This window comes from Streptomyces sp. Rer75 (assembly GCF_013414305.1).
Classification (GTDB): domain Bacteria; phylum Actinomycetota; class Actinomycetes; order Streptomycetales; family Streptomycetaceae; genus Streptomyces; species Streptomyces himastatinicus.
Map to the genome: position 1 here is coordinate 5,629,845 of NZ_CP058693.1, position 113,083 is coordinate 5,742,927.

The window sequence follows — 113,083 nt, forward strand, 5'->3', positions numbered from 1 at the left end:
AGCGGGTTGGTCCAGTGGCCGGGGGTGGTGCCCTGCCAGGTGTGCAGCAGGGTGGGGTCCTGGACGGCGTCCTTCAGGCCGCCGAAGCCGCCGACGGTGTGGAGGCCGATGACGACGATGGGGATCAGCCCGGCGAGGATGACGAAGAACTGGAGCACCTCGCCGTAGATCGCGCCCGCCAGCCCGCCCAGGGTGATGTACGCGAGGACGAAGACCGCGGACAGCACGATGGACAGCCACAGCGGCCAGCCGATCAGCAGCTTGACGATCAGCGCGAGCGCGAAGAGGTTGACGCCCGCGAGCAGCATCTGCGCGACGGCGAAGACGACGCTGTTGAGCAGGTGGGTCTGGTTGTTGAAGCGGCGGCGCAGATATTCGGAGACGCTGTGCACCCGCGTCGAGTAGTAGAACGGCATCATCACGACGCCGAGGAAGACCATCGCGGGGATCGCGCCGAGCCAGTAGAAGTGCACCGCGGCGGCCCCGTACTGGGCGCCGTTGGCCGCGCCGCCGATGATCTCCAGGGCGCCGAGGTTGGCGGATATGAAGGCGAGGCCGGTGATCCAGGCGGGCATGGAGCGCCCGGCGAGGAAGAAGTCGCCGGTGGTGCGGACGGCGCGCTTGGTGTAGAGGCCGATGGCGATGATCGCGCCGAAGTAGACGGCGAGCAGGAACCAGTCGACGGCCCCGAGGCTCAGGGTGCCGGTCATGTCCGCGTCTCCCCTGGCCCAGTCTGCCCGGGACCGGTCTCGCCTGGGTCGGCGGTGAAGCCGATGACGAGGTCGGCGGCCTCGCGGCCGGGGGCGACGCGGCGGGCGTTGGCCTCGTCCGTGGTGAGGACCCAGCGTTCGGCCTCGGCGGGCTCCTTGCCGAACCGCTCATGGCGGTCGATCAGCCGTCGTACCCGCTCCTCGGTGTCCAGCTCGACCCACCAGGTCTCGTCCAGCAGTGCGCGGACCGGGCGCCAGGGCGCGTCGTCCAGCAGCAGGTAGTTGCCCTCGGTGATGACGAGCGGGACGTCCGGGGCGACCGGGATGGAGCCCGCGATGGGCTGCTCCAGTTCGCGTTCGAAGCCCGGCGCGTACACCGGCTCGCCGGGGCGCGGCTCCTTCAGGCGCCGCAGCAGCGCCGTGAAGCCGTACGGGTCGAACGTCTCCGGGGCGCCCTTGCGGCCCAGCAGACCGAGGCGGCGCAGCTCGACGTCGGCGAGGTGGAAGCCGTCCATCGGGACCAGGACCGCGCGGTCGGGGCCGAGCGCGCCGACCAGGTACTCGGCGAGGGTGGTCTTGCCGGCCCCGGGCGGTCCGGCGATTCCGAGCAGCCGGCGGCGGCCGGAGTCGGCCAGGCGCCGGGCGCGGTCGAGGAGTTGCTGGGGAGTCATGGCGGGGCGCTTTCCGTGCTGGGGCGGGTCCGGGCGTCAGGCCGCGGTGGGCGTCAGGCGGCGGTGGGCGTCAGGCGGCGGTGCGGGCGTGTGCGGCCTTGATCTGGTCGGCCATGTACGAGCGGGCGTGGGCGGCGAGGTCCGGGCCGTCGGACCACAGGTTCCGCCAGACGGCGAGGTCGTGGGAGAGGCCGGGGGCGACGACGGCCGACGAGAAGCTCTCGAAGGTGATCGGGCCCTGGTAGCCGATGTCGGCGAGGGCGTGGAAGAAGGCGGGGAAGTCGATGGTGCCGGAGCCGAGGTAGCCGCGGTGGGATTCGCCGATGTGGACGTAGCCGAGGCGGTCGCCGCAGGCGCGGACGGGGCGGGAGAAGTCCTGCTCCTCGATGTTCATGTGGTACGTGTCCAGGTGGACCAGGACGTTGTCGGCACCGATCTCGTCGATCAGGTCCAGGCACTGGCGGGCGGTGTTGACCACGTTGGTCTCGTACCGGTTGACCACCTCCAGGCCGAGCGTCACCCCGAGGCCGTCCGCCTCGGCGGCCAGTCGGCGCAGCGCCTGGACGGCGTGCTCGCGCCCCCGGGCGGTGGCGGGGCGGCCGTACTTGCCGAGGGCGCTGTAGAGCACCCCGCCGAAGCAGTCGCCGCCGAGGTCGTGGGTGATGCGCAGGGCCTGGCGCAGCAGCGCCTCGCCGCGGGCGGCGGTGTCCGGGTCGTCGGAGGAGACGTCGGAGTCGAAGGAGAGGCCGCGGGAGCAGGCGACACGCAGGCCGTGGTCGGCGAGGACCTGACGGGTGTCCTTCACGTCGACCAGCTCCGGGTCGTGGAGGGAGATCTCGACCAGGTCGTATCCGGCCTCGCGGCTGCGGGCCGCGGCGGTCCGGGCGCCCTCGGGCGTCCAGTCGCCGGTCCACACCAGGGCGTGCACTCCGAGGTCGTTCATCGAGGTCCCTCCGCGTCGTTGCGTGCGTGATGCCTGCCTGATGTTACGCATCTTTTGCGTGAGAGCAATACATAAGTGTGCTTGGGTTCGGTCGTAAAGGGCGGTACGGTGTGGGCGGTACCGAACAGAGCGTGAACACGGAGGACAGGGCCCAGTGGCGGAGGCGGTCTCGGCAGGTCAGGCGCATCCGACGGGCCCAGGGGCGGTGCTGGCGCTCATCCGCGGCGGCCGGGCCACCACCCGGGCCCAGCTCATGGCCGCGACCGGACTGTCCCGCTCCACCATGGCCACCCGGCTGGAGGCGCTGGGCGAGGCCGGTTATCTGGAGGTGTCCGGCGCGGCCGACTCCACCGGCGGCCGCCCCGCGGGCTCCTTCCGGCTGCGCCGCGACGCCGGGGTGCTGCTCCTCGCCGACATCGGCGGCAGCCACGTGCACACCGCGCTCGCCGACATGGGCTGCGACGTCCTCGTCTCGCACCGCCGCGACCTCAGCGTGGCCGAGGGCCCGGACGTGGTGCTCGGGCAGGTCGCCGCCGACTTCCGGCGGCTGCTGAAGGACGCGGGCGAACCGGCCGACCGGGTGCGCGGCATCGGCATCGGGGTGCCCGGCCCGGTGGAGGCGGGCACCGGACGCGTCGTCAGCCCGCCCATCATGACCGGCTGGGACGGCTACACCGTGCCGGACTTCTTCCGCGGCGGCTACGACTGCCCGGTCCTCGCCGACAAGGACACCAACCTGATGGCCCTCGGCGAACACCGGGTCAACTGGCCCGACCGCCGCCATCTGCTCTTCGTCAAGGCGGGCACCGGCATCGGCTCCGGCCTCGTCCTCGGCGGCGCGCTCCACCACGGCTCCCAGGGCGCCGCGGGCGACATCGGCCACATCCCCGCCCCCGGCCTCGACGAGACCTCCCCCGACGCCCCCGTCTGCCGCTGCGGCAACTCCGGCTGCCTGGAGGCCCTGGCCGGTGGCTGGGCCCTGGTCCGCGATCTCACCGCCGCCGGGCACGACGTCGCCACCACCGACGACGTCGTGGCCCTCGTCCGCTCCGGCAACGGCGACGCCGTACGGCTGCTGCGGCAGGCGGGCCGCCTGCTCGGCCAGGGCGTCGCCGACGCGGTCAGCCTCCTCAATCCGTCCATCCTGGTCGTCGGCGGCGGGCTCGCCCACGCCCAGGAACACCTGATCGCGGGCATCCGCGAGGTCACCTACCGGCGGTCCCTGCCGCTGGCCACCCGCGACCTGCGCGTCGTCCTGTCCCCGCTGGGCACCCGCGCGGGCGTCACCGGCGCGGCCCACATGGTCGCCGACGCCCTGTTCGACCCGGCGACGGTGGATGCGGCGCTGCGCTGACCTCTTTGGGGCTCGCGCTCACGCCCGCTTGCCGCCGCGCTCACGCCCGCATGCCGCCGTCCACGGGCAGCACCACGCCCGTGACGTACGACGCGCGGTCGCTCAGCAGCCAGGCCGCAGCCTCCGCGCTCTCCTCCGGCTCGGCGGCGCGGCCCAGCGGGGTGCGGGCGTTGAGTTGGTCCACGATCCCCGGGCTGCGCTCCTGCCAGGAGGCGAGCATGGCGGTCATATGGGTCCCGGGGGCGATGGCGTTGACCCGGATGCCCTCCGGGCCGTACGTGACGGCGGCGGATTCGGTCAGGCTGTTGACCGCCCGCTTGGCGGCCCCGTACGCGGGCAGCTCCGGGTTGGCCATGAGGCTGCCCACGCTGCTGTTGTTGACGATCGAGCCGCTGCCCGCCGTCGCGCGGATCGCGGCGATCTCGGCCGCCATGGCCAGCCAGGTGCCCTTGAAGTTGACCGTGACGGCCAGGTCGAAGTCGTCCTCCGGAAGGTCCGCCACGGGGGCCACCGTCTGCACCGCCCCCGCGTTGTTGAAGGCGGCGTTCAGGCGGCCGTGCAGCCGTACCGCCGTGTCGACGGCGCCGCGGACGCTCGCCGGGTCGGCCAGGTCGCACACCACATGGTCGGCGGTGCCGCCCGCCGCCCGGATCTCCTCGGCCACGGCCTTCAGCTCGGATTCGGTGCGTGCGGCCAGGACCACCTTCGCGCCCTCCCGGGCGAAGAGCCGCGCCGCGGCGGCGCCGATGCCGCGTCCGGCGCCGGTGATCAGGGTGACCTTGTCGGTGAGGAGGCCGGTGAGAGGTTTCGTGTCGTTCATGCGGCTCAGCCTGCGGTGCTCCGCGCGCCTCAGCCAGGCATCGTCAGTACCTTGCTGCGCCGGCAACCGCCCCCGCACGCTTGAGGGGTGGACAAGCAAGAGATGGCCGCCGTCGGGCAGCCGCGCGGTGCGGCCGCCCGCCATCCGGACGACCCGGGGATCCGCGCGTTCGTCGCGGAACTGGTGGACGGGAGCGAGGACTTCGCCCGGGTGTGGGCGTCCCACGAGGTGCCGGTCGCGCGCCATCTGCGCAAGGTGATGCGGCACCCCGTGGTCGGTTCGCTCACGCTCCACTGCGACATCCTGATCGTTCCCGACGAGGACCAGCACGTGGTCATCTACACCGCCGACCCCGGTCCGACGGCGACCCGTCGGAGGAGGCGCTGCGGCTGCGGTCGGTCGTGGGGACGCAGCGCATGGACGTCGTGACGTGAGCGAAGCTCAGCGGACGTGAGCCCGGCTCAGTGGGCCTGAGCCCGGTTCAGCGGACGTGAGCCCGGCTCAGCGGGCGGCGGTCCAGGAGTGGGCGACGTCCACGATCACCTTGCCGTCCGTCTGGAAGACCCGGAACGGCAGCCGGGCCCGCACACCGAGGCCGACCTGGGTGTCGCCCTCGAAGCTGGCGCCGTAGCGGGTGTCCCGGAAGGTCTGGTAGCCGGAGACGTTCACGCCCGGCAGCGGCTGCCGGGCCTTGCCCGGGTACGTGCTGTGCCCCGACTCGTAGTCGTAGCTGGGCGCGCCCACCCGGATGTCCAGGATCGCCCCGCCGTTCACGGGGATCGGGTCCCCGGAGCCGTCCTGGTACAGCGCGTCGACGTAGCGCACGTTGAAGCGCACCTGGTCGGCGGCGGTGGCGCCCTTCACGTCGAAGACCATGCGGTCGAAGCACTGGTGCTGACCGGTCCTGATGTTCTCCAGCGGCTTGTAGTTGCCGGAGGGCGCCGTCTTCTCGCCGCTGCCCCAGCCGGTAGCGCACGCCGCGGCCGTGCCCGCACCGGTGGCCTGCGCCGCTTCCGCTGTTCCGGCCGTCACCGCCAGTCCGGCGCCTGCCAGCACGATCGCGGCGAGCGAGGTTCCCCACCGTCGCATGTCTTACCCCCAGTGTCTCGATTGACGGATGATGCATGAGGTTTGACGGGCCGCGGGGTCCGGAGGTTGTCTCCAATCGGAGAATCTGTCGCAAAGGGTACGGTCGGGGCCGCCCCAAGGGGGGTTATCCGCAGCGCCCACCGGCCGGGTGACCGGATGGGCCCGCGCGTCCGGTTCGGACAGGCTCGTCCCCATGCCACTGATGACCGGCAAGACCGCCGCGCTGGCCCTCGCCGTCGCCGCCACCGCCTCCGTCCTGACCACCGTGTCCCCCGCCGAGGCGACCAGCGCACTCAGCTGGGGGGCGTGCGACGGCACCGGCCACGACGCCCGCCAGGAATGCGCCACGCTCGACGTACCCCTGAACTACCGCGACCCGGACGGGAAGCGGATCACGCTCGCCGTCTCCCGCGTCCGCAGCGAGCGGCCGGACGCCCGCCGCGGCACGCTGCTGCTGATCCCCGGCGGCCCCGGGGAGCCCGGCCTGAACAGACCGTCCACCGTCGGCAAACGGCTCCCGCAGTCGGTGCGGGACGCCTACGACCTCGTCAGCTTCGACCCGCGCGGAATGGGTCGCTCCACGTCCGCGAGCTGTGATCTGGCGGCCGGGGACCGGTCGTTGGCCACCACCCGCCCCTGGCCCGCGGCCGACGGAGACATCACGGAGAACGTCACCACCGCCCGGCGCATCGCCGACACCTGCGCCCGCAACGGCGGCGACCTGCTGCCCACCCTCGGCACCGTCAACGAGGCGCGCGACATCGACAGCATCCGCCGGGCGCTCGGCGAGCGGAAACTGTCGGCCTGGGGCAGGTCGTACGGGACGTACGTGGGTTCCGTGTACGCGCAGCTGTATCCGGAGCGCACCGACCGCTGGGTGCTGGACAGCAACGACGACCCGGACCCGACGCAGGTGGAGCGCCGCTGGCTGGCCAACTTCGCGGTCGGCGCCGAGGACACCTTCCCCGCCTTCGCCACGTGGGCCTCCGCCCCCGGCAGCCCCGGCCGCCTCGCCGACACCCCCGCCGGGGTGCGCCGCCGCGTCCTCGACCTGGCCGCCCGGCTGGACGCCGAGCCCCTGCGCTGGGACGGCGCCAACCCGCCCGTGCTGAACGGCAATGTGTTCCGCCAGAGCGTCCTGACCGCCCTGTACTCCCGGGGCCAGTTCGAGGGGCTGGCCCGGCTCGTCAAGGACGCGGAGGACGGCAAGGTGCCCGGCGCGGCGCCGCCGGACCTGCCGCAGGACACCGCGGCCGTGTCCTTCGCGACCCTCTGCAACGACGTGGAGTGGCCGACGTCGATCCCCGGCTACGCCCGTGACGTCGCCGCCAGTCGCGCCTCCCACCCGCTCACCGCGGGGATGCCGGTGAACATCACGCCGTGTTCCTTCTGGCCGTACAAGCCCCAGGACAAGCCGGTCCGCATCACCGACCGGGGCCCGTCCAACGTCCTGCTCGTCCAGGACCGCTACGACGTCGCCACGCCGTACAGCGGGGCGCTCAACTTGCGCCGCGCCTACGGCGACCGGGCGCGGATGGTCACCGTCGACACCACGGGCCACGGCGCGGCCTATGTCCCTGCCCCGTACGGCAGTTCCTGCGCGGACCGCGCGGTGACGGACTACCTGGTGCGCGGCGAACGGCCGGTGCGCGATGTGTCCTGCCCGGCGCCGGAGGAAGCGCCGGAGGCACCGTAACCACTGGAAGTGCCGTGAACAGCCGCGCGGCGGTCCCGGTCGCCATGACCGGGACCGCCGCGCGCGGGCGTACGGGAGCGTACGGGAGCGCTCAGAGGCGCTCGGGCGTCCGGATGCCCAGCAGGGACATCCCCTGCCGCAGCGTGCGGGCGGTCAGGTCGCACAGGAAGAGCCGGTTCTCGACCTGGGTCGGGCCGTCCTCCGCCTTCAGGACCGGGCACTGGTCGTAGAAGGTCGTGAAGTGGGAGGCCAGCTGGTAGAGGTACGCGGCCAGCTTGTGCGGCTCGTACGACGCGGACACCTCGGCCAGCGTCTCCGCGAACTGGTCCACGTGCAGGCCCAGCGCCCGCTCGGCGGGGGCCAGCGGCAGCTCCGGGTGGGGCGCCGGGGACTGCGTCTCGTCGGCGCGGCGCAGGATCGACTGGATGCGGGCGTACGCGTACTGGAGGTAGACGGAGGTGTCGCCGTTGAGCGAGACCATCTGGTCGAGGTCGAACTTGTAGTCGCGGGAGGCGGAGGTGGACAGGTCGGCGTACTTCACCGCGCCGATGCCCACCTGGCCGCCGCGCTCCTGGATCTCCGGCTCCGTGAGGCCGAGCTTCTCGCTCTTCTCCCGGACCACGGCCGCGGCCCGCTCGGTGGCCTCGTCCAGGAGGTCCTCCAGCCGGACCGTCTCGCCCTCACGGGTCTTGAACGGCTTGCCGTCCTTGCCGAGGACCGTGCCGAAGGCGAGCTGGACGGCGTGCACCTTCTCGTTCAGCCAGCCGATCCGGCGGGCGGTCTCGAAGACCATCTTGAAGTGCAGCGACTGCCGGGCGTCCACCACATACAGCAGGGTGTCGGCCTGGAGGTTCTGCACCCGGTCGCGGATCGCGGAGAGGTCGGTGGCCGCGTAGCCGAAGCCGCCGTCGGACTTCTGGACGATCAGCGGCACCGGGTTGCCGTCCGGGCCCTTGACGTCGTCGAAGAAGACGCACAGCGCGCCCTCGGAGCGGACCGCGACGCCGGACTCCTCCAGCAGGCGGCAGGTCTCGGCCAGCATGTCGTTGTAACCGGACTCGCCGACCACGTCGGGGTCATGGATCTCGATGTCGAGCTTGTCGAAGACCGAGTAGAAGTAGATCTTCGACTCGTCCACGAACTTCCGCCACAGGGCGATCGTCGCCTCGTCCCCGGCCTGGAGGTCCACCACCCGCCGCCGGGACCGCTCCTTGAACTCCGCGTCGGAGTCGAAGAGCGCGCGCGCCGCCTTGTAGAGCCGGTTCAGATTGGACATCGCCTCTTCGCCGGAGGAGGCGTCCTTGTGGTCCAGCTCGTGGGGGTGCTCGATCAGGTACTGGATGAGCATGCCGAACTGGGTGCCCCAGTCGCCGATGTGATGGCGCCGGATCACCTTCTCGCCGGTGAACTCCAGGATCTTGACCACCGCGTCGCCGATCACCGCCGAGCGCAGATGGCCGACGTGCATCTCCTTCGCCACGTTCGGCTGGGCGTAGTCGATCACGGTCGTGCCCGCGTCCGCCGCGAACGGGACGCCGAGCCGGTCGTCGGCGGCGCGCGCGGCGAGGGTCGCGGTGATGGCCGAGTCCGCGACGGTGATGTTGAGGAAGCCGGGGCCGGAGACCTCGATGTCGGCGATCACCGAGTCGGGGTCGGCGGAGGACGGGGCGACCGGAAGGCGCTCCACGACCTTGGCCGCCAGCTCGCGCGGATTCCCCTTCAGCTGCTTCGCCAGCGCCAGCATCCCGTTGGCCTGGAAGTCGGCCCTGTCGCTTCGTCGCAGCAGCGGGTCCGCGGAAGCGGCCTCCGGCAGGGCAGCCGTGAGGGCGTTCGCGACGCGCTGGTGGACCGAAGCGGCAAGGGAGGGGACCGAGGCCATGGGTGAGGTGCCGTTCCTATAGAGGGCTGGGTTACCAATCTGGCCACCCCAGTATTTCATGGGCCGTCCAACCCTTTCTCCGGGCTGTGGACGGCTGTGGATAACTCCGGACGTGGATGACGACAACCTGTGGGCAACCCCGGACGCCCCTCCTCCGTCTGGGACAATGGTCGGTGCCATGACCGCAAGGAAGGAAGTGCCGACCGTGGCTCAGAGCACCGAGACCGACTGGGTCTCCCGATTCGCCGACGAGGTCATTGCCGAGGCGGAGCGACGCGCGCCCGGCAAACCGATCGTCTGCGCCTCGGGCCTCAGCCCGTCCGGCCCGATCCACCTCGGCAATCTGCGCGAGGTCATGACGCCACACCTGGTCGCCGACGAGATCCGGCGCCGTGGATACGACTGCGTCCACATCCTGTCCTGGGACGACTACGACCGGTACCGGAAGGTTCCGGCCGGGGTCGACCCGTCCTGGTCCGAGCACATCGGCAAGCCGCTGACCTCCGTCCCGGCCCCGCCCGGATCCTCGTACGCGAACTGGGCCGAGCACTTCAAGGCGCCGATGATCGAGGCGCTGAGTGCGATGGGCATCGAGTTCCACGGCATCAGCCAGACCGAGAAGTACACCTCGGGCGCCTACCGCGAGCAGATCCTGCACGCGATGCACCACCGCGAGCAGATCGACGCCGTCCTCGACCGGTACCGCACGAAGGACAAGCCGGGCGCGAAGGACGCGAAGAAGCAGCAGCAGAAGCAGCAGAAGCCGGTCGACGAGGCCGAGCTGGAGGCCGCCGAGGGCTCGGGCGCGGCCGCCGAGGACGACGGCAGCGCGGGCGGCGCCGGGTACTACCCGTACAAGCCGTACTGCTCGGTCTGCGAGCGCGATCTGACGACCGTGACCTCGTACGACGACAAGACCACCGAGCTGACCTACACCTGCGCCTGCGGCCACGGCGAGACCGTGCTGCTCAGCGAGCACAACCGCGGCAAGCTGGTCTGGAAGGTCGACTGGCCGATGCGCTGGGCGTACGAGGGCGTCGTCTTCGAGCCCTCCGGCGTCGACCACTCCTCGCCCGGCTCCTCGTTCGTGGTCGGCGGGCAGATCGTGCGCGAGGTCTTCGGCGGCGACCAGCCGATCGGCCCGATGTACGCGTTCGTCGGCATCAGCGGCATGGCCAAGATGTCCTCCTCCAAGGGCGGCGTGCCGACCCCGGCCGACGCGCTGGAGATCATGGAGGCGCCGCTGCTGCGCTGGCTGTACGCGCGCCGTCGGCCGAACCAGTCCTTCAAGATCGCCTTCGATCAGGAGATCCAGCGCACCTACGACGAGTGGGACGCCCTGGAGCGCAAGATCAACGACGGTTCGGCGCAGCCCGCGGACGCCGCCGCGTACAGCCGTGCGACCCGCACGGCCGGCGGTGAGCTGCCCCGCACCCCGCGCCCGCTGCCGTACCGGATGCTCGCCTCCGTGGTGGACATCACCACCGGGCACGACGAGCAGACGCTGCGCATCCTCGGCGAGCTGGACCCGGCGAACCCGGTGACGTCCCTGGACGAGACCCGGCCGCGGCTCGACCGGGCCGAGCGCTGGATCACCACCCAGGTCCCGGCCGAGCAGCGCACCCGGGTCCGGGACGAGCCGGACACCGAGCTGCTGGCCTCGCTCGGCGAGACCGAGCGCGAGTCGCTGCGGCTGCTGCTCGACGGGCTGGACGAGCACTGGTCGCTCGACGGGCTGACGACGCTGGTCTACGGCGTGCCGAAGCTCCAGGCGGGGCTGTCGGCGGACGCCAAGCCGACGCCGGAGCTGAAGGTCGCCCAGCGGGCGTTCTTCGCGCTGCTCTACCAGCTGCTGGTCGGGCGGGACACCGGGCCGCGGCTGCCCACCCTGCTGCTCGCGGTGGGGGCGGACCGGGTGCGCAAGCTGCTCGCGGCCTGAGCCGGACGACGGTGACGGCGTGAGCCGGGCGGGCCCGCGGCCCCGCCCGGCTCACGCCGTTCCTCAAGGCCCTGATCCTGCGTTCTACGGGATGTGCTCCGCCTGCATCTCCGTGCGGTAGCGGTCCTTGTAGTCGTTCACATAGCCGGTCAGCTCGTCGTTGCTGAGGTCGGCGACGCCGTACGCCTCCCGCAGCCGCTGCCCGAACTGGTACGCGGAGGGGAAGCGTCCGTTGTCGGCGAGGTACTGGCGGTAGGTCGCGTAGAACACCTCGTCGCGCGGGACGTCGTCCGGCATCGCCGCCGCGGCGGGCGCACCCGGCTGCTCGTGCTCGACGTACGGCTGTTCCTGGCCGCGCTGTTCCTGGCCGCGCTGCTCCGGGACGTACGCGCCCTGGGCGTTCCCCACGCCCTGGCCGCCGAGCTGACGGACCCGGTTGGGGCCGACCGGCACGGTGACCTGCGGCTGCCCGGGCTGCTGGGGCCCACCCGGCTGCTCGGGCTGCACCGGTTGCTGGGGCTGCTCGTGCTGCGTCGGATGGGAAGCGGCGGTGGGGTCGAACGGGACGGCGCCCCGGCCGTCGTGGTCCTGACCTGTCGGCTGCTGGTACACCGGCAGCGGCAGCGAGAGCGGCAGTTCCTGCGGCTGCTGCGGTTGCGGCGGCTGCTGCTGCCCGGGAACGGCGCCGAAGCCGGTGCCGTCGGCCGCCCCGTAGACGCCCGGCTGCCCATGGGCCGCGCCATAGACGCCGGGCTGCCCATGGGCCGCGCCTTGGACGCCCGGCTGCACCCCCGGGTACGCCGTGTCCGGCGTCCGCCCGGCCCCGCCCCCCGCGGTGCCCGACGGCAGCGCGGCGGGGGAGAAGGCGCTCGCCTCCAGCCCGGCCGCCTCGAGCCCCGCCGGGGCGGTGTCCGACAGCGGCACCCCGTAGCGCGCCAGCCGCAGCGGCATCAGCGCCTCCACCGGGGCCTTGCGGCGCCACTGCCGCCCGTAGCGGGCCTGGAGCCGGGTCTGGTAGACCAGCCGGTCCTGCTCCAGCTGGATGACCTCGTCGTAGCTGCGCAGCTCCCACAGCTTCATCCGGCGCCACAGCCGGAAGGTCGGGATCGGCGCCAGCAGCCAGCGGACGATGCGGACCGACTCCATGTGCCGGTCGGCGGTGATGTCGGCGATCCGGCCGATCGCGTGCCGGGCGGCCTCGACGGAGACCACGAAGAGCACCGGGATGACGCCGTGCATGCCGACGCCGATCGGGTCCGGCCAGGCGGCGGCGCCGTTGAAGGCGATGGTCGCCGCGGTGAGCATCCACGCGGTCTGGCGCAGCAGCGGGAAGGGGATGCGGATCCAGGTCAGCAGCAGATCCAGGGCCAGCAGGACGCAGATCCCGGCGTCGATCCCGATGGGGAAGACGTTGGCGAAGGCGCCGAAGCCCTTCTTCTCGGCGAGGTCGCGGACCGCGGAGTAGGACCCCGCGAAGCCGATCGCGGCGATCACCACCGCCCCGGCGACGACCACGCCGATCAGTATTCGATGCGTTCTTGTCAGTTGCATCGCGGCCACCCGCGATCCCTCCCCGTCCTTGGCGATAAGCCTTGGCATGCAGCGCGCCCAGGGTCGCATACACGTCAATCGCCACGGACGGGAAGGGTGCGGCGGAGACGGCTAGGCGCCGCCCTTGGAGCCCTCGGAGCCCTTCGAATCCTTGGACTTGTCGGCGGACTTGGAGCCGCCGGAACTCGGGGAGTCCTGGCCGCCACCAGCGCCGTCGCCGCCCTTCTCGACGGATTCGACGACCTCCTTGGCCGCGGACTTGGCGTCCTCCATCAGCTTGGCGGCGTCCGGCGTCTTCTCGGTCTCGTAGCCCGCGCCGTCGTACTCGATCGTCACTACGACGTTGGCGGTCCGGGCGACGACCGTCTGGTTCCGGAAGTCGTCGCCGTCCCGCTTCTCCTCGGTACGGACGGTGGTCGCCGCGTCACCGATGGCCGCCTGCTCGGTCTTGGGGTTCTTCAGCCCGTCCCCGGAGGATGCCTTGCTCGCCTGCTGGGTGGCGTAGTCCTGGGCGCGCTTGTCGCCCGTGCCGAGCCCCGCGTCGGAGTCGAAGAGCTTCAGGGAGAGGGACAGCGAGCGGTACTTGAAGCCGTCGAGGCCGTTCCACAGGCAGGTGGCGGAGGTGTTGGTGTCGCCGGAGGGAAGGGCCTTGCCCTTCTTGGTCTTCGCCTTGGGCACCAGCTCCTCGATGGTCTTGCCCGACAGGGCCGAGCACACATCGGGGAGCTTGCTGAACTTTGCCGCCGCGACGGACGGCGACGCACTGGGTGAGGAGGGTCTCGACGAACTCTCCGCGTCCTTCTTGTCATCAGATCCGGAGGAGCAGCCGGCGACGAGCATGACCGGCACGGTCGCGCAGGCGAGTATTCGGGCGAGTCGCGGGGCTGAACGGTGCATGGTTCCTTCGCTCAATCTCTGTCGATGGGCGGTGGTACCGCCCGCGTCATTACCGGCACGGTACGCGGCCGATCGCGGGCGGCCCAATCCCCGAGGTCTCCCGCCCTGGGGCGGCCCGGCTCGCTATTCGGTGAGACGCCCGGTCAGCTCCTGGGCCAAGTCTTCGGCGTTCTCCTGGAGTTCTTCGCTTTCGGGAATGTCCGTTTTGTTGGTCGACCACTCGTCGTACTCAATGGTGGCAATCACATTCGAGGACCGGAAAACGACCGTGATGTCGCGGTGGATTCCGGAGTCCTTGGTGATCAGCTGGTCATTGAGGAACGCGTCGTCGGCGAGGTCGTCGAGGCGACGCGGGGCGGTGGCGTCCGGGTTCTCCGGCGTGTCCCCGTCGCTTGCGGTGCCCTCATCGTCGCCCGCGCTCGGGGTGCCCGTGCCGCCGTTCCCGCCGGTGTTGCCCTTCTCACTCCCGGCGCCGCTCTCGCTGCTCTCCGGGCTCGCGCTGCCCTGCCCGCTCGATTCGCTCGGCGCGCTCGACCCGCTTGATCCACTGGCGTCCGAGCCGGGTGACGAGGAGGCGGACGCGTCGTCGCCGCCCGGCTGGTCCTCGTCCTCGTCCTCGCTGGAGGCGCCGGGGGAGGACGAGGGCGGGGCGTCCGGGATGTCCGCGGCGACCGCCTTCTTCTCGTACAGTTCCAGCGCCCGGTCGTCGTCGCTCACGGACGGGTCGTACGAGACGACGCGCTCGAAGTCCAGCGTCAGATAGCGGGTGCCGCTCGGCGTCGCGACCTTCCAGCGGCAGCCGTCGCGCCGGTCTATGTCGTACGTCACGGTCGCCTGGCCGTCGTACGCCTTGTCGTCCGCGGTGCCGCCGGGCAGCAGTCTGCGCAGGGTCTTGGGGCTCACGGCGCCGCACGCCTCGGGGAGGGTGTCGTAGCGGCCCGGCTCGGCCGAGACCGCCGTACCGGAGTCGTCGGAGGAGCTGTCGTCCGCACCCGGCTTCGAGTCGGAGCCGGTGCATCCGCTGAGTCCCGCGGCGGCGAGCACGGCGATGAGCAGGGCGGCGGCCGGGGTGGCGCGCCGTCCACGGGCCGTTCGCTGCGCTGGCTGCACTATCCGTGTCCCTTCGAGCGAAAACTGCTTGCCGCCCGTAGGCGATGGCTGGAGACAATGTGTACCGCACGGGCCGCCGCGTCTGCCGGTCGGCCGTCGTGAATGGGCTATGGGCCCGGTTTTTGCGTTTTCGGTCTTTAGCGGGGGAATGAGTAAAACATGTCGTATGTCGAGGTGCCCGGGGCGAAGGTCCCCATCCGGATGTGGGCGGACCCCGCGACGGTCGAGGGCGGGGCCATGCAGCAGCTGCGGAACGTGGCGACGCTGCCGTGGATCAAGGGCCTGGCCGTGATGCCGGACGTGCACTACGGAAAGGGCGCCACCGTCGGCTCGGTGATCGCGATGCACGGGGCCGTGTGCCCGGCGGCGGTCGGCGTGGACATCGGCTGCGGGATGTCGGCGGTCAAGTCGTCGCTCACCGCGGACGATCTGCCGGGCGATCTGTCGCGGCTGCGGTCCAAGATCGAGCAGGCGATTCCGGTGGGCCGGGGGATGCACGACGACCCGGTCGACCCGGGGCGGCTGCACGGGTTCCGGACCACCGGATGGGACGACTTCTGGGGGCGGTTCGGGGGAGTGGCCGAGGCGGTCAAGTTCCGCCAGGAGCGGGCCGTGAAGCAGATGGGGTCGCTCGGATCGGGCAACCACTTCATCGAGTTGTGTCTCGATGACGAGGGTTCGGTCTGGCTGATGCTGCACTCCGGTTCCCGCAACATCGGCAAGGAGCTGGCCGAGTACCACATCGGCCAGGCCCGCGGACTGCCGCACAACCAGGATCTGATCGACCGCGATCTGGCCGTCTTCATCGCGGACACCCCGCAGATGGCCGCCTACCGGCACGATCTGTTCTGGGCGCAGGAGTACGCCAAGTACAACCGCGCGATCATGATGTCGCTCTTCCAGGACGTCGTGCGCAAGGAGTTCGCGAAGGCCCGGCCGGTCTTCGAGCCGGTCATCTCCTGCCACCACAACTACGTGGCCGAGGAGCGGTACGAGGGCATGGACCTGCTGGTGACCCGGAAGGGCGCCATCCGTGCGGGCCGCGGCGACTACGGGATCATCCCCGGCTCGATGGGCACCGGTTCGTACATCGTCCGGGGCCTGGGGAACGAGGCGTCCTTCAACTCGGCCTCGCACGGCGCCGGCCGCAAGATGAGCCGGAACCAGGCGAAGAAGCGTTTCTCGACGCAGGACCTGGAGGAGCAGACGCGGGGCGTGGAGTGCCGTAAGGACTCCGGCGTCGTGGACGAGATCCCGGGGGCCTACAAGCCCATCGAGAAGGTCATCGACCAGCAGCGGGACCTCGTCGAGGTGGTGGCCCGGCTCAAGCAGGTCGTCTGCGTCAAGGGCTGACGCCCCTCCCGCGCCCCCTGCCGCTCAACGCCCCCGGCCGCTCAGCGCTCGCGGTGGACCTTGTGCTGGGCGGCCTGGGCGCGGGGGCGGACCACCATCAGGTCGATGTTGACGTGGGAGGGCCGGGTGACCGTCCAGGCGACCGTGTCGGCGACGTCGTCGGCGGTCAGCGGCTCGGCCACGCCCTCGTAGACGGCGGCGGCCTGGCCCTCGTCCCCGCGGAACCGGTTCACCGCGAACTCGTCCGTCATGACCATGCCCGGCGCGATCTCGATCACCCGCACCGGCTCGCCGCACAGCTCCAGCCGCAGCGTGCCCGCGATCGCGTGCGCGCCGTGCTTGGCGGCCACGTAACCGCCGCCGCCCTCGTACTGGATGTGGCCCGCCGTGGAGGACAGCACCACGATCGTGCCGTCGCCGGAGGCGACGAGGGCGGGCAGCAGGGCCTGCGTCACCTGGAGCACGCCCATCACGTTGACCTCGTACATCGCACGCCAGTCGGCCGGGTCGGAGGCCGCGACGGTCTCGGCGCCGATGGCCCCGCCCGCGTTGTTGACCAGGACGTCGCAACGGTCGAAGTGATCGGCGAAAGTGGCCACGGCGTCCCGGTCGGTGACGTCCAGGACGTACGGCACGGCCTCGTGCCCCGCCTCCGTCAGCTCCGCGGCCAGCGCCTCGATCCGCTCCTTGCGGCGCGCGGCCAGGACGACGCGAAATCCGGCCGCGGCGAGCCTGCGGGCGGTTGCCGCCCCGATCCCACTGCTGGCACCGGTGATGACTGCGGTACGGGTGGTCATCGACCCTCCTGTGGCGACGTGGCCTGCGTCAGCGCGGTAGGGAAACCGCACCGTGATCCATACGCAGGATATGACCTTCTGATCTGCGGCCGATCGGGGGACTGAAGATCGGAAACCGCTATCCGCTCATGGCCCCGGGGAAGGGTGCACTGCGTCCGGCGCGCCGCCGGTCTCGGACTCTCGCATGCCCCAAGGAGTGAATACAGGTCATGACCCATCAGAACAGAATGCTGTACCGGTCCCGTCAGTCCTTCCGTCGCTGGGGCGTCGCCTCTGCCGGTGCCCTCGCGGCGGCGGCTCTGGTGGCCGGCGCTCCGTCGGTCGCGTGGGCCGCGGGCACCGCGCCGGGCTCGCACTCGACGTCGACCTCCGCATGTCCCCAGGACCAGGAGCGGCACGGCGACCGCAACCATGGGGATGACCACCAGCACGCCAACAACCAGCAGAAGCACGACAACGGCAAGCACAACAACGGACACCACGCGAACGGCCAGCACGACAACGGACACCACGCGAACGGCCAGCACGACAACGGACACCACGCGAACGGCCTGAACGGCAACGCCAAGCACGACAACGGACACCACGCGAACGGCCTGAACGGCAACGCCAAGCACGACAACGGACACCACGCGAACGGCCAGCACGACAACGGACACCATGCGAACGGCCAGCACGACAACGGACACCACGCGAACGGCCTGAACGGCAACGCCAAGCACGACAACGGACACGACGCCAACGGCCTGAACGGCAACGCTAAGCACGACAACGGACACGACGCCAACGGCCTGAACGGCAACGCTAAGCACGACAACGGACACCACGCCAACGGCCAGTCCGGCAACGGCTGGTACGGCAATGGTCAGAACGGCAATGGCCACGCTGCCAATGGCCACGCTGCCAACGGTCAGTCGGGTAACGGCTGGACCGGCAATGGGCAGGCTGCCAACGGCCAAGCCGCGAACGGCCACGCTGCCAACGGTCAGTCGGGCAACGGCTGGTACGGCAACGGCCAGGCCGCCAACGGCCAAGCGGCCAACGGTCATGCCGTCGCCCACGAGGGCCAGATCGCTCGGCCGAACGGTCGGCCGGAGCGGCCGAACCGGCCGAACCGCTGGCAGCGCGAGAACAGCGCCCCGCAGGGCCACGGCTACCAGCAGCGCGGCATGGCCCAGTACGCCGAGCCGGCCCAGGCCGAGGTGGCGCAGCCCGAGGTGGCCCAGCAGTCCGCCGCCGCGATGCCGCAGGACCGTTTCGGCGCCCCGTCCGTCCACGGCGACCACCAGGACGACCACGCCCGCAAGGACGACCACGCCCGCAAGGACGACCACGTCCGCAAGGTCGACCACGTCCGCAAGGTCGACCACGTCCGCAAGGACGACCACGCGGCCAAGGACCCCCACGCCCACCAGAACCACGCCACCGCCACCGCCGCCGCCGCCGCGCAGAGCGGACCGGTGACGCTTCAGCGGGCCGTGGAGATCGCCGAGTGCGAGGTCTCCGGCCAGGCCGTCAGCGCCGAGCTGGTGGACGACTGCCCCGAGGACGACCCCCGTCACGACGACCCCCGTCACGCCGACCCCCGTCACGACGACCACCGCAAGGGCGACCCGCGCAAGGACGGTCACCGCAAGGACCAGCAGCACCGGGACCCGCAGCGCCACGGCGACAAGCAGCGGGGCGACCACAAGCAGCAGGACCCGCACCACAAGCAGCAGGACCACAAGCAGCAGGACCCGCACCACAAGAACGGCGAGAAGCACCAGGTGTGGGCCGTGGACGTCGAGTGCGACCACACCATCACCCGGGTGCTGATCGACCCGGACACCGGCTGCGTCCTCAGCTCAACCCAGGAGCAGGACAACGGCGACCACGCTCACCACGGCCGCCCGCTCACCTTCTAGGCGCGTACATGATGACGGCGACTCCGGCCAGGCAGATCAACGCACCGATGACATCGAAGCGGTCGGGCCGGTAGCCGTCGGCGACCATGCCCCAGGCGAGTGATCCGGCGACGAAGACGCCGCCGTACGCCGCGAGGATGCGGCCGAAGTTCGCGTCCGGCTGGAGCGTGGCCACGAAACCGTAGGCGCCGAGAGCGACGATCCCGGCGCCGATCCAAGCCCATCCCCTGTGCTCGCGCACACCCTGCCAGACCAGCCAGGCGCCTCCGATTTCCAGGAGGGCGGCCAGGACGAACAGGATGACGGAGCGTGCGATGAGCATGGGGGAAGGCTAGAAGGGCACGGGTCAGGGCCAGACCAGGCAGTACGGCTGGTGGCCCGCCTCGTGCAGGCGGTGGCTGAAGTCCTGCCACTCGTGGAGCAGTTGGTAGACCAGGAAGGCATCGCGCGGGCCGCCGCGGTCCGGGACCGTGGACCAGATGAAGGCCGCGGCGCCCACCGCCTCCTCGCCGACGCCGCGCAGCGGGTCGACGGCGGTCATCGGCAGCTTGACGACGGCGTAGTCCGGGTGCAGGACGACGAGTTCGAGCGGGGGCACCTTGTGCAGGGGCACGCCCTCGATGCCCGTGAGGACCATCGCGGCCACCGTCTCCGGCTTGATCTTGGTGAACATGCCGTGGCCCAGCTCGTCGCCGCCGAGCTCCTCGGGGCGCATGGAGATGGGGACCCGGGCGGCGGTGGCCCCGTCGGGCGCGCCGAAGTACTTGTAGGTCACCCCCATGCGGCCCCCGCTCCTGCTTGCCCTGCCCGCGTCTTCTCGCCGATGGCGTCCGGGGCGGGCACGCTCGGGGCCTCGATCGTCAGTCCCTTCACCCAGTTCGCCACCGCGATGCATATCTCCACCCGACCACTCGCAGCCACCGCCGCGCAACCCGATCATTGCGACCTGATCAAACTGATCAATATGACTGAGACCTCCCCCGCGTCGGCGTTGTGAAACTCCCGGCGGCAGGACTCCGTCACCCTCTGACAACATGGCTTGCGTGAGCTATCCGTACGCAGCCCCAGTTTCGCAGACGCTTTTCGATCGCGCGGCCGTCGTGACGCCCGGCGGCGTGAACTCTCCGGTCCGGGCTTTCCGCGCCGTCGGAGGTACGCCCCGCTTTATGGTGTCCGGTGACGGTCCGTACCTCACCGATGCCGACGGACGCGAGTACGTCGACCTCGTGTGTTCGTGGGGACCGATGATCCTCGGCCATTCGCACCCCGAGGTGATCGGGGCCGTGCAGGCCGCCGTCGCCCGTGGTACGTCGTTCGGCACGCCCGGCGAGGGCGAGGTCGAACTCGCCGAGGAGATCGTGGCCCGCGTCGGCCCCGTCGAGCAGGTGCGCCTGGTGTCGTCCGGCACCGAGGCGACGATGTCGGCGATCCGGCTGGCCCGTGGGTTCACCGGCCGCCCCAAGGTGATCAAGTTCGCGGGTTGTTACCACGGCCATGTGGACGCCCTGCTGGCCTCGGCCGGGTCCGGGGTGGCGACCTTCGGGCTGCCGGACACCCCCGGCGTGACGGGCGCGCAGGCGGGGGAGACCGTCGTGCTGCCGTACAACGACCTGGAGGCGGTGCGGGCGGCGTTCGCCGCACACCCGGGCGAGATCGCCTGTGTGATCACCGAGGCCTCGCCGGGCAACATGGGCGTGGTCCCGCCGCTGCCCGGGTTCAACGCGGGCCTGAAGGAGCTGTGCGCCGACAACGGCGCGCTCTTCATCTCCGACGAGGTCATGACCGGCTTCCGGGTCTCCAGGTCCGGCTGGTTCGGGCTCGACGGGGTCGTACCCGATCTGATGACCTTCGGCAAGGTCATGGGCGGCGGCTTCCCGGCTGCGGCCTTCGGCGGCCGCGCCGATGTGATGGCGCAGCTCGCCCCGGCCGGTCCGGTCTACCAGGCGGGCACCCTGTCCGGGAACCCGATCGCGACGGCGGCCGGTGTGGCGCAGCTGCGGCTGCTGGACGACGCGGCGTACGGACGAGTCGACGCGGCCTCCGCTCAGCTGCGGGCGCTGGTGACCGAGGCGCTGGCCAAGGCGGGCGTCGTGCACCGCGTGCAGAACGCGGGCAGCATGTTCACGGTCTTCTTCACCGACGAGGACGTCACGGACTACGCCAAGGCGAAGGCGCAGCAGGCGTTCCGCTTCACCCCCTTCTTCCACTCGATGCTGTCCCAGGGCGTCTATCTGCCGCCGTCGGCCTTCGAGTCGTGGTTCCTCTCGACGGCCCATGACGAGCGGGCGCTGGAGCGGGTGGCGGAGGCTCTGCCGGGGGCGGCGCGGGCCGCCGCCGAGGCGACTGAATGATGGGTGACATGACACAGAGCGAGAACGACATCACCGTCGTCCACGTGATGCGCCACGGCGAGGTGGAGAACCCGGAGGGCGTCCTGTACGGGCGCCTGCCCGGCTACCACCTGTCCGAGCTGGGCCGCCGCATGGCCGACCGGGTCGCCGAGCACCTCGCTGAGCGCGACATCACCCATGTCGTCGCCTCCCCGCTGGAGCGGGCCCAGGAGACGGCCGAGCCGATCGGCAAGGCGCACGGTCTGGACGTGGCCGTCGACGAGCGGCTGATCGAGGCGGCGAACGCCTTCGAGGGGAAGACCTTCGGGGTGGGCGACGGCGCGCTGCGCAGGCCGGCCAACTGGCGTCATCTCACCAACCCCTTCCGCCCTTCCTGGGGCGAGCCGTACATCGACCAGGTGGTGCGGATGATGGGGGCGCTGGGCGCGGCGCGCGACGCCGCCCGCGGGCACGAGGCGGTCTGCGTCAGCCATCAGCTGCCGATCTGGATCGTGCGCAGCTTCGCGGAGCGGCGGCGGCTGTGGCACGACCCGCGCAAGCGGCAGTGCACCCTGGCCAGCCTCACCACCTTCACCTACCGCGGCGACAAGATCGTGTCGATCGGCTACAGCGAACCGGCCCGTGATCTCGTTCCCGCTCATCTCCTCGCGGGTGCCAAGCCGGTGAAGGGGGCCTCAAAGGCGTTCGGCGCATAGCCAGCGCGCTGTAGGCGTCTCATCGCATGGGGTAATCGTTCCCGGGATATTGTGCCGGGACTGTAATTGACCGCGTCCGTTCGGAACCCCGCTATTCGTCTCGCCATCTCAAAGGTCGTCCGTGGCCCGGACAACCAGTACGGCGAGTGCGAATTGAGGACGCTATGCGTGAGGTCAGCCGGAGGGGGATCCTCGGTCTTGGTATGGGGGCGGTCGCGTCACTGACCGCTGTCGGCTGTTCGTCATCGGGGTCGGGTAAGGCGGCGCCGAAGAGGACGGCGCAGGCAAAGCCGATCGGTGACGGTTCAACTTCCCGTGGGGTGAACCGGCCGAAGGATCCCGAGCCGGAGCGTCTTGAGCGGGGGCAGAAGCCGCCGCAGTTCGTGGTCTTCTCCTGGGACGGCGCGGGAGAGGTCGGCAACGGCCTCTTCCCGCGTTTCCGGAAGCTCGCCAAGGATCACGGCGCGACCATGACGTTCTTCCTCTCCGGGCTTTACTGCCTCCCCGAGTCGAAGAAGTCGCTGTACAAGCCGCCGAACAACCCGGTGGGCGCCTCCGACATCGGCTATCTCACAGACGACCACATCAAGGCGACGCTGGAGAACGTGCGTCTGGCCTGGTTGGAGGGCCATGAGATAGGTACCCACTTCAACGGCCACTTCTGCTCCGGCCGCGGCACCGTCGCCAACTGGACGTCCGCCCAGTGGGAGTCGGAGGTCGAGCAGGCCGTGTCGTTCGTGACGCAGTGGCGTACGAACACCGGATTCAAGGATGTCGATCCGCTGCCCTTCGATTACCGCGAGGAACTGATCGGCGGGCGCACTCCCTGTCTGCTCGGGCAGCAGAATCTGCTGCCGACCGCCCGTAAGCTCGGCTGGCGCTATGACGCCAGTTCGCCCGGCGGTCGCCAGGTGTGGCCGTCGAAGAAGATGGGGCTGTGGGACTATCCGCTCCAGCAGATTCCCTTCCCCGGCCATTCCTTCGAGGTGCTCTCGATGGATTACAACGTCTTGGCGAACCAGTCGCAGAATTCCACGAAAGCGCCGCCCGCCAACTACCCGGGTTGGCGCAAGCAGGCCACCGACGCGTACATCGCCGGTTTCCAGCGGGCGTACGAGACCAATCGCGCCCCGTTCTTCATCGGCAACCACTTCGAGCAGTGGAACGGCGGCATCTATATGGACGCCGTCGAGGAAGCGCTGAAGCACATGGCCGACGAGAAGAACAAGGACGTGCGGCTGGTGTCCTTCAAACAGCTCACGGACTGGCTGGACGCGCAGGACCCGGAGGTGCTCGCGGATCTTCAGGGGTTCGGTGTGGGCCAGGCGTGGACCGCCGGCGGCAGCTGACCGTCCCGCTCCGCAGGGGGTCGAGGGGGGTGGCGAAGATCCGCAAATGGGCCATGCGAAACTTTTCACATGAGTGCCTGCCGCGCCCCTCGGCGCCTCGCGACCTGCCGTCGCGCAACCGTGCTGGCCACCGGGGCCGCGGTTGCCGCGCTGTCCCTCTCCGCCTGCGGTAGCGGCGGCACCTCGGGCGGATCCGCCGATACCAAGTTCGTGCAGGGCAAGGGCGGCGTCGACACCGTGCCCAAGGGGGACCGCCAGGACGCTCCCCAGCTGTCCGGCAAGACCCTCGAGGACAAGCCGCTCGACGTGGCCGACTACAAGGGCAAGATCGTCGTCCTGAACGTCTGGGGTTCCTGGTGCGCGCCCTGCCGGGCCGAGGCCCCGAACCTCGCCAAGGTCGCCAAGGACACCAAGGCCAAGGGCGTCCAGTTCATCGGGATCAATACGCGCGACAGCAACCGAGCCCCCGCGCTCAGGTTCGAGAAGGCGTTCAAGGTCGACTACCCGAGCCTGTACGACCCGATCGGCAAGCTGATGCTGCGCTTCCCCAAGGGCAGCCTCAACCCGCAGGCCATCCCGTCGACCATCGTGCTGGACCGGGACGGCAAGATCGCGGCCCGCGCGCTCACTCCGCTCAGCGAGGACAGCGTGCGCAAGATGCTCGACCCGCTCATCGCGGAGAAGTGACCTCTTGTGACTACGCTCGCCGCCACCGGTGCGAATGAGACCGTGCTGACCGGGGCGCTGCTGCTCGCCCTGCCGATCGCCGTCCTCGGCGGACTGGTCTCCTTCTTCTCCCCCTGTGTGCTGCCCCTGGTGCCGGGCTACATGTCGTACGTCACCGGGATCACCGGTACGGATCTGGCGGAGGCCAGACGCGGCCGGATGGTCGCGGGCGCCTCGCTCTTCGTACTCGGCTTCACCGCGGTCTTCGTCTCCGGCGGCGCGCTGTTCGGCCACTTCGGCTGGACGCTCCAGGAGCACAAGGAGACCCTCTCCAAGGTCCTCGGGGCCGTCACGATCGTGATGGGCCTGGCCTTCATGGGGCTGCTGAAGGGCTTCGGACAGCGGGAGTTCCGCTTCCACATCACGCCCACGATGGGGCTGGCGGGGGCGCCGGTGCTGGGCGCCCTGTTCGGCGTCGGTTGGACGCCGTGCCTGGGACCCACCCTCACCGCCGTCCAGGCGCTCGCGTTCAATGAGGGGAGCGCGGGGCGCGGCGCTCTGCTGACCGTCGCGTACTGCGTCGGGCTCGGGCTGCCGTTCGTCGCCGTCGCGGTGGCCTACCGGCGCGCGCTGGGCGCCTTCAGTTGGGTCAAACAGCACTACGTGTGGGTGATGCGGACCGGTGGCGGTCTGCTCATCGCCCTGGGGGTGCTGCTGCTCACGGGTGTCTGGGACGCCATCATGAGCGACACGCAGAGCTGGGCTCAGAGCTTCAACGTTGGGATCTGATCCATGTCCACCACCGATACCGACTCCGCGGCCGAGAAGGCGGCTGGGCAGGCGGCCGCGAAGACGGCCGAGCAGGCGGCCGACAGCGGCGCGGGCGGCGCGGAGGAGCGCGAGCTGGGCGCCGCGGGGTCGCAGCTGTCCACCGCCCCCGCCGAGGAGATCAACGTCCCCTCGCTGGGGCCGCTCGGCTGGGCGCGGTGGTTCTGGCGGCAGCTGACCTCGATGCGGGTCGCGCTGCTGCTGCTCTTCCTGCTCTCCCTGGGCGCGATCCCGGGCTCTCTGGTGCCGCAGACCAGCATCGACGCGCTCAAGGTCCAGGACTTCAAGGACAAGCACCCCACCCTCACCCCGATCTACGAGAAGCTCCAGCTGTTCCACGTCTACAGCTCGGTGTGGTTCTCGGCGATCTACATCCTGCTGTTCATCTCGCTCATCGGCTGCATCGTGCCGCGCACCTGGCAGTTCGTGGGCCAGCTGCGCGGCCGCCCGCCGGCCGCCCCGCGCCGGCTCACCCGGCTTCCCGCCTACACCACCTGGCGCAGCGACGCCGAGCCGGAGAAGGTGCTGGAGGCGGCGCAGCGGATCATGAAGGGGAGGCGCTTCCGCAGCCAGCTCACGGGGAACGCGGTCGCCGCCGAGAAGGGCTACCTGCGCGAGGTCGGCAACCTGCTGTTCCACGCCGCGCTGATCGTGCTGCTGCTCTCCTTCGCCGCGGGCCAGCTGTGGAAGACCGAGGGCAGCAGCCTGATCACCGAGGGCGGCGGCTTCTCCAACAGCCTGACCCAGTACGACGACATCAAGACGGGGCAGCTGTTCCAGAGCGACGACCTGGCGCCCTTCAGCTTCCAGTTGGACCGCTTCCACGCGACCTACGAGCGCAGCGGACCCCAGATGCGCACGCCGCGCACCTTCCGCGCCGACGTCACCTACTGGGACGGGGTGGACGGGGCCGCCCGCAAGACCTCGATCAAGGTCAACAAGCCGCTGGAGATCCAGAATTACAAGGTCTTCCTGCTGAACCACGGCTACTCGCCTGTCGTCACGGTCCGGGACGGCCAGGGCGACGTGGTGCATCAGGGGCCGGTGGTCGGGCTGCCGATCGACGGGGCCAACCTCACCGAGAGCATGGTGATCAAGCTCGGTGACTACCGTGACAAGAACGGCAAGCGGGACCAGGTCGCGTACCAGGGGCAGTTCCTGCCGACCTGGGTGCGCAGCAAGGGCATGTTCTCCCAGTTCCCGGCGCTGGACAATCCGGCGCTGGTGCTGACGGCCTACCACGGCAGCCTCGGCATCGACGGCGGTACCCCGCAGAGCGTGTACCAGCTCGACAAGTCGCGGATGAAGCAGTTCCTGGAGCCCGACGGGAAGACCAAGTTCGCGCGGGCGCTCGCGCCGGGCGACACCATGAAGCTGCCGAACGGTGAGGGAACGCTGACCTTTGACGGCGTCAAGAGCTGGGCCAGCTTCCAGATCTCGCACAAGCCGGGCGACCAGACCGCCCTGCTGGGCGCCGTGGCGGCCCTGGTGGGCCTGGTCGGCTCGCTGTTCATCCAGCGCCGCCGGGTCTGGGTCCGGGCGGTGAAGGGCGACGACGGCGCGACCGTCGTCGAGATGGCCGGGCTCGGCCGCAGCGAATACGCCAAGCTCCCCGAGGAGCTGGCCGAACTGGCCGTCCGGCTACAGACGGACGCGCCTCCCGCGGATCCCGAGAAGCCCGGCGATACCGCAGAGCCTGTAGACCCCGCAGATCCCGCAGAAGGAGCGCGCGCGTGAACCTCGCGGCCGCAGTCAACGAGAATCTCGCTCATTACAGCAATGTGCTGATCTACACGGCGATGGCGGTCTACACCCTCGCCTTCCTCGCCCATATCGCCGAGTGGGTCTTCGGCAGCCGCAGCGCCGTCGGCCGCACCGCCGCCGCGATCACCACCGAGACCGCGGCCTCCGACCGGGCCTCGGTGACGGTGCAGACGGCCGAGAAGGGCGGCGGCACCGCCGTGCTGGAGCGGCCGAAGGTCATCACCCGGTCCGCCCCGGGCAGCCGTGACGTCCCGGACGGGCCGGGCGCCTCGGGCGGCACCGAGCAGGGCGATGTCTACGGCCGGATCGCGGTGGGCCTCACCGTGCTGGCGTTCCTCACTCATGCCGGTGGTGTCCTCACCCGCGCGCTGTCCGTACAGCGCGCGCCCTGGGGCAACATGTACGAGTTCTCCACGACGTTCGGCATGGTCGCGGTCGCCACGTACCTCGTGCTGCTCGCGCTGAAGAAGAACGTGCGCTGGATCGGTCTGCCCCTGGTCACCACGGTCCTCCTCGACCTCGGACTCGCTGTCTCTGTCTTGTACACCGACAGCGACCAATTGGTTCCGGCCCTGCACTCGTACTGGCTGTGGATCCACGTCAGCTGCGCGATCATCTCCGGCGCCTCGCTGTACATGGGGGCCGTCTCCACGCTGCTCTACCTCTTCCGCGACCGCTACGAGGCGCAGCTGGAGAACCCGGAGGGCAAGCAGTACGGCCAGGCCGTCAAGTCCGTGCTGGCGCGGGTGCCGTCGGCGGCGTCGCTGGACAAGTTCGCGTACCGCATCAACGCCACGGTCTTCCCGCTGTGGACCTTCACGATCATCGCGGGCGCGATCTGGGCCGAGGCGGCCTGGGGCCGCTACTGGGGCTGGGACCCCAAGGAGGTCTGGTCGTTCATCACCTGGGTCGCCTACGCCTGCTACCTGCACGCCCGGGCCACCGCGGGCTGGAAGGGCCGCAAGGCCGCGTACCTCGCGCTGATCGCCTTCGCCTGCTACCTGTTCAACTACTACGGCGTCAACATCTTCGTCACCGGCAAGCACTCCTACGCGGGAGTCTGACCCGGAGGCTCAGCCCCCGCCGCCCGCGCCGTCTCAGGACGCCGCGGGCGGCGGCGTGTCGTCCGGGCCCTCGCCCTTGCGGCGCAGCTCCTCCTCCCGGCGGCGCAGATCCGCCTCCCAGTCCTTCAGCAGCTCCTCGTCGCGCCCCCGCGGCAGCTTCTCGTCGCCGTCCTCCGGCCCCTCCGGCCGGTCGCGCCGCTCGCCCAGGGACTTCAGGAACTCCGGGTTGTCGTCCGGGGCGACCCAAGTGCGCCGGGTCTCGGCCGCCGTGGCCCGCTTGCGGCCCACGAGCAGCCAGGAGATGGATCCCACCACCGGGAACAGCAGGACGAGGATCGCCCACAGCGGCTTGGGGATGTAGCGGACGTCCTGCTCTTCGGTGGTGATGCAGTCGATGAACGCGTAGATGCTGAGTGCCAGCGGCACCAGGATCATCAGCACCCGGAGCATGAGGCGATCCCCCTGCGTGTGGTGTTCGGGGCCGGTCGAGCGGGCCCCAGTTACGGGACCAGGGTAGTGCGTACCGGATACTGGGACGCATGGCTTATGACGATCTTCGTTCCTTTCTGCGGGCGCTCGACAGGGAAGGCGACCTCAAGCGCGTCAAGGCCGAAGTCGATCCGTATCTGGAGATCGGCGAGATCGTCGACCGCGTCAACAAGGCGGGCGGTCCCGCGCTGCTCTTCGAGAACGTCAAGGGCGCGGCGATGCCGCTGGCCATGAACGTGTTCGGCACGGACCGCCGGCTCCTCAAGGCCCTGGGCCTGCGCTCGTACGACGACATCAGCGAAAAGATCGGCGGCCTGGTCAAGCCCGAGCTGCCGCAGGGCTTCGTCGGGCTGCGCGAGGCGTTCGGCAAGCTCGGCTCCATGGCGCACGTACCGCCGAAGAAGGTGAAGGAGGCACCCGTCCAGGAGGTGGTGCTGACCGGCGACGACGTCGATCTCGACGCGCTCCCGGCGCTGTTCACCTGGCCCGAGGACGGCGGCTCGTTCTTCAACCTCGGCCTCACCCACACCAAGCACCCGGAGACCGGGGTGCGCAACCTCGGCCTCTACCGCCTCCAGCGCCATGACCGCCGCACCATCGGCATGCACTGGCAGATCCACAAGGACAGCCGCAACCACTACCAAGTCGCGGCCCGGCGCGGGGAGAAGCTGCCGGTCGCGATCGCCTTCGGCGCGCCGCCCGCCGTGACGTACGCGTCGACGGCGCCGCTCCCCGGTGACATCGACGAGTACCTGTTCGCGGGGTTCGTGCAGGGGCGGCGGATCGAGATGGTCGACTGCAAGACGGTGCCGCTCCAGGTCCCGGCCGCCGCCGAGGTCGTCATCGAGGGCTGGCTGGAGCCCGGGGAGATGCTGCCGGAGGGCCCGTTCGGCGACCACACCGGCTTCTACACGCCGCAGGAGCCGTTCCCGGCGCTGACCATCGACTGTGTGACGATGCGGTCCCGCCCGCTGCTCCAGTCGATCGTGGTGGGCCGTCCGCCGACCGAGGACGGGCCGCTGGGGCGGGCCACCGAGCGGTTCTTCCTCCCGCTCCTCAAGATCATCATCCCGGACATCGTGGACTACCACCTCCCCGAGTCGGGCGGTTTCCACAACTGTGCGATCGTCTCGATCGACAAGAAGTACCCCAAGCACGCGCAGAAGGTCATGCACGCCATCTGGGGTGCCCACATGATGTCGCTGACCAAGCTGATCGTCGTGGTCGACGCCGACTGTGACGTCCACGATCTGCACGAGGTGTCCTGGCGCGCTTTGGGGAACACCGACTACGCCCGCGATCTGACCGTGGTCGAGGGTCCCGTCGACCATCTCGACCACGCCTCGTACCAGCAGTTCTGGGGCGGCAAGGCGGGCATCGACGCCACCGCCAAGTGGCCCGAGGAGGGCTACACGCGCGACGGCGGCTGGCCGCACATGGTCGAGTCCGATCCGGAGGTAGCCGATCGGGTGACCCGACGCTGGAAGGAGTACGGGCTGTGAGTTCCGCCGCCGCCGCTGTACCGCAGCCCGGCCGCACCAGGGCCTTTCTGCGCCTGGTCATGATCGAGCACTCCGTCTTCGCGCTGCCCTTCGCGTACATCGCCGCGCTGACCGCGATGCAGCTGTGGGACGAGCACGTCCACTGGATCCGGCTGCTGCTGATCACGGTCGCGATGGTGGGCCTGCGCACCTTCGCGATGGCCGCCAACCGGATCATCGACCGCGAGATCGACGCGCGGAACCCCCGGACCGCCTCCCGGGAGCTGGTCACCGGCGCGGTCTCGGTGCGCACCGCCTGGACCGGGGCGCTGGTCGCGCTCGTCGTCTTCCTGGGCGCCGCCGCGGCGCTCAACCCGCTGTGCCTGGCCCTGGCGCCGGTCGCGATCGTGCCGATGGTGGTCTATCCGTACGGCAAGCGGTTCACCGACTTCCCGCACGCCATCCTGGGCCTCGCCCAGGCCATGGGCCCGGTCGGGGCCTGGATCGGGGTCACCGGGGAGTGGTCGTGGGACGCGGTCATCCTCGGCCTCGCGATCGGCATTTGGATCGGCGGGTTCGACCTGATCTACGCCTGCCAGGACGTGGCCGCAGACCGGGCGCACGGGGTGCGGTCGGTACCGGCGCGCTTCGGCATCGCGGGGGCGCTCCACGGGGCGCGCGCCTGCCATGTGATCACCACGCTGCTGCTGGTCTGGTACGCGCTGGCGACCGGCGCCGGGGTCTTCTTCTGGCTGGGGCTGGTGATCGTGGCGGCGGCGTTCGCGTACGAGCACACCATCGTGCGCCCGGACGATCTCTCCCGCCTGAACCGCGCCTTCTTCACGGTGAACGGCTTCATCGGAATCGCCCTGTTCTGCTGCGCTCTGCTCGACCTGGTGGTGCGGGGCCTCGGCCCGTGAGACCCGCCGGATAGGCTCGGTGTGTGGAGCCGCCGCACGGGCCGAACAGGCCGCACGAAGAAGTGAGCAGACGCCGGCCCTGGGTGGTCGGTGTGTCCGGCGCGTCCGGGACGCCGTACGCCGCCTCGGTGCTGCGCGCGCTGCTGCACGCGGGGGAGGCGGTCGATCTGGTCATCAGCCGCGCCTCGCGGCTGACGCTGCTGGACGAGACGGGGATCGGATTCCGGGACGCGCACTGGCGGGAGGATCTGCGCCGCTGGCTGGCGCGCGGCGCGGACGGTACGCCCGACGCCTTCGACGTGCCCGTGGACTCGGCGGACGTGACCCACTGGGCGGCCGGGGACCTGGCCGCCGGGCCGTCCTCGGGCAGCTACGACGTCAAGGGGATGCTGATCGTCCCCGCGAGCACCGCGTGTGTGGCCGGGGTCGCGCTGGGCCTCTCGAAGGACCTGCTCCAGCGGGCCGCGAGCGTGACGCTCAAGGAGCGGCGCCCGCTCGTGGTGGCGGTGCGGGAGACCCCGCTGAACGGGCAGACCCTGCGGCACCTGGTGACGTTGGACGAGGCGGGCGCCGTGGTGCTGCCCGCCTCGCCGGCGTTCTACGCGGGGGCGACGCACATCCAGGATCTGGTGGACTTCGTCGCGGGGCGGACGCTGGACGCGGTGGGGGTGCCGCACAAGCTGTACCGCCGGTGGGAGGGGGAACTCGGTGGAGACCGGGGACCGGAAACCGGCTAGGGGGTGTCTTGTCGATCAGGCCGGATCAGCGAGCGGCGTCTGGTGCGGTGCATCGCAAGTCGCGCGAGGAGAGCGCAGCGGCGCTGCGTGCGACGAGCGCGGCGCCGCGAGGTGCCGTGCCAGGCGTCGGGAGCCCGGCATGATCGGCAAGACACCCCCCAGGGGATGTCCCGGGCCGGGTGCCAGGCGTCGGGAGCCCAGCATGATCGGCAAGGCGCCCCCTAGCGCGTCCAGCGCTTCCTGGCGCGGGCGGCACGGGCCGCGACGACGGCCGCGCGGCGGGCCGTGCGGGATGCGGGGCGGTCGGGGGTGCGGACCACGGCACGCGAGCGGCCGGCCAGTTCCCGCAGCTCCATCATGCGGGCTTCAAGACCTTCGATCGTGTACACGGTGAGTTCTCATCTCCTGAGGTAACAGGCCGAACGCCTAGATGATTTGCAGGACTTGTGGTCCTGATGCCTTAGATTCTACATGTAATGACGCTCTAACCCTGAATAATGGAAGGCGCACGGCATATGGACGCGGTGGACAGGCAGCTCATCCAGGCCCTGCGGGAGAACGGCAGGGCCTCGTACGCGGAGCTCGGCAGGCTCGTCGGCCTCTCCGGGCCCAGCGTCACGGACCGGATCAACCGCCTGGAGGCGGCCGGGGTGATCACGGGCTATCGCGCGACCGTGGACGCGGCTTCCCTCGGCCTCGGCGTCACCGCCCTCATCGGCCTCCAGCTCTCCGACGCCGCCGACCACGAGGATGTGGCGCAGCGGCTGCGCGACCTCGCCGAGATCGAGGACTGCTGGTTCATCGCGGGCGACGACTCGTACATGCTCAAGGTGCGCGCCTCGAACGTGGACGGCCTGGAGCGCACCGTCCGCAGGCTGTCCGGGACCAAGGGCGTCGCCCGGACGCGTTCCACGATCGTGCTGTCGACCAAGTGGGAGAACCGGGTCGGCGAACTTCCGGAGGACGTCGAGGCGTAGTCTCGGCGGAGGCCGACACCGGCACGACGACGTAGGGCCAGACGCATGGGAGGCGGCCGTCGCATGAGCGCAGCGACACACGATGTGGGTTTCAAGCGGGAGTTGGAGCAGAAGGTACTCGCGGGGGAGCGGCTCACCCGTGAGGACGGCCTCGCCCTGTACGAGTCCGACGACCTGGCCTGGCTGGGCGGGCTCGCCCACGAGGTGCGCACCCGCAAGAACGGCGACGTCGTCCACTTCAACGTCAACCGTCATCTCAACATGACGAACGTGTGCACCGCGTCCTGCGCCTACTGCTCCTTCCAGCGCAAGCCGGGGGAGAAGGACGCGTACACGATGCGCATCGAGGAGGCCGTCCGCCTCGCCAAGGCGATGGAGAACGACAAGCTCACCGAGCTGCACATCGTCAACGGGCTGCACCCCACCCTGCCCTGGCGCTACTACCCGCGGTCGCTGAAGGCGCTCAAGGAGGCGCTGCCCGCCGAGGTGTCGCTGAAGGCGTTCACCGCCACCGAGATCCACCACTTCGAGAAGATCTCCGGGATGTCGGCGTCCGAGATCCTGGACGAGCTGATCGACGCCGGTCTGGAGTCGCTGACCGGCGGCGGCGCGGAGATCTTCGACTGGGAGGTCCGGCAGCACATCGTCGACCACGACACCCACTGGGAGGACTGGTCGCGCATCCACCGGCTGGCGCACGAGAAGGGCCTCAAGACCCCGTGCACCATGCTGTACGGGCACATCGAGGAGCCCCGGCACCGGGTGGATCACGTGCTGCGGCTGCGTGAGCTCCAGGACGAGACCGGCGGTTTCCAGGTCTTCATCCCGCTGCGCTACCAGCACGACTTCGTGGACATGCAGGACGGCAAGATCCGCAACCGGCTTCAGGCGCGCACCTCCATGGCGACCGGTGCGGAGGCGCTGAAGACCTTCGCGGTCTCCCGGCTGCTGTTCGACAACGTCCCGCACGTCAAGGTCTTCTGGGTGATGCACGGGGTGCAGACCGCGCAGCTCGCCCTCAACCACGGCGCGGACGACATGGACGGCTCGGTCGTCGAGTACAAGATCACGCACGACGCGGACAACTACGGCACGCCGAACAAGCTGACCCGCGACGATCTGCTCGACCTGATCCGGGACGCGGGCTTCCGGCCGGTGGAGCGCAACACCCGGTACGAGACCATCCGCGAGTACGAGGGCCCGGACCCGGCCCGGCGCGAGTCGCCGCAGCCGATGCGGGTGTGACCGTCTGAGGGCCGGTCCGGCGGGTACCCGGGGCGCATGAGCTCCGGTACGGCTCCCGAGGACGCCTACACGGCCGAGCCCTTCGTGCCCGGCGGCGCCGGCCTGGACGCGCTCCGGGAGGCGGCCGCCGGATGCCGCGGCTGTCCGCTGCACCGCGAGGCCAGTCAGACCGTGTTCGGCGCGGGCGCCCCGGACGCCCGCGTCGTCCTCGTCGGCGAGCAGCCCGGCGACCAGGAGGACCGGCAGGGCAAGCCGTTCGTCGGGCCCGCGGGCAGGGTGCTGACCCGGGCGCTGGACGAGGCCGGGGTGGACCCGGACGAGACGTACATCACCAACGCCGTCAAGCACTTCAAGTTCACGGTCGTCCCCGAGCGCGGCAAACGGCGCATCCACAAGCCGCCCAGCCTGCGCGAGATGACCGCCTGCCGCCCCTGGCTGGCCGCCGAGGTGCACGTGATCGACCCCGAGGTGATCGTGGCTCTCGGCGCGACCGCCGGAAAGGCGCTGCTGGGGCCGTCGTTCCGGGTGACCAAGCAGCGCGGGATGCTGCTGCCGTGCCCCGCGCTGGACGGCCACGAGGTGCTCGCCACGATCCACCCGTCCGCCGTGCTGCGGACCGACGACCGCGAGGCGGCCTACCGGGGCCTGGTGTCGGACCTGAGGGTCGTGGCGGAGGCCCTGCGCTGAGCCGTACGGGGGCTCGGTATCGTCAGCGGCATGCCGCTGACGTTCGACCTCGACCCCGAGACGACCCCTGAGCTGCTCGACTCGATCCGTACGCTCTGGGCCGACGTCTCGAACGCGGGCGGCGCCGTCGGCTTCGTACCGCCGGTGACCACGGAGGACATACGGCCCGAGCTGATCAAGCACCTCACCGCGATGGCGGAGGGGCGCACCCGGCTGCTCGTCGGCCGGGACGAGACCGGCGCGGCGGCCGCGACCGCCTTCTTCACCCTCAACACCCACCGGCTGATGCGGCACTGGTGCTGGCTCTACAGCGTCATGGTCCACCCCTCCCACCAGGGCAAGGGATACGGCCGCGAACTGATGGCCGCCGTGGAGGACGCCGCCCGCGGGATGGACGGCATCCGGGGGATACGGCTCACCTGCCGGGGCGGCACCGGGGTGGACCAGTTCTACGCGTCGTGCGGCTACAAGGAGGTCGGCCGGGTACCGGGGGCGATCAAGGTCGCGGACGACGACTTCCGCGACGACGTCACCATGTGGCTACCGCTGAATTGATCAGAAACCGGACGTGATTCACTGGGAGGGCAGGAACTTCCAGCAGAAAGAGGACCCCGCCGTGTCACTCAAGTCGAGCGCCACGTTCCGCTACACCGGCATGCGCCTGGGGATCTTCGCCGGTTGCTTTCTGGTCATGTGGGCCCTGGTCTACTTCCGCGTGGTCCCCGCGGGCCTCGGCGCCTCCAACCTGTTCTGGGTCGTGCTGCTCGCGCTGATCGTCTCCGCCCCGCTCAGCTTCGTCCTGCTGCGCAAGCAGCGCGAGGCGATGGCGGTGCAGGTCGCCGAGCGCGTGGACCGGGCCAAGGAACGGCTGGCGGCGAGCCAGAGCCAGGAGGACGCCTCGTCCACCTCCTCCTCGCCCAGCGCGTCCACGCAGGACGGTTCGCGCGTCGGCGCGTAACCCGGTGTAAGGATCCTCACACTCCGCACACTCTTCCAAGCCCTCCGGGCCAGCAGCCGCTGGCCCGGAGGGCGTTGAGCTGTTTCCGGCCACCCCCGGGCACCCCGGACGCTCCGCGACCGGTCCGAAAGGTCAAAGATTTGCTTTGGGTTCCCCAAAGCGGCGGTGTTAATGTACTTGTCATGAAGACAGCAGCCGCGCCCCGTATCGCAGCGAGCGTTCCGCTCGTGGCGCGCCTGCACATCGATCTTTGCCGCTGTCGGTCCGCGGCCTGTCACCGCCGCTGACCCCTTCGTCGTACAGCGGCCGGAGATCCCGTACGGACTCCTGGCTTTTTCTCGCCCTCTTACCTCCCCCGGAGTGTGTCCGTTGTCGTCCCTCCCCGAGACGTCCGGCCGGACGTCGTCCTTCCGCCTGCCCAAGGTGCCGTTCTGGGCGCAGATCCTGCTGGGTCTCGTCCTCGGCGTGGTGCTCGGCTGGGTCGCCCGCAGCGGTGACGTCGGCTGGCTGGTCACCACGCTCGACAAGATCGGCTCGATCTTCGTCCAGTTGCTGAAGCTCGCCGTCGCCCCGCTGGTCTTCTTCGCGATCCTGATATCGATCACGAACCTGCGGAACGTCAGCAACGCGGCCCGGCTGGCCACCCGCACGCTGCTGTGGTTCATGACCACCTCGCTCATCGCGGTCGCCATCGGCCTGGCCATCGGCCTGCTCACCAACCCGGGCGCGGGTACCGGCCTGACCCCGAAGGACGGCGCCAAGCCCGACGAGGCCGGGTCCTGGCTGGACTTCCTCACCGGCATCGTGCCGACGGACGTCATCACGCCGTTCACCCAGCTCAACGTCCTCCAGATCGTCTTCATGGCCGCCGTCGCGGGCGTCGCCGCCCTCCAGCTCGGTGAGAAGGCGCAGCCGATCCTCACCCTGAGCCAGTCGGTGCTGGAGCTGCTCCAGAAGGCCCTGTGGTGGGTCATCCGCCTCGCCCCGCTGGGCAGCCTGGGCCTCATCGGCTCCGCCATCGCCGAGTACGGCTGGAACCTCATCAGCAAGTACGCGACCTTCACCGCCGACGTCTACATCGGCTGCGCGCTGGTGATGTTCGGCGTCTACCCGCTGCTGCTGGCTGCCGTCGCCAAGGTCAACCCGCTGAGCTTCTTCAAGGGCGCCTGGCCCGCGATCCAGCTCGCGTTCGTCTCCCGCTCCTCGGTCGGCACCATGCCGCTCACCCAGAAGGTCACCGAACGCCTGGGCGTGCCCAAGGAGTACGCGTCCTTCGCGGTGCCCTTCGGCTCGACCACCAAGATGGACGGCTGCGCCTCCATCTACCCGGCGCTCGCGGCGATCTTCATCGCCGAGATCTTCGGCGTGCACCTCGGCATCGGTGACTACCTGCTGATCGCCTTCGTCTCGGTCATCGGCTCCGCCGCCACGGCGGGCCTCACGGGCGCGACGGTCATGCTCACCCTGACCCTCTCCACCCTCGGCCTCCCCCTGGAGGGCGTCGGCCTGCTGATGGCCATCGACCCGGTCCTGGACATGATGCGGACGGCCACGAACGTCGCCGGACAGGCCCTGGTGCCGGTCGTGGTCTCGGCCCGCGAGAAGATCCTCGACCACGACGCCTACACCCACGCCAGCTCCTCGCCCCTGGATGACCGCGACGAGCCCGCCGAGCCGGAGCGCCAACTGGCCACCGTGTAGCCCCTTCGTATCGGCGCGGCCGCCGGCACGCCGCCCCGTACGCCGGTACGTCTGTGCCCCCGGGACCTCATTGAGGCTCCGGGGGCACTTTTGTGATCAGAGTGTGCTGCATTGCTGTCAATTCCTTTCATGCTATGTGTTATTGAGTGTTACGGCGCTAATATGTGCTTCGTGTACATGCGGTCGTAACGGGGGGAACACGCATGCCTGACACCACGGCGGGGAAATCGCTGCGATCCGCGCGCGACATGATCGAAAAAGCGCTCCGGGAGATGGCGGACAAGGCCGTCCTGCCGAAACCGGGTGCCGAGCGGGGTGTTGTCGGCAAAATCGCGCTCCGCCACATCCTGAAGATGATCGATGTCGTGATCGCGGCCCTGGAGGCCCCGCCGGAATCCGATTCGATCGTCGTGTACGGGATCCTCGCCGAGGAGTGCGAGCCCGTTCTGGGGCTGTCGGCGAGTGACGTATTCAGCGCGCTGGTCGAGATGTGCGGCGAGCCGCATGGGTCGTCCATCCGGCCGGAACTGCCGCGGGCGAAGCAGGCGGTGATCGACACGCTCCGCAGGGAGATCGTCGCGGTGACCGTCGAATACCGGGCCCGGCCCGGGGAGACGGGGGTGCGGATCATCGAGATGCTGTACGGCGCCGATCGGCAGAAGGTGCGGCGCAAGCGCATCAAGCAGGAGATCGACTGGGGCGACATACCCGAGGACGTGCGCGCGCGGATCATTCGTGATGGCGACGAGGGCGTCACCTTGAGCCTTCCGCTGGGGAGGGTTTGATGGCTTTCTTCATTCCCCTGATCATCATGGCGATCGGGCTGGCCATGTGGAACCGGATCATGGTCTGGGCCCGGGAGCAGCTTTTCCCCTGGGTGGCCGAGCACCTTCCCTGGATGTCCGAAACGGTGAAGCTCGCCTTCACCGCGCTGGACAAGTACGCCACGGCGGTCCGCAGAAATGTGAAGGCGGCCTGGAAGCAGCTGCGGTCCTATCTGCTCGAGCAAGTCATCGAGTTCGAGAAGGGGTTGGCCCCGAATACCTATGTCCGGCGCATGACCGCGCTGATGAAGAACCATCTGCGCAGTGACGCGCCGGTCAAGCGGATCGTGGTCGAGGAGGACGTCGCCTGGGACGACCTTCCCGAGAAATACCGTCAGTCGCTGGTAGCGGGCGACGGGGGCAGTTATCGCATGGACGTGACCAGGATGCGCGACCAGGAACTCGAAGAATGAGCCGCAGAGAAAGAAACGGGCACATGTCGCTGTGGTGGTGGACGGGCGTCGGTGTAGTGGTGGTGGCGGCGGCCCTGGTCGCGTCGCGGCAATGGCCGCGGCCCGCCGGGCGCGCGGGGGGCGGCCGTCTCACCGCCGTCGTGCTGGATGCCCTGGCCGAGGACTGGGCGGCGCGCATGGATACGCGCCCCGATGACATCCGGGCCGCCGTTCTCGGCTCCGGAGCCGCCGAGCTGCGGGCCCGGCTCGTATCGGAAGTGCGGGAGGTGGAGGTCGTGTTCATCAGGCCCGCGACCGGGCGGTCGGACGCGCACACCGTGGTCCGCTGCGTATTCGGGAATCCCGAAAGCGCTCTGGTGACCGAGACCGTCACCGGCTGGGACGACATTCCCGACGGCGTCCGCGCGGAGTTCATCCGCCGGGAAATCGACGAGGTCAGCCGTCACTGGTCCGTGGCGAGCTGACACCACTGATACGGGGGGGCAGTGAATGGACGAGGGGCGCAACACCGTGCCGCGGCGCTGGACGTTCACCGAATCCGGCGCCGGGGCGGCCGGATCGGCGACCGTGAGCACAACCGAGACCGCGACGACGACTTCGACCGAGCGCGACGGGGGATCTCCGGGGGCGGGATCTCCGGAGGCGATCGACTTCCGGGTGGAGCAGCCCACCCGGACCTTCGGGGATCTCGTCCTCACGGATGTGGTCCGCAGACGCGTCGACACCGCGCTGAACGTGGTCGCGCACCGGGACGTGCTGTTCAAGGAATGGAACCTGGCGTCGATCTCCCCGCACCGCGGCGGTGCGGTGGTGAGCCTGTACGGCCCGCCCGGTACGGGTAAGTCCGCGTGCGCGGAGGCCATCGCCCACCGGCTCGGCCGTCCGTATCTCCGGGTCGGCTACGCCCAGATCGAATCCCGCTACGTCGGAGAGACGCCGAAGAACATCGTGCGCTGTTTCGCCGAGGCCCGTCGCCACGATGCCGTGCTCATCTTCGACGAGGCGGATTCCATTCTCGGCCGCCGCCTGAGCAGGGTCACCCAGAGCGCCGACCACAGCGTCAATGTGTCCCGCTCGGTGATGCTCACCGAACTGGACCATTTCGACGGCGTCGTCGTCTTCACGACCAACTTCCCGGAAAACTACGACGTGGCGTTCGTCCGGCGGATCCTGGCGCACATCCGGCTGGAACTCCCCGACCTCGCCGCGCGGCGCGATCTGTGGACGAAACTCCTCCCGAAGGAACTGCCGCTGCACCCCGAGGTCACCTCCGACATCATGGCGGCCGAATCGGAGGGCATGGCCGGTGGCGACATCGTCAATGTCGTCATGGCCGCCGCCGCGGCGGCCGTGGCCCGTCGCGGAGAGCGGCGCGTGGTCGAACTCGCCGATCTCCGCGACGAACTGGCCGCCACGGCGCGGGCGCGGCGCGAGGTCGGGAACCCGCCCTCGTCGCCGCGCCTGGTGGCCTGGGAGGACGCGCCCCGGCCCGGATCGGGCGCGGACGCGGAGGCGGGCGCGGGGTCAGGGCCGGGCGAGGGCAGCGGTCAGCAGGGGTAGCGCACGGCCCAGTTCGCGCTCCCAGTACGGCCAGGTGTGGGTGCCGGGGCCGTAGAGCCGGGTGGTGAGGGCCAGCCCATGGGCCCGGGCGCGGCGTACGTAGTCCTCGGCCATCAGCCCGAGGCCCCGCTCGAGGGTGTCGACGGGGGTGCCCTCGGGGTCCAGCGGGCCGGGGGTGCCGTCGCCGCAGGAGACGTACACCGGGTAGCCGCGGGGGAGCCGGGTGAGCTGGGCGTACGGGTCGTGGGCCGCCCAGAGGGCGGACTGCGCCGCGGGGTCGCCCCACAGGGCGGTGGGGTCGGCCCCGTACCGCCGCACGATGCCCTGGACGCCGCCCGGGTCCCGCAGCGGGTGGACGACACCGCTGAACGACGCGGCCGCGCGGAAGAGCCGGGGGTGGCGGGCCGCGTACGACAGGGCGCCGAAGCCGCCCATCGACAGGCCCGCGATCGCCCGGCGGCCGTTGCCGCGCAGCGTGCGCTCCAGCAGCGGGCGCAGTTCGGCGAGGTGGAAGGTCTCCCAGGCGGGCGGGCCGTAGGCGCCGCCGTTCCACCAGTTCGAGTAGAAGCCGGAGGGGCCGCCCTCCGGGGACACCACCAGGGCGGGGAGGGACGCGGTCAGCCCCTCGACGTCGGTGTTGAGGGTCCAGGCCTGCCAGCCCGGGCCGGGGTCGCAGCAACCGTGCAGGAGGTACAGCACCGGCCAGCGGTGGTGCGGCCGGCGGTCGTAGCCGCGGGGCAGCAGGACCCGGGCGTGGCCGTCGCGGGCGAGGGCGGGGGAGTGGATCGTCAGGTCGAGGACGCGTTCGCTGACGCGGTCGGCGGCGGTGATGCGCGCGCGGTCGGCGGCGGTGCCGCGGGCGAGGTCGGCGGGCCGGGGCCGGGAGCGGGCCTCGGCGGGGGTGGGGAGCAGGGGCGCGGCGGCCAGTGCGGCGAGTGCGGCGGCGGCGCGGCGGCGGGAGGGCATCGTCCGTATCTCCTTCGCTCGGTGCGTGCGGAGCTGAACGGTGGAGCTGAACGGGGCGTTGCACATGCGCTGTTGACACTGTGAAGGGAGCCGCGAGCCGTGACAAGAGTGAGGTGCCGAGCACGTGATCTTCGTCCCGGTCCGCCGTAGGCTGGTGGGCGTAAGAGTGTGCGGGGGCACTGTCGGAGGGGGCGGTCCGCGTGGGCGGGGCGACGAGGAGCAAGCGCGTACCGCGGGTGGTGCGGGAGCAGCAGATGCTGGACGCGGCGGTGCGGGCCTTCGCGCGGCGCGGATACCAGAACGCCTCGATGGACGACATCGCCGAGCTGGCCGGGGTGTCCAAACCGCTGGTCTATCTGTACCTCAACTCCAAGGAAGAGCTGTTCGCGGCGTGCGTCCGGCGGGAGGCGGCGTCGCTGGTGGCCGCGGTGCGGGGCGCGGTCGAGCGGGGCGCGCCGCCGGACCGCCAGCTGTGGAGCGGGCTGAGCGGCTTCTTCGCGCACACCGCGCGTCATCCCGACGGATGGGCGCTGCTGCACGTTCAGGCGCGCACGCACGGACACCCTTACGCGCACGAAGTGGCCGCGATGCGGGCGGAGATCGTGGCGTTCGTGACCCAGCTGATCGCGGCGGCCGCGCGGAAGGGCGCGCCGTCGCCGGAGCGGCGGATGGCGGCCGCCGAGGTGTCCGGGCTCGCGCACGCGCTGGTCGGGGCGGCCGAGTCGCTGGCGGACTGGGCTGGCGACGGCGCGGAGCCGGACGGCCCCTCGGCCCAGGAGGCGGCGGCCACCCTCATGAACTTCGCCTGGGCGGGGCTCGGGAACCTGCTGCGCGGACAGGGCTGGTCGCCCGCCCGATGAGCCCCGCCCGATAAGTCCCGCCCGATGAGCCCCGCCCGATGAGCCCCCGATGAGCCGCCGGTGGGGGCCCGGCGCGGGTCAGTCGAGCCGCGCCCGTGCGTACAGCGCCGCCGGGTCCGCCGCGCGGGACACCGCCGAGGGGTGCACGTCCCGCTGGGACACCGGATGGCTGACGCCCTCCCGCCAGGCCGCGGACGGGTCCGTTCCGCTGTCCGAGCCCGCCTTGTCCGGAGCCAGGTCCAGCGGCAGGAAGTTGGACGGGGCGGTGTGCCATCCGTCCGGTGCCACCCGGGTGGCCAGCAGATACGTCCGCCCGGGCAGCAGCGGCGGGGCCTCGCCCACCACGATCCGTTGCCGCCGCAGCGGATCGTCGCCGCCCTCCTGGGCGACCCGTACGCTCCCGGACACCTTCCCCTTGAGGGCGGACTGGACCTCGACCCGGTACGTCGTCCACAGCAGCCGGTCGCCGTCGGTGCGCCGCACCCCCTCGCGGGCGGTGACCTTGCCGATGAAGACGTCATCGGCCCAGCCCGCGGCGAGCCCGGGCGTGTCCAGCCGGACCGCGTAGCTGGGGTGGTAGTGCGTACTGCCGTAGGGGACCTCGAACCAGGCCACCGCGCAGCCGCCCGCCGCCACCAGGGTCGTGGCCAGCGCGATCGTCCCGGTGCGGGGGTTCATGAGCCCCACGCCTCCCGGTACGCGGCGATGTCGGCGGCCGCGGGGGCGAAGGCGGTGCGGGTGTCGTTGCAGTACATGACGGCGCCCGGGGAGGAGCGGTGGCCCAGCCGGAGGGCGTGGCCCAGCTCGTGGGTGACGACGCCGCGCTTCACGTCGGCCGGGTACGCGGCGAGGAAGTGGGCGTTGAGGACGATGTCGTCGGAGCCCAGCTCATGCGATTCCCACAGCCCCGACCAGCCGATGTCGGAGCGGTCGACATCGGTCGCGTCGACGTCCGCGTAGGCCGTGCCGGTGTGCGGCTTGATGTCGACCTTGCCCAGGGCGTTCCAGTCCTCCCGGGCCCGCGCCCACTCCGCGGTGTACTTGGTGTGCAGGGTGTACGTCAGCTCCGAACCGTCCACCGATCCGGCCGTGTTCGGGTCATCCGGGCAGTCGGCGGCGACCGCCGGTGACGCGGGCAGCCCCGCGCACAGCCCGGCGGTCAGGGTCGCGCTCACCGCGATGCGCATACACCGCCGGGCGAAACGGGCGCCATTACATCGACCCACGTCCGCAAACCCCTCGTTCGTGTGAGGCCCGAGAGCTTCAACGTACGAGGGGCCGCGGGGCGTCGCATGCGCACAGGGCCTCCCGGGGGAACCGGAGGCCGTGGCTCAGGTGCCGCAGTTACCGGTGGCCGGCTCGTCGGCGAGCCGCGCGCCGAGCCAGGCCATGGCCGCCGGGATCCCGGTGATCGCGGTCGTCACATGGTCGGTCGGATGGCTCTTCCACTCCACCGGCGCACCCTTCTCGCACCACCGGGTGCGCAGGTCCGCGCCGACCTGGTACGGGATCAGCTCGTCCACCGTGCCCTGGTAGAGGTAGACCGGATGGTCGGGGGCGCGGTCGCCCAGATAGGAGGCGCGCAGCGCGAGCTGCCAGAACGGCGAGGCCAGCGGATCCCGGACGGTCACCTCGGACAGGTTCTGGAAGAGCCCGGCGATGGTGCTGATCGAGACGCAGTTGTTCCGCATGAAGGCGACGTCGTCCTTGCCCTTCTGGTTGAGGTAGGAGTCGAGCGCCAGTTCGGGGAAGGCGGCGTCCTGCCCGGCGAGCGCCATCAGGGCGAGCCCGGCGCCCACGCTGCCGTCGTTGTATTCGAGGGTGGCGGGCAGATCGGCGGGGACGCCCCCGGCGACCGTGCCCTTCACCCGCAGCTCGGGCGCGTACGAGGCGCGCAGCTGGGCGGCCCAGCCCGCCGCCTGGCCGCCCTGCGAGTAGCCCATGATCCCGACCGGGCCGTCCGGCGAGAGGCCCGCTTCGGGGAGCCGCTGTGCGGCGCGCGCCGCGTCCAGCAGGGCGTGCCCCTCGGACCGGCCGACCGTGTAGGTGTGGTCGCCGGGGGTGCCCAGGCCCTCGTAGTCGCTGACGGCGACGGCCCAGCCGCGGCGCAGCGCGAGGTCGATCAGCTGGCCCTCGGAGCTGGTGCCCCGCGGGAAACGGCCGGAGGCCGCACAGCCGTCGGCGAGGCCGACGGCGCCCATGCCCCAGGTGACGAGCGGGCGGGGGCCGGTCTTGCCGTCGTCGGGGACGATGACGGTGCCGGAGACGGTGTTCGCGGTGCCCCGGGCGGTGGTCGAGCGATAGGTGATGTGCCAGGAGCGGGTGGTGACCGGCGCGCCGGGCACGGTGCGGAAGGAGGTCGGAGACTTGGTGACGATGTCACCCGGCTTGCCCTGGGTGGTGGCGGTCCGGGGGGTGTCGGTCGTGGCCATGGCCGCTGGTGCGGTGGACAGCGCGGTCGGCAGGGCCAGGGCGGCGAGGGCGGCGAGCACGGTGGTGCGGGTGCGCATACGGCTCTCCCATGGGTGCGATGGTGCTGCGGTGCTGTGTGGGGGACCGTAGAGACGTGTGGTTTGTCTGTTGCTGACCGGAGCGCTCAGATTTGCTGGCCTCATGTCTCACGGGCATGTCTCACCGGGCGCGTTTCACTGGGCGCGTTCCACCCCGCGCGGCTCACCCCGCGCGGCTCACCCGGCCTCTCTCATTCGGCCCCGCGGCCGTACGCCAGCCGGTATGCGCCCGGCGTCATCCCCGTCCAGCGCCGGAACGCCCGGTGGAACGCGGCGGCTTCGGAGAAGCCCAGCCGCACCGCCAGCTCCTCGATCGGCTCGCCGGTCTCGCGCAGGCTGCCGATCGCCGCGTCCCGCCGCACCTGGTCCTTGAGTTGCTGGAACGAGGTGCCCTCCTCGTCCAGCCGCCGGCGCAGCGTCGCCGGGCTGACCGCGAGCCGGGCCGCGGCCTCCCGCAGCTCCGGCAGCCGTCCGGCGCGGCGGACGCCCGGCCCGCCGCCGGTCCGCGGCCCGCCCGTCCGCAGCCCACCTGCGAGCACGTGGCGCACCTGCTGGGCGACGGTCGTGCCGTACTCGGGGCGGCCGAGCAGTCCGTCGGGTGCGCGGCGCAACAGCGCCTGGAGGGACGCCTCGTCCTGGATCACGGGCGCGGACAGCCAGCGGGGATCGAATCCGGCCGCCGTACGATCCCCGCCGAAGTACGGGGTGCAGTCGAACAATTGCTCGTACTCGTCCGCGTGCGGGGGCGCGGGGTGGGCGAACTGGGTCCACAACAGCGGGATCCGACGCCCGATCAGCCAGCCCGCGAGCCGGTGCCAGATGAGCATCAGCCATTCGGCGACGATCTGGCTCTCGTGGCGGGTGCGTAACTGCCCGCGGAGGCCGAACACCGCCTCCTGGTCCTCGCCGCGCTCCAGCGCCAGGTTCGGCCCGCCGGGGAAGAGCCGGTAGAAGCGCGCGCCGCGCTCCAGGGCGGTGCCGAGGTCGGGGCAGCCGAGCGAGGCGTAGCACATCATGGCGAACGTGCCGGGCCGGCTGCGCGCGGAGCCGAGCCCCAGGAACTCGTCCCCGGTGGCCCGGTGGAGGGCGCGCACCAGCCGGGCGAACTGCTCGGGGGAGAAGCGCGCGCGGTCGTCGCCGAGCAGCAGCGGTGGTATCCGGGCCCTCTGGAGCAGCGGTGCGGTGTCGACGCCGAGCCGCTGCGCGCCGTGCACCGCGGCCCGTACGTGGTGCACCGTGACCGTTCGCCGCCCCCGACCCTTGGTCCGCCCCATGATTGAAACGTTAACCCGATCGGGTGGGCGGCGTCGACGGTGCGTCGCTACTCGCTTACGGAGCGTGAAGCTCGGGGTTTTGCTTTCGAGAGAAAATGAACGGTCCGTGAATACAAAAGGACGGAAAAGGCAGGAGCCCCGCCACCCCGCCGATGCGGGGGAGCAGGGCTCCTTGGGTACTGCTAACTCAGACCGCGCTGACGTTCTCAGCCTGCGGGCCCTTCGGGCCCTGGGTGACGTCGAAGGTCACGGCCTGGTTCTCCTCCAGGGAGCGGAAGCCAGACGCGTTGATCGCGGAGTAGTGAACGAAGACATCGGGGCCGCCGCCGTCCTGGGCGATGAAGCCGAAGCCCTTCTCGGCGTTGAACCACTTGACGGTTCCGGTAGCCATAAAGCCCTCCTTGGGCCAAAGGGTTGCCCTGCTCCAGAACCTGCAAGAAGTCTGAAAACTACAAAAGCCCGCGGTTACATGCTCCGCAGGCTCTGTACTGCAAGGGAAACCAAACTGCAACTTGCGGCGAGCCTAGCACGCTCTGTGTCCAAGGGGAAAGAGTCGAAGATCACGAATACGAGGGTTTCCGGATCTCCTGGGCGGGACAGGATCGCAGGTCGAGCCTTCGGCGCCGCGAGATATCGGGCCCACCCGGGTCCCCCCGCCGCAGGTTCGCGGGAAGAGCGGCGCTAGCCTCCGGTTGTGGACAATTCACCGAGTTCCCCCTCGCGGAGTACACCGGACGCCGCCGAAAGCGTCATCCCCGGCTCCCCGGGCCGTCGCGACAGGCCGAGGGTCGGCCACATCCAGTACCTCAATTGCATGCCGCTGTATTGGGGTCTCGCCAGGACCGGCTCGCTGCTCGACTTCGAGCTGACCAAGGCCTCGCCCGACGCGCTCAACGACCAGCTCGTCGAAGGCCGCCTCGACATCGGCCCGATCAGCCTCGTCGAGTACCTGCGCAACGCCGATGACCTGGTGGCGCTGCCCGACATCGCGGTGGGCTGCGACGGGCCCGTCATGTCGTGCGTGATCGTCTCGAAGGTGCCGCTGGAGCGGCTGGACAAGGAGCGCGTCGCGCTCGGCTCGGCTTCGCGGACCTCCGTACGCCTGGCCCAGCTGCTGCTCGCCGAGCGGTACGGGATCGAGCCCGACTACTACACCTGCCCGCCCGACCTCAGCCTGATGATGCAGGAGGCCGACGCGGGGGTGCTGATCGGCGACGCCGCGCTGCGGGCCAACCTCCACCACGCTCCGAAGCTGGGCCTCCAGGTTCATGACCTGGGGCAGATGTGGAAGGAGTGGACCGGGCTCCCCTTCGTCTTCGCGGTCTGGGCCGCCCGCCGTGAGTACCTGGAGCGCGAGCCGGAGATCGTGCGCGAGGTGCACCGGGCGTTCCTGGAGTCCCGGAACCTGTCCCTGGAGGAGGCGGGCAAGGTCGCCGAGCACGCCGCGCGCTGGGAGGACCTGGAGGCGTCGGTGCTGGAACGCTACTTCACCACCCTCGACTTCTCCCTGGGGGCGAAGCAGCTGGAGGGCATCGCCGAGTTCGCCCGCCGGACCGGCCCGACGACCGGCTTCCCGGCGGACGTCCGGGTGGATCTCCTGGACGCCCCCGCCGCGAAGGGTTAGGCCCCGTCGAGTCGCCGCGGCCTGATCCACGAAGATCCGCCGGACAGGACCTGGCCGACCGGGCTGTGCCGTTGCTGTCATGCCCGCCTAAGCTGGTCCGGCGCAGTCGACGGGGGAGGCACATGCAGCCGCTGGGAGCGGAGGACCCGCAGGTCATCGGGGCGTACCGGCTGCTCGGACGGCTCGGTTCCGGCGGCATGGGCGTGGTGTACCTGGGGCGCAGCGCGGGCGGGCGCACCGTTGCGGTGAAGGTGGTGCACGCGCACTTCGCGCTCGACGAGGAGTTCCGCGCGCGCTTCCGGCGCGAGGTCGATGCCGCGCGCCGGGTCGGTGGTTCCTGGACCGCGCCGGTCCTCGACGCCGACCCGGAGGCACGCGTTCCGTGGGTGGCGACCGGGTACGTGGCGGGCCCCTCGCTCAGCCAGGCCGTCAACGACGAGGGCCCGCTGCCCGAGTCCTCGGTACGGGCCCTGGCCGCCGGGCTGGCGGAGGCGCTGGGCGCCGTCCACGGGCTCGGCCTGGTCCACCGCGACGTCAAGCCGTCCAACGTGCTGCTCGCCCTCGACGGCCCACGGCTGATCGACTTCGGTATCGCCCGGGCCACCGAGGGCACCGTCTCCCTCACCTCCACCGGCGCCTCCATCGGCTCGCCCGGCTATATGGCGCCCGAGCAGATCCTCGGCCAGCCGGTGAGCGGTCCGGCCGACGTCTTCTCGCTGGGCGCCGTGCTGACGTACGCGGCCACCGGCGAGCAGCCCTTCCCCGGCGACAGCTCGGCCTCGCTGCTCTACAAGGTGGTCCACGAGGAGCCGCAGCTCGGGCCGGAGCTGACCGGTGAGCTGCGCGACGTGGTCGCCGAGTGCCTGGCCAAGGACCCGGCGGACCGCCCCACCCCCGAGCAGATCGCGCGCCGCCTGGCCCCCGCGGACGGCGCCTCGGGGCTCGTACGGTCCGGCTGGCTGCCGGGCGCGCTGATCGAGCGGGTGAGCCGACAGGCGGTCGAACTGCTCGACCTGGAGGCGGAGGCGGTCGCGCCGTCACCCGCCGTGCCGGGAGCGCCCGCGCCGGGAGCGCCCGCGCCGGGAGCGCCCGCGCCGGGAACGCCCGCGTCCGGAACGCCCGTTCCTGGAGCGCTCGCGTCCGGAAACCCCGCCGCCCCCGCCGCATCGCCCCCGTCGGCCCCCGTGCTGGGCGCGTTCGGCCCGCCGCCCCCGACGTACACGAACCAGCCGTCGTACGGAAACCAGCCGGGCCACGGGCCGGGCGACCCCGCGACCCCGCCCCCCAACCAGCCGTCGAGCGGCGGCGACGCCGCCGGGCAGCAGGGCGGCCGCGGCTTCGCGCTCTCCGCCGCCCTCGGCGGCAAGAAGCGCCCCAAGGCGCTGAGTTGCTCCCTGGTGCTGTCCGTCGCGGGCGCGCTCGCGATCGCCACGACCGCCGTGTTCCTCGTCCAGAACATGTCCGGGGACCCGGGCGGCGACACGGCGGCCGACAGCCCCACCCGGACCCACCCGGCCAGCCCGGGGGCGTCGGACTCGTCCGGCGGATCGGACGTGCCCAAGGGGTTCCTCGGCACCTGGCAGGGCGACCTCACCTCCCGGAACGGCATCCCCGTCGGCACCATGACCATCACCTTCCAGCGCGGCTCCACCGGCCAGCAGGTCGCGTCGGGCCGGGTGAAGCTGTCCGTGGTGCGCTGCGACTTCACCTGGAAGTTGGTTTCCGCGACGCAGAAGGAACTGCACCTCGACGCCCGCTTCCGGGGGGACGGACCCCAGACGGGGTGCAGCGACAGCTCGACGGACGAGCAGTACACCCTCGGCTCCGACGGCACCCTGAAGTACCGGGCGAAGGACCGGCAGGCGGGCGATCCGACCGGTACCCTGCGCCGCTTGCGCTGACGACCGGGGGCGTACGCTGGGTCGGTCCGCCCGAACACCTCCGAAAGGGACGCCCCGGTGACCGCACACGCCACGCTGCAGGCAGTCCTCGACCGCGCCGCCGCCGGGGGGCGCATCACCCCGGAGGAGGCGCTCGACCTCTACCGGTCGGCGCCGCTGCACGCCCTGGGGGCCGCCGCCGACGCCGTACGCCGCCGTCGCTACGCGGGTACCGAGCACATCGCGACGTACATCATCGAGCGGAACATCAACTACACCAACGTGTGCGTGACGGCGTGCCGGTTCTGCGCGTTCTACGCCGCGCCCAAGGACACCGCCAAGGGCTGGACCCGCGACCTCGACGACATCCTGCGGCGCTGCGCCGAGACCGTCGAACTGGGCGGCACCCAGATCATGTTCCAGGGCGGCCACCACCCGGACTACGGCGTCGAGTACTACGAGAAGCACTTCTCGGCCATCAAGAAGGCGTTCCCCCAGCTGGTGATCCACTCGCTGGGTGCCTCCGAGGTCGAGCACATGGCGCGCATCTCGGGCGTATCGGTCGAGGAGGCCATCCGCCGCATCCACGCCGCGGGTCTGGACTCCTTCGCGGGCGCGGGCGCCGAGCTGCTGCCCGCGCGGCCGCGCAAGGCCATCGCCCCGCTGAAGGAGTCCGGCGAGCGGTGGCTGGAGATCATGGAGATCGCCCACAACCTCGGGGTCGAGTCCACCTCCACGATGCTCATGGGCACCGGTGAGACCAACGCCGAGCGGATCGAGCACCTCCGCATGATCCGCGACGTACAGGACCGGACGGGCGGCTTCCGCGCCTTCATCCCGTACACGTACCAGCCCGAGAACAACCACCTGAAGGGCCAGACGCAGGCGACCGTCTTCGAGTACCTGCGGATGATCGCGATCGCCCGGCTCTTCCTCGACAACGTGGCCCACATCCAGGGCTCCTGGCTGACCGTCGGCAAGGAGGCCGGACAGCTGGCGCTGCACTACGGGGCGGACGACCTGGGCTCGGTGATGCTGGAGGAGAACGTGGTCTCCTCCGCCGGTGCGAAGCACCGCTCCAACCGGATGGAGCTGCTCCACCTCATCCGTACGGCCGGGCGGGTGCCCGCGCAGCGCGCGACCACGTACGAGCACCTGGTGGTGCACGACGACCCGGCGAACGACCCGGTGGACGACCACGTCGTCTCGCACCTGTCCTCGACGGCGATCGACTCCGGTACGGCGCACCCCGAGCTGAAGCTGATCGACGCCTCCTGATGCGCACGCTCCACGCGGCACCGGTGGTCCGGTACACCCTCGGCGAGGGCGCGGTCCTGCACGACGGCGCGGTCCTGGTCGACGGCGGCCGCATCGCGGCCATCGGCCCCCTGGACGAGCTGCGGGCCGCGCATCCGCAGGCCCGGGTGCGGCAGTGGCCCGGCACCCTCGGCCCGGCCCTCGTCCACGACGGGCCGGTGCCGGACGCGCCGACGCCCCGGGAGCGGATCCACGCCCTGCTGCGGCTGGGCGCGACGGCGGTCCTGGCGGAGCACGTCACCGACCCCGGGCTGCGCGCCGCCGCGGAACGCAACGAGGTCGCCGTCTTCGACGACCGGCCGCGCCCGCCCGCCCTGACCGAGGCCGGGCGCGCCGATCTGGCGGTCTTCGGCGCGGACGGGGCCTGCCTGGCCACCGTGCTCGCCGGGCGCCTGGTGCACCGCCGCCGCTGACCCGGCCGCCGCCCCCGCCGCCGACCCCGCACGGCGCGGCGCGTGCCCCCTGCGCGGGGCGAGCGCGGGGGCGAGGTGAACAATGGGCGGGTGACCCGAGCATCCCTGGACAAGCAGCCGCACGAAGTCGCCGCCATGTTCGACGACGTGGCGGCCAACTACGACCTGACCAACGACGTGCTGTCGCTCGGCCAGGCCCGGCTGTGGCGCAAGGAGGTCGCCCGCGCCGTCGACGCCCGCCCCGGGGACCGGGTGCTCGACCTCGCCGCCGGTACGGGCACCTCGTCGCTGCCCTACGCGGCGGCCGGTGCGTACGTGGTGCCGTGCGACTTCTCGCTCGGCATGCTCCGCGAGGGCAAGCGCCGTCATCCGCGGCTGCCGCTGACGGCGGGCGACGCGACCCGGCTGCCCTTCGCGGACGGCGTCTTCGACGCCGTCACGATCTCCTTCGGGCTGCGCAACGTGCAGAACACCGAGGGGGCGCTGCGCGAGATGCTGCGGGTGACCCGGCCGGGCGGGCGGCTGGTCGTCTGCGAGTTCAGCCACCCCACCTGGACCCCGTTCCGCACGGTCTACACCGAGTACCTGATGCGCGCGCTGCCGCCGATCGCGACGGCGGTCAGCAGCAGCCCGGACGCGTACGTCTACCTCGCCGAGTCCATCCGCGCCTGGCCCGACCAGCCCGCGCTTGCCGCCCGGCTCCGCGCGGCCGGCTGGACCCGCCCGGCCTGGCGCAATCTGACCGGCGGCATCGTCGCCCTGCACCGGGCCACCCGGCCCTGACGCGGCGGCCCCGCCGACCGGTTCACAGGTCGAGGCGGAAGCACACGGCGGGGGACTTCGACACCGGCGTCACCAGGTGCTCCGCCACCCGCATGCCCAGCCGCCGCGCCACCGCGATCGACCGCTCGTTGCGCTCGTGCACCATCGCCACCACGTGCCCGATCCCGGCCGCCCGCACCCGCTCCAGGGCCGCCCGTGCGGCGACCGTGGCGTACCCCCTGCCCCAGTGGGCACGCCCCAGCCGCCAGCCGATCTCGATCTCGCCCGCCGGTCCCCAGTCGTGGGGCCACGGCTGGGCGCCGGTGAAGCCCAGCACCTCGTCCGAGGCGTCGAGCAGGGTGGAGAAGCAGAAGCCGTACCGCTCGGCGTGATCGCGCTGGCGGGCGGTGAACTCCTCGTAGTGGGCGAGGGTCTGGGACGAACCGCCGTGGAACTCCATCACCTCCGGGTCGTCGAAGGCCCGGTGCCAGGCGGCGGCGTCCTCGGGGGTGGGCACGCGGAGCCGTATCACAGGCGGGGTCGTGGTCATGGGAGGGCTGCCCTTCGCAAGTGCCGGAGTACGCCCCCATAGACTGCACATGTCCAGTGCCCGGCGCGACCGGCACGCTGTTACCCAGGCCACGGGAGACCCTGCGTGAGCGAGACCGCACCCACCGCGAGCGCCACCGGAAGCGCATCCTCCGGGATTTCGGAGCGCAGCGCCGATGTCATCGTCGTCGGCGCCGGACCGGCCGGTTCCACTACGGCGTATCACCTGGCCAAGTCGGGACTCGACGTCCTGCTGCTGGAGAAGACGGCGTTCCCGCGCGAGAAGGTGTGCGGCGACGGTCTGACCCCGCGCGCGACCAAGCAGCTCGTCGCGATGGGCATCGACATCTCCGAGGAGGCGGGCTGGCTGCGCAACCGCGGCCTGCGGATCATGGGCGGCGGCCTGCGGCTGGAGCTGGACTGGCCGGACCTGGCGGCGTACCCCAACTACGGCCTGGTGCGTAAGCGCGACGACTTCGACGACCAGCTGGCCCGGCAGGCCCAGAAGGCCGGGGCGCGGCTGTACGAGCGCTGCAACGTGGGCGCCCCCATCGTCGACGACCGCACCGGCCGCATCACCGGCGTCGAGGCGAAGCTGGGCGAGGAGAAGACGCCCGTCACCTTCCACGCCCCCCTGGTCGTCGCCGCCGACGGCAACTCCACCCGGCTCTCCCTCGCCATGGGCCTGCACCGGCGCGAGGACCGCCCGATGGGCGTGGCGGTGCGCACGTACTTCACCTCGCCCCGCCACGACGACGACTACCTCGAATCCTGGCTGGAGTTGTGGGACCGGCGCGGCGCGGAGGACCGGCTGCTGCCCGGCTACGGCTGGATCTTCGGCATGGGCGACGGCACCAGCAACGTCGGCCTGGGCGTGCTCAACACCTCGGCCTCCTTCAAGGAGCTGGACTGGCGCGAGATCCTCAAGGCGTGGTGCGCGTCCATGCCGGAGGAGTGGGGCTACACCCCGGACAACATGACCGGCCCGATCCGCGGCGCGGCCCTCCCCATGGCGTTCAACCGGCAGCCGCACTACACCCGTGGGCTGCTGCTGGTCGGTGACGCGGGCGGCATGGTCAACCCGTTCAACGGCGAGGGCATCGCCTATGCGATGGAATCCGGGCAGCTCGCGGCGGACGTGATCGTCCAGGCCCACTCCCGCGCCACCCCGGCCCAGCGCGAAATGGCCCTCCGGCGCTATCCGCAGGTCCTCAAGGACGTGTACGGCGGCTACTACACGCTGGGCCGCGCGTTCGTGAAGCTGATCGGCAACCCGAAGGTGATGAAGCTGGCGACGGAGCGCGGGCTCACGCATCCGATGCTGATGCGCTTCACACTGAAGCTGCTGGCCAACCTGACGGACCCGACGGGCGGCGACGCGATGGACCGCATCATCAACGCCCTCACGAAGGTGGCCCCGCGCGCCTGACGCTCAACGGAGTTCAGGTGGGTCAGGCGTCGGGGCTCGCGCTGGTGATCACGCCGAACGGGGCCCCGGCCACGTCCGTCAGCCACGCCATCCGCCCGATGCCCTCCGACGTCATGGCGGGCATCAGCACGGACCCGCCCAGCTCCTGACCCTTCGCGACGACCCGGTCGCAGTCCGCCACCTCGAAGTACGGCAGCCACTGCGGCGGCGTCGAATGCCCCTCCTGGAGCTGCGCGACGCCGCCGAAGGTGCCGTCCTTGCCGCCGCCCGCGGTGGACAGGACGGTGTACGTCCCGCCGGGGAACGACATCTCCTCGGTGTCCCAGCCGAAGACGGTGCGGTAGAAGGCGCGGGCCGCGGCGGGGTCGGGGGAGTGCAGCTCGGTCCAGCACAGCGAACCGGGCTCGGTGACCGCCTCCAGACCGGCCGTCTTGCCGGGCTGCCAGACCGCGAACCGGGCGCCGCCGGGGTCGGTGAACTGCCCCATCCGCCCCTCGTCGAAGACGTCGAACGGCGCGGCGCGCACGCTGCCGCCCGCCTGCTCGACGGTGCGCGCGGTGGCGTCGGCGTCGGAGGTCTGGAAGTACGGGGTCCAGGCGGACCGGGCCCCGGCGTCGGTGAGCGGGCCGAGGGCGGCCACGGTCTTGCGGCCGTGGGTGAAGAAGCCGTATCCGCCCGCTTCGGGACCGGCCGACTCGAAGGTCCAGCCCAGCAGTCCGCCGTAGAAGGCCCGGGCCGCCTCGGTGTCGGGGGCGCCGAGATCCAGCCAGTTGGGTGCGCCGGGGACGAAATCGGTGGTGAGCATGGCTGCTCCTTCAACGATTGTGCGCAAGGGGCTCATGTGGTGCTCTGACGACAGTTCTCAGTCTGGCACCGGGCGGTCGCGCGGGCCCGCCGGCGGTGGTGACATGGAAGTAAGGGGGCGCCGTGCGCGTCCGCCGCGGCGACGCCGGATCGATCGGGCCCACGGGCCGGTTCTTGGCGGCAGTGGGCCTTCAGGAGGTAGACCATGACGAAGGCCGCAGACATCATGCACCCGGGCGCACAGTGGATTCCGGCGACGGAGAACCTGGAACGCGCCGCGCAGTTGATGCGCGATCTGGACGTGGGCGCCCTGCCCATCAGCGACAGCCAGGAGCGGCTGTGCGGCATTCTCACCGACCGCGACGTCGTCGTCGGGTGTGTGTCCCAGGGCCACGATCCGTCCCGGATGACGGCGGGGGACCTCGCCAAGGGCACGCCTCGCTGGATCAGCTCGGACGCCGACGTCTCGGAGGTGCTGCGGGAGATGGAGGATCACCGGATCCGCAGGCTGCCGGTGATCGACAAGAACAAGCGGCTGGTCGGCATGATCAGCGAGGCGGACCTGGCCCGGCATCTCTCCGAGCAGCAGATCAGCGAGTTCGTGGAGAAGGTCTACGCCACGTAGACAGGCGTGAGGCCGCCGTTCCGCTCTGAGCGGCGAGGAACGGCGGCCCCATGGCCGAAAACAGCCGAAATCAGCCTCTGAGGTGGCTCAGACGGCTCAGAGGACGCGCACGGCCCCGGTCGGCTGGTCGTAGTCCAGCGGACGCTCGACGATGCCCGTGCTCGGGTTCTGGGCGCCGATGAACTTGCCGTCGCCGATGTAGACGCCGACGTGGTACGCGCTGCCGGAGCTGCCCCAGTAGAGCAGGTCGCCCGGCTGGAGGTTGTCCAGCGACACCTGGGTGCCGACGGTGGACTGGTCCTGCGAGACCCGCGGCAGGTCGACGCCGACCTGCTTGAACGCGGCCTGGGTCAGACCGGAGCAGTCGTAGGAGGACGGCCCGCTGGATCCCAGCACATACGCCTTGCCCAGCTGCGCCTTGAGGAAGCTGATCACCGCGGCGGCGTTGCCGGTGGCGTTGGAGACCGAGGTGGTGGAGAGGGTGGCGCGCTCGGCGGAGCGGGACGCCTTCTCGGCCCGGGCCTCGGCGGCCTTCTTGGCGGCGGCGCGGCGCGCCTCGGCCTCGCGCTCCTTCTTGTCGGCCACCGCCTTGGCCTTCTTGGCGGCGGTCTTGGCCTGGGCGGCGGCCTGGTCCTGCTGGGCCTGGAGCTCGTAGCCGGAAGCCGCCTGCTCGGTGGCGTCAGCCGTCTGGGCGGCCGTGCTCGCCAGCGTGTCGCTGACGGTCGGCATCTCGAGCGTCGCCTCGGGGGCGGCGGGCTCGGCGGCGGAGGCGGGCACCGCAGCGCCGGCCACCGCGAGGGTGAGGAAGCCACCGGTCACCCCTGCGCGGAGTGCACGCGTGGGAGCCGCGGCACGGCGGGGCTTCCGGTGGCTGGGTATGTGTGCGATCGGGGACATAGGTCACTGGGTACCAGGGCCCAAAGGCCCGGATCAACAAAAGTGGGCTGCGCCACATTTGACGCGCACACGACCAAAACCCGGGCTAAATGATCTTCATCGCGGGCGCCGGTGTCATGTCCGAATTCCTCGATCATGTGCGTACGCATGGCATTTGGCGTCACGCGGTAACGGCGGGCGGCCTATCACTGATGCAGCCCGCATACCAATGGTTCCCTTCAAATCGAGATCCACAACTACTTCCGGGGTGGGATACCTCACCTCCCCGTGCCCCATTTGTGACGCTCGTGAACGGAAGCGCGAAGCGGCGATCGAGGGGTGCCGGATCGCGGGTCGGGTCGGGGTCGAGCGACGCGTCGAAAGTGGGGCCGGGGGTGGGTCGCGTGCGGGTCACCCATGAGGATTGGGGTCCAATATCAGCTGACGATGTCCGTCTCAAATTTGCCTGTATGTACCATGTCTTGGTAGGGGCGCACCGCGCTCACCTGTGATGACGTCCTCGAATGTCACCTCTCGTGACCGAATGGATGCTTCACGTACAAGATCACCGCTCATCCGACTTCATGATCCTTCGTCAGGTGGTGGAGATCACAAAGACGTTGGCGTACCCCGTGTCGCAGATCACAGACCGACGGGCATAAGATGCAGGCGAAACGGGCTTGTGAACTGCCTCACATGAACGCGATCTTCGTGGGGCGGGGGCACGTCCGTACGGTCCGCCAGCCAGTCATCGTCGACTGAAGGGAGCGAGGACGGTGAACGCATACGCGCCCATCCTCGTACTGGGAGCCCTCGGGGCAGCTTTTGCGATCTTCTCGGTGGTCATGGCCGCGATCATCGGCCCCAAGCGCTACAACCGGGCCAAGCTCGAGGCCTACGAGTGCGGCGTCGAGCCGACTCCGCATCCGGCCGGCGGTGGGCGCTTCCCCATCAAGTACTACCTGACGGCGATGCTCTTCATCGTCTTCGACATCGAGATCGTCTTCCTCTACCCCTGGGCCGTCACCTTCGACGCCCTGGGGCTGTTCGGGCTCGTGGAGATGCTCCTCTTCGTGCTCACCGTCTTCGTCGCCTACGGGTACGTCTGGCGGCGCGGCGGCCTGGAGTGGGACTAAAGGGGCTCAAGAGGAGATAGGGGAAACAGCGCATGGGTATCGAAGAGAAACTTCCGAGCGGGTTCCTGCTGACCACCGTCGAACAGGCCGCCGGGCTGGCCCGAAAGTCCTCCGTCTTCCCGGCCACCTTCGGCCTGGCCTGCTGCGCCATCGAAATGATGACGACGGGTGCCGGACGCTACGACCTCGCCCGCTTCGGCATGGAGGTCTTCCGCGGCTCGCCCCGGCAGGCCGATCTGATGATCGTCGCCGGGCGGGTCAGCCAGAAGATGGCCCCGGTGCTGCGCCAGGTCTACGACCAGATGCCGAACCCGAAGTGGGTCATCTCGATGGGCGTGTGCGCCTCCACCGGTGGCATGTTCAACAACTACGCGATCGTGCAGGGCGTCGATCACATCGTGCCCGTCGACATCTATCTGCCCGGCTGTCCGCCGCGCCCCGAGATGCTCATGGACGCGATCCTCAAACTGCACGAGAAGATCCGCGAGGAGAAGCTCGGCGTGAACCGCGAGCGTGCGGCCCGTGAGGCGGAGGAAGCGGCGATGAAGGCGCTCCCGACGATCGAGATGAAGGGGCTGCTGAGGTGACAGCGAACGGTAACGGGGTCAATCCCGAGAAGGACCTCAACGCCGAGAACCTCCCCGGCCGCCGCGGTGACCAGGGCGAGGCCATCCGCGTCCAGCGCGGCATGTTCGGCGCGAACAACGGCGGCGACACCACCGGCTACGGCGGTCTGGTGCGCCCCGTACGGCTGCCCGGCCAGGCCAACCGCCCGTACGGGGGCTGGTTCGACGAGGTCGCCGACGAGCTGGAGGGCGCGCTGGAGGAGCAGTCGCTGCTCCCGGACAACGCGATCGAGAAGACCGTCGTGGACCGCGACGAGCTGACCTTCCACATCGCCCGCGAGCACCTGCCGCGGGTCGCCCGGACCCTGCGCGACGACCCGGCGCTCCGCTTCGAGCTGTGCACGGGCGTCAGCGGCGTCCACTTCCCCGGCGACAAGGGCCGTGAGCTGCACGCCGTCTACCACCTGCGGTCGATCACCCATAACCGGGTGATCCGGCTGGAGGTGTGCGCCCCGGACAGCGATCCGCGCATCCCGTCGATCGTCGACGTCTATCCGACCAACGACTGGCACGAGCGGGAGACCTACGACTTCTTCGGCATCGTCTTCGACGGTCACCCCGCGCTCACGCGGATCATGATGCCGGACGACTGGCAGGGCTTCCCGCAGCGCAAGGACTACCCCCTGGGCGGCATCCCCGTCGAGTACAAGGGCGCCCAGATCCCGGCTCCGGACCAGCGGAGGTCGTACAGCTGATGTCTGCCACCCACGCGAACCCCTCTGCCTCTTCTGCTTCTGCCGCCTCCGCGCGCGAGACCACCGAGGGCACCGTCTACACCGTCACCGGCGGCGACTGGGACGAGGTCGTGGCCGCCGCGGCGAAGGCCGACGACGAGCGGATCATCGTCAACATGGGTCCGCAGCACCCCTCCACCCACGGGGTGCTCCGGCTGATCCTGGAGATCGACGGCGAGACGGTCACCGAGGCCCGCTGCGGAATCGGTTATCTGCACACCGGGATCGAGAAGAACCTCGAATTCCGGAACTGGACGCAGGGCACCACCTTCGTGACGCGCATGGACTATCTGACGCCCTTCTCCAACGAGGCGGCGTACTGCCTGGGCGTCGAGAAGCTGCTCGGCATCGAGGACCAGATCCCGGACCGCGCCACCATCATCCGGGTGCTGATGATGGAGCTGAACCGGCTCTCCTCCCATCTGGTGTGCATCGCCACCGGAGGCATGGAGCTGGGCGCGACCACCGTCATGATCTACGGCTTCCGCGACCGCGAACTGATCCTGGACCTCTACGAGCTGATCACCGGCCTCCGGATGAACCACGCGTACATCCGGCCCGGCGGCCTCGCCCAGGATCTGCCGCCCGGTGCCGTCGACCAGATCCGCGCGTTCCTGAAGACGATGCGCAAGAACCTGGTCGAGTACGACAAGCTCGCGACCGGAAACCCGATCTTCAAGGCCCGCCTCCAGGACGTCGGCTACCTCGACCTCGCAGGCTGCATGGCGCTCGGCGTGACCGGCCCGATACTGCGCTCCACCGGGCTGCCGCACGATCTGCGCAAGGCCCAGCCGTACTGCGGCTACGAGACGTACGACTTCGAGGTGCCGACCGCCGACACCTGCGACGCGTACGGCCGGTTCCTGATCCGGCTGGAGGAGATGCGCCAGTCGCTGCGGATCGTCGAACAGTGCCTGGACCGGCTGGAGCCCGGGCCGGTGATGGTCGCGGACAAGAAGATCGCCTGGCCCGCGCAGCTCGCGCTCGGAGCGGACGGACTGGGCAACTCCCTCGACCACATCAAGAACATCATGGGCACCTCGATGGAGGCCCTGATCCACCACTTCAAGCTGGTGACCGAGGGATTCCGGGTCCCGCCCGGACAGACGTACGTGGCCGTCGAGTCGCCCAAGGGCGAACTGGGCGTGCACATGGCCAGCGACGGCGGCACCCGCCCGTACCGCGTCCACTTCCGCGATCCGTCGTTCACCAATCTCCAGGCCGTGGCGGCCATGTGCGAGGGCGGCCAGGTCGCCGACGTGATCGTCGCCGTCGCGTCCATCGACCCCGTGATGGGAGGTGTCGACCGGTGACGGACGTGACTCTGGGCATGCCGCAGCTGCCGGCCCCCGACTACCCGGCCGAGGTGCGCTCCCGGCTGGAGGCGGACGCCGCGGAGGTGATCGCCCGCTACCCGGACAGCCGCAGCGCCCTGCTGCCGCTGCTGCACCTGGTGCAGTCCGAGGAGGGCCATGTCACCCGCACCGGCATCCGGTTCTGCGCCGAGGTGCTGGACCTGACCACCGCCGAGGTCACCGCGGTCGCCACCTTCTACACCATGTACCGGCGCAAGGCCTCGGGCGACTACCAGGTCGGGGTGTGCACCAACACCCTGTGCGCGGTGATGGGCGGGGACGCGATCTTCGAGGAGCTCCAGCACCACCTGGAGCTGGGCAACGGGGAGACCACCGAGGACGGCAAGGTCACCCTGGAGCACATCGAGTGCAACGCGGCCTGCGACTTCGCGCCCGTGGTGATGGTCAACTGGGAGTTCTTCGACAACCAGACCGTCGACTCCGCCAAGCAGCTGGTCGACGACCTCCGGGCGGGCCGCACCGTCACCCCGACCCGCGGCGCGCCGCTGTGCACGTTCAAGGAGACCGCGCGCATCCTCGCCGGTTTCCCCGACCCGCGCCCCGGAGCCGTCGAGGCCGGTGGCTCCGCCGGTCCCGCCTCGCTCACCGGGCTGCGGCTCGCCAAGGGGGAGGAGGCGCCCGGCCGGGTCGTCTCGCCGCGGCACGGGGGCGCCCCGCAGGACGAGGCACCGCCGACGCATCCGAGTTCGCACGACGCGCCGCAGCGGACCTCGGCCTCCGATCCGCACCACCCGGCAGGTCCGGTCGCCGAGGAGGGGGAGTGATGACCGTGACGACCGAGCGATCCGAGCACAGCCCCGAGAAGCTGCTGGCACCCGTGCTCTCCGCGCACTGGGACGAGGCCAACTCCTGGACGCTGCGCGCCTATCTGCGGCACGAGGGCTACCAGGGCAGCGCCAAGGCGCTCGCCATGGACCCCGACGCCGTGATCGCGCTGGTGAAGGACGTCGGACTGCGCGGCCGCGGCGGCGCGGGCTTCCCCACCGGAATGAAGTGGCAGTTCATTCCGCAGGGCGACGGCAAGCCGCACTACCTCGTCGTCAACGCCGACGAGTCGGAACCCGGCACCTGCAAGGACATCCCCCTTCTCTACGCCAATCCGCACGCCCTCATCGAGGGCATGGTCATCGCCTGCCACGCCATCCGCTCCGAACACGCCTTCATCTACCTGCGCGGTGAGACCGTGCCGGTGCTGCGCCGCCTGCACGAGGCCGTGCGCGAGGCGTACGAGGCGGGCTACCTGGGCACGGCCGAGCGGCGCAGGGAGAAGCTCGGGGTGGACGGACTTCCCGGTCTCGACATCACGGTGCACGCGGGCGCGGGTGCGTACATCTGCGGTGAGGAGACCGCGCTGCTGGACTCGCTGGAGGGACGCCGCGGCCAGCCCCGGCTGCGGCCCCCCTTCCCCGCGGTCGCCGGTCTGTACGCGTGCCCCACTGTGGTGAACAACGTCGAATCCATCGCCTCGGTTCCCTCGATCCTGAACAAGGGCAAGGAATGGTTCCGTTCGATGGGCAGCGAGAAGTCCCCGGGCTTCACGCTCTACTCGCTGTCGGGCCATGTGGCCAACCCCGGCCAGTTCGAGGGTCCGCTCGGCATCACCCTGCGCCAGCTGCTCGACATGAGCGGCGGCATGCGCCCCGGCCACCGGCTGAAGTTCTGGACGCCCGGCGGCTCGTCCACCCCGCTGCTCACCGAGGAGCACCTCGACGTCCCGCTGGACTACGAGGGCGTGGGCGCGGCCGGGTCGATGCTGGGCACCAAGGCCCTCCAGTGCTTCGACGAGACCACCTGCGTGGTGCGGGCGGTGACCCGCTGGACCGAGTTCTACGCGCATGAGTCCTGCGGCAAGTGCACACCCTGCCGCGAGGGCACGTACTGGCTGGTGCAGCTGCTGCGCGACCTGGAGGCCGGCAAGGGGCGCATGGCCGACCTCGACAAGCTGGCCGACATCGCCGACAACATCAACGGCAAGTCGTTCTGCGCGCTGGGCGACGGCGCCGCCAGCCCCATCTTCTCCTCGCTCAAGTACTTCCGCGCGGAGTACGAGCAGCACATCACCGGCGGAGGCTGTCCCTTCGACCCGGCCAAGTCCACCGTCTGGGCCGACGAGCCGCGCACCACTCATCTGGGGGTGACCGCATGACCGTGACCACCAACGCACCCTCGGGAGGCGGGGAGGCGGCGGTGCCGCGAGAGGACCTGGTCTCCGTCACCATCGACGGGATCGAGATCTCCGTCCCGAAGGGGACGCTGGTCATCCGCGCCGCCGAACTCCTCGGGATCGAGATCCCGCGCTTCTGCGACCATCCGCTGCTCGACCCCGTGGGCGCCTGCCGCCAGTGCATCGTCGAGGTGGAGGGCCAGCGCAAGCCGATGGCCTCCTGCACCATCACCTGCACCGACGGCATGGTCGTGAAGACCCAGCTCACCTCGCCGGTCGCCGAGAAGGCGCAGCGCGGGGTGATGGAGCTGCTGCTGATCAACCATCCGCTGGACTGCCCGGTCTGCGACAAGGGCGGTGAATGCCCGCTCCAGAACCAGGCGATGAGCGCCGGACAGGCCGACAGCCGCTTCGAGGGCCAGAAGCGGACGTTCGCCAAGCCGGTCCCGGTCTCGGCCCAGGTGCTGCTGGACCGCGAGCGCTGTGTGCTGTGCGCGCGCTGCACCCGCTTCTCCAACCAGATCGCGGGCGACCCGATGATCGAGCTGCTGGAGCGCGGCGCGCTCCAGCAGGTGGGCACGGGGGAGGGCGACCCGTTCGAGTCGTACTTCTCCGGCAACACCATCCAGATCTGCCCGGTGGGCGCGCTCACCTCGGCCGCGTACCGGTTCCGCTCCCGCCCCTTCGACCTGGTCTCCTCGCCGAGCGTGTGCGAGCACTGCGCGGGCGGCTGCGCGACCCGCACCGACCACCGGCGCGGCAAGGTGATGCGGCGGCTCGCCGCGGACGACCCCGAGGTCAACGAGGAGTGGATCTGCGACAAGGGGCGCTTCGGCTTCCGCTACGCCCAGCTTCCCGACCGGCTCACCACCCCGCTGGTGCGGAACCGCGAGTCGGGGAAGCTGGAGCCGGCGGGCTGGCCCGAGGCGCTGGTGGCGGCGGCCGAGGGGCTGGCCGCGGCGCGCGGCCGCACCGGGGTGCTGACCGGCGGCCGGCTGACCGTCGAGGACGCGTACGCGTACGCCAAGTTCGCGCGGACCGTCCTGGAGACCAACGACATCGACTTCCGGGCCCGGGTGCACAGCGACGAGGAGGCCGACTTCCTGGCCGCCCACATCGCGGGCCGCGGCCGTGACCTGGACGGCAGCGGACTGACGTACGCCGCGCTGGAGAAGGCGCCCGCGGTGCTGCTGGCCGGGTTCGAGGCCGAGGAGGAGGCGCCCGGCGTCTTCCTGCGGCTGCGCAAGGCGCACCGCAAGCACGGCCAGCGCACCTTCTCGCTCGCCACCCACACCACCCGGGGCCTTACGAAGGCGGGCGGCACCCTGCTGCCCGCCGCGCCCGGCACCGAGACCGAGTGGCTGGACGCGATCGCGGGACGCACGGGTCTGGACGAGGACGGCGAGCGGGCCGCCGAGGCGCTGCGCCAGGAGGGCGCGGTCATCGTCGTCGGCGAGCGGCTGGCGTCGGTGGCGGGCGGACTGACCGCCGCCGTACGGGCCGCGGCCGCCACCGGCGCCACGCTCGCGTGGATCCCGCGCCGGGCGGGCGAGCGCGGCGCGATCGAGGCGGGCGCGCTGCCCGGGCTGCTGCCCGGCGGCCGCCCGGCGCACGATCCGCGGGCCCGCGAGGAGACCGCCGCGGTGTGGGGGATCACCGATCTGCCGCACCAGGTGGGCCGCGACACCGGCCAGATCGTGGAGGCCGCGGCGAGCGGCGGGCTCGGCGCGCTGCTGGTCGGCGGGGTCGAGGTGGCGGACCTGCCCGACCCGGCGCGGGCCGTGGCCGCCCTGGACGCGGCGGAGTTCGTGGTCAGCCTGGAGCAGCGGCCCTCGGAGGTCACCGAGCGGGCGGACGTGGTGCTTCCGGTCGCGGCGGTGGTCGAGAAGTCCGGCACGTTCCTCAACTGGGAGGGCCGGGCCCGGCCGTTCGAGGCCGCGCTCAAACCGGACCAGATGACCCGTCGTCACACCCTCCCGGACGCCCGGGTGCTGCACATGCTGGCCGACGCCCTCGATACGGACCTGGGCCTGCCGGACGTGGCGGCCGCCCGCACCGAGCTGACCCGGCTCGGCACCTGGCAGGGGCTGCGCGCCACCGCCCCGCTGGAGACCGGGGGCCCGCTGCCCCGGCCCGCCGAGGGCGAGGCGCTGCTCGCAGGTCACCGGCTGCTGCTCGACCAGGGGCGGCTCCAGGAGGGCGATCCGGCGCTGGCGGCGACCCGGCACGCCGCGGTGGCCCGGCTCTCGGCGGCGACCGCCGAGGAGGCGGGGGTGGCCGACGGCCAGACGCTCCGCGTCACCGGCCCGGCCGGATCCGTCCAGCTGCCCCTGTGCGTGACCCCGATGCCCGACCGGGTCGTCTGGCTGCCGCTGGCCTCCACGGGCGGCGGCGCGCAGCGCGATCTGGGGGCCCGCCCCGGTGACGTCGTCACGATCACCGCTTCCGCGACCGAGCCGGAGGTGACCTCATGAGGTATCTCGCCGCAGAGGACCTGTCGATGTTCGGCCGCGACCCGTGGTGGCTGATCCTGATCAAGGTCGTCTTCTGCTTCGCGTTCCTGATGCTGACGGTGCTGATCTCCATCGTCATGGAGCGCAAGGTGATGGGCTGGATGCAGCTGCGCATCGGCCCGAACCGGCACGGCCCCTGGGGCATGCTCCAGTCCCTCGCGGACGGCGTGAAGCTGATGCTCAAGGAGGACGTGGTCGTCAAGGGCGCCGACAAGGTGGTCTACGTCCTGGCGCCGATCGTCGCGGCCATCCCCGCCTTCATGGCGGTCGCGGTGATCCCGTTCGGCCCGGCCGGCGGCGAGGTCTCGGTCTTCGGGCACCGCACCGCGATGCAGCTGACCGATCTGCCGATCGCCGTCCTCTACATCCTCGCCACCGCCGCGGTCGGCATCTACGGCATCGTGCTGGCGGGCTGGTCGTCCGGGTCGACGTATCCGCTCCTCGGGGGCTTGCGCTCCTGCGCCCAGATGATCAGCTACGAGATCGCGATGGGCCTGTCCTTCGCGGCGGTGTTCCTCTACTCCGGGTCGATGTCGACCTCGCAGATCGTCGCCTCCCAGCAGGACCGCTGGTACGTGGTGCTGCTCCCGGTCTCGTTCCTCATCTACATCGTGGCGATGGTCGGGGAGACCAACCGGGCGCCGTTCGACATGCCGGAGTCCGAGGGCGACCTGGTGGGCGGCTTCAACACCGAGTACTCGTCGATCAAGTTCGCGCTGTTCATGCTCGCCGAGTACATCAACATGGTCACCGTCTCGATGGTCGCCGTGACCCTCTTCCTCGGCGGCTGGCGGGCGCCCTGGCCGATCAGCACCTTCTGGGAGGGCGCCAACCACGGCTGGTGGCCGCTGCTGTGGTTCGTCGGCAAGGTCGTCTCGTCGCTGTTCGTCTTCATCTGGATCCGCGCCTCGGTGCCCCGGGTGCGCTACGACCAGTTCATGAAGCTGGGCTGGAAGGTCCTCATCCCGATCTCGATGGTCTGGCTGATGCTGGTCGCCACCGTCCGGGCGCTGCGCAACGAGAACTACGACAACCAGTCGATCGTGCTGTACGTCGGCGGCGCGGTGATCGCGCTGCTGCTGCTGTCCTTCGTCGTCGACGTCTTCCGCGACCGCGGGGCGGCTGCGAAGGGCGAGGCCGGACCGGCGGTGGAGGAGGGCCCCGAGCCCGCCTTCGACCCGATGGCGGGCGGATTCCCGGTGCCGCCGCTGCCCGGCCAGTCCCTGCCGCCCGTACCGCGACGGCGCTCCCGACAGGAACGGGAGCTGATTGTCAGTGGTGGCCCCGACACTGTCAGTGACGGAAAGGAGGCCGATGGTGTCTGACTTCCAGAACCCGGTGGCCGGCTTCGGCGTGACCTTCAAGGCCATGTTCAAGAAGCGGCTGACCGAGCAGTACCCCGAGGAGAAGAAGCCCACCGCGCCCCGCTTCCACGGACGTCACCAGCTCAACCGGCATCCGGACGGGCTGGAGAAGTGCATCGGATGCGAGCTGTGCGCCTGGGCCTGCCCGGCGGACGCGATCTACGTGGAGGGCGCGGACAACACCGACGAGGAGCGCTACTCGCCGGGCGAGCGCTACGGCCGCGTCTACCAGATCAACTATCTGCGCTGCATCCTGTGCGGCCTGTGCGTCGAGGCGTGCCCCACCCGGGCGCTGACCATGACCAATGAGTACGAGCTGGCCGACCGCACCCGCGAATCGCTCATCTACACCAAGGAAGAGCTGCTCGCGGGCCTCGAAGACGGGATGGTCGACAGCCCGCACGCCATCTATCCGGGGACGGACGAGCAGGACTACTACCGCGGGCTGGTGACCGAGGCCGCGCCCGGGACCACCCGTCAGGTCGCGGTCAGCAAGGGCGAGACGCCCGAGACCGACGGTGAGGCCGAAGAGGAGGTGCAGGCATGAGCGGCGCACTGGCCGCGGCGGTCTCCACCACCTCCACCGGTGAGGCCTTCCAGTTCTGGGTGCTGGGCACGGTCGCCGTGATCGGCGCGCTGTGCACGATCCTGATGCGCAAGGCCGTGCACAGCGCCCTCAGCCTGGCGGGCACCATGATCGTCCTGGCGGTCTTCTACCTCGCCAACGGGGCGTATTTCCTGGGCGTCGTCCAGATCGTCGTCTACACCGGCGCGATCATGATGCTCTTCCTCTTCGTCGTGATGCTGGTCGGCGTCACCGCCGCCGATTCGCTGAAGGAGACCCTGAAGGGGCAGCGCTGGCTCGCCGCCCTGTGCGGGCTCGGCTTCGGCATCCTGCTGTGCGCCGGAATCGGGAACGCCTCGCTGAAGACGTTCGACGGGCTGGGGCAGGCCAACTCCGGCGGCAATGTGGAGGGCTTGGCGGCCCTGGTCTTCACCAAGTACGTCTTCGCCTTCGAGATCACCGGCGCGCTGCTGATCACCGCGGCGGTCGGCGCGATGGTGCTGACCCACCGCGAGCGCACCGAGCGCGCGCGCAGCCAGCGCGAGCAGTCCGAGGAGCGGGTGCGCACCGGCAGGCACGTCCCGCCGCTGCCCGCCCCGGGTGTCTACGCCCGGCACAACGCGGTGGACATCCCCGGTCTGCTGCCCGACGGCACGACGTCCGAGCTGACCGTCAACGCGACGCTGCGCGGCCGCGGCCAGGTCCGGGACGTCTCCGGTGAGGCGCTGGCGGAGCTGGCGGCGCTGGAGCAGCGCTCGGAGCGCTGGCTGGGGCGGCGGAAGCCGGAGGGCACCGACGCCGAGGGTTCCGAGGGCGCCGTGGGCGCGTCCGAGGACGCCGAGCACCGCAAGGGAGCCGCCAAGTGAATCCGGTCAACTACCTCTACCTGGCCGCCCTGTTGTTCACCATCGGTGCGGCCGGGGTCGTGATCCGGCGGAACGCGATCGTCCTCTTCATGTGCGTCGAGCTGATGCTGAACGCGTGCAACCTCGCGTTCGTCACCTTCTCCCGGCTGCACGGCAACCTCGACGGCCAGATCATCGCGTTCTTCACGATGGTCGTCGCGGCGGCGGAGGTCGTGGTCGGCCTCGCGATCATCGTGACCGTCTTCCGCTCCCGCCATTCGGCCTCGGTCGACGACGCCAGCCTGATGAAGCTCTAGAAGGGGTCGCGTTCAAGTGGAGAACCTCATCGGATTGCTCGTCGCGGCCCCGCTGCTCGGCGCTGCCGTGCTGCTGTGCGGGGGCCGGCGGCTGGACCGCACGGGCCACTACCTGGGCACGGTGCTCGCGGGCGCCTCCTTCGTGATCGGCGCCGTGCTCTTCGCCGACATGCTCGGCCGGGGCGAGCACGACCGCGCCCTGCACAGCCAGGTCTTCAGCTGGATCCCGGTGGGCGGCTTCCGCGCGGACGTCGCCTTCCAGCTCGACCAGTTGTCGATGACCTTCGTCCTGCTGATCTCGGGCGTGGGCACGCTGATCCACATCTACTCGATCGGTTACATGGCGCACGACGAGCGGCGCCGCCGCTTCTTCGGCTACCTCAATCTCTTCCTCGCGGCCATGCTGCTGCTCGTCCTCGCCGACAACTACCTGCTGCTGTACGTCGGCTGGGAGGGCGTCGGCCTCGCCTCGTACCTGCTCATCGGCTTCTGGCAGCACAAGCCGAGCGCGGCGACGGCGGCGAAGAAGGCGTTCATCGTCAACCGCGTCGGCGACATGGGCCTGTCCATCGCGATCATGCTGATGTTCACGACCTTCGGGACCTTCGCCTTCGCCCCCGTGCTGGCGAACGCGGAGGACGCGGGCGAGGGCAAGCTCACCGCCATCGGGTTGATGCTGCTGCTCGCCGCGTGCGGCAAGTCGGCCCAGGTGCCGCTCCAGTCCTGGCTCGGTGACGCGATGGAGGGCCCGACCCCGGTCTCGGCCCTGATCCACGCGGCGACCATGGTGACCGCGGGCGTCTACCTGATCACCCGCTCCGGCGCGATCTTCAACGCCGCGCCCGACGCACAGGCCGCGGTGGTCGCGGTCGGCGCGGTCACGCTGCTCTTCGGTGCCATCGTCGGTTGCGCGAAGGACGACATCAAGAAGGCCCTGGCCGGGTCGACGATGTCGCAGATCGGTTACATGATCCTGGCCGCAGGGCTCGGCCCGATCGGCTATGTCTTCGCGATCATGCACCTGGTCACCCACGGCTTCTTCAAGGCGGGGCTCTTCCTCGGCGCCGGGTCGGTCATGCACGGCATGAACGACGAGGTCGACATGCGCAAGTACGGCGGCCTGCGGAAGTACATGCCGGTCACCTTCGTCACCTTCGGGCTCGGCTACCTCGCCATCATCGGCTTCCCGGGGCTCTCCGGCTTCTGGTCCAAGGACAAGATCATCGAAGCGGCCTTCGCCAAGGGCGGCACCGAGGGCTGGATCCTGGGCGGCGCGGCCCTGCTGGGCGCGGCCATCACCGCGTACTACATGACGCGCGTGATGCTGATGACGTTCTTCGGCGAGAAGCGGTGGGAGCCCGCGCCCGATCCGGACAAGGCGCCCAGCGTCGAACCCGGTATCGACGTGCGCCCCGGCGAGATGCCACATCCGCACGAGTCGCCGAAGTCCATGACGATCCCCATGATCGTCCTGGCCTTCGGATCGGTCTTCGCGGGCGGGCTGTTCAGCCTGAACGACGCGTTCCTGAACTGGCTCGAACCGGTCACCGGCCACAGCCACGGCCACTCCCCGCTCAGCGCCGCGACGGTCACCGCGGGGACGATGGTCGTCCTGGTCATCGGCGTCGCCCTGGCCTGGGCGCAGTACGGGCGCCGGCCCGTGCCGCGCACCGCGCCGCGCGGCTCCCTGCTCACCCGGGCCGCCCGCCGCGACCTGCTCCAGGACGACTTCAACCACGTCGCGCTCGTCCAGCCCGGCCGCTACCTCACCCGCGGTCTGGTCTACGTCGACCACAAGCTGGTCGACGGCGTGGTCAACGGCACCGCGGCCGGGGTCGGCGGACTCTCCGGCCGATTGCGCAAGCTCCAGAACGGCTACGCCCGTACGTACGCGGTCTCGATGTTCGGCGGTACGGCGGTGCTCATCGCCGCGACCCTGCTGATGAGGGCGGTCTGAGTCATGTCATTTCCCCTGCTGACGGCCACGGCCGCGGTGCCCGCGCTCGGCGCGGTCGCCACCGCCGCGGTGCCCGCCGCCCAGCGAGCCGCCGCCAAGTGGGTGGCGCTGGCCTTCTCCCTGGTCACCCTCGCCCTCGCCGCGGTCATCACGGTCCGCTTCGACCCGGGCGGCGGCCGCTTCCAGCTCACCGAATCCCACGCCTGGATCAAGGACTTCGGGGTCCGCTACGAACTGGGCGTGGACGGCATCGCGGTCGCCCTGATCGCGCTCACCGCCGTGCTCATCCCCTTCATCATCCTGGCGGGCTGGCATGACGCCGACCCCCTGGAAGGCGCCCGGCCCAACCGCCGCTGGCGGCCCACCCAGGGCTTCTTCGCGCTGATCCTGCTGGTCGAGGCGATGGTGGTGATCTCCTTCGAGGCCACCGACGTCTTCGTCTTCTACATCTTCTTCGAAGCCATGCTCATCCCGATGTACTTCCTCATCGGCGGCTTCGGGGACCGGGCCGGGGAGCGGTCCGAGGAGGAGACGGCGACCCAGCGCTCCTACGCCGCGGTGAAGTTCCTGCTGTACAACCTCGCGGGCGGGCTGATCATGCTGGCCGCGGTGGTCGGTCTCTACGCGGTCACCGCCGACGACCTGGGCACCGGCACCTTCTCGCTCCAGCAGATCGTGGACGCCCGGGCGAGCGGACAGCTCGACTTCGCGACCAGCACCGAACGGCTGCTGTTCCTCGGCTTCTTCTTCGCCTTCGCGGTGAAGGCGCCGCTGTGGCCGCTGCACACCTGGCTGCCCAACGCGATGGGCGAGTCCACCGCCCCCGTCGCCGTGCTGATCACCGCGGTCGTCGACAAGGTCGGCACCTTCGCGATGCTGCGCTTCTGCCTCCAGCTCTTCCCCGAGGCCAGCAAGTGGGCCACGCCGGTGATCCTGGTCCTCGCGCTCATCAGCATCATCTACGGCGCGCTGCTGGCGATCGGCCAGCGGGACATCAAGCGGCTGATCGCCTACGCCTCGATCTCCCACTTCGGCTTCATCATCCTCGGCATCTTCGCCATGACCACCCAGGGCCAGGGCGGCGCCACGCTCTACATGGTCAACCACGGCATCTCGACCGCCGCGCTGATGCTGGTGGCCGGGTTCCTCATCACCCGGCGCGGCTCGCGGCTCATCGCCGACTACGGCGGCGTGCAGAAGGTCGCCCCGGTGCTCGCCGGCACCTTCCTGATCGGCGGTCTGGCCACCCTCTCGCTGCCCGGGCTCGCGCCCTTCATCAGCGAATTCCTGGTGCTCGTCGGCGCGTTCGCCCGCTATCCGGTGGTCGGAGTGATCGCCACCCTCGGCATCGTGCTCGCCGCGCTGTACGTACTGATCCTCTACCAGCGCACCATGACCGGCCCGGTGAAGGAGGAGGTGCGGTCCATGCCCGATCTGCGGCCGCGCGAACTGCTCGTCGTCGCGCCGCTGATCGCGCTGCTGCTCTTCCTCGGCGTCTACCCCAAGCCGCTGACGGAGATCGTCAACCCGGCCGTCGACCACACGCTGTCCGTGGTGGACGAGAAGGATCCCAAGCCCGATCACCCCGTCACTGACGCGGGCTGGTTCCACTACAGCCCCAAGCCCGAGGGTGCTTCCCACGACGGTGCTTCCGGAGGTGCCAAGTGACCCACGCGGCCACTGTCCACAGCCTGTGGACGACAGCGGCGGCGGCGCCCGACAAGATCCCCGCGCCGCACATCGAGTACGGGCAGCTGGCGCCCACCCTGATCGTGCTCGGCGCCGCGATCATCGGCGTACTGGTCGAGGCGTTCCTGCCGCGCGCCCAGCGTTACGCCGCGCAGCTGTTCGTCTCCGTCGTCTCCCTCGCCGCGGCCTTCGCGGCCGTCATCGGCCTCGCAGCGAGCGACTACGGCACAGGGAAGGCCCATGTCGCGGCCATGGGTGCCATCGCCGTCGACGGGCCCGCGCTCTTCCTCCAGGGCACCATTCTCCTGGTCGCGCTGGTCTCCGTGTTCACCTTCGCCGAGCGGCGGCTCGACCCGGTCGTCCACGGCAACCGCGTCGACTCCTTCGCGGCCCAGGCCGCCGCCGTGCCCGGCGGCGAGGCCGAAAAGGCCGCCGTCAAGGCCGGGTTCACCACCACCGAGGTCTTTCCGCTGGTCCTCTTCGCGGTGGGCGGCATGCTCGTCTTCCCCGCCGCGAACGATCTGCTGACCCTCTTCGTCGCGCTGGAGGTCTTCTCCCTCCCGCTGTACATCCTGTGCGCGCTCGCCCGGCGCCACCGGATGCTCTCCCAGGAGTCCGCCGTCAAGTACTTCCTGCTCGGCGCCTTCTCCTCGGCCTTCCTGCTCTTCGGGATCGCCCTGCTGTACGGCTACGCGGGCACCGTCGCGTACGCCGGTATCGCCGACGTCGTCGACGGCCAGGTCCGCAACGTCACCCCGGCGCTCGCCGGGACCATGGGCAACGACGCGCTGCTGCTCCTCGGCGGGGCGCTGGTGCTGATGGGCCTGCTGTTCAAGATCGGCGCCGTCCCGTTCCACATGTGGACCCCGGACGTCTACCAGGGCGCCCCCACCCCGGTCACCGGCTTCATGGCCGCGGCCACCAAGGTGGCGGCCTTCGGCGCGCTGCTGCGGCTGCTGTACGTCGTCCTGCCCGGGCTGCGCTGGGACTGGCGGCCGGTGATGTGGGGCGTCGCCATCGTCACCATGCTGGGCGGCGCGATCGTCGCCGTCACCCAGACCGATGTGAAGCGGCTGCTGGCCTACTCCTCCATCGCGCACGCCGGGTTCATCCTCGCCGGTGTCATCGCCACGACCCCCGACGGCATCTCCTCCGTCCTCTTCTACCTCGCCGCGTACTCCTTCGTGACCCTCGGCGCCTTCGCCGTGGTCACCCTGGTCCGCGACGCGGGCGGCGAGGCCACCCACCTGTCGAAGTGGGCCGGGCTGGGCCGCCGTTCGCCCCTGGTGGCCGCGGTCTTCGCGGTCTTCCTGCTGGCCTTCGCCGGTATCCCGCTGACCAGTGGGTTCGCGGGGAAGTTCGCGGTCTTCAAGGCGGCGGCGGACGGGGGCGCGGGTGCGCTGGTCGTGATCGGTGTGATCTCGTCGGCGATCGCGGCCTTCTTCTACATCCGGGTCATCGTGCTGATGTTCTTCAGTGAACCCCGCACGGACGGCCCGTCGGTGGCCGTCCCGAGCCCCCTGACCTCGTCGGCGATCGCGATCGGCGTCGCGGTCACGGTGGTGCTGGGTGTGGCGCCGCAGTACTTCCTCGACCTGGCAGGCCAAGCGGGCGTCTTCGTGCGCTAGCCGTTCCCCCTGGGGCCCCCGCCCCTTCCTGAATCAGGGGCTCGCCCCTGGACCCCGCCTGGGCTGGGGCACCGTGACGGTGCCCCAGCCCAGGCGTGCGTGCGGTGCCGTCGGCGCGGGGCCTGGGCGATCAGCTGGAGGGGAGGTTCGTCGGCAGGTCGGTGGGGATGCCGGAGGGCAGCGAGGTCGGAATGTTCGACGGGATGTCGCTGGGGGAGGTGGTCCGGGTGAAGGTGTCGTTCTCGGAGAGCGCGTCCCAGTCGACGGTGAGCGTCTTGCCGTCCCCGCTCGGGGCCACCTTGCCCATGGTGCGGTCGGTGTTGCCGTCGGCGCACTTGAGCATCAGCATCTTCTCGCCGGTGTCGGTGTACTCACCGTTGCAGACGTGCTTGCCCGCGATCAGGGACGCCTTCTCGCCGCCGATGGACAGGATGAGCGTCTGGCTGCCGGTCTTGGCGAGGTAGGCGCCGGTGATCTTGGAGTTCGCGCCCCCCTCCGCCGGGGCGCTCGACTCCTGCGCCGACGGGGTGTCCTTGGACGTGTCCTTCTTCCCCTCGTCGCTGTCACTGCCGCACGCCGTCAGCAGAACGGCGGCCGCGGCCACCGTTCCGGCGATGCTCGCTGCCTTCTTCACGCGCTTCTCCTCGGATATCAGGGCCGTCAGGGCAGGAGCACGACAAATTAGCAGTCGCTCATGACGCCGCCGGAACGACGTGGCCGGTCACCTCACCCATACCGATGCGGACCCCGTCCGGGCCGGGCGCCCAGGCGCTGAGGGTCACCTCGTCGCCGTCCTCCAGGAACGTCCGGGGGCCGTCCGGGAGGTGCAGCGGATCGCGGCCGCCCCAGGTGAGTTCGAGCAGGCAGCCCAGCTCGTCCGGGCGCGGGCCGCTGACCGTGCCGGAGGCGAAGACGTCGCCGGTGCGCAGCGAGGCGCCGTTCACCGTCAGATGGGCGAGCTGCTGGGCCGCCGTCCAGTACATGGCGGAGAACGGGGGCCGGGAGACGGTGTGGCCGTTGACGGCGACATCGATGCGCAGATCGAACCCGCCGGGCTCGGCGGCCGAGTCGTCGAGGTAGGGGAGCGGCGTGACGTCGCGGGCGGGCGGGGCGGTACGGGCCGCGGCGAGGGCGTCCAGCGGGGTGATCCAGGCGGCGAGGGAGGTGGCGAAGGACTTGCCGAGGAAGGGGCCGAGGGGGCGGTACTCCCAGGACTGGATGTCGCGGGCGGACCAGTCGTTGAGGAGGCAGACGCCGAAGACGTGATCGTGGAACCCGGCGAGCGGCAGCGGTGTATTCAGAGGTGAGGGCGCGCCGACGACGAACGCGACCTCGGCTTCGAAGTCGAGGCGCAGCGAGGGGCCGAAGACCGGCCGGGGAGGAGCGGACGATGAGGACGATGCGGAAGGAGCAGCCGATGCAGGAGCAGCCGACGCGGGGGCGGGCGAGGCGGGGGCCTCGGCCGGGGGCAGCCGCTGGCCGTGGGGGCGGACGATGGGCGAGCCCGAGACGAGCACGGTGCCGGCCCGGCCGTGGTAGCCGATCGGCATGTGCTTCCAGTTGGGGGTGAGGGCGTCGCCGTCCGGGCGGAAGATCTTGCCCGCGTTGGAGGCGTGGTGCTCGCTGGCGAAGAAGTCGACATAGTCCGCCACCTCGATCGGGAGGTGGAGGGCGAGGGTGGTGAGGGGGTGCATCAGGGGCTCGATGGCGTGCCGGTGCGCCGGGTTGGTCAGCCAGTCGCGCAGCTCCGCGCGGACGGCCTGCCAGACCGGACGGCCCGCGGCCATCAGCGGGTTGAGCGAGGAGGCGCCGAGCAGTTCGGCGTGCGGGGAGGCCGCGACCGCCGCGGCGGCGCCCGCGTCCAGCACATGGGCGCCGTAGCGCACGCCGATTTTCCGCAGATGAGGAGCGTCGGAGGTGGTGAACACGCCATAGGGGAGGTTGTCCGGGCCGAAGGGATCGCCTTCGGGCAGGTCGAGCGGGCTTCGCTGCGCCATGGGTGGTGCCTCGCCTTCTCCTCGTCGCCACGGGTTGGCCGGTCCACACCCTATGGCCCGGGGTGCGCCACCCCTGTGGGGTGACTGCCACCTAAAGGGATGGCAATGTCCGGATAGTCCTTGCTGGAGGAGGTAATTCCGAAGTAGCGTCCTTCATCAGGTCACGCACAGTGGGGGGACCACTGCGGTGGGGTGACCGAGGGGGACTCGTGGCGAGCAGTGCCATGCCGTTCGCGGTGGACCGTTCCGTGCCGGGGCTGATCGTGAAGATAGGCGATTACCCGCTGCATCACGGGGGCGTGGGGGCCATTCGCTCCCTGGGCCGTCTCGGCGTACCCATGTACGCGGTCACCGAGGACCGTTGGACCCCGGCCGCCCAATCGCGCTACCTGAGGCGGGCCTTCGTCTGGCCGACCACCGGCAGGGAGCGGCCGGAGCGGCTGGTGGAGGGGCTGCTGCGGGCAGGGCGGGCGATCGGCCGTCCGACCGTCCTGCTGCCCACGGACGAGGAGGCGGCGGTGCTGATCGGCGAGCATGCCGATGTGCTCGCCGGGGAGGGCCGATTCCTCTTCCCGCGCACCGAGCCGGGGTTGCCCAGGCGGCTGGCCAGCAAGCAGGGGCTGTACGAGCTGTGTGTCGAGCACGGGGTGCCCACCCCGGAGGCGGCGTTCCCCGGTTCGTACGCCGACGTCAAGGCGTTCGCGGTGCGCGCGCGGTTTCCGGTCGTGGCCAAGAACCGGGACGCGTTCGAGCGGCGGAGGCAGCCTGCGGTGGGCGGGACGACCCGGATCGCCGGGCCGCGCGAGCTGCTGGCGCTGGCCCGGGACTGGGGGCCGCGGCCCGGGGTGGTCCTTCAGGAGTACCTCCCGCGGGAGTCCGCCGAGGACTGGATCGTGCACGCCTACTTCGACGCGGAGTCCACACCGCTGGCGATGTTCACCGGCGTCAAGGTGCGGTCCTGGCCGCCGCACGCGGGCATGACGGCGTGCGCCTACACGGTGGACAACAAGGAACTGGCCGGGATGACGGCCCGGTTCATCCAGCGGATCGGCTTCAGCGGCATCGTCGATCTGGACTGGCGCTTCGACCGGCGCGACGGGCGGTACAAGCTGCTGGACTTCAACCCGCGGATGGGAGCGCAGTTCCGGCTCTTCGAGAACGAGGCGCGGCTCGACGTCGTTCGGGCCCAGCACCTCGATCTGACGGGGCGTCCGGTGCCCGAGGCGGAGCAGTTGGCGGGCCGGCGGTTCGTCGTCGAGAACATCGACCTGCCCGCCCTGCTCGCCTACCGCCGCAGTGGATACACCACGCCGCACGCCCCCGCCCGGGCGAGCGGGACCGAGCTGGCATGGGCCGCGCGCGACGACATGCGGCCGTTCTTCACCATGCTGGCGCGCTGTGTGGGGCCCGGTGCGACGCATCTGTACCGGATGTGGCGCGCCAAGAACAGGTAACACCTTGGGGAGGGGATTCGTGAACGATCCGGTAGCAGTCATCGGGGCCGGTCCATACGGCCTGTCGACCGCCGCCCACCTACGCGCCCGCGGCCTGCCGGTCCGCGTCTTCGGGGAGCCGATGGTGAGCTGGCGCGAGCAGATGCCCGCGGGCATGCTGCTCAAGTCCACCCCGGTCGCGTCGACCATCGACGCACCGCAGCCGGGGCACACCCTGCTCGACTACTGCCACGCGGTGGGCGGCAAGCGGTATCAGTCCGACTGGGACATCATCCCCGTCGAGACCTTCGCGGGGTACGGGCTGTGGTTCCAGGAGCGGCTGGTGCCGGAGCTGGAGCAGACCAGGGTCGTGGCCGTCGACCGGCGGGGCGGCCGCTTCGAGCTGAAGCTGGATTCGGGGGAGCAGTTCACGGCGCGGGCCGTCGTCGTGGCCAGCGGGCTCAGCGGGCTCGCCCATCTGCCCGCCGAGTTCGCCGCCGCCGTCCCCGACGGGCCGTCCGCGGCCGGGCCGGTCTCGCACAGTTCGCACCACCAGGACCTCGGGCGGTTCGCGGGGCGCGAGGTCGTGGTGGTCGGGGCCGGGCAGTCGGCGCTGGAGAGCGCGGTGCTGCTGGCCGAGGCGGGCGCCGCGTCGGTGCGGGTGGTGGCCCGGGGGAGGGCCGCGGTCGCCTTCGGCGCCCCGCCGGACCGTCAGCCCCGGCTGCGGCCCGTATCGCCCTTCGGGCGCGCCTGGTCGCTGTATGCGCTGTCGCACCACGCGGCGGGCTTCCGGCGGCTGCCCGCACCGGCCCGGGAGTATCTGGTGCGCGCGGTGCTCGGCCCCAAGGGCGCCTGGTGGCTGCGGGGTCGCTTCGCGGGGCGGGTGCAGGTCACCCAGGGCGTGCGGATCACCCGGGTCACCGTCGAGGACGGCGGCCGGCCGGTGCTCACGCTGCGCGGCGGCAGCGGCCGGGTCGGCGAGCTGGCCGCGGACCATGTGCTGGCCGCGACGGGCTATCGGATGAATCTGGCCGCGCTCGGCTTCCTCGGCCCCGAGCTGCGCGCCGAAGTGGTCACCGGCGCCGGTGGGCCATGGCTGGACGCGGGGTATGGCTCGTCCGTGCCGGGGCTGTACTTCACCGGACTTCCGGCGGCGGCCTCCTTCGGCCCGGTCATGCGGTTCGTCTGCGGCACGGAGTACGCGTCGCCCCGGCTGGCGAAGGCGGTGGCCACAGCGCACGGATGAGGCCCCGGGGCGGGCTGACGGCCCCCGATCGGTGAACGGTCGGGGGCCGCATGATGAATGATCTGCTGGTGATTGCGGGACCGTGTGGAGAAGCCGGTCGATCCGGGCGAGGGCGTTGTGCGGCGCACAAGGCGGGAAGGCGCCCACAGTGATCGATACCCGACCGGATACGCTGCCTTTTGGTGGAGGCGGCGACACATCGACATTCCGCGTGAACGCAGGCAGACAGGAGTACCCCGTGAGCGTCATCGGGCCCTTCGGGCTGAGCGTGCGGGACCGGACTCTGGAAGCCGACACTCAGGCCGGGCTGGCGGCTGTCGAAGAGGGTCTGCTGGAGGCCACCAAGAGTGACGTGCCGTTCATCACCGAGGCCGCCCAGCATCTGGTGCGCGCGGGCGGGAAGCGTTTCCGGCCACTGCTGGTGCTGCTGGCCGCGCAGTTCGGCGACCCGTACGCCCCCGGTGTGGTGCCCTCGGCGGTCGTCGTCGAGCTGACGCATCTGGCCACGCTGTACCACGACGACGTGATGGACGAGGCCGAGGTGCGGCGCGGGGTGCCCAGCGCCAACGCCCGCTGGGGCAACTCCGTCGCGGTGCTCACCGGTGACTTCCTCTTCGCCCGCGCCTCGCACGTCCTGGCCGATCTGGGTCCGGAGGCGGTGCGGGTCCAGGCCGAGGCGTTCGAGCGGCTGGTGACGGGCCAGATCCTGGAGACCGCCGGACCGCGCGGCCGCGACCCCATCGAGCACTATCTGGACGTCCTCGCGGGCAAGACGGGCTCGCTGATCGCCGTCTCGGGCCGGTTCGGCGCGATGATGTCGGGCGCCGACGAGTCCATCGTCAACATCCTGACCCAGTACGGCGAACGGCTCGGGATGGCCTTCCAGCTGGCCGACGACGTGCTGGACATCGCCAGCGACAGCCATGAGTCAGGCAAGACCCCCGGCACCGATCTGCGCGAGGGTATCGCCACCCTCCCCGTCCTGCATCTGCGGGCGCAGGCGGAGGCGACCGGTGCGCCGGAGGACCGGGAGCTGTGCGAGCTGCTCGCGGGCGACCTCACCGACGACGCCCGCCATGCGGAGGTGCTGCGGCGGCTGCGCGCCCACCCCGCCCTGGAGCAGGCCCGCCAGGACACGCTGCGCTATGCGGCGGAGGCCCGTTCGATGCTGGCGCCCCTGCCGGAGGGCCCGGCGAAGTCGGCCCTGGAGGGCCTGTGCGACGCGGTGGCCCACCGGGCCGGGTGACCCCCCGATTCCGCCCGCGGCCCCCTACGGGATACCCGGAGGGGGATCCGTCCTGTGGCGCGGTCCGTCATACCCGAGCAGTACGCGGACTTGATCCTGCGGGCTGACGTATCGGCCCTCCCGATTTGGTGGGATGAGAACACCACCACATGGCGGGATCGGGAGACAATGGCCCGAGAGGTGGACGAGTGCAGGCTGACGACCGCCGCCGACGACGGAGGTAGAGCAACATGGCACGGATCCGACCGATACAGGTCGCCGACGACGGCTTCTGGGACGAGGATCGACCAACACGGCGCACGAAGACGCTCCGCTACGGGGCCCCGGTCGCGGTGGCGGGCATCGCGGCCGCGACGATCGGGCTCGTCCCGGCGCTGGCCAGCAGCGGCGCCCCGGATCTGCCGAAGATCACGGCACAGCAGCTGATCAGCAAGATGGCCGCCTCGGACCAGCAGCAGGTGTCCGGCTCGCTGAAGATCACCACCGATCTGGGCCTCCCCACGCTGCCGGGCGGCGGCTCCCTCGCCGGTGCCGCGAACGACCTCGCGGGCGAGAAGGGCGCGACCGCCTCGCCGGAGGCCAAGCTCTCCGAGCTGGTGTCCGGTACGCACACGCTGCGGGTGGCCGCCGACGGCCCCGACAAGCAGCGGGTGTCGATCGTCGAGAACGCCGCCGAGTACAGCATGATCCACAACGGCGACCAGCTGTGGGCGTACGACAGCGGCAGCAACTCCGTCTTCCACTCCACCGCCCCCAAGGACGCCGCGGGCAAGCGCGACCACCGGGGCGAGACGCCCCGCGACCTGCGGGACGCCACCCCGCAGCAGTTCGCCAAGCAGATGCTCGCCGCCGTGGACGACACCACCGAGGTGACGGTCGACGGCACCACCCGGGTCGCCGACCGGGACGCCTACCAGCTGCTGATCAAGCCCAAGCAGAGCGCGTCCACGGTCGGCTCGATCCGTATCGCGGTCGACGCGGACAACGGCGTGCCGCTGAAGTTCACCCTCACCCCGAAGAGCGGCGGCAAGGCGGCCGTCGACGTGGGCTTCACCAAGGTGGACTTCGGCAAGCCCGCCGCGGGCACCTTCGACTTCACGCCGCCCAAGGGCGCCAAGGTCACCGAGGACGACGCCGCCGACCACCGGGAGAAGGGCTTCAAGGAGCGGCCGGGCGGTGCCGACGCCATGTCCGGCCCCCTGTCCGGGCTGAACGTCACCGGCGAGGGCTGGGACACCATCGCCCGCCTCGACGACGGCCAGAAGGCCGGTGCGACCGGCGAGTCTCCCTCCGCCCCGGGCGGCGACGGCGGAGCGGCCTCCGGTCTCCTCGGCAGCTTCGGCAAGAAGGTCACGGGCGACTTCGGCTCCGGCACGGTGTTCAGCACCCGCCTGGTGAACGCGCTGATGACCGACGACGGCAAGGTCTTCGTCGGCGCGGTCGACAAGGACGCCCTGGTCGCGGCCGCCAACAAGGCCAAGTAGAAGAACAGGGAAGGAGAGCCCGTGGACGAGTCGTCCGCCGATGCCGTGGTGGAGACCCGCGGGCTCACCAAGCGCTACCGGGGCGGGCAGCTCGCCGTCGACGCGCTCGACCTGACCGTCCCGCGCGGCAGCGTCTTCGGCTTCCTCGGGCCCAATGGCTCGGGGAAGACGACGACCATCCGCATGCTCATGGGCCTGATCGAGCCCACCTCGGGCGGCGCCCGGCTGCTGGGGCGGCCGATGCCGCGCGCCGCCCGCAGCGTGCTGCCGAGGGTGGGCGCCCTCATCGAGGGGCCCGCCCTCTATCCGTATCTGAGCGGCCGGGACAATCTGCTGCGTTACGACGCCGCCGACCCGACCGCCGACCCCCGTACCCGTGCCGCCCGCGCCGCGGCCGCCCTGGACCGGGTCGGGCTCGGGGCCGCGGCGGGGAAGAAGGCCCGGGCGTACTCGCTGGGGATGAAGCAGCGCCTCGGCCTGGCCGCCGCCCTGCTCCAGCCGCGTGAGCTGCTGGTGCTCGACGAGCCGACCAACGGGCTCGATCCCCAGGGCATGCGCGAGATCCGCACCCTGGTGCGCGAGCTGGCCCAGGAGGGCACCACGGTCTTCCTCTCCTCGCACCTCCTGGACGAGATCGAACAGGTCTGTACCCATGCGGCGGTCATGGCCCAGGGCCGTTTGATCGCCCAGGGCACGGTCGCCGAGCTGGCGGCGGGCAGCCGCGGCAGGCTGTCCGTCACCACCCCGGATCCGGCCGACGCCGTCCGCGTCCTCAAGGAGCACGGGGTGACGGACCTGGTGGTCCTGGAGGAGCGGGTCTCCGGCGAGCTGCCCTCGCCCGCGCCCGAGCCCGCCGACCTGAACGCGGCCCTGGTGCGCGCCGGGGTGCGGGTACGGGCCTTCGGTGCCGAGGGCGCCTCGCTGGAGGACGCCTTCGTCGCGCTGACCGGGGAGGGATTCGATGTCGCGGGCTGAAGCGGCTGAAAAAGGCGAGACGCCCGGGACCGGAGAGTCGTACGAGGCGCCCCGGCCGCGTCCGCTGTGGGCCCTGGCCCTCTTCCGCAGCGAGCTGTCCACCACCTTCCGCCGCTGGCGGACGCTGGCGCTGCTCGGGGTGCTCGCGGCCGTCCCGGTCCTCATCGGCGTCGCCGTGAAGATCGAGACCAGCGACGGCGGTGGCTTCGGCCGTGGCGGCGGGGGCGGCGGAGGCGGAGGAAGCGGCGACGGGCCCGCCTTCTTCTCCCAGATCACCAACAACGGGATCTTCCTCGTCTTCGCCGCGCTGGCGGCGACCCTGCCCGTCTTCCTGCCGATGGCCATCGGCGTGGTCGCCGGGGACTCCATCGCCGGTGAGGCGGGCCCGGGGACGCTGCGCTATCTGCTGGTCGCCCCCGCCGGGCGCACCCGGCTGCTGCTCGCCAAGTTCGTCACCATCCTGGCGTTCTGCCTGGCCGCGACCCTGGCGGTGGCCATCGCCGGACTCGCGACCGGGGCGATGCTGTTCCCGCTCGGCGATGTCACGCTGATCTCCGGCACCTCGGTGTCGTTCGGCGACGCGCTGGTGCGGGCGCTCGGCGTGGCGGGCGTCGTGGCGCTGTCACTGGTGGGGATCGCGACGGTGGGCCTGTTCATCTCCACCCTCACCAACAGCGGCATCGCGGCCATGGCGACCACGGTGGGGCTCGTGGTCACCGTGCAGATCCTGGACACGATCCCGCAGCTGCACGCGATCCACCCGTATCTCTTCCCGCACTACTGGCTCGGCTTCGCGGATCTGCTGCGCCAGCCGGTCTACTGGGACCAGCTGATCAAGAACGTAGAGCTCCAGGGGCTGTATCTGGCCGTGTTCGGCTCGGCGGCCTGGGCCCGGTTCACCACGAAGGACATCACGGTCTGAGCGGTCCGTACGTCTCCGTACATCTCCGTACGTCTCCGTACGGACCGCTCAGGACTGCCGGTGCGTCAGGAGGACAGCGTCCAGACGGCGTACGCGATGGCGTCGCTGTTGCGGTCCAGCGCGGTGTCGTTGATGTTGGTCGTGGTGTCGCACGACCGGTGGTAGCAGCGGTCGAAGGCCTGACCGGAGGTGCCGCCCCACTTCTGGGCCTGGGCGGCGGTCTTGATGTAGTCGGCGCCGCTGAACAGGCCGCCCACCGGGATGCCCACGTTCTTGAACGGGGCGTGGTCGGAGCGCCCGTCGCCCTCCGTCTCTATCTCCGTCGAGACGCCCTTGGTGGCGTAGAAGTCCTTGAAGACCCCTTCGATCCGGGTGTCGTCGTCATAGACGAAGTAGCCCGGGTTGGGTGAGCCGATCATGTCGAAGTTGAGATAGCCGTCGATCTTCGCGCGGTTGGCGGACGACAGGCTGTTGACGTACGTCCGGGACCCGACCATGCCCAGCTCCTCGGCGCCCCACCAGGCGAACCGCAGATGCTTGGTGGGCTTCAGCCCCGAGCGGGCGACGGTGAGCGCGGTCTCCAGGACGGCGGCGGAACCCGATCCGTTGTCGTTGATGCCGGGACCCGCGCTGACGGAGTCCAGGTGGGCGCCGGAGAACACCACGTTGTCGGCGTCGCCGCCGGGCCAGTCGGCGATGAGGTTGTAGCCGGTGGAGCCGCTGGAGGTGAACTGCTGGACCGTGGTGGTGAACCCGGCCGAGTCCAGGGCGCCCTTGATGTAGTCGAGCGACGCCTTGTAGCCGGGGCGGCCGTGGGCGCGGTTGCCGCCGTTGGCGGTGGCGATGGACTGGAGCTTGGTCAGGTGGGCCTTGACGTTCGCGAGGGGCACGTCCGGTACGGCGAGGGCGGCGGCCGCCGGAGGCGGGGGAGCCGCGGCGGCCGCGGAGGTGGCGGGGGCGGCCGAGACCAGGGCGGCGATCGCCGCACCGGCGGCGATCGCGGCGGCCGTCCGGCGGGACGCGGATCTTCGGGGGGCGCGGTGCGGATCAGCACATGACGACATGGGGGGGGCTCCGATTCCGAACGGGGACTGCACGGAAGGACGTGACGCTGTGTGATGCACGTACGTACGTATACCCATGGGGGTGGTGGAGCGGTGTGACAAGATGACGCCGCGATGGCGCGAGGCTGATGCTCCGGGTGTGGCTGACCCTCCGTCAAGAGCGGAAACCGGACATCACCCGCCGGATATCGGTCCCGACGGTGCCTCCGCCGCCTATGCCTTCCTGGCGGCGGCCGGGGCAGCGGCCGGAGCCGGGGACGCGGCCGCCAGGGCCGCGGCGTCCGCCAGTTCCCGCCGGGCCCGGTGCCCGGTCCGCAGCGCGTCCCAGGTGAGCAGCGCGAGCGCGAGCCAGACGAGGGCGAAGCCCGCCCATCGCTCGGGCGGCATGTACTCGTGGAAGACGACCAGCCCGAGGATGAACTGGGAGGTGGGCGTGAGGTATTGGAGCATCCCGATCGTCGACAGCGGCAGCCGCACCGCGGCGGCCCCGAACAGGATCAGCGGCCCCGCGGTGATCAGCCCGCAGCTCACCAGCAGCGCCGAATGCCCCATGCCGCCGCTGCCGAACGTGCTGTCGCCGCGCATCGTGAGGTAGCCGAGGAAGCCGAGCGCGGGCAGGAACTGGACGGCGGTCTCGGCGGCCAGCGACTCCAGCCCGTCCAGCCCGATCCGCTTCTTGACCAGGCCGTACGTGGCGAAGGAGAAGGCCAGGGTGAGGGCGATCCAGGGCAGCTTGCCGTAGCCGACGGCCAGCACGCCCACCGCCACCACGCCGACGCCGACCGCCGCCCACTGCGCGGGGCGCAGCCGCTCCCGCAGCAGCAGGACGCCGAAGCCGATGCTGACCAGGGGGTTGATGAAGTAGCCGAGCGCCGTCTCGACGACGTGTCCGCTGTTGACGCCCCAGATGTACAGGCCCCAGTTGACGGAGATGGCGGTCGCGGCGAGCGCCACGAGACCGAGCCGCCGGGGCTGCCGCAGCAGCGGGCCGACCCAGGACCAGCGGCGCAGCACCAGCAGGAGGAGCCCGACGACCACCAGCGACCAGACCATGCGGTGGGCGAGGATCTCGACCGCCCCGGCGGGTTGCAGCAGCGGCCAGAAGAGCGGGGCGAGGCCCCACAGGCCGTACGCGGCGAAGCCGTAGAGAAGACCGGCGCGGTCCTGGTGGTGCGGCTGCGGCTGAGTCTGCGGCTGCATGAAGGCCCTCCCCGACGGCGTGACCGCCCTGGCGAGGGGGCCCGTCCGACGGTAGCGCCGGGCGACCCGCCTGTCATCACCGTATCCGCGATATGGGACTGACAGGCGGGCCGTCCCCTGACACCCGAGGTCAGCCCTTGAGGGCCACCGCGAGGGAGTCCGCGATCGGCGTGGTCGGGCGGCCGGTCAGCCGGGACAGGTCGCCGGGGGTGGCGGCCAGCAGCCCGCGCTCGATCGCCGTGTCGACGTCGGCCAGGATGGCGGCGAGCGGCTCGGGCAGGCCCGCGCCGGTGAGGATGGACTGCACCTCGTCGGCGGAGACGGCGCGGTAGGCGATCTCCTCGCCGGTCTGCCGGGCGACCTCGGCGGCGTATTCGGCGAAGCTCCAGGCGGTGTCGCCGGACAGCTCGTACGCCGTGTTCTCGTGGCCCTCGCCGGTCAGCACGGCGACGGCGGCCGCCGCGTAGTCGGCGCGCGCGGCGGAGGCGACCCGGCCCTCGCCCGCGGCGGCGACGACGGCTCCGTGCTCCAGCACGGGGGCCAGCTGCTCGGTGTAGTTCTCGTTGTACCAGCCGTTGCGCAGCAGCACATACGGCAGCCCGGACCCGGTGATGGCCTGCTCGGTGGCCCGGTGCTCGTCGGCGAGCCGGAAGTCGGCGGCGGGGCCGCCCAGCACGCTGGTGTACGCGAGCAGCGCGACCCCGGCCTCCTTGGCGGCGTCGATGACCGCCTGGTGCTGCGCGACGCGCTGCCCGATCTCGCTGCCGGAGATCAGCAGCACCTTGTCGCCCGCGGCGAAGGCACCGCTCAGCGTCTCGGGGCGGCTGTAGTCGGCCACCTTCAGGGTGACGCCGCGGGCGGCGAGCGGGGCGGCCTTGTCGGCGTCGCGCACGACCGCGGTGATCCGGTCGGCCGGAACCTTCTCCGGCAGGCCGTCGATGACGAGGCGGCCGAGGTGTCCGGTGGCTCCGGTGACGACGATGCTCATGGGGGTCTCTTTCTCTGTCGTTGTCCGATCCGCGACCCACCTTAGGCACAGCGCTAACCATTCGAAAGTACCCACTTTGACGTAAGGTACTGGCATGCAGGTAAGTGATAACCCCACGGTCTGCCCCTCGCGGCTGATCCTGGAGCACATGACCAGCCGCTGGGGTGTGCTGGTCTTCGCCGTGCTGCTGAAGGGCACGTACCGCTTCAGTGAGCTGCGGCGCGAGATCGGCGGGGTGAGCGAGAAGATGCTCGCCCAGACGCTCCAGACCCTGGAGCGCGACGGCTTCGTCCACCGCGAGGCGCACCCCGTCATCCCGCCGCATGTGGACTACTCGCTGACCGACCTGGGCCGGGACGCGGCGAGCCGGGTGCGGGCGCTGGCGGGCTGGGCGGAGGAGCACGCCCCGCAGGTGCTGGCGGCCCGGGAGACATACGACGCGGCCCGGGCGGACGCGTCGTAGCGGGGCGGCATACGACGCGGCCAGGCCGGGTGCGTAGACCCGGCCTGGCCGCGTATCTCGTCGGATCCGGTACGGCTCAGCCGACGACGGTCCAGGTGTCGTTCCCCGCGAGCAGCGCGCCGAGGTCGCCCTTGCCCTTGCGCTCGACGGCGGCGTCGATCTGGGTCGCCATGTCGGTGTCGTAGACCGGCCGCTGGACGTCGCGCAGCACCCCGATGGGAGTGTGGTGCAGGGTGTCCGGGTGGGCCAGCCGGGACAGGGCGAACGCGGTGGTGGGGGAGTCCGCGTGGGCGTCGTGGACCAGGATGCGGTCCTCGTTCTCGGCGGTGACCGCGACGACCTCCAGATCGCCGGTGGCCTGGTTCCGTACGACGCCCTTGGCGCCGTCGGCGCCGAAGCGGATCGGCTTGCCGTGCTCCAGCCGGATCACGGCTTCCTCGGCCTGCTCCTTGTCCTTGAGCGCGTCGAAGGCGCCGTCGTTGAAGATGTTGCAGTTCTGGTAGATCTCCACCAGCGCGGTGCCCGGGTGGGCGGCGGCCTCGCGCAGCACCTGGGTGAGGTGCTTGCGGTCGGAGTCCACGGTGCGGGCGACGAAGCCCGCCTCGGCGCCGAGCGCCAGCGAGATGGGGTTGAACGGGGCGTCCAGGGAGCCCATCGGGGTGGACTTGGTGATCTTGCCGACCTCGGAGGTCGGGCTGTACTGGCCCTTGGTGAGGCCGTAGATGCGGTTGTTGAAGAGCAGGATCTTCAGGTTCACGTTGCGGCGCAGGGCGTGGATGAGGTGGTTGCCGCCGATGGACAGCGCGTCGCCGTCACCGGTGACCACCCACACCGACAGGTCGCGCCGGGCGGCCGCGAGGCCGGTGGCGATGGCGGGGGCGCGGCCGTGGATCGAGTGCATCCCGTAGGTGTTCATGTAGTACGGGAAGCGGGAGGAGCAGCCGATGCCGGAGACGAAGACGATGTTCTCCTTCGCCAGCCCCAGTTCGGGCATGAAGCCCTGCACGGCGGCGAGGATCGCGTAGTCGCCGCAGCCGGGGCACCAGCGCACTTCCTGGTCGGACTTGAAGTCCTTCATGGACTGCTTGCCCTCGGCCTTGGGCACCAGGGACAGCGCCTCGGCCAGGGCGGTGGGCGGCTGCGAGATGGTCTCAGTCATCGATGGCCTCCTTGAGGGCCGTCGCCAGCTGCTCGGCCTTGAACGGCAGTCCCCGCACCTGGGTGAAGGAGCGGGCGTCGACGAGGTACTTGGCGCGGATGAGGGTGGCGAGCTGGCCGAGGTTCATCTCGGGTACGACGACCTTGTCGTAGCGGGCCAGCACCGCGCCCAGGTTGGCCGGGAAGGGGTTGAGGTGGCGCAGATGGGCCTGGGCGATCCGGTCGCCGGCCCGGCGCACCCGGCGCACCGCGGCGGTGATCGGCCCGTACGTCGAGCCCCAGCCCAGCACCAGGGTGCGGGCGTCGCCGGTGGGGTCGTCCACCGCCAGCTCCTCGACCTCGATGCCGTCCACCTTGGCCTGCCGGATGCGGACCATGTGGTCGTGGTTGGCGGGGTCGTAGGAGATGTTGCCGGAGCCGTCCTGCTTCTCGATGCCGCCGATGCGGTGTTCGAGCCCCGGGGTGCCGGGCACCGCCCAGGGGCGGGCCAGGGTCCGCGGGTCGCGCTTGTACGGCCAGAAGACCTCGGTGCCGTCCTCGGTGGTGTGGTTGGGGCCGGTCGCGAACTGGACCCGCAGATCCGGCAGGCCGTCGACCTCGGGCACCCGCCACGGCTCCGACCCGTTGGCCAGATAGCCGTCGGAGAGGACGAAGACCGGGGTGCGGTAGGTGAGCGCGATCCGCGCCGCGTCCAGCGTGGCGTCGAAGCAGTCGGCCGGGGTCTTCGGGGCCACGATCGGCACCGGAGCCTCGCCGTTGCGCCCGTACATCGCCTGGAGCAGATCGGCCTGCTCGGTCTTGGTCGGCAGCCCCGTGGACGGCCCGCCGCGCTGGATGTCGATCACCAGCAGCGGCAGCTCCAGGCTCACCGCGAGCCCGATGGTCTCCGACTTCAGCGCCACGCCAGGACCGGAGGTGGTGGTCACCGCGAGCGCCCCGCCGAACGCGGCGCCCAGCGCCGCGCCGATGCCCGCGATCTCGTCCTCGGCCTGGAAGGTGCGCACGCCGAAGTTCTTGTGCTTGCTCAGCTCGTGCAGGATGTCGGAGGCCGGGGTGATCGGGTACGAGCCCAGGAACAGCGGCAGGTCCGCCTGCTGGGACGCGGCGATCAGCCCGTACGACAGCGCCAGGTTGCCGGAGATGTTCCGGTACGTCCCGGCGGGGAAGGCGGTGGCGGCGGGCGCCACCTCGTAGGAGACCGCGAAGTCCTCGGTCGTCTCGCCGAAGTTCCACCCGGCCCGGAACGCGGCCACGTTCGCCTCGGCGATCTCCGGCTTCTTGGCGAACTTCTGGCGCAGGAACGTCTCGGTGTTCTCCGTGGGCCGGTGGTACATCCACGACAGCAGGCCGAGCGCGAACATGTTCTTGCTGCGCTCCGCCTCCTTCCGGGACAGCCCGAACTCCTTCAGCGCCTCGATGGTCAGCGTCGTCAGCGGCACCGGGTGGACCTGGTACGCGTCCAGCGAGCCGTCTTCGAGCGGGCTGCGCTCGTATCCGACCTTCGCCATCGGCCGCTTGGTGAACTCGTCGGTGTTGACGATGATCTCGGCGCCGCGCGGCACGTCGCCCAGGTTGGCCTTGAGCGCGGCCGGGTTCATCGCCACCAGGACGTCCGGCGCGTCGCCGGGGGTGAGGATGTCGTGATCGGCGAAGTGGAGCTGGAAGCTCGACACGCCGGGCAGGGTGCCGGCGGGGGCGCGGATCTCCGCCGGGAAGTTCGGCAGGGTCGACAGGTCGTTCCCGAACGACGCCGTCTCCGAGGTGAACCGGTCTCCGGTGAGCTGCATACCGTCACCGGAGTCACCCGCGAATCGGATGATCACGCGATCCAGACGGCGGACCTCCTTGCCGCCGTCCGGTGTTCCCCGTTCCCCGGCGAGCCCCCGCTCGCCCTGCTGATCGGCTGGTTCGGCCTGCTCGGCCGGGCTGACCTGGCTGGTCACTGCTTCGGACCTCCCTCGAGGCGGCGCACCTGGACCGTCGGTGCCGACCGGTTGTCCCATGACCATCGTACGTCGGTAAGGCTCGCCTTCCTTGGCCGGATCTCCTGATGGTTTCCGCGCCAAATGTCCGAGATGTCACGGTATGGCATGACTTTCCCCCACCCCCGTGGTGTCATTTCAAGTGATCCCCTCACTCGGCCTTTGGTCCCGCTTTGGTCCTACGACCCCAGGGGGTCAGGAATTGAGGTAGGTGAGCACCGCGAGCACCCGGCGGTGATCCCCGTCACTCGGCGACAGGCCCAGCTTCAGGAAGATGTTGCTGACGTGCTTCTCCACCGCGCCGTCGCTCACCACCAGCTGCCGGGCGATCGCCCCGTTCGTCCGGCCCTCGGCCATCAGGACCAGGACCTCCCGCTCCCGCGGGGTGAGCCCGGCCAGCACGTCCTGCTTACGGCTGCGGCCCAGCAGCTGGGCGACGACCTCCGGGTCCAGCGCCGTGCCACCGCCCGCCACCCGGACCACCGCGTCCACGAACTCGCGCACCTCGGCCACCCGGTCCTTGAGCAGATAGCCGATGCCGCGGCTGCTCCCGGCCAGCAGCTCGGTCGCGTACTGCTCCTCCACGTACTGCGAGAGCACCAGCACCCCCAGCCCCGGATGGTCCTGGCGCAGCCGGATGGCGGCCCGCACCCCCTCGTCGGTGTGGGTGGGCGGCATGCGTACGTCGGCGACCACCACATCCGGCAGCGCACCCTCGTCGGCCAGCGCGCGGATCGCCTTGACCAGCGCCTCCGCGTCCCCCACCCCCGCGACGACCTCATGGCCGCGGTCGGTCAGCAGCCGGGTCAGGCCCTCCCGCAGCAGCACCGAATCCTCGGCGATGACCACCCGCACTCTGTCTTCCACGATGCCCGGCCCCCAGTTGCCGTTCGAATTGACGGAGCCAGCATTCCAGGATTCGGACGAATCCGCCGCGTATACCGCGCGCGGCGGGGCGCGGGGCGTCAGCGCCAGGGCAGCTCGACCGTCACCGACGTCGGGCCGCCGGGCGGGGAGTGCACGATCAGCACCCCGTCCACCGCCTCGATGCGCTCGGCCAGCCCCGCCAGTCCGCTGCCCGCGGCCGAGACGCCCGCCCCGCCGCGACCGTCGTCGCCGACCCGCAGCATCACCCGGCCCCCGGCGCGCCACACGTCGACGTCGGCCGTCCGGGCGTTGCTGTGTTTGCTGATGTTCTGGAGGAGTTCGGAGACGGTGAAGTAGGCGATGCCTTCGATGGCGGGTGCGGGGCGCTCCGGGAGGTCGGCGGTGACGGTGACGGGGACGGTGCAGCGGGCGGCGAGGGCGGAGAGGGCGGGGCCGAGGCCGCGGTCGGTGAGGATGGCGGGGTGGATGCCGCGGGCGAGGTCGCGGAGTTCTTGGAGGGCGAGTTTGATCTCGCCGTGGGCTTCGTCGACCATGCGGGCGGCTGCCTGGGGGTCCTCGTCGAGTTTTTCCTTGGCGAGGCCGAGGTCCATGGCGAGGGCGACGAGGCGGGCTTGTGCTCCGTCGTGGAGGTCGCGTTCGATGCGGCGCAGGTCGGCGGCGGCGGTGTCGACCACCGTCCCCCGGTCCGACTCCAGCTCCCACACCCGGGCCGCCAGCCGCGACGGGCCCAGCAGCCCGATCACCAGGAGCCGGTCGACGGACGTCAGCGCCCGCATCACCCACGGGGTCGCCAGGAGGACCAGCACCCCGAGCCCACAGGACGCGGCGACCTCGAACGGGGTGTCCAGGTAGAAGTGGCGCCCGCGGTCGTCGTCCCCGAACAGCTCGATACCCGGCTGGTCGACGTACGCGGGGAAGACCCAGCGCCACAGCGGATACGTCGCGAAACCCCAGCCGTAGCAGGCGAACACCATCGCGACGGTGAAGGCGAAGATCGCCCACGGCAGGTGCAGCAGCGCGTACAGCACATGCCGCCACGAGGTGCCGCTCTTCAGCAGCGCGCCCACCCAGGACACCGGCCCCCGCTTGCCCCCGGCCGCGCGGACCGGTTCCGGCTCGGCCACCTCCAGCCGCAGCAGCGCCCGGGCGCGGGCCCGCTCCACCACCCCGATGCCCCGGCAGCCCGCCAGGGCGGCACCGAGCACCGGAACGCCGAGGAAGGTGATCAGCAGTCCCGCGCCGAGGGAGAGCATGACGACCGCGTACGCGAAGGTCAGGACCGCCATCGGCAGGCTGATCAGCAGGTAGAGGAACTCGCGCCAGACGCGGGCCTCGAACGGCGCGCGCAGCGTCGGCGGCACCAGGCGGTGCCGGGGTTCGCTCCCCGGTCCGTACGGTCCGTATGCGGTGGCCATCTCGTCGTCCGTCCTCCTGAAGCCGGTGCCCGGCTTGCCCGCTGTGGTCGTCAGTGCTCGTACGCGGTCGTCCTCCAGAGTCCCCGGCACCGGCGGGCCGGGCCATGAAGCGGGTCGGCGTCTTCACCCGGGGGCTAGCCCCACCCCTTCAGCACGGTCTACGCGGTCCGGCGGGCCGCCGCCGGGCGGCGCGGGACGCCGCCCGTACGGCTCGTACCGTCGCGGTCGCGCCACGGCAGCTCGGCCTCCACCGAGGTCGGGCCGCCGGGCGGGGAGTCCACCAGGAACCGGCCGTCGACCGAGCCGAGCCGTTCCGCCAGCCCCGCCAGCCCGCTGCCCCCGTCCGGGGACGCGCCGCCGCGACCGTCGTCCCGCACCCGGATCAGCAGCCGGCTGCCCGACCGGGCCAGCTCCACCGAAGCGGTCCGGGCGTTGCTGTGTTTGCTGATGTTCTGGAGGAGTTCGGAGACGGTGAAGTAGGCGATGCCTTCGATGGCGGGTGCGGGGCGCTCCGGGAGGTCGGCGGTGACGGTGACGGGGACGGTGCAGCGGGCGGCGAGGGCGGAGAGGGCGGGGCCGAGGCCGCGGTCGGTGAGGATGGCGGGGTGGATGCCGCGGGCGAGGTCGCGGAGTTCTTGGAGGGCGAGTTTGATCTCGCCGTGGGCTTCGTCGACCATGCGGGCGGCTGCTTGGGGGTCTTCGTCGAGTTTTTCCTTGGCGAGGCCGAGGTCCATGGCGAGGGCGACGAGGCGGGCCTGTGCTCCGTCGTGGAGGTCGCGTTCGATGCGGCGCAGGTCGGCGGCGGCGGTGTCGACCACCGTGCCCCGGTCCGACTCCAGCTCCGCGATGCGCCGCTCCAGCTCGTCCGACGGCGACAGCAGCCCGCGCACCATCACCCGGTCGACGTTGGTCAGCGCCCGCGCGATCCACGGCAGCACCGGCCAGGCGATGAACAGCGAGGTCAGCGTCAGGGCGAAGGTCAGGATGCCCCAGGGCAGCCGGATCGCGGCGTACAGCGTGGCGCGCCAGCCCACCGGATCCCGCAGGCTCCGCCACAGCCAGCTGAAGAAGCCGCCGTCGAGCCCGCCCGGCATGCGGCTGGGCTCGTCCACGTGGAGCGCCAGCAGGGCTCGGGCGCGCCGCCGCTCGAACCGGGCCAGCCACCGGCTGCCCAGCAGGCCCACGGCCAGCACCGGCAGCCCCCCGATCGTGACCGCCATGCCCACGCCCACGGCCAGCCACATCACCGCGTAGACGAAGCCGAAGATGCCCAACGGCAGATTGATCAGGAGATGGGCGATCTCCTTCCACGTCTGCGCGGGATAGGCGAAGGCGGGCGGGCGCGGCAGTCGTTCGCCGTGCTCGACGGGGGAACTGGAGGTCATGGCACCAAAGACTGCCGCGCCCCGGCGGACCGCGCCATGGGGTACATCGCCGGGCCCGAGTAGGGCTAGCCCCCGTAGTCCCCGGTAGTCCCCCGTGGGCTCGGGGCTCCGCATGCCGGACGGGCGGATCGCCCCACCGCCGGTAGGGCCTAGACTCCCGTGCGTACGGATCGTCGAACACACGAGGTCGACGAGCAGCAGGCAGGACAGGGAGCGAGGGGCGGACGTGCCGGAGGCGACGACCGTACGCGCGGCCAGCAGCGTCCCGCTCGCGGCCGACTACTTCCACGCCTATACGGTGGTAGGTCTGGTCGCGGCGGTCGGGGTGATCTTCGTCGCCGTGGCCTTCGGGGCAGGGCGACTGCTGCGGCCGGTGGTGCCGACGCCTGAGAAGCTGCTGACGTACGAGTGCGGTGTGGACCCCGTGGGCGAGAGCTGGGCACACACCCAGGTCCGCTACTACGTCTACGCTTTCTTGTACGTGATTTTCGCGGTGGATTCGATCTTCCTGTTCCCATGGGCGACGGTCTTCGCCGCGCCCGGTTTCGGCGCCGCCACCCTGGTGGAGATGTTCATCTTCCTCGGGTTCCTCGCCGTAGGTCTGCTGTACGCATGGAAGAAGGGCGTCCTGGAATGGACGTGACACCGACCCCCGCGCAGGCTCCCGTGGATCTCCCGGAGCCGCGCCGCCTCGGCCCGCTCGCGCGGCTGGCCCCTGAGCCGATGAAGGTGGTCCTGAACTGGGGCCGCCGCTACAGCCTGTGGGTCTTCAACTTCGGGCTGGCCTGCTGCGCCATCGAGTTCATCGCCGCCTCGATGGCCCGCCACGACTTCATCCGGCTCGGCGTGATCCCCTTCGCGCCGGGGCCCCGCCAGGCCGACCTCATGGTCGTCTCCGGCACCGTCACCGACAAGATGGCGCCCGCGGTCAAGCGGCTCTACGAGCAGATGCCGGAGCCGAAGTACGTGATCTCCTTCGGCGCCTGCTCGAACTGCGGCGGTCCCTACTGGGACTCGTACGCCGTGACCAAGGGCGTCGACCAGATCATCCCGGTCGATGTGTACGTTCCCGGCTGCCCGCCCCGGCCCGAGGCGCTGCTCCAGGGGATCCTCAAGCTCCAGGAGAAGATCGCCCGCGAGTCGCTGTGGGAGCGGTACGCGTCGAAGGGCGGCCGCCCGTCCACGGCCGCGCTGCGCAGCGGCCTGGTCGAGCCCCCGGCCGCCCGGGAGGACGCGCGATGACCGAGCCGAACGAGTCCCCTGAGCAGGAAGCGGTGGTCGGCTGGCTGCCGCGCCCCGCCACCGAACTGTTCGGCGCGGGCGCCACGGCCGAGGAGGCGTACGGCCTGCTCACCGTCGACGTGCCCGCCGACGCCTGGATCACGGCCCTGGAGACCGCCCGCGACGCCCTCGGCTGCACCTACTTCGACTGGCTGAGCGCGGTCGACGAGCCCGGCGAGGGCTTCCGGGTGGCCGCACACGTCGCCGCCCTCACCCCGGGCGCCGCCATACGCCGCCTGCTGGTCCGCACCACCGTGCCGCACGACGCCGCCACGCTGCCCACCGCCGTGGGCGTCTACGCGGGCGCGGCCTGGCACGAGCGCGAGACCCACGAGATGTTCGGGATCGGCTTCAGCGGCCACCCCGGCCTCGCGCCGCTGCTGCTGCCCGACAACTTCGAGGGCCACCCGCTGCGCAAGGACTTCGTGCTGGCGGCCCGGGTCGCCAAGGCCTGGCCGGGCGCGAAGGAACCGGGGGAGTCCGACCACGGCGGCCCCAAGCGGCGCCAGATGCTTCCCCCGGGCGTGCCCGACCCCAACGAATGGGGCCCGCTCAAGGGCCAGCTCCCACCCGCCCCCGCCCGCCCGGCCCGCGGCGCCCGCGCGGCAGGCGACCGCCCGGCCCGCCGCACCCGCACCGCGGCCGCGGGCTCGGCGACCCAGTCCGGGTCGGCCGCGGCCGCCGAGCCGAAGGCGACCGGCGCCACCCCGGCCGAGCGTCCCGAGCGTCCCGCGCGGCGTACGCGCAGCGCGAGCGAGGGCTCGGCGAGCCAGCAGGCCGCGGCGGCTGCCGACACGGCGCCGACACCGGACGCCCCGGCGCCCGAGCGCCCCGCACGTCGTGCGCGCGGTGCGGGCGAGGGCTCGGCGAGCCAGCGGACGTCGGCTGCCGAGCCGACGCCATCGGAGCAGACCCCGCCGCCCGGGCCCACCGACGCCACGTCGGGCGATGCGCAGTCCGGCGCGACGACGCCCGACGTCTCGGGCACGACCCCGGCCGACCGCCCGGCACGGCGGCCCCGGTCGTCCGATGCCCCCTGGCACAACCCGCGCCCGGCGCGGGACGACGCGGAGCAGTCCGGCCCCGCGCCGGAGGCCCCCGCGAAGGACGCGGCCGAGTCCGGCCGCGAGCCAGGAGCGGACGACGGCCAAACCGGCGCTGCGAAACCGGACGCACCGGAGCAGCCGGACGCCCCGGAACAACCGGACGACACGCAACCCGGTACCGACAAACCGGGCGCCGACAAACCCGGCACCGACGAGACGACCCACCCCGACGGCCCACCAGGAGGCACCGCGTGAACGACGTCCTCGACGTCGCGCTGCGACTGCTCGCCCTCCTCGTCGCGTTCCTGGTGCTCCCGCTGCTCGTCGGTCAGACCGAGCACAAGGTCATGGCCCATATGCAGGGCCGCCTCGGGCCGATGTACGCGGGCGGCTTCCACGGGTGGGCCCAGCTGGTCGCGGACGGCGTGAAGTTCGCGCAGAAGGAGGACGTGGTTCCGGCCGGCGCCGACCGGCGGATCTTCCAGCTCGCGCCCGCCGTCGCGCTGCTGCCGTATCTGCTGGTCCTGGTCGCGATCCCGATCGGCCCGGGCGGCGCGGTCGGGCAGGTCATCGACGCGGGCGTCTTCTTCGTGCTCGCGGTGATGGGCGTCGGCGTGCTGGGCTCGCTGATGGCGGGCTGGGCCTCGGCCAATAAGTTCTCGCTGCTCGGCGGCCTCCGCACCGCCGCCCAGCTCATGGCGTACGAGCTGCCGATGCTGCTCACCGCCGCGTCCGTGGCGATGGCCGCGGGCACGGTGTCGCTGCCCGGCATCCTCGACGCGTTCGAGTGGTGGTGGGTGCCGTGGCAGATCGTCGGCGGGCTGGTGTTCTTCACCGCCGGGCTGGCCGAGCTGCAACGGCCGCCGTTCGACGCCCCGGTGGCCGACTCCGAGATCATCTTCGGTGCGTACACCGAGTACACCGGGCTGCGCTTCGCGCTCTTCCTGCTCGCCGAGTACGCGGGCATCGTCATCCTGTGCGGGCTGACCACCGTCCTGTTCCTCGGCGGCTGGCACGGTCCGTTCGAAGGCGACCTCGGCTGGCTGTGGACGCTGCTCAAGACGGCCGTCCTCGCCTTCGTCGTGATCTGGCTGCGGGTGAGCTATCCGCGGCTGCGCGAGGACCAGTTGCAGAAGCTCGCCTGGACCTGCCTCATTCCGCTTTCGCTGGCCCAGATCGCCCTCACCGGCGTCGTCAAGGTGGTGATCTCCTGATGGGTATTCCCGGTTCCGGCCTGGCCAAGGGCCTGGCCGTCACCCTGCGCACGATGACCCGCAGGTCGCACACCGCGCAGTATCCGGACGCCCAGCCCGAACTGCCGCCCCGTACCCGTGGGGTGATCGGGCTGTTCGAGGAGAACTGCACGGTCTGCATGCTGTGCGCGCGCGAGTGCCCGGACTGGTGCATCTACATCGACTCGCACAAGGAGACGGTGCCCCCGGCGGCGCCGGGCGGGCGTGAGCGCAGCCGCAATGTGCTGGATCGGTTCGCCATCGACTTCGCCCTGTGCATGTACTGCGGTATCTGCATCGAGGTGTGTCCTTTCGACGCGCTGTTCTGGTCGCCGGAGTTCGAGTACGCGGAGGAGGACATCCGCGACCTCACCCATGAGCGGGACAAGCTCCGCGAATGGATGTGGACGGTGCCCGCGCCGCCCGCGCTCGACCCGGCCGCCGAGGAGCCGAAGGAGATCGGCGCCGCCCGCAAGGCCGCCGAGAAGCTCGCCGCGGCCGAAGCGAAGGCAGCCGAAGAGGCGAAGGCGGCTGAAGCCGCGGAAGCGAACGGCTCTGACGGGACGAACGGGGCCGCCTCGTGAGCACCGCGGTCCACCTGGCCGCCACCGGCCATGGGTTCCTGTCGCCCACCGGCGTCGAGATCGCCTTCCTCCTGGTAGGCATCGCGACGTTCGGCGCGGCCGTCGTCACCGTCACCACCAAGCAGCTGGTGCACGCCGCGCTGTGGCTGGTGGTGGCGCTCGGCGGGCTCGCCGTGGAGTACCTGCTGCTCACCGCGGAGTTCATCGCCTGGGTGCAGGTGCTGATCTACGTCGGCTCCGTCGTCGTCCTCCTCCTCTTCGGGCTGATGCTGACCAAGGCACCCATCGGCCGCTCCCCGGACGCCGATTCGGGCAACCGCCCGGCCGCGCTCGCGGTGGCCGTCGCCGCCGCGGCCGCGCTGGTGTGGGTGGTCGTGGACGCCTTCCGGGCCACCTGGATCGACCTCGACAAGGGTGTGCAGGGCTCCACCGCGGTCTCCGGTGAGAGCCTCTTCCGGTACTGGGTGCTGCCGTTCGAGGCGCTGTCCGTGCTGCTGCTCGCCGCGCTCGTCGGCGCGATCGTGCTGTCCCGCAAGAAGGTTGAGGAGAAGCGCTGATGCACCTCGCCTACCCCGCCGTGCTGGCCGTCCTCCTCTTCTGCACCGGCCTGTACGGCGTCCTGGCCCGCCGCAACGCGATCCTGGTGCTGATGTCGGTCGAGCTGATGCTCAACGCCGTCAACCTCAACCTCGTCGCCTTCGACGTCTGGCTCCGCGACACCCTGCACGCGGGCCAGGCGCTGACCCTGTTCACCATCGCCATCGCCGCCGCCGAGATCGGCATCGGTCTCGCCATCGTCCTCCTCGTGTACCGCAACCGGGGCACCTCCGACGTCGACCGGCTCCGGGACCTGGCCGACCCCCCGCCGACCGGCCAGGACCCCATGGACGACAGCATGGCAGCCGCCACTGACAACGGCCCTGACAACGGCTCCGACAACGGTCCTGACGACCGCGCCGACCAGGGAACTCGCGCCCGGAGGCAGACCGCGTGACGACCACGACCGCCGCCGTTCTCGTCCCGCTCCTGCCCTTCCTCGGTGCCGCCGCGGGACTGCTGCTGGGGCGCCGTGCCCCCGGCTTCGTACGCCCCCTCGCCATCCTGCCCACCGTCGCCGGGACACTTCTCGCCGTGCTCGTGGCCGTACGGCAGGGCGGTGGCCAGGGTGCCGGGAAGGCGCCGCTGACCGTCGCGACCCGGCTCGCCGACACCGGCTCGGTCCCGATCGACCTCGCGCTGCACATCGACGGGTTCGCCGCCCTGGTCGCGGTCCTCGTCGGCGTCGTCGCGTGCTGTGTGCAGATCTACTCGACCGGCTATCTGCGGGACGACCCCCGCTACCCCTCGTACGCAGCCCTCGTCTCCCTCTTCACCGCCGCGATGCTCCTCGTCGTCTACTCCGACGACCTGATCGTGCTGCTCGTCGGCTGGGAGATCATGGGCATCTGCTCGTACTTCCTGGTCGGCCACTACTGGGAGACCGCGGCCGCCCGGTCCGCCTCCCTCAAGGCGTTCCTCGTCACCAAGCTCGGCGACGTCCCGTTCCTGATCGGCATCTTCGCGCTCGCCGGGGACACCGGCACGTTCCGCATCAGCGAGATCTACGCCCGGCTCACCGCCACCACCTCCGGCATCCCGCTGGACCACCCCACCCTGATCGCGCTGCTGCTGCTGGCCGGGGTCGCGGGCAAGTCGGCCCAGTTCCCGCTGCACACCTGGCTGCCGGACGCGATGGCCGGCCCCACCCCGGTGTCGGCGCTGATCCACGCCGCCACCATGGTCGCCGCCGGTGTCTACTTCATCGCCCGGCTGCTGCCCGTCTTCGCGTCCTCCGCCGCCGCGCTCGCCGTCCTGGCCGTCATGGCGGCGGTCACCATGGTCGGCTCGGCGCTCGCCGCGCTCGCCCAGGACGACATCAAGCGCGTCCTCGCCTACTCGACCGTCGGCCAGCTCGGCTACATGACCGGGGCGCTGGCCGTCGACGACCGCGGCGCGGCCGTCTTCCACCTCATCTCCCACGGCGCGTTCAAGGCGCTCCTCTTCCTCGGCGCGGGCGTGATCATCCACGCGGCCGGGACGAACTCCCTCGCCGCCATGTCCCGCATGAGCGGCCTCGCGAAGCGCATCCCCGACGCCTACTGGACGGCCACGGTCGCGCTGCTCGCGCTCGCCGCCATCCCGCCGTTCGCGGGCTTCTTCTCCAAGGAAGCCGTCCTCGGCGCCGCCGAGCACGCCGCCACCGGCCACACCTCCGCCGTGCCCACGGGCGTCGGCTGGACCGTGCTCGCGGCCGGGCTGCTCACCGCCCTGCTCACCGCCGCGTACGCGGGACGGCTGTGGCTGCTGGCCTTCCGCGGCAAGGGCGAGCAGGCCCCCGACCACGGCAGGCAGCCGGTCGCCCTGAACGCCGTCCTGTGGGTGCTCTTCGTCCCCACGGTCGCCCTCGGCCTGTCCTACGGCACCCTCCCCGACTGGTTCGACGGTGAGACCCTCACCCCGACCCTCACCACCTCCGTCCTCGGCACCGGCGCCGCCCTCATCGGCGTGCTGGTCATGTACGCCGCCTGGCAGCACACCTCGGCGCGGGCCGCCCGCGTACCGCTCGGCGCCGTGGCCGCCCACCCGGACGCCGCCGACGCCGTCTCCGAGGTCGAGGCCATCGCCACCCACGAGGCCGCCTACGGCTCCATCGCCGGGGCCACCGACCCCGCCGACCCCGGCCGCCTCCTCCTCGGCCCCCTCCACCGCCACGCGGCAGCCGGCTTCCACCTCGACGCCGTCTACAGCGCCCTGTTCGTCCGCCCCGTGCGCGCCGCCGCCACCCTCGTCCGCTTCCTCGACCGCGAGGTCGTCGAGACGTACGTACGCGGCGCGGCCGGTGCCCCCCGCCTGCTCGGCGCGGCCGTCCGCCGCGCCCAGACCGGCAACGTGCAGACCTATCTCGGCGCGCTGCTCGCGGGCTCCCTCGTCCTGGCCGTGGCCGCCGTCCTCGTCGCAGCGGGAGCCTGACCCGTGAACCACACCGTCCTGCAATACCTCCTCGCGGCCGTCGTCGTGCTCCCCCTGCTCGGCTCCGTCGCCGCCCTGTTCCCGGCCCCGCCCGGCCTGAGGGGCCGCGACCCGGAGCAGGCCGTGCTGCGCCACGGCGTCACCGTCACCGGCGCCGTGCTCGCCGCCGCCATCGCGCTCGCCGCGGGCTTCGACCACGGCCGCCCGGGCACGATGCAGGCCCAGACCGACATCAGCTGGATCCCGGCGCTGGACATCCGCATCCACCTCGGCGTGGACGGCGTCTCGCTGCCCCTGCTCGTCCTGACCGCGCTGCTGACGTTCCTCTGCGCGCTCTACTCGTACGTCAAGATGCCCGCCGGGGGCTCCCCGAAGGCCTTCGTCTCGCTGCTGCTCCTCCTGGAGGGCGGCACCCTGGCCAGCTTCGCGGTCCTCGACCTGATGCTGTTCTTCCTGGCGTTCGAGATGACGCTCATCCCGATGTACTTCCTCATCAACCGGTGGGGAGGCGCCGAACGGGAGCGCGCCGCCTGGCGGTTCATCCTCTACACGCTGCTCGGCTCCGTCGTCATGCTGCTCGGCCTCCTCCTCGTCGGGGTCAAGGGCGGCACCTTCGACATGGTGGCACTCGCCACCGACAACGGCGCCGGGCTCAGCCACACCACCCAGCTCATCGCGGCCCTCGCCCTCATCGTCGGACTCGCCGTCAAGGCCCCGATGTGGCCGCTGCACAGCTGGCTGCCGGACGCCCACACCGCCGCGCCCACCGTCGGCTCGGTCCTCCTCGCGGGCGTCCTGCTCAAGATGGGCACGTACGGACTGGTCCGCATCGTGCTGCCGATGGTCCCCGAGGGCGCCCACACCTACGCGCCCTACCTGGCCGCCTTCGCCGTCGTCGGCATCATCTACGGATCCTTCGCCTGCCTCGCCCTGGCCCGCAGCGGCGCGGGCGGCGACCTCAAGCGGCTCATCGCCTACTCCTCCGTCGGCCACATGGGCTTCGTCCTGCTGGGCATCGCCACCCTCACCCCGACCGGGGTGAACGGCGCGCTGTTCGCCAACATCGCCCACGGCCTCATCACCGGTCTGCTCTTCTTCCTGGTCGGCGCGCTCAAGGACCGCTCCGGCACCACCGACCTGGACCAGCTCTCGGGGGTCAGCGGCGCCGCCCTCTACGGCCGGGCGCCCCGCCTCGGCGGGCTGCTCGCCTTCGGCGCCGTCGCCTCCCTGGGGCTGCCCGGACTCGCCGGATTCTGGGGCGAGATGCTCGCCATGTTCGGCGCCTTCGAACCCGCCGACGGGCTCAGCCGCCCGGCGTACCTCACCTATATGGCGCTCGCCGGTCTCGGCACCCTGCTGACCGCCGCCTACATGCTCATCGTCGTACGGCGCGTCTGCATGGGCGACCACCCCGTGGAACCCGGGGCCGAACACGGCGCCGCCCGGCCCGCCCTGGCCGACGTCCACGGCTACGAATTCGCCGCCTGGAGCCCCCTGGTGGCCCTCACCGTCCTCGCCGGACTGTGGCCCGCGGCCCTCCTCGACCTCACCGACCCGGCCGTGCAGCAGCTCCTCGCGGGAGGCAACTGATGACTCCGATCGCCTCTGGTCTCGCCGCGGGCCTCGTCCAGTCCGTCGACTGGCTCGCCGTCGCGCCGCCCACCATCGCCGCCGTGGCCGGTCTCGCCGTCCTCGTCGCCGACCTCTTCCTGCCCGAGCACAGGAAGCCCCTGCTGGGCTGGCTGGCGATAGCGGGCCTCGCCCTGGCCGGGCTCAGCCTGCTGCCCCTGCTGGACGGGGACCGCTCCACCTTCTGCGTCGGCTCCGGCTCCGCCGCCGCGTGCAGCTACACGGCCGACACCTTCACCCTCGTCATCCAGCTGCTGGTGCTCGGCGGGGCGCTGCTCACCGCGCTGCTGTCCATCAACGGCATCCAGGACCTGCGGCTCCCCGCGGGCGAGTTCTGGTTCCTGTTGCTGTCGTCCGCCTCGGGCGCGGCCCTGCTGCCCGCCTCCCGGGACCTCGCGACCCTCGTCGTCGCCCTGGAGGTGGCCTCCCTCCCCGCCTTCGCGCTCGTCGGGCTGCGCCGCGGCGACCGGCTCTCCTCCGAGGCCGCGCTGAAGTTCTTCCTCTCCTCGGTCACCGCGACCGCCGTCATGCTCCTCGGCGTCAGCTTCGTCTACGCCGCCACCGGCAGCCTGCACCTGTCCCGGATCGCCGACGGCCTCGCCCAGGTCGACCCGCGCCTCGACACGCTCGCCCAGGCGGGCGTCGTCCTCACCCTGGTGGGCTTCGCCTTCAAGACCGCCGCCGTGCCCTTCCACTTCTGGGTCCCCGACACCTATGTGGGCGCGCCGATCCCGGTGGCCGCCTACCTCTCCGTGGTCGGCAAGGCGGTCGGCTTCTCCGGCCTCATCCTGGTGACCGTCGTCGCATTCCCGTCGTACGACGACGTGTGGGGCCCGGCCATCGCCGTCCTCGCCGCCCTCACCATGACCGCGGGCAACGTCGCCGCGCTGCGCCAGCGCCCCGAGCGCGCGCACAGCGCCGTACGCCTGCTGGCCTGGTCCTCCGTCGGCCAGGCGGGCTATCTGCTGGTCCCGATCGCGGCCGCCGGATACGCGGGCCCGGACGGGGACGCGGCCCACGCCATCGGCTCGACCGTCGCGTACGCCCTCATGTACGCGGCCGTGAACCTCGGCGCCTTCGCAGTCGTCGCCCTCGTCGCCCGTACGCACGCCACCGGCCGCATCACCGACTACCGCGGCCTGTACGCCGCCCGCCCGGCCGCCGCCCTCGCGCTCGGCTTCTTCCTGCTGTGCCTGGCCGGGCTGCCGCCGGGCGTCATCGGGCTCTTCGCCAAGGTGACCGTCTTCTCCACGGCCGTCGACGCGGGCCTGGGCTGGCTGGCCGTCGTGATGGCGCTGAACGTGGTGATCGCCCTCTACTACTACCTCCAGTGGACGGCGGTCCTCTTCCGCGCACCGGAGGCCCCCTCGGCCGAGGGCACCGGCGTGGCATCCGTCACCCCGGTGGCGGCCACCGCCCCCCTGACGGCCGCCATCGGACTCGCCGCCGTCCTGGGCATCGCGCTGTCCGGCGCCCCCCAGCTCGTCCTGCGATTCGCCTCGGGCGCCCTGCTCTAGCGGCGCCCGAGGTGCACACGGGTGCACAAGGGAACTAGTGACCCTCACCTGGCGTTGACCAGTTCGGGACGGTCCACTGAAAGGTGGAGACACCAGTCAAGGGTTCCCCTGTGCATCATTGGGAGGGCGTACCGTGCACCGCCGGCACAACGGGCTGAAGACCGCCGTACTCCTCGGGGGACTGTCGGCGCTCATCATCGTCATCGGCAGCTTCTTCGGCCGCATGGGGCTGATCATCGCGGTCTTCGTCGCCCTGGGGACGAACGCGTACGCCTACTGGAACAGCGACAAGCTCGCCCTGCGGGCCATGCGGGCGCGGCCCGTCAGCGAGTTCGAGGCGCCGGGTCTCTACCGGATGGTGCGCGAGCTGTCGACCGCGGCCCGCCAGCCCATGCCGCGGCTCTACATCTCCCCGACCGAGGCCCCCAACGCCTTCGCGACCGGCCGCAACCCGCGCAAGGCGGCCGTCTGCTGCACCGACGGCATCCTGCGCCTGCTCGACGAGCGGGAGCTGCGCGGGGTCATCGGCCATGAGCTGAGCCATGTCTACAACCGCGACATCCTCATCTCCTCCATCGCCGGCGCGCTCGCCAGCGTGGTGGTGTTCCTGGTCAACTTCGCCTGGCTGATCCCCATCGGCCGGTCCGACGACGACGAGGGCCCCGGCTTCGTCGGCATGCTGCTGATCATGTTCCTCGGCCCGCTCGCGGCCGCCATCATCCAGCTCGCCGTCAGCCGCTCCCGCGAATACGAGGCCGACGCGTCCGGCGCCCAGCTCACCGGCGACCCCCTGGCCCTCGCCAGCGCCCTGCGCAAGCTCGAACACGGCACCCGGCAGCTGCCGCTGCCCCCGGAACCGCGACTGGAGACCGCCAGCCATATGATGATCGCCAACCCGTTCGGGGGCGGGATCGGCATGGCCAGGCTCTTCTCCACCCACCCGCCCATGCGGGAACGCATCGCACGGCTCGAAAAAATGGCGGGGGAGCAACCGTGAAGACCATTCTGAACATCATCTGGCTCGTATTCAGCGGCTTCTGGATGGCGTGCGGCTATCTCCTCGCCGGACTGCTGCTGTGCATCACCATCATCGGCATCCCCTTCGGGATCGCCTCGTTCCGCATCGCCGGATTCGCCCTGTGGCCCTTCGGCCGCACCGCCGTCCCCCGCCGCGACGCGGGCGCCGCCTCCTGCGTGGGCAACGTCCTCTGGCTCGTCCTCGCCGGCTGGTGGCTCGCCCTCGCCCACATCGTCACCGGCGTCCTGCTGTGCGTGACGATCATCGGCATCCCGCTGGGCATCGCCAACTTCAAGCTGATCCCGATCTCCCTGACCCCCCTCGGCCACGACATCGTCCCCACGGACCGCCCCTTCGCCGCGCGCTGAGCCGGTCCGTTCGGTTCAGCTCGCCTCTGCGGTGTGCCTCGCGAGGTCCAGCAGTGCGGGCGGAGCGTCTGGTTGGCGGGCCATCACCCGCAGCGTGGTGCGCAGCCTGTCGCGGCTGCGCTCGGAGGTGACCGTCTCCAGCAGGGTGTTGATAGAGACCAGCGTCGCCTCGCACTCACGCCACGCGTGGGTGGTGGCGTACGCCGACAACAGGGCGACGCTGTAGTAGAGCGTCCCCCGGCCCGCCGGGAAGTGCACCGAGGCCAGTTCGAGCGCGCGCTGCAACGTGGGAATCGCGGCCCTGGCCTCACCGGCGGCAAGGAGCGCCTCGCCCTCATGGCCGGTGATCTCGGTGTCGTTCACCCACCACGCCCACGCCGGGTCCCGAGGGCTGATCGACTCCTCCAGCCCGGCCCTGGCACCCTCCAGCGCGTTCAGCGCACGCCGGTGGTCGCCCACTTGGGCGAGCGCCCTGCCCCGGCGTACGCGCGCGAGCAGCGCGATACGAGGCGGGACGCGGAGCCCCGTCAGCAACTCGTCCGCGATCCGTAGAGCCTCGCCCGCTCGCCCGGTCTGTACGTCGTGCATCGCGAGCATGTCCAGGGCGAACCACTCCATGGCCCTGTCCCCGGCCTGCCGGGCGAGCAGATGGGACTCCAGGAACGCCGTCCGCGAGGCGTCCCACTGCCGGGAGTCGAACAGCAGCCAGCCCGCGATCTCGGCGAGCTCGGCGACAGCCGACAGGTACCCGGCCCGCGCCCGGTCGGGAACGGTGCCCCGGTCCAGCTTCCGCTGCTCCGCACGCCAGACCTGCACGGCGGCCGGTGCCACCGCCGTACTGCCGTACCGGTTGTCGTGGGCCAGCAGGTGGGCAACGGACGCCCGCATGTGCGCGATGTCCCCCTCGACGTCGGTGGCCCGCTCAGCACTCGACTCCGGCGGGTGCACCTCGGGTGCGGCGAGCGAGACCAGTGCTCCGTCGGCCTCCAGAAGGCCGTCCAGGGCCGCTGCCAGCGCCTCTGACGGTCGCTGCCTGCCGTTGATCACACGCGACAGATAGGCGGGGTCGTAGGTGAGCGCGCGGGCCGTGGCGCGCAGGGATATGCCCCGCTCGGTGAGCAGAGCACGTACGCGCGATCCGAAATCGTCCATGACGGAACCCCCTGCGTGGACCGTTGACTCCTCAGCGTAGTCAACGCCTGTCAACTCCCGCAGGTACGGGCCCGAGCCCAAGGATGGAGGCCGCACCAGCCCCGGCGACAGGAAGAACGTGATGACCGGCCTGCGCCTGCTGCCCTGGACCACCCCGGACGGCAAACCCTGCTACCTGTCCTCCGACGACGCCGACAGCCGGATGAACCGGCGGGCGGACGAGGTCGAGGCGTTGCAGCTGGACATGGGGACGGAACTGCTCGCCCACGCCCGCGCCCTGCTGGGCGCCCACAACGCACACGCCGGGGAGCTGCGCTACCTGGCGCACCGGCTGACCGAAGCCCTCCGCGACGCCCTCCGGATCGCCGAGAGCCGGGGCGACCGGCTGGCGGCCGCCGCCGACGGGGATGGCGTCGCCACACACGAACGCCGGGGCCCGCAAGGCCCCGGCGTGCCGTAAAGCGGCCGCAACCACCTACCGGTAGTTGACGAACTGGATCGCGAAGTCCAGGTCCTTCCCCTTCAGCAGCGCGATCACGGACTGGAGGTCGTCCCGGCTCTTCGAGGTGACCCGCAGCTCATCGCCCTGCACCTGCGCCTTGACGCCCTTCGGGCCCTCGTCACGGATGATCTTGGCGACCTTCTTCGCGTTGTCCTGGGAGATGCCCTCCTGGAGCGAGGCGAAGATCTTGTACTCCTTGCCGGACGCCTGCGGCTCACCCGCGTCCAGCGCCTTCAGCGAGATCCCGCGCTTGACCAGCTTGGACTGGAAGACGTCGAGGATCGCCTTCACCCGCTCCTCGGAGTTCGCGCGCATCTCGATCCGCTCGCCCGACCAGTCGATCGAGGCCCCGACGTTCTTGAAGTCGTAGCGCTGGGAGATCTCGCGGCTCGCCTGGTTGAGAGCGTTGTCGACCTCCTGCCGCTCGACCTTCGAGACGATGTCGAAACTGGAGTCGGCCATCTTGAGTTGGCTCCTCGTACGTAGATCCGTCAGTGGCACGGCCCAGCGGACCGTAAGCGCCAGCCTAGCCATCCCGGCCATGATCCAGAGGCGATCAACCGGGTGGCGGACCACCCCCCGGCATCAGGTATTGTTTACGTCGTTGCCAGGGAGCAGCGCCGCGGAAGCGGGGCAGGGCACCTGGCCACACATCCCAGGCGGTGTGCCCGAGTGGCCAATGGGAGCGGACTGTAAATCCGTCGGCTTAGCCTACCCAGGTTCGAATCCTGGCGCCGCCACGCTGGGAAAACGGCCCCCGAGCTGCGTTTACGCGGCCGGGGGCCGTTGTCGTCGGATCCGCATCGCAGGCCCCGAGACCTCTTGAGGACTTAACCTGAGACCGTCCGGACATCGAGGGCGGTGATCGCGGATGGCCAGGTACGAGCAGATCGCCGACGCCCTGCGGCACGGCATCCGCACCGGCCGGCTCCGGCCGGGGGAGCGGCTTCCGGCCGAGGACCGGCTCGCGGTGCGGTACCGGACGAGTGTGCCGACGCTTCAGCGGGCGCTGTCCGAGCTGGCCGCCGAGGGGCTGATCGACAAGCGGCACGGGGTGGGGACCTTCGTCCGTACGCCGCGTCGGCGCGTCGAGCGCAGCAGCGACCGGCACCAGTGGGAGAAGGACCGGGCGCGGCGGCCCCGGGCCGAGCGGCTGCGGACCGGGGCCACGGAGCACGACACCGGGCTGGAGGTGACCGATCTCGCCTTCCACGCCGAGTACTGCGAGACGAAGGCCGACGAGGACCTGGCGGGGGTCTTCGGGGTGCCCGTGGGGACGCGGCTGCTGGAGCGGATGTACCGCACCAACTGCCGCGGGGAGGACGCCCCCTTCGCCCTCGTGAACTCGTATCTCGTCCACGACGTCGTGGCCGCGAATCCCGATCTGCTCGACGCCGCCAACGAGCCCTGGCCCGGGGGCACGCAGAACCAGCTCTACACGATCGGCATCGAGCTGGACCGCATCGAGGAACGGATCACGACCCGGCCGCCGACGGGGGAAGAGGCCGAAGCGCTCGGCCTCGAGAAGGGGGTGTCGGTGATCCTCCTCCGGAAGATCTGCACCGGCACCGACGGCCGGGTCGTCGAGGTCTCCGATGTGCGGCTGCCCGGCGACCGTACGGAACTCGTCTTCACCACGCCCCTGACAAGGTGGTGACCATGCCGAACACCATCACGGTCATCACCGCGGTCCACGCCCCGGGCGCCGGGCATCTGCCGGACGCGTACGCATCGTTGTGCCAGCAGGAACTGCCGGACGGCTGGGAGTGGCAGTGGGTCGTGCAGGAGGACGGCGAGACCCGCGCCGTACGCCCCTACGTCCCCCACGACGACCGGATCAGCTTCGGCCAGGGCCGGGCCGGGCGGGCGGCCATGGCCCGCACGATGGGGCTCGCCCGCGCCGAGGGCAGTTACGTCAAGGTGCTGGACGCCGACGACATGCTGACCCCCGGCGCCCTCGCCCGCGACCTGCGCGCGCTCAACGAGAACCCGGGGCTCGGCTGGGCCACCTCACGCGCCCTGGACCTGCTGCCCGACGGCTCCACCGTCGGCTTCGAGGGCGACCCGCCGCAGGGCCCGATCGCGCGCGGCGCCGTCCTCGACCACTGGAAGACCCACGACTACCGGGCCCAGGTCCACCCGGCGACCCTCTTCGTCCGCCGCGACCTGCTCCTGGCCCTCGGCGGCTGGATGGCCCTGCCCGCCTCCGAGGACACCGGCCTGCTGATGGCCCTGAGCGCGGTCAGCCGCGGCTGGTTCACCGCCGAGACCGGCCTCCTCTACCGCAAGTGGCCCGGCCAGGTCACCAGCCACGCCGCCCACGCGGACGAGACCGAGCGCAAGGCGAGATTCGCGGTCGTCGAGTCCCGCGCCCGCGTCCTGGCGGCGATGGACGGCTGGCGGTACGAGGCGGGCTGACGCCCGCAGCGGTCAGGGCAGCGTGGCGGCATCGACGCGGGAGAAGATCAGGTCGCTCTCGGCCGTGACGGGGCCGTGCCAGCGGCGTGGGGCGCGGGCGGGGCCGTGGATCGCGGGCGGGTAGGTGGCCGCCGCGTAGTCGTTGGTCAGGTGGTAGGTGTGGAAGCCGTGGGACGTCAGGGCTTCCAGCAGCTCTTCGACGGATTCCCCCAGGTCGGCCATCCGCTCCGGGGTGACCTCGATGGTCAGCTCGGCGTCGGGGCGCAGCCTGGGCAGGAGCGGGGTCAGGCCGCGGACCACGCCGCCTTCCGCGCCCTCGACGTCGATCTTGATGACCCTGGCCCGGGTGATCTCGTCCTCGGTGAGGAGGTCGGGCAGCGGCCGGGCCGCGATGTCGAAGGTGGACTCGGCCGGGCCGTCGTAGGGGACGATGCTGTTCGCGCCCATGTTGCGGGAGCTGGCGAGGATGAAGGTCAGCAGCTCGTCGCGGTCGGAGACGGCGGCGTTGATGGCGCGGATGTTGGTGGAGCCGTTGCGCCGGGCGTGCCGCAGGAGCAGTTGGTGGAACGTCGGCGAGGCTTCGACCGCCACCACCGTCCCGCCGGGGCCGACGAGGCGTGAGGCGAGGATGCTGTAGTAGCCGATGTTGGCCCCGACGTCCACGAACCCGTCGCCCGGCTTCAGCCTGCGCTGGAGCCAGCGCGTCATGTGGGGTTCCCAGACGCCGAAGAGGTACAGGTACCGCTGGATGAGGTCCTGGGTGTCGACGGCGAAGGTGGCGCCGAAGCGGGTGCGGGCCAGGCGGTGCAGGGGGCGGTCGCGGAGGGCGGCGTTCAGGTGGCGCTCGACCAGGGCCCGCTTCCCGGTGCTCCAGGGCGCGTGGCGGACGTAGGCGCGGGTGAGGTCCATGGCGGCCTCGTCGAGCCACGGCGTCACGGGAGACCTCCAGCTTCGCGCCGAGCGGTGCTGGCCGTCGCAGCACAGGGAGTCGGCGCACAGGCAAACGCCCGATCGCTGGCGACGGGGGATGCACCAGCGATCGGGCTGTTCCCCAGCGTAACGCGACTGCTCGCGTCAGGGTGCCGACTGGTCGGAATGAACGCGGAGTTGTGATCGTGATCACTCACGGAGGCCCCCTTTTCTCAGCGCCCGCACGGCGGCTCGTAGGACATTCGGGGCAGATACTCGTGCCACTTCTCCGGCGTCAGCACGCCCCGCGTCATCGAGCAGACGCGGCGGATGGCCTTGTCGACGTCCAGGTCCCACAGCCGGACCGTATCGGCGCCGCTCGACACGCCGAGCATGTGGCTCTGGGGGCTGAACGACAGGAAGTTGCCGGTCTTGGCGTTGGGGCTCATCGACTGGCCGATGGCGTCGGCCTCGGACGGGACGGTGATGTCCCAGAGCCGGACCGCGTTGTCGTTGCCGCCGCTCGCCAGGGTGGTGCCGTCCCGGCTGAGCGTCAGCGACACGATCGAGTCGGTGTGGCCGGTGAGCGGGCGGCCCAGCCGGGTCGCCTTGCGGGGATCGGTGATGTTCCAGAGGCGGACCGTGTTGTCGTCGCTGCCGCTGGCCAGCGTGTGGCCGTCCGGGCCGTACGCGAGCGCGTTGATGGGGCCGAGGTGGCCGGTGAGCGGCGCGCCCAGCCGTACGACGTGCCGCCGGTCGGTCACCTTCCACAGCCGGATGGTGTTGTCGGCGCTGCCACTGGCGAGCATGCGGCCGTCCCGGCTGAAGACGAGGGCGTTGACGTAGCCCTTGTGGCCGGTGAGCGGCGCGCCCAGCGGGCGGACCCGCTTCGGGTCGCTGACGTCCCACAACCGGATGGTGCGGTCGTCGTACACGGAGGCCAGCGTCCGCCCGTCCGGGCTGAAGGCCAGCGCGCCCGCGAACCGGGTCCGCAGGTCCAGGGGCGGCCCGGCGGGGACGGGACGGGCCGGGTCGGTGACGTTCCACAGCCGCACCGTGCGGCCGCCGGTCATCACGGCGAAGATGCGGCCGTCGGGGGAGAAGGTCGGCTCCCGCACCGCGCCCTTCCCGGGGCTGAACGGCTTGCCCAGCGGCACCGGCCGACCCGGCTTCGCCACGTTCCACATCCGGACCTTCTCGTCGCGCGCCGCCGTGGCGAGCACCCGCCCGTCCGGGCGGAACGCCCCGACCCGGCCGATCATGTCCGACGTCGGGATCGACCACAGGCGGACCGTGTTGTCGCCGCTCCCGGTGGCGAGGGTCCGGCCGTCGGGGCTGAAGCCCAGGGCGTACATCTCGCCGCTGCTCCCCGCCAGCGGCTCGCCGACCTGCGACGGATACGCCGGGTCCTGGACGTTCCACAGGCTCGCGGTGCTGTCCTGGCTGGCGGCGGCGAGCATGTTGCCGTCCGGGCTGAACGCCACGGACCAGATGGGACCGCTGTGGCCGGTGAGCGGCGCGCCCAGCAGCTCCGCGCGGCGCGGGTCGCCGACGTCCCACAGCCGGATCGTGTTGTCCGCGGCGCCACTGGCGAGCGTACGGCCGTCCGGGCTGAACGCCACGGAGTGGATCAGGTCCGTGTGGCCGGTCAGCACCTTGCCGATCCGCTTCGGATGACGCGGATCGGCCATGTTCCACAGCCTGATCGTGCCGTCGTCGCCACCGCCCGCCAGGATCTTGCCGTCGGGGCTGAACGCCACGGAGCGCACGGCGGCGGTGTGGCCGGACAGCGTGCCGAGCGGCTTCGGCCGTCCCCGGTCGCGCATGTTCCACAGACGGACCTTGCGGTCCTCGGTGGCGGCGGCCAGCGTCTTCCCGTCCGGGCTGAACGCGAGCAGGTAGATCGTGCCGTCATGGCCGGACAGGGGCGCGCCGAGCGGACGCGGATGGCGGGGATCGCCCACGTCCCACAGGCGCACCGTGCCGTCGTCTCCGGCGCTGGCGAGGGTGCGGCCGTCCGGGCTGAAGACCGCGCTGCTCACCCAGCTGGTGTGGCCGGTGAGGGGCTTGCCCAGCGGCTTGGGGCGCGTCGGGTCGCTGGTGTCCCAGAGCCGCACGGTCCGGTCGTACGCGGCGGTGGCCAGCGTCTTCCCGTCCGGGCTGAAGGAGGTGAGGTAGACGGCGCCGGTATGGCCGAGCAGCGGGGTGGCCAGCGGCGCGTTCACGATCGAGATCAGCCGGTTCTTCGTCCCCTCGTCGTCCGGCCGCAGACGGTGTGCCACCAGGGCGAGCTGGGCGGACAGCGACGGATCCCGGGACTGGAAGCGATCGGCCTCGGTGACCACCTGCTCGAACACCGCGTCGTCCCGCTGCTGCCACGCGACCACCGCCGCGCCGACGGCCACCATCGCCAGCGCGACCAGGGCCGCCACCGCGCCCCGGCTGAGCCAGATGACGCGCCTGCGCAGCCGCACCGAAGCGGCCAGGAACTCCACCGCGCTGCGGGTCAGGAGGGTGTCCCCGGCGGACTTCGCCCAGGTGTGGGCCTGTTCCAGCCGGGAGCCCCGGTAGAGCAGCGACGGATCGCGGTTCATGCCCTCCCAGGCCCGGCCGTCCTCCTCCAGCCGCTGGCGCAGCAGATGGTCGTTCCGGCCCTCGTCGATCCAGTCGCGCAGCCGCGGCCAGGCGTGCAGCAGCGCCTCATGGGTGATCTCCACGGTGTCCGCGTCGAGGGTCACCAGGCGGGCGCGGACGAGCGCTTCGAGTGATTCCTCCGTCTTGCCGGGTTCCGTCGACTCCTCCGACAGCTGACGCCGCATCCCCCGCCTGCGGGTGGCCTGGGTGTCCTCGCCCAGCCGGACCAGCCGCAGCAGGAGCAGCCGCGCGGCCGTGCGCGCCGCGGGGTCGAGGCCGGACCAGGCCCGCTCGGCCGTCGCGGCCACCGCCCCCTGGATGCCGCCCGCCGCGCGGTAGCCGGCCAGGGTCAGCCGTCCCGCCTTCCGGCGCTGCCAGGTGGCGAGCAGGGCGTGGGAGAGGAGCGGCAGTACGCCCGCGTCGTGGGTGCCGCGGGGGCCGTCGGCGCTCACCTCCCGGACGATCAGTTCCGCGAGGCCCGGTTCGAGTTCCAGCCCCACGGCCTTGGCCGGCCCGGTCACCGCCTCGCGCAGCTCGGCGACGGTCAGCGGGCCGAGCACCATGTGGCGGTGCTGGAGCGCGTCGGCCAGTTCGGGGTACGCCAGGCACTGCTCGTAGAAGTCGGCGCGGATGCCGAGGACGACGAGGACGGGGGCGGGGTCACCGGAGGCGGAGGGCGAGCACGCGGCGTGCAGCAGCTGGATGAACGTACGCCGGTCCGCCTCCTCGGTGCCGAGGGTGAACGCCTCCTCGAACTGGTCCACGATGACGACCGGGCGGGCGGCGGAGGTCCCCGCCCACGCCGCGACGGCCTCCCGCACCGCGCGCGCGAACCCGGGCGTACCGGGCTCCCTGCGGAGGGCGTCCGTGAGCCGGGGTATCCGGCGGGTCAGCTCCCCGAGCGGATCGCTGCCCGGCGCGAGCTGGAGCACCTCCCGCGCCCGGCCGTCCCCGTCGCCCGGTGCGCCGTCCTCCAGCGCGGGCACCAGTCCGGCGTTCAGCAGGGAGGACTTCCCCGCCCCCGAGGCGCCCACGAGCATGACCAGGCCGCCCGTCTTCTCCGCCGCGCGCAGCTGGCGGACGAGCGCCTCCGTGCTCCGCTCCCGGCCGTAGAACCACCGGGCGTCCTCCTGCCGGTACGCGGCCAGCCCGCGGTAGGGGCACACCGCGCCGGGGACGGCCGGGGCGTCGGCCGGGGGCCGCTCCTCCTCGTCCGCGGCCGCCGGGGGGCGTTCGCCGACCGGGTCGGCCACCGCCCGTTCCCAGAGGCGCTGCCACTGGGCCATGTCGTACAGACCGGTGGACACCGGCGCGCGCCGCAGACGCCGTGCGTCGGGGATGAGTACGTGCAGCACCGCCGCGAGGGCCGCGAACTGGGCGGGTACGTTCTTGGCCCGCCGCCAGTCGCTGATCCGCTGAGCGGACACCCGTACGGGGCGCCCCCGCTCGTCGACCCGCTGAAGCCGGACGACCGCCTCGGCCACGCTCTTCAGGGGAGGGTTGCCGGCCTCCCGGTACAGCAGCGCGAGACGTTCCGCGAAGGCCGTGCGTACCCCTGAGTCGGAACTCAAGGTCTCCACTCCTTACTTCCCCCGCGCCTGGATATCCGGACCGGAAAACTCACTTTATACGGATGACCTGCGACGAAGGCCGTGGCCCACCACCGGAACCTCCTCGGCGGACGGCGCAGCTGGCAGGATCACAGCCCAG

At 71.2% G+C, this 113,083-nt stretch carries 107 protein-coding genes and 1 tRNA gene (1 of these 108 running past the window's edge); 71 read left to right on the top strand and 37 right to left on the bottom strand.

What is annotated here, in order from left to right:
* The 3 genes from HYQ63_RS24100 to HYQ63_RS24110 all read right to left on the bottom strand — a co-directional run.
* A protein-coding gene (locus HYQ63_RS24100) for a sodium:solute symporter family protein (protein WP_179935819.1) crosses the window boundary here: on the bottom strand, positions 1 to 710 show its beginning. It extends 970 nt beyond the left edge of the window; the window shows 710 of its 1,680 coding nt (coding positions 1–710); it begins with the start codon at positions 708 to 710; its stop codon lies beyond the left edge, outside the window.
* Positions 707 to 1,381, bottom strand: a complete 675-nt coding sequence (locus tag HYQ63_RS24105) for a nucleoside/nucleotide kinase family protein (protein WP_179935820.1) — start codon at positions 1,379 to 1,381, stop codon at positions 707 to 709. The genes HYQ63_RS24100 and HYQ63_RS24105 overlap by 4 nt, the downstream gene beginning before the upstream one ends.
* 70 nt (positions 1,382 to 1,451) lie before the next feature.
* Positions 1,452 to 2,324, bottom strand: coding sequence for a sugar phosphate isomerase/epimerase (locus tag HYQ63_RS24110; RefSeq protein ID WP_179935821.1), 873 nt, complete (start codon positions 2,322 to 2,324; stop codon positions 1,452 to 1,454).
* 154 nt (positions 2,325 to 2,478) lie between these two features.
* Between HYQ63_RS24110 and HYQ63_RS24115 the strand changes: the two genes are divergently transcribed.
* Positions 2,479 to 3,678 (top strand): ROK family transcriptional regulator, encoded by a 1,200-nt coding sequence (locus HYQ63_RS24115; protein WP_257232051.1) that lies wholly within the window; start codon positions 2,479 to 2,481, stop codon positions 3,676 to 3,678.
* 40 nt (positions 3,679 to 3,718) lie between these two features.
* Here the strand turns inward: HYQ63_RS24115 and HYQ63_RS24120 are convergent, their stop codons facing one another.
* A complete protein-coding gene (locus tag HYQ63_RS24120) occupies positions 3,719 to 4,498 on the bottom strand; it encodes an SDR family NAD(P)-dependent oxidoreductase (protein WP_179935822.1) in 780 nt (259 codons plus the stop codon).
* A gap of 87 nt (positions 4,499 to 4,585) precedes the next feature.
* On the opposite strand from HYQ63_RS24120, the gene HYQ63_RS24125 reads away from it, so the two are divergent.
* Positions 4,586 to 4,927, top strand: coding sequence for a hypothetical protein (locus HYQ63_RS24125; RefSeq protein ID WP_257232052.1), 342 nt, complete (start codon positions 4,586 to 4,588; stop codon positions 4,925 to 4,927).
* 72 nt (positions 4,928 to 4,999) lie between these two features.
* On the opposite strand, the gene HYQ63_RS24130 is transcribed toward HYQ63_RS24125, so the two are convergent.
* On the bottom strand, positions 5,000 to 5,587 hold the full coding sequence (locus HYQ63_RS24130) for a hypothetical protein (protein ID WP_179935823.1): 588 nt from the start codon (positions 5,585 to 5,587) through the stop codon (positions 5,000 to 5,002).
* Between the two features lie 193 nt (positions 5,588 to 5,780).
* Here HYQ63_RS24130 and HYQ63_RS24135 point away from each other — a divergent pair, with 193 nt between their 5' ends.
* Positions 5,781 to 7,283: an alpha/beta hydrolase gene (locus HYQ63_RS24135; protein ID WP_179935824.1), complete on the top strand. Its 1,503-nt coding sequence runs from the start codon at positions 5,781 to 5,783 to the stop codon at positions 7,281 to 7,283.
* 91 nt (positions 7,284 to 7,374) lie between these two features.
* On the opposite strand, the gene argS is transcribed toward HYQ63_RS24135, so the two are convergent.
* Entirely contained in the window at positions 7,375 to 9,162 is a 1,788-nt protein-coding gene (argS, locus tag HYQ63_RS24140) for an arginine--tRNA ligase (protein WP_179935825.1), read from the bottom strand.
* Between the two features lie 178 nt (positions 9,163 to 9,340).
* On the opposite strand from argS, the gene lysS reads away from it, so the two are divergent.
* A complete protein-coding gene (gene lysS, locus HYQ63_RS24145) occupies positions 9,341 to 11,101 on the top strand; it encodes a lysine--tRNA ligase (RefSeq protein WP_179935826.1) in 1,761 nt (586 codons plus the stop codon).
* A gap of 84 nt (positions 11,102 to 11,185) precedes the next feature.
* On the opposite strand, the gene HYQ63_RS24150 is transcribed toward lysS, so the two are convergent.
* From HYQ63_RS24150 to HYQ63_RS24160, 3 genes are all read right to left on the bottom strand, one after another.
* On the bottom strand, positions 11,186 to 12,661 hold the full coding sequence (locus tag HYQ63_RS24150) for a DUF2637 domain-containing protein (protein ID WP_373689136.1): 1,476 nt from the start codon (positions 12,659 to 12,661) through the stop codon (positions 11,186 to 11,188).
* 102 nt (positions 12,662 to 12,763) lie between these two features.
* Positions 12,764 to 13,549 (bottom strand): hypothetical protein, encoded by a 786-nt coding sequence (locus tag HYQ63_RS24155; protein ID WP_179935828.1) that lies wholly within the window; start codon positions 13,547 to 13,549, stop codon positions 12,764 to 12,766.
* Between the two features lie 123 nt (positions 13,550 to 13,672).
* Positions 13,673 to 14,659, bottom strand: coding sequence for a DUF3558 domain-containing protein (locus HYQ63_RS24160; RefSeq protein ID WP_257232054.1), 987 nt, complete (start codon positions 14,657 to 14,659; stop codon positions 13,673 to 13,675).
* Positions 14,660 to 14,818: 159 nt separating this feature from the next.
* Between HYQ63_RS24160 and HYQ63_RS24165 the strand changes: the two genes are divergently transcribed.
* Entirely contained in the window at positions 14,819 to 16,012 is a 1,194-nt protein-coding gene (locus HYQ63_RS24165) for an RtcB family protein (RefSeq protein WP_179935829.1), read from the top strand.
* A 41-nt stretch (positions 16,013 to 16,053) separates the two neighbouring features.
* Here HYQ63_RS24165 and HYQ63_RS24170 read toward each other — a convergent pair whose 3' ends face one another.
* Positions 16,054 to 16,809: an SDR family NAD(P)-dependent oxidoreductase gene (locus tag HYQ63_RS24170; protein ID WP_123103310.1), complete on the bottom strand. Its 756-nt coding sequence runs from the start codon at positions 16,807 to 16,809 to the stop codon at positions 16,054 to 16,056.
* Positions 16,810 to 17,018: 209 nt separating this feature from the next.
* Between HYQ63_RS24170 and HYQ63_RS24175 the strand changes: the two genes are divergently transcribed.
* Positions 17,019 to 18,716, top strand: a complete 1,698-nt coding sequence (locus HYQ63_RS24175; RefSeq protein ID WP_179935830.1) for a hypothetical protein — start codon at positions 17,019 to 17,021, stop codon at positions 18,714 to 18,716.
* Here the strand turns inward: HYQ63_RS24175 and HYQ63_RS24180 are convergent.
* Together HYQ63_RS24180 and HYQ63_RS24185 are read right to left on the bottom strand one after the other, a co-directional pair.
* A complete protein-coding gene (locus HYQ63_RS24180; protein ID WP_179935831.1) occupies positions 18,706 to 19,038 on the bottom strand; it encodes a YnfA family protein in 333 nt (110 codons plus the stop codon). The two genes, HYQ63_RS24175 and HYQ63_RS24180, sit on opposite strands and share 11 nt — an antisense overlap.
* Positions 19,039 to 19,062: 24 nt before the next feature.
* Positions 19,063 to 19,611 (bottom strand): hypothetical protein, encoded by a 549-nt coding sequence (locus tag HYQ63_RS24185; RefSeq protein WP_078510346.1) that lies wholly within the window; start codon positions 19,609 to 19,611, stop codon positions 19,063 to 19,065.
* 139 nt (positions 19,612 to 19,750) lie between these two features.
* Between HYQ63_RS24185 and hemL the strand changes: the two genes are divergently transcribed.
* The 7 genes from hemL to ccsB all read left to right on the top strand — a co-directional run bounded on the left by hemL (position 19,751) and on the right by ccsB (position 27,433).
* Complete coding sequence (gene hemL / locus HYQ63_RS24190) at positions 19,751 to 21,067, top strand: glutamate-1-semialdehyde 2,1-aminomutase (RefSeq protein WP_179935832.1); 1,317 nt, start codon at positions 19,751 to 19,753, stop codon at positions 21,065 to 21,067.
* An 8-nt stretch (positions 21,068 to 21,075) separates the two neighbouring features.
* Positions 21,076 to 21,762, top strand: coding sequence for a histidine phosphatase family protein (locus tag HYQ63_RS24195; protein WP_179935833.1), 687 nt, complete (start codon positions 21,076 to 21,078; stop codon positions 21,760 to 21,762).
* Positions 21,763 to 21,926: 164 nt separating this feature from the next.
* Entirely contained in the window at positions 21,927 to 23,111 is a 1,185-nt protein-coding gene (locus HYQ63_RS24200) for a hypothetical protein (RefSeq protein ID WP_179935834.1), read from the top strand.
* Between the two features lie 69 nt (positions 23,112 to 23,180).
* A complete protein-coding gene (locus HYQ63_RS24205; RefSeq protein WP_179935835.1) occupies positions 23,181 to 23,798 on the top strand; it encodes a TlpA disulfide reductase family protein in 618 nt (205 codons plus the stop codon).
* Positions 23,799 to 23,804: 6 nt separating this feature from the next.
* A complete protein-coding gene (locus HYQ63_RS24210; protein ID WP_179935836.1) occupies positions 23,805 to 24,566 on the top strand; it encodes a cytochrome c biogenesis CcdA family protein in 762 nt (253 codons plus the stop codon).
* Between the two features lie 3 nt (positions 24,567 to 24,569).
* Positions 24,570 to 26,342, top strand: a complete 1,773-nt coding sequence (locus HYQ63_RS24215) for a cytochrome c biogenesis protein ResB (RefSeq protein WP_179935837.1) — start codon at positions 24,570 to 24,572, stop codon at positions 26,340 to 26,342.
* Complete coding sequence (ccsB, locus tag HYQ63_RS24220; protein WP_179935838.1) at positions 26,339 to 27,433, top strand: c-type cytochrome biogenesis protein CcsB; 1,095 nt, start codon at positions 26,339 to 26,341, stop codon at positions 27,431 to 27,433. Before HYQ63_RS24215 ends, ccsB begins: the two co-directional genes overlap by 4 nt.
* A 33-nt stretch (positions 27,434 to 27,466) precedes the next feature.
* On the opposite strand, the gene HYQ63_RS24225 is transcribed toward ccsB, so the two are convergent.
* Entirely contained in the window at positions 27,467 to 27,883 is a 417-nt protein-coding gene (locus HYQ63_RS24225) for a PLD nuclease N-terminal domain-containing protein (RefSeq protein ID WP_179935839.1), read from the bottom strand.
* An 89-nt stretch (positions 27,884 to 27,972) separates the two neighbouring features.
* Here HYQ63_RS24225 and HYQ63_RS24230 point away from each other — a divergent pair, with 89 nt between their 5' ends.
* From HYQ63_RS24230 to HYQ63_RS24240, 3 genes are all read left to right on the top strand, one after another.
* A complete protein-coding gene (locus tag HYQ63_RS24230; protein WP_179935840.1) occupies positions 27,973 to 29,424 on the top strand; it encodes a menaquinone biosynthesis decarboxylase in 1,452 nt (483 codons plus the stop codon).
* Complete coding sequence (gene mqnP / locus HYQ63_RS24235) at positions 29,421 to 30,323, top strand: menaquinone biosynthesis prenyltransferase MqnP (RefSeq protein ID WP_179935841.1); 903 nt, start codon at positions 29,421 to 29,423, stop codon at positions 30,321 to 30,323. The genes HYQ63_RS24230 and mqnP overlap by 4 nt, the downstream gene beginning before the upstream one ends.
* Before the next feature lie 62 nt (positions 30,324 to 30,385).
* On the top strand, positions 30,386 to 31,060 hold the full coding sequence (locus tag HYQ63_RS24240) for a UbiX family flavin prenyltransferase (RefSeq protein ID WP_179935842.1): 675 nt from the start codon (positions 30,386 to 30,388) through the stop codon (positions 31,058 to 31,060).
* Positions 31,061 to 31,281: 221 nt separating this feature from the next.
* Here HYQ63_RS24240 and HYQ63_RS24245 read toward each other — a convergent pair whose 3' ends face one another.
* Positions 31,282 to 31,449, bottom strand: a complete 168-nt coding sequence (locus tag HYQ63_RS24245; protein WP_179935843.1) for a hypothetical protein — start codon at positions 31,447 to 31,449, stop codon at positions 31,282 to 31,284.
* 126 nt (positions 31,450 to 31,575) lie between these two features.
* On the opposite strand from HYQ63_RS24245, the gene HYQ63_RS24250 reads away from it, so the two are divergent.
* The 10 genes from HYQ63_RS24250 (at position 31,576) to HYQ63_RS24295 (ending at position 39,425) form a co-directional block, all read left to right on the top strand.
* Positions 31,576 to 32,037, top strand: coding sequence for an Lrp/AsnC family transcriptional regulator (locus HYQ63_RS24250; protein WP_257232057.1), 462 nt, complete (start codon positions 31,576 to 31,578; stop codon positions 32,035 to 32,037).
* A 63-nt stretch (positions 32,038 to 32,100) separates the two neighbouring features.
* Positions 32,101 to 33,282 (top strand): aminofutalosine synthase MqnE, encoded by a 1,182-nt coding sequence (mqnE, locus tag HYQ63_RS24255; RefSeq protein WP_009715990.1) that lies wholly within the window; start codon positions 32,101 to 32,103, stop codon positions 33,280 to 33,282.
* A gap of 36 nt (positions 33,283 to 33,318) precedes the next feature.
* Positions 33,319 to 33,969, top strand: coding sequence for a UdgX family uracil-DNA binding protein (locus HYQ63_RS24260; protein ID WP_179935846.1), 651 nt, complete (start codon positions 33,319 to 33,321; stop codon positions 33,967 to 33,969).
* A 30-nt stretch (positions 33,970 to 33,999) separates the two neighbouring features.
* Complete coding sequence (locus HYQ63_RS24265; RefSeq protein WP_179935848.1) at positions 34,000 to 34,524, top strand: GNAT family N-acetyltransferase; 525 nt, start codon at positions 34,000 to 34,002, stop codon at positions 34,522 to 34,524.
* Between the two features lie 61 nt (positions 34,525 to 34,585).
* Positions 34,586 to 34,927: a DUF4229 domain-containing protein gene (locus HYQ63_RS24270; protein WP_179935850.1), complete on the top strand. Its 342-nt coding sequence runs from the start codon at positions 34,586 to 34,588 to the stop codon at positions 34,925 to 34,927.
* A gap of 360 nt (positions 34,928 to 35,287) precedes the next feature.
* Entirely contained in the window at positions 35,288 to 36,628 is a 1,341-nt protein-coding gene (locus HYQ63_RS24275; protein WP_179935852.1) for a dicarboxylate/amino acid:cation symporter, read from the top strand.
* 203 nt (positions 36,629 to 36,831) lie between these two features.
* Complete coding sequence (locus tag HYQ63_RS24280; RefSeq protein WP_179935854.1) at positions 36,832 to 37,413, top strand: hypothetical protein; 582 nt, start codon at positions 36,832 to 36,834, stop codon at positions 37,411 to 37,413.
* Between the two features lie 26 nt (positions 37,414 to 37,439).
* Complete coding sequence (locus HYQ63_RS24285; RefSeq protein ID WP_179935856.1) at positions 37,440 to 37,865, top strand: hypothetical protein; 426 nt, start codon at positions 37,440 to 37,442, stop codon at positions 37,863 to 37,865.
* Complete coding sequence (locus tag HYQ63_RS24290; RefSeq protein WP_179935858.1) at positions 37,862 to 38,329, top strand: hypothetical protein; 468 nt, start codon at positions 37,862 to 37,864, stop codon at positions 38,327 to 38,329. The genes HYQ63_RS24285 and HYQ63_RS24290 overlap by 4 nt, the downstream gene beginning before the upstream one ends.
* A 25-nt stretch (positions 38,330 to 38,354) precedes the next feature.
* Positions 38,355 to 39,425 (top strand): ATP-binding protein, encoded by a 1,071-nt coding sequence (locus HYQ63_RS24295; protein ID WP_257232058.1) that lies wholly within the window; start codon positions 38,355 to 38,357, stop codon positions 39,423 to 39,425.
* Here the strand turns inward: HYQ63_RS24295 and HYQ63_RS24300 are convergent.
* Positions 39,390 to 40,391 carry an alpha/beta hydrolase family protein gene (locus HYQ63_RS24300; protein ID WP_179935859.1) on the bottom strand — a complete coding sequence of 334 codons (1,002 nt, stop codon included), beginning with the start codon at positions 40,389 to 40,391 and terminating at the stop codon, positions 39,390 to 39,392. The genes HYQ63_RS24295 and HYQ63_RS24300 overlap by 36 nt on opposite strands.
* Before the next feature lie 254 nt (positions 40,392 to 40,645).
* Between HYQ63_RS24300 and HYQ63_RS24305 the strand changes: the two genes are divergently transcribed.
* Positions 40,646 to 41,251, top strand: coding sequence for a TetR/AcrR family transcriptional regulator (locus HYQ63_RS24305; RefSeq protein WP_179940450.1), 606 nt, complete (start codon positions 40,646 to 40,648; stop codon positions 41,249 to 41,251).
* A gap of 78 nt (positions 41,252 to 41,329) precedes the next feature.
* Here the strand turns inward: HYQ63_RS24305 and HYQ63_RS24310 are convergent, their stop codons facing one another.
* The 5 genes from HYQ63_RS24310 to HYQ63_RS24330 form a co-directional block, all read right to left on the bottom strand.
* Entirely contained in the window at positions 41,330 to 41,929 is a 600-nt protein-coding gene (locus tag HYQ63_RS24310; RefSeq protein WP_257232059.1) for a hypothetical protein, read from the bottom strand.
* Positions 41,926 to 42,426 (bottom strand): matrixin family metalloprotease, encoded by a 501-nt coding sequence (locus HYQ63_RS24315; RefSeq protein ID WP_257232060.1) that lies wholly within the window; start codon positions 42,424 to 42,426, stop codon positions 41,926 to 41,928. Before HYQ63_RS24315 ends, HYQ63_RS24310 begins: the two co-directional genes overlap by 4 nt.
* Before the next feature lie 156 nt (positions 42,427 to 42,582).
* The gene (locus HYQ63_RS24320; RefSeq protein ID WP_179935864.1) at positions 42,583 to 43,761 is read right to left on the bottom strand and encodes a lipase family protein; all 1,179 of its coding nucleotides are present in this window, start codon (positions 43,759 to 43,761) and stop codon (positions 42,583 to 42,585) included.
* 191 nt (positions 43,762 to 43,952) lie between these two features.
* Entirely contained in the window at positions 43,953 to 45,035 is a 1,083-nt protein-coding gene (locus HYQ63_RS24325; RefSeq protein ID WP_179935866.1) for an AraC family transcriptional regulator, read from the bottom strand.
* A 187-nt stretch (positions 45,036 to 45,222) separates the two neighbouring features.
* Positions 45,223 to 45,426 carry a cold-shock protein gene (locus HYQ63_RS24330; RefSeq protein ID WP_009715975.1) on the bottom strand — a complete coding sequence of 68 codons (204 nt, stop codon included), beginning with the start codon at positions 45,424 to 45,426 and terminating at the stop codon, positions 45,223 to 45,225.
* A gap of 360 nt (positions 45,427 to 45,786) precedes the next feature.
* Here HYQ63_RS24330 and HYQ63_RS24335 point away from each other — a divergent pair, with 360 nt between their 5' ends.
* From HYQ63_RS24335 to HYQ63_RS24355, 5 genes are all read left to right on the top strand, one after another.
* Positions 45,787 to 46,659, top strand: a complete 873-nt coding sequence (locus HYQ63_RS24335) for a menaquinone biosynthetic enzyme MqnA/MqnD family protein (RefSeq protein ID WP_179940452.1) — start codon at positions 45,787 to 45,789, stop codon at positions 46,657 to 46,659.
* Between the two features lie 122 nt (positions 46,660 to 46,781).
* A complete protein-coding gene (locus HYQ63_RS24340) occupies positions 46,782 to 48,560 on the top strand; it encodes a serine/threonine-protein kinase (protein WP_179935868.1) in 1,779 nt (592 codons plus the stop codon).
* A gap of 57 nt (positions 48,561 to 48,617) precedes the next feature.
* Entirely contained in the window at positions 48,618 to 49,817 is a 1,200-nt protein-coding gene (mqnC, locus tag HYQ63_RS24345; protein WP_179935870.1) for a cyclic dehypoxanthinyl futalosine synthase, read from the top strand.
* Positions 49,817 to 50,269, top strand: a complete 453-nt coding sequence (locus tag HYQ63_RS24350; protein WP_179935872.1) for a hypothetical protein — start codon at positions 49,817 to 49,819, stop codon at positions 50,267 to 50,269. The genes mqnC and HYQ63_RS24350 overlap by 1 nt, the downstream gene beginning before the upstream one ends.
* Before the next feature lie 90 nt (positions 50,270 to 50,359).
* Positions 50,360 to 51,052: a demethylmenaquinone methyltransferase gene (locus HYQ63_RS24355; RefSeq protein ID WP_179935874.1), complete on the top strand. Its 693-nt coding sequence runs from the start codon at positions 50,360 to 50,362 to the stop codon at positions 51,050 to 51,052.
* Between the two features lie 22 nt (positions 51,053 to 51,074).
* Here HYQ63_RS24355 and HYQ63_RS24360 read toward each other — a convergent pair whose 3' ends face one another.
* Complete coding sequence (locus HYQ63_RS24360; RefSeq protein ID WP_179935876.1) at positions 51,075 to 51,581, bottom strand: GNAT family N-acetyltransferase; 507 nt, start codon at positions 51,579 to 51,581, stop codon at positions 51,075 to 51,077.
* Between the two features lie 105 nt (positions 51,582 to 51,686).
* On the opposite strand from HYQ63_RS24360, the gene HYQ63_RS24365 reads away from it, so the two are divergent.
* The gene (locus HYQ63_RS24365) at positions 51,687 to 53,009 is read left to right on the top strand and encodes a geranylgeranyl reductase family protein (RefSeq protein WP_373689137.1); all 1,323 of its coding nucleotides are present in this window, start codon (positions 51,687 to 51,689) and stop codon (positions 53,007 to 53,009) included.
* 22 nt (positions 53,010 to 53,031) lie between these two features.
* Here the strand turns inward: HYQ63_RS24365 and HYQ63_RS24370 are convergent, their stop codons facing one another.
* Positions 53,032 to 53,814 carry a VOC family protein gene (locus tag HYQ63_RS24370; RefSeq protein WP_179935878.1) on the bottom strand — a complete coding sequence of 261 codons (783 nt, stop codon included), beginning with the start codon at positions 53,812 to 53,814 and terminating at the stop codon, positions 53,032 to 53,034.
* Between the two features lie 204 nt (positions 53,815 to 54,018).
* Here HYQ63_RS24370 and HYQ63_RS24375 point away from each other — a divergent pair, with 204 nt between their 5' ends.
* Entirely contained in the window at positions 54,019 to 54,438 is a 420-nt protein-coding gene (locus tag HYQ63_RS24375) for a CBS domain-containing protein (RefSeq protein ID WP_179935880.1), read from the top strand.
* A gap of 96 nt (positions 54,439 to 54,534) precedes the next feature.
* Here the strand turns inward: HYQ63_RS24375 and HYQ63_RS24380 are convergent, their stop codons facing one another.
* Complete coding sequence (locus HYQ63_RS24380) at positions 54,535 to 55,335, bottom strand: C40 family peptidase (protein ID WP_179935882.1); 801 nt, start codon at positions 55,333 to 55,335, stop codon at positions 54,535 to 54,537.
* A gap of 755 nt (positions 55,336 to 56,090) precedes the next feature.
* Between HYQ63_RS24380 and HYQ63_RS24385 the strand changes: the two genes are divergently transcribed.
* The 14 genes from HYQ63_RS24385 to nuoN are packed head-to-tail and all read left to right on the top strand — an operon-like array spanning position 56,091 to position 72,228.
* Positions 56,091 to 56,450: an NADH-quinone oxidoreductase subunit A gene (locus HYQ63_RS24385; protein WP_179935884.1), complete on the top strand. Its 360-nt coding sequence runs from the start codon at positions 56,091 to 56,093 to the stop codon at positions 56,448 to 56,450.
* A 32-nt stretch (positions 56,451 to 56,482) separates the two neighbouring features.
* Entirely contained in the window at positions 56,483 to 57,037 is a 555-nt protein-coding gene (locus HYQ63_RS24390) for an NADH-quinone oxidoreductase subunit B family protein (protein ID WP_009715963.1), read from the top strand.
* A complete protein-coding gene (locus tag HYQ63_RS24395; RefSeq protein ID WP_179935886.1) occupies positions 57,034 to 57,771 on the top strand; it encodes an NADH-quinone oxidoreductase subunit C in 738 nt (245 codons plus the stop codon). The genes HYQ63_RS24390 and HYQ63_RS24395 overlap by 4 nt, the downstream gene beginning before the upstream one ends.
* Complete coding sequence (locus HYQ63_RS24400; RefSeq protein ID WP_179935888.1) at positions 57,771 to 59,123, top strand: NADH-quinone oxidoreductase subunit D; 1,353 nt, start codon at positions 57,771 to 57,773, stop codon at positions 59,121 to 59,123. The genes HYQ63_RS24395 and HYQ63_RS24400 overlap by 1 nt, the downstream gene beginning before the upstream one ends.
* A 17-nt stretch (positions 59,124 to 59,140) precedes the next feature.
* Positions 59,141 to 59,950 carry an NADH-quinone oxidoreductase subunit NuoE gene (gene nuoE / locus HYQ63_RS24405; protein WP_179940456.1) on the top strand — a complete coding sequence of 270 codons (810 nt, stop codon included), beginning with the start codon at positions 59,141 to 59,143 and terminating at the stop codon, positions 59,948 to 59,950.
* Entirely contained in the window at positions 59,950 to 61,332 is a 1,383-nt protein-coding gene (gene nuoF / locus HYQ63_RS24410) for an NADH-quinone oxidoreductase subunit NuoF (protein WP_179935889.1), read from the top strand. Before nuoE ends, nuoF begins: the two co-directional genes overlap by 1 nt.
* Entirely contained in the window at positions 61,329 to 63,824 is a 2,496-nt protein-coding gene (locus HYQ63_RS24415; protein ID WP_179935891.1) for an NADH-quinone oxidoreductase subunit G, read from the top strand. The genes nuoF and HYQ63_RS24415 overlap by 4 nt, the downstream gene beginning before the upstream one ends.
* The gene (gene nuoH / locus HYQ63_RS24420; RefSeq protein WP_179935893.1) at positions 63,821 to 65,188 is read left to right on the top strand and encodes an NADH-quinone oxidoreductase subunit NuoH; all 1,368 of its coding nucleotides are present in this window, start codon (positions 63,821 to 63,823) and stop codon (positions 65,186 to 65,188) included. The genes HYQ63_RS24415 and nuoH overlap by 4 nt, the downstream gene beginning before the upstream one ends.
* Entirely contained in the window at positions 65,181 to 65,774 is a 594-nt protein-coding gene (gene nuoI / locus HYQ63_RS24425; RefSeq protein ID WP_257232644.1) for an NADH-quinone oxidoreductase subunit NuoI, read from the top strand. The genes nuoH and nuoI overlap by 8 nt, the downstream gene beginning before the upstream one ends.
* A complete protein-coding gene (locus tag HYQ63_RS24430; protein ID WP_179935896.1) occupies positions 65,771 to 66,658 on the top strand; it encodes an NADH-quinone oxidoreductase subunit J in 888 nt (295 codons plus the stop codon). The genes nuoI and HYQ63_RS24430 overlap by 4 nt, the downstream gene beginning before the upstream one ends.
* Positions 66,655 to 66,954, top strand: coding sequence for an NADH-quinone oxidoreductase subunit NuoK (gene nuoK / locus HYQ63_RS24435; RefSeq protein ID WP_009715954.1), 300 nt, complete (start codon positions 66,655 to 66,657; stop codon positions 66,952 to 66,954). Before HYQ63_RS24430 ends, nuoK (HYQ63_RS24435) begins: the two co-directional genes overlap by 4 nt.
* Before the next feature lie 16 nt (positions 66,955 to 66,970).
* Positions 66,971 to 68,911 (top strand): NADH-quinone oxidoreductase subunit L, encoded by a 1,941-nt coding sequence (gene nuoL / locus HYQ63_RS24440; RefSeq protein WP_179935898.1) that lies wholly within the window; start codon positions 66,971 to 66,973, stop codon positions 68,909 to 68,911.
* Positions 68,912 to 68,914: 3 nt separating this feature from the next.
* Positions 68,915 to 70,579 (top strand): NADH-quinone oxidoreductase subunit M, encoded by a 1,665-nt coding sequence (locus HYQ63_RS24445; protein WP_179935900.1) that lies wholly within the window; start codon positions 68,915 to 68,917, stop codon positions 70,577 to 70,579.
* Positions 70,576 to 72,228, top strand: a complete 1,653-nt coding sequence (gene nuoN, locus HYQ63_RS24450) for an NADH-quinone oxidoreductase subunit NuoN (RefSeq protein ID WP_179935902.1) — start codon at positions 70,576 to 70,578, stop codon at positions 72,226 to 72,228. The genes HYQ63_RS24445 and nuoN overlap by 4 nt, the downstream gene beginning before the upstream one ends.
* Positions 72,229 to 72,358: 130 nt before the next feature.
* On the opposite strand, the gene HYQ63_RS24455 is transcribed toward nuoN, so the two are convergent.
* Both HYQ63_RS24455 and fahA read right to left on the bottom strand, forming a co-directional pair.
* Positions 72,359 to 72,862 carry a hypothetical protein gene (locus HYQ63_RS24455; protein WP_257232062.1) on the bottom strand — a complete coding sequence of 168 codons (504 nt, stop codon included), beginning with the start codon at positions 72,860 to 72,862 and terminating at the stop codon, positions 72,359 to 72,361.
* A 58-nt stretch (positions 72,863 to 72,920) separates the two neighbouring features.
* A complete protein-coding gene (fahA, locus tag HYQ63_RS24460; RefSeq protein WP_179935904.1) occupies positions 72,921 to 74,225 on the bottom strand; it encodes a fumarylacetoacetase in 1,305 nt (434 codons plus the stop codon).
* A gap of 224 nt (positions 74,226 to 74,449) precedes the next feature.
* On the opposite strand from fahA, the gene HYQ63_RS24465 reads away from it, so the two are divergent.
* From HYQ63_RS24465 to HYQ63_RS24490, 6 genes are all read left to right on the top strand, one after another.
* Positions 74,450 to 75,679, top strand: a complete 1,230-nt coding sequence (locus tag HYQ63_RS24465) for an ATP-grasp domain-containing protein (protein WP_179940460.1) — start codon at positions 74,450 to 74,452, stop codon at positions 75,677 to 75,679.
* A gap of 19 nt (positions 75,680 to 75,698) precedes the next feature.
* Positions 75,699 to 76,904 carry an FAD-dependent oxidoreductase gene (locus HYQ63_RS24470; RefSeq protein WP_179935906.1) on the top strand — a complete coding sequence of 402 codons (1,206 nt, stop codon included), beginning with the start codon at positions 75,699 to 75,701 and terminating at the stop codon, positions 76,902 to 76,904.
* 238 nt (positions 76,905 to 77,142) lie between these two features.
* Positions 77,143 to 78,150 (top strand): polyprenyl synthetase family protein, encoded by a 1,008-nt coding sequence (locus tag HYQ63_RS24475; protein WP_179935908.1) that lies wholly within the window; start codon positions 77,143 to 77,145, stop codon positions 78,148 to 78,150.
* A gap of 230 nt (positions 78,151 to 78,380) precedes the next feature.
* The gene (locus tag HYQ63_RS24480; RefSeq protein ID WP_179935910.1) at positions 78,381 to 79,634 is read left to right on the top strand and encodes a DUF2092 domain-containing protein; all 1,254 of its coding nucleotides are present in this window, start codon (positions 78,381 to 78,383) and stop codon (positions 79,632 to 79,634) included.
* 21 nt (positions 79,635 to 79,655) lie between these two features.
* Positions 79,656 to 80,609, top strand: a complete 954-nt coding sequence (locus tag HYQ63_RS24485; RefSeq protein ID WP_179935912.1) for an ABC transporter ATP-binding protein — start codon at positions 79,656 to 79,658, stop codon at positions 80,607 to 80,609.
* Positions 80,596 to 81,531, top strand: coding sequence for an ABC transporter permease (locus HYQ63_RS24490; protein WP_179935914.1), 936 nt, complete (start codon positions 80,596 to 80,598; stop codon positions 81,529 to 81,531). The genes HYQ63_RS24485 and HYQ63_RS24490 overlap by 14 nt, the downstream gene beginning before the upstream one ends.
* 65 nt (positions 81,532 to 81,596) lie before the next feature.
* Here HYQ63_RS24490 and HYQ63_RS24495 read toward each other — a convergent pair whose 3' ends face one another.
* The 3 genes from HYQ63_RS24495 to HYQ63_RS24505 form a co-directional block, all read right to left on the bottom strand.
* Positions 81,597 to 82,595 carry a M28 family metallopeptidase gene (locus tag HYQ63_RS24495; protein ID WP_179935916.1) on the bottom strand — a complete coding sequence of 333 codons (999 nt, stop codon included), beginning with the start codon at positions 82,593 to 82,595 and terminating at the stop codon, positions 81,597 to 81,599.
* A 213-nt stretch (positions 82,596 to 82,808) separates the two neighbouring features.
* A complete protein-coding gene (gene rarD / locus HYQ63_RS24500) occupies positions 82,809 to 83,795 on the bottom strand; it encodes an EamA family transporter RarD (RefSeq protein WP_179935918.1) in 987 nt (328 codons plus the stop codon).
* Positions 83,796 to 83,925: 130 nt separating this feature from the next.
* Positions 83,926 to 84,783 carry an SDR family oxidoreductase gene (locus HYQ63_RS24505; RefSeq protein ID WP_179935920.1) on the bottom strand — a complete coding sequence of 286 codons (858 nt, stop codon included), beginning with the start codon at positions 84,781 to 84,783 and terminating at the stop codon, positions 83,926 to 83,928.
* A gap of 94 nt (positions 84,784 to 84,877) precedes the next feature.
* Between HYQ63_RS24505 and HYQ63_RS24510 the strand changes: the two genes are divergently transcribed.
* Positions 84,878 to 85,246, top strand: coding sequence for a helix-turn-helix domain-containing protein (locus HYQ63_RS24510; RefSeq protein ID WP_179935922.1), 369 nt, complete (start codon positions 84,878 to 84,880; stop codon positions 85,244 to 85,246).
* A 76-nt stretch (positions 85,247 to 85,322) separates the two neighbouring features.
* Here HYQ63_RS24510 and HYQ63_RS24515 read toward each other — a convergent pair whose 3' ends face one another.
* The 5 genes from HYQ63_RS24515 to HYQ63_RS24535 form a co-directional block, all read right to left on the bottom strand.
* Positions 85,323 to 86,405, bottom strand: a complete 1,083-nt coding sequence (locus HYQ63_RS24515) for a 2-oxoacid:ferredoxin oxidoreductase subunit beta (protein ID WP_179935924.1) — start codon at positions 86,403 to 86,405, stop codon at positions 85,323 to 85,325.
* Complete coding sequence (locus HYQ63_RS24520) at positions 86,398 to 88,347, bottom strand: 2-oxoacid:acceptor oxidoreductase subunit alpha (RefSeq protein ID WP_179935926.1); 1,950 nt, start codon at positions 88,345 to 88,347, stop codon at positions 86,398 to 86,400. Before HYQ63_RS24520 ends, HYQ63_RS24515 begins: the two co-directional genes overlap by 8 nt.
* A gap of 234 nt (positions 88,348 to 88,581) precedes the next feature.
* Complete coding sequence (locus HYQ63_RS24525) at positions 88,582 to 89,241, bottom strand: response regulator transcription factor (RefSeq protein WP_179940462.1); 660 nt, start codon at positions 89,239 to 89,241, stop codon at positions 88,582 to 88,584.
* 110 nt (positions 89,242 to 89,351) lie between these two features.
* Positions 89,352 to 90,689 carry a sensor histidine kinase gene (locus HYQ63_RS24530; RefSeq protein ID WP_179940464.1) on the bottom strand — a complete coding sequence of 446 codons (1,338 nt, stop codon included), beginning with the start codon at positions 90,687 to 90,689 and terminating at the stop codon, positions 89,352 to 89,354.
* A gap of 158 nt (positions 90,690 to 90,847) precedes the next feature.
* A complete protein-coding gene (locus HYQ63_RS24535; protein WP_179935928.1) occupies positions 90,848 to 92,074 on the bottom strand; it encodes a sensor domain-containing protein in 1,227 nt (408 codons plus the stop codon).
* A 226-nt stretch (positions 92,075 to 92,300) separates the two neighbouring features.
* Here HYQ63_RS24535 and HYQ63_RS24540 point away from each other — a divergent pair, with 226 nt between their 5' ends.
* From HYQ63_RS24540 to HYQ63_RS24595, 12 genes are all read left to right on the top strand, one after another.
* Entirely contained in the window at positions 92,301 to 92,717 is a 417-nt protein-coding gene (locus tag HYQ63_RS24540; RefSeq protein WP_123105487.1) for an NADH-quinone oxidoreductase subunit A, read from the top strand.
* Positions 92,708 to 93,316 (top strand): NADH-quinone oxidoreductase subunit B, encoded by a 609-nt coding sequence (locus HYQ63_RS24545; protein WP_179935930.1) that lies wholly within the window; start codon positions 92,708 to 92,710, stop codon positions 93,314 to 93,316. Before HYQ63_RS24540 ends, HYQ63_RS24545 begins: the two co-directional genes overlap by 10 nt.
* Complete coding sequence (locus HYQ63_RS24550; protein ID WP_179935932.1) at positions 93,313 to 94,656, top strand: NADH-quinone oxidoreductase subunit C; 1,344 nt, start codon at positions 93,313 to 93,315, stop codon at positions 94,654 to 94,656. The genes HYQ63_RS24545 and HYQ63_RS24550 overlap by 4 nt, the downstream gene beginning before the upstream one ends.
* Positions 94,653 to 95,615, top strand: a complete 963-nt coding sequence (locus tag HYQ63_RS24555) for a complex I subunit 1 family protein (RefSeq protein ID WP_179935934.1) — start codon at positions 94,653 to 94,655, stop codon at positions 95,613 to 95,615. The genes HYQ63_RS24550 and HYQ63_RS24555 overlap by 4 nt, the downstream gene beginning before the upstream one ends.
* Entirely contained in the window at positions 95,615 to 96,217 is a 603-nt protein-coding gene (locus tag HYQ63_RS24560; protein ID WP_179935936.1) for an NADH-quinone oxidoreductase subunit I, read from the top strand. Before HYQ63_RS24555 ends, HYQ63_RS24560 begins: the two co-directional genes overlap by 1 nt.
* Positions 96,214 to 96,774 (top strand): NADH-quinone oxidoreductase subunit J, encoded by a 561-nt coding sequence (locus HYQ63_RS24565; protein ID WP_179935938.1) that lies wholly within the window; start codon positions 96,214 to 96,216, stop codon positions 96,772 to 96,774. The genes HYQ63_RS24560 and HYQ63_RS24565 overlap by 4 nt, the downstream gene beginning before the upstream one ends.
* Positions 96,774 to 97,211 (top strand): NADH-quinone oxidoreductase subunit NuoK, encoded by a 438-nt coding sequence (gene nuoK, locus HYQ63_RS24570; RefSeq protein WP_179935939.1) that lies wholly within the window; start codon positions 96,774 to 96,776, stop codon positions 97,209 to 97,211. Before HYQ63_RS24565 ends, nuoK (HYQ63_RS24570) begins: the two co-directional genes overlap by 1 nt.
* Positions 97,208 to 99,226 (top strand): NADH-quinone oxidoreductase subunit L, encoded by a 2,019-nt coding sequence (locus HYQ63_RS24575; protein ID WP_179935941.1) that lies wholly within the window; start codon positions 97,208 to 97,210, stop codon positions 99,224 to 99,226. The genes nuoK (HYQ63_RS24570) and HYQ63_RS24575 overlap by 4 nt, the downstream gene beginning before the upstream one ends.
* A gap of 3 nt (positions 99,227 to 99,229) precedes the next feature.
* Entirely contained in the window at positions 99,230 to 100,816 is a 1,587-nt protein-coding gene (locus HYQ63_RS24580; RefSeq protein ID WP_179935943.1) for a NuoM family protein, read from the top strand.
* Positions 100,816 to 102,372, top strand: coding sequence for an NADH-quinone oxidoreductase subunit N (locus HYQ63_RS24585; protein WP_179935945.1), 1,557 nt, complete (start codon positions 100,816 to 100,818; stop codon positions 102,370 to 102,372). Before HYQ63_RS24580 ends, HYQ63_RS24585 begins: the two co-directional genes overlap by 1 nt.
* A gap of 133 nt (positions 102,373 to 102,505) precedes the next feature.
* A complete protein-coding gene (gene htpX / locus HYQ63_RS24590; RefSeq protein WP_179935947.1) occupies positions 102,506 to 103,369 on the top strand; it encodes a zinc metalloprotease HtpX in 864 nt (287 codons plus the stop codon).
* Positions 103,366 to 103,758 carry a YccF domain-containing protein gene (locus HYQ63_RS24595; protein ID WP_179935949.1) on the top strand — a complete coding sequence of 131 codons (393 nt, stop codon included), beginning with the start codon at positions 103,366 to 103,368 and terminating at the stop codon, positions 103,756 to 103,758. Before htpX ends, HYQ63_RS24595 begins: the two co-directional genes overlap by 4 nt.
* Before the next feature lie 15 nt (positions 103,759 to 103,773).
* Here HYQ63_RS24595 and HYQ63_RS24600 read toward each other — a convergent pair whose 3' ends face one another.
* Entirely contained in the window at positions 103,774 to 104,910 is a 1,137-nt protein-coding gene (locus HYQ63_RS24600; protein ID WP_179935951.1) for a helix-turn-helix transcriptional regulator, read from the bottom strand.
* A 121-nt stretch (positions 104,911 to 105,031) separates the two neighbouring features.
* On the opposite strand from HYQ63_RS24600, the gene HYQ63_RS24605 reads away from it, so the two are divergent.
* A complete protein-coding gene (locus tag HYQ63_RS24605) occupies positions 105,032 to 105,370 on the top strand; it encodes a hypothetical protein (protein ID WP_179935952.1) in 339 nt (112 codons plus the stop codon).
* Between the two features lie 15 nt (positions 105,371 to 105,385).
* Here the strand turns inward: HYQ63_RS24605 and HYQ63_RS24610 are convergent, their stop codons facing one another.
* Positions 105,386 to 105,874: a YajQ family cyclic di-GMP-binding protein gene (locus HYQ63_RS24610; RefSeq protein ID WP_179935953.1), complete on the bottom strand. Its 489-nt coding sequence runs from the start codon at positions 105,872 to 105,874 to the stop codon at positions 105,386 to 105,388.
* Between the two features lie 196 nt (positions 105,875 to 106,070).
* On the opposite strand from HYQ63_RS24610, the gene HYQ63_RS24615 reads away from it, so the two are divergent.
* The 3 genes from HYQ63_RS24615 to HYQ63_RS24625 all read left to right on the top strand — a co-directional run bounded on the left by HYQ63_RS24615 (position 106,071) and on the right by HYQ63_RS24625 (position 107,830).
* Positions 106,071 to 106,152 (top strand) — tRNA-Tyr (locus tag HYQ63_RS24615).
* Between the two features lie 131 nt (positions 106,153 to 106,283).
* Positions 106,284 to 107,069 carry a GntR family transcriptional regulator gene (locus HYQ63_RS24620; protein WP_179935954.1) on the top strand — a complete coding sequence of 262 codons (786 nt, stop codon included), beginning with the start codon at positions 106,284 to 106,286 and terminating at the stop codon, positions 107,067 to 107,069.
* Positions 107,070 to 107,071: 2 nt separating this feature from the next.
* Positions 107,072 to 107,830, top strand: a complete 759-nt coding sequence (locus tag HYQ63_RS24625; protein ID WP_179935956.1) for a glycosyltransferase — start codon at positions 107,072 to 107,074, stop codon at positions 107,828 to 107,830.
* A 12-nt stretch (positions 107,831 to 107,842) separates the two neighbouring features.
* Here HYQ63_RS24625 and HYQ63_RS24630 read toward each other — a convergent pair whose 3' ends face one another.
* Entirely contained in the window at positions 107,843 to 108,739 is an 897-nt protein-coding gene (locus HYQ63_RS24630) for an FkbM family methyltransferase (RefSeq protein WP_179940466.1), read from the bottom strand.
* 233 nt (positions 108,740 to 108,972) lie between these two features.
* Positions 108,973 to 112,953, bottom strand: a complete 3,981-nt coding sequence (locus HYQ63_RS24635; RefSeq protein WP_179935957.1) for a WD40 repeat domain-containing protein — start codon at positions 112,951 to 112,953, stop codon at positions 108,973 to 108,975.
* Positions 112,954 to 113,083: the final 130 nt, after the last annotated feature.

Coding starts and splice junctions, on each gene's coding strand:
- HYQ63_RS24105 (WP_179935820.1), bottom strand. CDS start 1,381: ATGACTCCCCAGCAACTCCTCGACCGCGCCCGGCGCCTGGCCGACTCC.
- HYQ63_RS24110 (WP_179935821.1), bottom strand. CDS start 2,324: ATGAACGACCTCGGAGTGCACGCCCTGGTGTGGACCGGCGACTGGACG.
- HYQ63_RS24120 (WP_179935822.1), bottom strand. CDS start 4,498: ATGAACGACACGAAACCTCTCACCGGCCTCCTCACCGACAAGGTCACC.
- HYQ63_RS24130 (WP_179935823.1), bottom strand. CDS start 5,587: ATGCGACGGTGGGGAACCTCGCTCGCCGCGATCGTGCTGGCAGGCGCC.
- HYQ63_RS24135 (WP_179935824.1), top strand. CDS start 5,781: ATGCCACTGATGACCGGCAAGACCGCCGCGCTGGCCCTCGCCGTCGCC.
- argS (WP_179935825.1), bottom strand. CDS start 9,162: ATGGCCTCGGTCCCCTCCCTTGCCGCTTCGGTCCACCAGCGCGTCGCG.
- lysS (WP_179935826.1), top strand. CDS start 9,341: ATGACCGCAAGGAAGGAAGTGCCGACCGTGGCTCAGAGCACCGAGACC.
- HYQ63_RS24155 (WP_179935828.1), bottom strand. CDS start 13,549: ATGCACCGTTCAGCCCCGCGACTCGCCCGAATACTCGCCTGCGCGACC.
- HYQ63_RS24165 (WP_179935829.1), top strand. CDS start 14,819: ATGTCGTATGTCGAGGTGCCCGGGGCGAAGGTCCCCATCCGGATGTGG.
- HYQ63_RS24170 (WP_123103310.1), bottom strand. CDS start 16,809: ATGACCACCCGTACCGCAGTCATCACCGGTGCCAGCAGTGGGATCGGG.
- HYQ63_RS24175 (WP_179935830.1), top strand. CDS start 17,019: ATGACCCATCAGAACAGAATGCTGTACCGGTCCCGTCAGTCCTTCCGT.
- HYQ63_RS24180 (WP_179935831.1), bottom strand. CDS start 19,038: ATGCTCATCGCACGCTCCGTCATCCTGTTCGTCCTGGCCGCCCTCCTG.
- HYQ63_RS24185 (WP_078510346.1), bottom strand. CDS start 19,611: ATGCATCGCGGTGGCGAACTGGGTGAAGGGACTGACGATCGAGGCCCC.
- hemL (WP_179935832.1), top strand. CDS start 19,751: ATGGCTTGCGTGAGCTATCCGTACGCAGCCCCAGTTTCGCAGACGCTT.
- HYQ63_RS24195 (WP_179935833.1), top strand. CDS start 21,076: ATGACACAGAGCGAGAACGACATCACCGTCGTCCACGTGATGCGCCAC.
- HYQ63_RS24200 (WP_179935834.1), top strand. CDS start 21,927: ATGCGTGAGGTCAGCCGGAGGGGGATCCTCGGTCTTGGTATGGGGGCG.
- HYQ63_RS24205 (WP_179935835.1), top strand. CDS start 23,181: ATGAGTGCCTGCCGCGCCCCTCGGCGCCTCGCGACCTGCCGTCGCGCA.
- HYQ63_RS24215 (WP_179935837.1), top strand. CDS start 24,570: ATGTCCACCACCGATACCGACTCCGCGGCCGAGAAGGCGGCTGGGCAG.
- HYQ63_RS24225 (WP_179935839.1), bottom strand. CDS start 27,883: ATGCTCCGGGTGCTGATGATCCTGGTGCCGCTGGCACTCAGCATCTAC.
- HYQ63_RS24230 (WP_179935840.1), top strand. CDS start 27,973: ATGGCTTATGACGATCTTCGTTCCTTTCTGCGGGCGCTCGACAGGGAA.
- HYQ63_RS24250 (WP_257232057.1), top strand. CDS start 31,576: ATGGACGCGGTGGACAGGCAGCTCATCCAGGCCCTGCGGGAGAACGGC.
- mqnE (WP_009715990.1), top strand. CDS start 32,101: ATGAGCGCAGCGACACACGATGTGGGTTTCAAGCGGGAGTTGGAGCAG.
- HYQ63_RS24260 (WP_179935846.1), top strand. CDS start 33,319: ATGAGCTCCGGTACGGCTCCCGAGGACGCCTACACGGCCGAGCCCTTC.
- HYQ63_RS24265 (WP_179935848.1), top strand. CDS start 34,000: ATGCCGCTGACGTTCGACCTCGACCCCGAGACGACCCCTGAGCTGCTC.
- HYQ63_RS24280 (WP_179935854.1), top strand. CDS start 36,832: ATGCCTGACACCACGGCGGGGAAATCGCTGCGATCCGCGCGCGACATG.
- HYQ63_RS24285 (WP_179935856.1), top strand. CDS start 37,440: ATGGCGATCGGGCTGGCCATGTGGAACCGGATCATGGTCTGGGCCCGG.
- HYQ63_RS24290 (WP_179935858.1), top strand. CDS start 37,862: ATGAGCCGCAGAGAAAGAAACGGGCACATGTCGCTGTGGTGGTGGACG.
- HYQ63_RS24295 (WP_257232058.1), top strand. CDS start 38,355: ATGGACGAGGGGCGCAACACCGTGCCGCGGCGCTGGACGTTCACCGAA.
- HYQ63_RS24300 (WP_179935859.1), bottom strand. CDS start 40,391: ATGCCCTCCCGCCGCCGCGCCGCCGCCGCACTCGCCGCACTGGCCGCC.
- HYQ63_RS24305 (WP_179940450.1), top strand. CDS start 40,646: ATGCTGGACGCGGCGGTGCGGGCCTTCGCGCGGCGCGGATACCAGAAC.
- HYQ63_RS24310 (WP_257232059.1), bottom strand. CDS start 41,929: ATGAACCCCCGCACCGGGACGATCGCGCTGGCCACGACCCTGGTGGCG.
- HYQ63_RS24320 (WP_179935864.1), bottom strand. CDS start 43,761: ATGCGCACCCGCACCACCGTGCTCGCCGCCCTCGCCGCCCTGGCCCTG.
- HYQ63_RS24325 (WP_179935866.1), bottom strand. CDS start 45,035: ATGGGGCGGACCAAGGGTCGGGGGCGGCGAACGGTCACGGTGCACCAC.
- HYQ63_RS24330 (WP_009715975.1), bottom strand. CDS start 45,426: ATGGCTACCGGAACCGTCAAGTGGTTCAACGCCGAGAAGGGCTTCGGC.
- HYQ63_RS24340 (WP_179935868.1), top strand. CDS start 46,782: ATGCAGCCGCTGGGAGCGGAGGACCCGCAGGTCATCGGGGCGTACCGG.
- HYQ63_RS24350 (WP_179935872.1), top strand. CDS start 49,817: ATGCGCACGCTCCACGCGGCACCGGTGGTCCGGTACACCCTCGGCGAG.
- HYQ63_RS24360 (WP_179935876.1), bottom strand. CDS start 51,581: ATGACCACGACCCCGCCTGTGATACGGCTCCGCGTGCCCACCCCCGAG.
- HYQ63_RS24370 (WP_179935878.1), bottom strand. CDS start 53,814: ATGCTCACCACCGATTTCGTCCCCGGCGCACCCAACTGGCTGGATCTC.
- HYQ63_RS24375 (WP_179935880.1), top strand. CDS start 54,019: ATGACGAAGGCCGCAGACATCATGCACCCGGGCGCACAGTGGATTCCG.
- HYQ63_RS24380 (WP_179935882.1), bottom strand. CDS start 55,335: ATGTCCCCGATCGCACACATACCCAGCCACCGGAAGCCCCGCCGTGCC.
- HYQ63_RS24390 (WP_009715963.1), top strand. CDS start 56,483: ATGGGTATCGAAGAGAAACTTCCGAGCGGGTTCCTGCTGACCACCGTC.
- HYQ63_RS24400 (WP_179935888.1), top strand. CDS start 57,771: ATGTCTGCCACCCACGCGAACCCCTCTGCCTCTTCTGCTTCTGCCGCC.
- nuoE (WP_179940456.1), top strand. CDS start 59,141: ATGCCGCAGCTGCCGGCCCCCGACTACCCGGCCGAGGTGCGCTCCCGG.
- nuoF (WP_179935889.1), top strand. CDS start 59,950: ATGACCGTGACGACCGAGCGATCCGAGCACAGCCCCGAGAAGCTGCTG.
- HYQ63_RS24415 (WP_179935891.1), top strand. CDS start 61,329: ATGACCGTGACCACCAACGCACCCTCGGGAGGCGGGGAGGCGGCGGTG.
- nuoH (WP_179935893.1), top strand. CDS start 63,821: ATGAGGTATCTCGCCGCAGAGGACCTGTCGATGTTCGGCCGCGACCCG.
- HYQ63_RS24430 (WP_179935896.1), top strand. CDS start 65,771: ATGAGCGGCGCACTGGCCGCGGCGGTCTCCACCACCTCCACCGGTGAG.
- HYQ63_RS24445 (WP_179935900.1), top strand. CDS start 68,915: ATGTCATTTCCCCTGCTGACGGCCACGGCCGCGGTGCCCGCGCTCGGC.
- fahA (WP_179935904.1), bottom strand. CDS start 74,225: ATGGCGCAGCGAAGCCCGCTCGACCTGCCCGAAGGCGATCCCTTCGGC.
- HYQ63_RS24465 (WP_179940460.1), top strand. CDS start 74,450: ATGCCGTTCGCGGTGGACCGTTCCGTGCCGGGGCTGATCGTGAAGATA.
- HYQ63_RS24480 (WP_179935910.1), top strand. CDS start 78,381: ATGGCACGGATCCGACCGATACAGGTCGCCGACGACGGCTTCTGGGAC.
- HYQ63_RS24490 (WP_179935914.1), top strand. CDS start 80,596: ATGTCGCGGGCTGAAGCGGCTGAAAAAGGCGAGACGCCCGGGACCGGA.
- HYQ63_RS24495 (WP_179935916.1), bottom strand. CDS start 82,595: ATGTCGTCATGTGCTGATCCGCACCGCGCCCCCCGAAGATCCGCGTCC.
- rarD (WP_179935918.1), bottom strand. CDS start 83,795: ATGCAGCCGCAGACTCAGCCGCAGCCGCACCACCAGGACCGCGCCGGT.
- HYQ63_RS24505 (WP_179935920.1), bottom strand. CDS start 84,783: ATGAGCATCGTCGTCACCGGAGCCACCGGACACCTCGGCCGCCTCGTC.
- HYQ63_RS24510 (WP_179935922.1), top strand. CDS start 84,878: ATGCAGGTAAGTGATAACCCCACGGTCTGCCCCTCGCGGCTGATCCTG.
- HYQ63_RS24515 (WP_179935924.1), bottom strand. CDS start 86,405: ATGACTGAGACCATCTCGCAGCCGCCCACCGCCCTGGCCGAGGCGCTG.
- HYQ63_RS24530 (WP_179940464.1), bottom strand. CDS start 90,689: ATGGCCACCGCATACGGACCGTACGGACCGGGGAGCGAACCCCGGCAC.
- HYQ63_RS24535 (WP_179935928.1), bottom strand. CDS start 92,074: ATGACCTCCAGTTCCCCCGTCGAGCACGGCGAACGACTGCCGCGCCCG.
- HYQ63_RS24545 (WP_179935930.1), top strand. CDS start 92,708: ATGGACGTGACACCGACCCCCGCGCAGGCTCCCGTGGATCTCCCGGAG.
- HYQ63_RS24550 (WP_179935932.1), top strand. CDS start 93,313: ATGACCGAGCCGAACGAGTCCCCTGAGCAGGAAGCGGTGGTCGGCTGG.
- HYQ63_RS24560 (WP_179935936.1), top strand. CDS start 95,615: ATGGGTATTCCCGGTTCCGGCCTGGCCAAGGGCCTGGCCGTCACCCTG.
- nuoK (WP_179935939.1), top strand. CDS start 96,774: ATGCACCTCGCCTACCCCGCCGTGCTGGCCGTCCTCCTCTTCTGCACC.
- HYQ63_RS24585 (WP_179935945.1), top strand. CDS start 100,816: ATGACTCCGATCGCCTCTGGTCTCGCCGCGGGCCTCGTCCAGTCCGTC.
- HYQ63_RS24600 (WP_179935951.1), bottom strand. CDS start 104,910: ATGGACGATTTCGGATCGCGCGTACGTGCTCTGCTCACCGAGCGGGGC.
- HYQ63_RS24605 (WP_179935952.1), top strand. CDS start 105,032: ATGACCGGCCTGCGCCTGCTGCCCTGGACCACCCCGGACGGCAAACCC.
- HYQ63_RS24610 (WP_179935953.1), bottom strand. CDS start 105,874: ATGGCCGACTCCAGTTTCGACATCGTCTCGAAGGTCGAGCGGCAGGAG.
- HYQ63_RS24620 (WP_179935954.1), top strand. CDS start 106,284: ATGGCCAGGTACGAGCAGATCGCCGACGCCCTGCGGCACGGCATCCGC.
- HYQ63_RS24625 (WP_179935956.1), top strand. CDS start 107,072: ATGCCGAACACCATCACGGTCATCACCGCGGTCCACGCCCCGGGCGCC.
- HYQ63_RS24630 (WP_179940466.1), bottom strand. CDS start 108,739: ATGGACCTCACCCGCGCCTACGTCCGCCACGCGCCCTGGAGCACCGGG.